Here is a 111706-nt window from a genome sequence, read left to right on the forward strand (position 1 = left end):
ACCCGGTGCGTTCTGTGCGGGGGAAATGCTCGACTGGGAAGCGCCGACCGGCGGCTATCTGCTGACTGCCTGCTTCGCAAGCGGCCTCGTGGCTGGCCGGGGAGTGTGCGCTTATCTGGAGGAGCGTGACGGTTTAAAGTGAGCCGGTGATGGGTCGCGCCAACGCCCCGCTCATCGCGCCTTCAACCGCCACAACGACGTCACCTCGGCCGCCCGCGCCGCATGCAGCGGATCGGTCTTGTCACTCGCCTTCGGATGCCGCGGACGAATGTCCTCGCGGCCCACGACGCTCAGCCCCGCGTTATCGATCGCGGCCAGCAGCCACTCGCGCGTACGCAAGCCCAGATGCTCGGCGAAATCCGAAATGATCAGCCAGCCTTCGCCGCCAGGCGACAGATGATCCGCGAGGCCGTTCAGAAAACCGAGCAGCATGCGGCTGTCCGGATCGTAGACCGCGTATTCGAGCGGCGACGCGGGCCGCGCCGGCACCCACGGCGGATTGCACACGACGAGCGGCGCCTGCCCTTGCGGGAACAAGTCCGCCTGCACGACCTCGACCTGCTGCGCATAACCGAGGCGCGCGATATTTTCTCGTGCACACGCCAGCGCGCGCGGATCCTGATCGGTCGCGACGATCTGCTTCACACCGCGTTTGGCGAGCAATGCGGCCAGCACGCCCGTGCCGGTGCCGATATCGAAGGCCTTGTCGAGCGCGGGCAACGGCGTGCGCGCGACGAGATCCACGTACTCGCCGCGCACCGGCGAAAACACGCCGTAGTGCGGATGGATACGCTCACCGAGTGCGGCAATCTCGACGCCCTTCTTGCGCCATTCGTGCGCGCCGATCAAACCGAGCAACTCGCGCAGCGACGCGACCGACGCTGCGCCGGTGGACGGTCCATAGGCTTCGGCGCAGGCCTCCCGCACGTCGGGCGCGCGGCGCAATGGAATACCGTAATCGGCGTCGAGCGGAATCAGGATCATGCCGAGCGTGCGCGCGCGTTGCGACTGCGCCTGCCGATGCAGATTGAACGCATCGAGCGGCGTCGCACCCTGCTTGCGCGGCTTGCGTTCGAGCCGGCGCGTGACGGCCTGCAGCAGTTGCCGGGCGTTCTGGAAGTCGCCGTGCCACAGCAACGCCGTCCCTTCGCAAGCGAGGCGGTAGGCCGAATCGGCCGTAGTGCGGTCATCCGCGACGACGACGCGCTTCGGGGGCGGCACCGCTGCTTCGGAACGCCAATGCGCGGTGCGCGGGCCATCGGCTTCGGGCCAGGTGAGGGTTGCGGCAGTTGCGGGGCTGGTCATGATGAGGTGGGGTCGATGTTGCGTCGCCGGGGACGTCGCCCGTCGCGGCGAGCCGGAACGTCTGATGGCAATACCGGACGACGCCCGAATAGTACCGTACCGGTGCCGCGCGGGTTCGCGGGAGGGTATGCATCGGCGGAGGGGATAAGGTGAGTCTGGTCACCCCAGAAAATGGACCAAAAAGTCTACAATCGACAAGGTGAAAGAGATATCTGCATTTCAGGCTGCGGGCGGCTCATCATGAGAGCGCGAAATCGCTTATAAATTACCTTCTTTAATCATCATCTTCGGCCAATACACATCGAAAAATGAAAAGAGCGCCGTTGAAATTTCAACGGCGCTCTACATGAAGGGCCAACTTCGGCCATTCCGCCGATGCAGCCTCAACCGCCCTCCTGCTCCTTGAGCCGCTTCCGATGCGCCGCAACCTTCGCGCGATTGCCGCAGACCGCCATGCTGCACCACCGCCGCGCATGCCCACGCGTGTGATCGGCAAACAGCAGCGTGCAGCGGGGACCTTCACACGCCTTCACGTACGTGAAATCCTCGTCGCACACGAGCCGCGCCAAGGCCTCCGCAATCGGCATCAACAAAGACTCGGGCGATTTCCAGCGGCGGCTCTCGCGAAATTGCAACGCGGGGCCTGCACCAGGCACGACTGCACCATACAGCTCGTCTCGCTCGAGAAGCTGATTCAAGGGCGCGAGCCCGACCAGATCCCCGGCAACCAGCGGCCGTCCTTTCCTCTCCCTGACGAAGCGCCTGAACCACTCGCGTAGCGCACGCGCTTGCGCCGCGACCGCATCGAATTCCGTCGATGCGAACTGCGCACGCAATGTCTCCAGCACCTCGGGTGGCGCCATTCCCGCCTGTTCGAGCCAGGCCAGCAGTCCTTCGCCATCGCAGATCCAGTCGACCGCCTCATCCACTGGCGTCGCAACCGAATTCAGGAAATCGAGGCCCGGCGCGTCGGCCAGGAACATCGCAGGGATCTGACGGTAGTCCATCTGGTGCCGTGAGACAGGTAGTTTCGATATCAGGCATCGTAACCATTAAAACCTATCTTGACAAGTTACACATCACGTGAGTAACCTTTAAAAACAAATTAAGCAGGTTACTTCTCAGGGCCGCTCTTTTGGTGGGGCGGCTCAACATTTCTTTCATCCGGAGGAGCAAAGCATGTCTCCTGGTAACGTGAACGTAGTGCTCGTGCATGGGGCATGGGCGGATGGGTCGAGCTGGAGCCGGGTCATCGGCCAACTGAGCGAGCGTCGGATCAACGTAGTGGCGGCGCCGCTGCCGCTCACCTCACTCGGCGACGACGTGGCCGCGCTCGAGCGCTCGCTTGCACGAATCGACGGACCCGTCGTGCTGGTTGGGCATGCGTACGCGGGTGCCGTCATCGGCTCCGTGCGCGCCGCGAATGTGAAGGCGCTCGTGTATGTCGCGGCCCTGGCGCCCGCTGAAGGCGAAACAGTGGCCGACGTTTTCTATCGTGACGAAGCGCATCCGGAGGCACCGAAGCTCGCGCCCGACGGCAACGGCCTGATCTGGCTGCCGCGCGACGCATTCGCAGCCGCCTTTGCACAAAACGCGACGTCGCAGGAGGCAGGCATCCTCGCTGCGATCCAGCGGCCGATCGCGGTGCCGTGCATCAGCGAGGCAGTTGGGCGGCCGCTCTGGAAGGACCTTCCGAGCTGGTTTCTCGTTGCCGGTCAGGATCGGATGATCAACCCCGACACCCAGCATTTCATGGCGAAGCGGATGGACGCTCGCGTCCACGCATTCGACGTGGACCACACGCCGGGCGTCACTGCGCCCGAGACCGTCGTCGGGGTCATCACCGAGGCGATCGAGTCGGTTGCCGCCGGCTGAACGGGCCCGGGCGCCGAGGCTTCGCCATGCCTCTACTCGTATTACGCCTGCCCCGATCCATCACCCTGTGTCCCACTTTCCGCATGGAGAGAAATCATGACCGCTATCCGCTATCACCACGCCGACGTCGACGGCTTCAAGGTGTTCTACCGCGAAGCCCGGCCCGAGCACGCCCCGAAGCTATTGCTGCTGCACGGCTTTCCAAGTTCGAGCCACATGTTTCGCGACCTGATTCCGAAGCTCGCTGACCGTTTCCATATCGTTGCGCCCGATCTGCCCGGATTCGGACAGTCGGACATGCCAGCGCGCGACACCTTCGCCTACACGTTCGATCACATCGCCGACGTGATCGGCCGCTTCACCGAGGTCATCGGCTTCGACCGCTTTGCCGTGTACGTATTCGACTACGGCGCACCGACCGGCTTCCGGCTCGCGCTCAGACATCCCGAGCGGATCACCGCGATCATTTCGCAGAACGGCAACGCCTACGAAGAAGGACTCAGCGACGGCTGGAATCCGATCCGCGCTTACTGGCAGGACGCGTCGCCAGCCAATCGCGAGGCGTTGCGCACGCTGCTCGCACATGAGACGACCGTCTGGCAATACACACATGGCGTGCCGGACACAGCGTCCATCTCTCCGGACGGTTACTCGCTCGACGACTTCTACCTGAGCCGGCCCGGCGTGGACGATGTTCAGCTCGATCTGTTCCGCGACTATCGCAACAACGTCGCGCTGTACCCCGCGTTTCAGGACTATTTCCGTACGCATCGGCCGCCGTTGCTGGCGGTGTGGGGCAAGAACGATCCGTTCTTCCTGCCGGCGGGCGCCGAGGCGTTCCGGCGCGACATCCCCGACGCAGTGGTGCGGTTCTTCGATACCGGCCACTTCGCGCTCGAAACGCATGCGAGCGAAATCGCCGATGCGATCCGCGAGTTCCTTTCCCGTTGATGCGGTGAATTCAGCCGGCCGGATCGACGTCAAACCGGCTGGCTGAATTCGGTTTCGACGAAGGCCACGACGCGCGTCGTGTCGGGGAAGTAGACGAGGCCGGCGGAAAGATGGGCGCCGCCGGCTAAATCGCCAGGCAATCTCCGTCCATCAGGAGAACTGAAATGTCCAGCAGAGTTGCTATTGTCACCGGCGCGAGCCAGGGTATCGGGCGCGCCACCGCCATCAGACTGGCGCGGGATTTTGATTCGATCGTCGTGGTTGCGCGCAACCGGGCCAACCTGGAAGAAACGGCATCGGCAGTGGAGCGGGCAGGCGCGACAGCACTCATCGTCGATGTCGATCTATCCGAGCCGGATGCGGCCGGGCGAGTTGTCGAGCGCACACTTGCGGGTTTTGGCCGGATCGACGCGCTGCTCAACATCGCCGGTGCCGTGCCGCAGATCGATGTCCTCGAGATGACCGATCAGCAATGGGACGAGGGGCTCGCATTGAAGCTTCACGGCGCGCGCAGACTCACGGTGTCGGCATGGCCGTCTCTGAAGACAAGCGGCGGCTCGGTGGTGCTGATGTCCGGCAATTCGGCGTTGTTTCCGAAGGCGCCCTACGCGGCGGTCGGCACGATCAACGCGGCAATCGTGGCGCTTGCAAAAGCGTTCGCGGATCGCGGCATCGCGGACGGCGTGCAGGTCAACAGCGTGCTGCCCGGCCCGGTGATGACCGGCCGGCGCCGTTCGTATCTGGAGCATTGGGCGCCGCTGCACGGCATGAGCGTCGAAGAGGCGACCGCAAAGTTTCCCGTGGAAGCGGGCATTTCGCGGTACGGCACGCCTGAAGAAATTGCCGAACTGATGGCGTTCGTCGTGTCGCCCGCGGCGCACTGGATGACGGGCTCGGCGCTGAGAATGGACGGCGGCGAAGTGAAGTCGGTCTAGGTAAGCTGTTTTGATCGCCGCTGCAAAAGAAGCCTGAGAGACCGGATCTCACGGGGGTTCAGGTAATGCTGGACGGATTCCGCGGGTAAGGTCTACGGCTTGTCCGGCATAGGTCTAGCGAAGATCGGCCGGTCGTCAGCCATCCCCTTCCAGGCTGCGGCTACTGGGCGAAGATCACGGCGGGAAAATTTTCTGCGCTAGCGATTATCTCCGTGCCCGCCGCATATCCCGATTCCCCCTCGCGGATCCTTGCAGTCAATCGGTGACCATTGGCCTTGCTGGAAAGCAAAAATCCCGCACAGGACCCGCCTTTGCGGGATTTTCTTTGTCGTCGCCCCGGTTCCATCAACGGCTTGAAAGTTGTCTCGACGCTCTGGATGAGTTCCGACTCGGACCGCACACACGCATCAGGTTGATTACCGGCTACCGGGCCGACCACGCGCACAACGCTTGCAGCAGGCTCGCCCAACGGCGGAGTCCGGCCGCCCCCTCCCTGTTTCGTCGAACAAGCCGAGAGACCGTTTTCACCTGGGCTCGGCGACCGCGCACCCGTGGCTAAGGACTGGAAACAGCGAGTCCAGCGGTTCAGGCGACGCATTTCCGCTGTGGCGGCCTAGGGAAAACACGGGCGAATCCTCTCCTTTTAGATCATGAAACTTCCCGATACACTAGATACCAAGTTACAAGGTGACTTGGACACAAATAGACAACGACGGAGGAGACATGGGATATGGAAAGGCATTGCGCCGCTGCGTAATGAGTGCGGTTGGTTTGGCTTGCAGCATGGCAGCGACGTCCTCGCACGCTTATGAACCTGGGTATCCCGGCTGGTCAATGCCGCCGGGCGCGACGCTGAACCTGACGGCCGCGCCGGCACCCGTGCCCGGCCTGTATGGCAGCGCGATGCTTTATATCCAGCAATCGAATACCACGGGTCCAGGCGCCACGAAGCAGTCGACGTCGATCAACGTCAACACTGTTGTGGGGTCGTTGATGTGGTCTCCAGGCTGGACCTTTCTCGGCGCCACGTACGAAGGGTTCATCGTGCAGCCCTTCACGATGAACGCTGCAGGTGCCCCGCTCAACACCTCTCACTCCGGCGTGCACAACACGGTGATCTCGCCGGTGCAACTGAGCTGGAACCTGGGCAATACCGGTGTCTATGTGAAGGCCGGTATGGCGGTGGTGGTGCCGGATGGCACGATCGAGGGACCTTCAGGACTCACAAGCATCGGCAACCCCTGGTGGATCATTCAGCCTAATCTGTCGGTTTCTTATCTGAGGAACGGCTGGAGCCTGACGGCGAACATGTCGACCGAGTTCAATACAGCGAACACCTATACCGGTTACCGGACGGGCGACATCATGCATGCGGACTTCGCGGCCACGAAGGCGCTCGGGAAATGGAAAATCGGGCCGGTGGTGACGTACGTCGGACAGATCAGCAATGACACGTCGAGCGCCTACTACCACAACGCGATCATCACCGGCCGCTATAACCTGCTTGCCGTGGGCGGGCTCGCCAGCTACGACTTCGGGCCGGTAAAGCTGAGTCTGTGGGCAACCAGAGACGTGCTTGGGACGGCGACCGGAGGGGGAACGGGAACAGACTCTGCCACGATCACCAAGGGCTACCATGTGTTCGCCAACGTCAGTTTCAAGTTCTAGTGTCCCGAGTCGGGAGTTCGCAGTTCAGTTTCTGAACGGTCCAGGAAGACGCAACCAGGGCGGCTCAATCTGGTGAGGCCCATATTGCTCGGACGTCACGGAAAATGCGATGAAGGGGAAGTCGATGGCAGGTGGGCAAAAGTCGTTGCGTGTGATGGTCGAGGACTGGCTCGCTCCCGATCCCGCGAAGGGTGTTCGGGTCACGGAGTTCAGAAACAGGCGATCCCAACACGAATGCTATGTATGCGTCGAGACACTAAGAGCGGCAGGCCCTGTGGCCCTGTTCTTTTTCCGTCACCAGGACGGCGCATGGCGCATTTTCCCACCGGCCCGGGAGCGGCCGGCAATGCAAGCCACTTCAAATCCGACGAACCTCTAGCTCATCACACTAGCTGAGTAGCAAAGAAAAGAAGCTGGGGGTTCCCCTGGCAAAAGGAGACGAACGATGCAAACTGGCGCCAAGCTTGACCTCGAATCGATCATCGATGCGAGCCCTGTAAGCCGTTTTCAGATCGGGATCATGGCGCTGTGCGCGCTCGTGGCGATGCTCGACGGGTGCGATACGCAGACCATTGCCTTCGTGGCGCCGGCGATCATCAAGAGTTGGCATATCGCGCCGTCGGCGTTCGGGCCGGTGTTCGGCGCCGGCCTGCTGGGCGGTTTGTTCGGCGCGATCGTGTTCGGTGTCGCCAGCGACCGGTTTGGCAGAAAGCCCATCCTGCTCGGCACGGTCCTGCTTTTCTCGGTCGGCTCGCTCCTCACGCCGCTGTGCGAATCACTGGCGTCACTAACCGCGGTGCGTTTCGTCACGGGCCTCGGACTCGGCGGGGCGCTGCCATGCTTCGTGTCGCTGACTTCCGAGTATGCGCCGAAGCGATTGCGCGCCTCGCTCGTCACGACCATGTTCTGCGGCTTTCCGCTGGGCGCGGTCATCGGCGGGTTCGTGTCGGCGCAATTGATTCCCGCTTTCGGATGGTCGAGCGTATTCATCGTCGGTGGCGTGTTGCCGCTGCTCATCATTCCATTCCTCGCGGCCTTCGCTCCCGAATCCGCGCGCTTTCTCGAACTGCGCAGAGACCATAAGGCGATCGCGCGACTGCTGCAGCGCATGCATTCGCAATTCGAGTGGAGCGGCGAGGTGCCCCGGACCGGGCACGGCACGCGCGTGCCCGTCGTCAATCTGTTCAGGGAAGGGCGCGCGCTGGGCACGGTACTGCTATGGATCACGTTATTCATGAGCCTGTTGCTGACGTACTTTCTCGTCAACTGGGTCCCGGTTGTCGCGGGACACAATGGGCTGAGCATCGCCAGCGCGGTGCGAGCGGCCTCGATGCTGAACTTCGGCTCGATCTTCGGCTGCATCGTGCTCGGGCGGCTCGCCGACCGCTTCGGCACCGCCCGTGTGGTGGGATCCGGATTCGCGCTCGGCGCGATCGCGATCGGACTGATCGGCCAGGCCGGCACGTCTGCCGTGTTGCTGGGAACGGTTGCGTTCATGGCCGGGTTTTTTAGCATCGGGGCGCAGATCTGCACGGTGGCGATGTGCGCCGGGTTCTACGATACGTTTTCGCGCGCCACGGGAATCGGCTGGTCGATGGGCGTCGGCCGTCTCGGCGCCATCGTCGGCCCGGTTCTCGGCGGTGTGCTGCTGTCCGCCGGCATGTCGTCTTCGGCACTGTTTCTCGTCGTCGGCTCGACGTCCGTTGGCGCCGCCCTGACCTCGCTTGCGATCGGACGCTTCGTGCTGCGGCGGCGGCGTTCGCAGTCCGAAGGAGCGCCCGCTTACACGTCGGGCACGAGCACATCGCATCACGTGGGTTGAGCGGAGCGGCCATCGCGGAACACGGACAACGAGGCGTCGCGCGCGGATACCCGCCTCTCTTTTTGGAGTACGCACTATGCAAATTTTTTCACTGGATCAGGCGTCGGCGATCGTCGACGCCGCCCTCGCGCATGCAAGGGCGCAGGATTGCCATCCGATGACCGTCGCCGTGCTCGATGCCGGCGGCCACCTGCTCGCGCTGAAGCGTGAGGACAACAGCGGCATCCTGCGCCCCCAGATCGCCCAGGCGAAAGCGTGGGGCGCATTGGGTATGGGACATGGAGGCCGCACGCTGGCGGAGCGGGCAGCCATTGCGCCGGCCTTCTACGCGGCACTGACGGACATCTCCGGCGGGCGCATTGCACCCGTACCTGGCGGCGTGCTGGTTCGTAATGCACAGGGCGACGTGATCGGCGCCGTGGGCATCAGCGGCGATCATCCCGACAAGGACGAAGCCTGCGCGATCCACGGCATCGGCAGCGTCGGCTTGCACGCCGACGTGAACTGACCAGGCTATTGAAAGGGCTGAGCGGCAGCCGGGGCGAAGCCGGCCCGCGTAGTGCGATACGAATCGCCGCGAGTCCGTTAAGCGGTCAGCGGTCAGCGTTTGGCGACGCGCGGCGACACAGCGGCGCGAACGCCGCTTACCTTGTGACGTTCGATCAGTTCGTCGATCATGCCCGCCGCCGTTGCTTCCTCGACGATCCGTTCGAGGAACGCCGCGGCGGCTTCGTTTGGCAGATGCGTGCCGATCGCTTGCTGGATCGACGTGAAGCATCCATCGAGCAGCCTGACACCCGTGAGCGTTTTCTCATCGCGAAGGAGACCGGGCCGGAGTCCGGCCAGGGCGTCGGCCTGAGCCTGCGCGAATGCGTCGTAGGCATCCTTGTGAGTAGGCAGGCGAATCAGGCGCGCACGGGTGACGTGACGCCTCAGCCACAGCTCGTAGGCGCTGCCGGCCGCGGCCGCTATGCGTACGCCGGGGCGATCTAGCGACTGGGCGGAAAGCACAGGTGAATCGGTACGCACGAGGCAGGTGGCATCGATCTCGAGGTAGGCTCTGGTGAAGGCGATCGTCTGCGCACGCTCAGGCTCGCTCGCGACGAGACAGATATCCCAGACATCCTGACCGGCCGCATCGGCGAGCTCGCGAGGTGACGCGAACGGCACACAGGCAAGCGGAACACCCAGCCGCGACGCAATCATGCGCGCGAGGTCCGGGCCGATTCCAGTCGGATTGCCCTGGGCGTCCGGGACACCGACGAGCAGGAAATTGGCAAGGTTGAGACCCGTACGCAGCACGCCGTGTGGCGCAAGCTGTCGAAGCACGAGCGGATCCATTGGATGGTCCTCATGGCAGATAAAGGAATGAGCCCACCACGCGCGGCGTGAAGTGGGCTCACGATGGTTCGCGATACGCCCGGCTACATCGCGAGCGTCATCTGTCGCTGGATGACACGGCGCCTGAACCGCCATGCGCCGTCCGCCTCCTTGCAGACGTCGTCGCGCAGATCGCTGATGCGCAGCTCGGCAGGCGCGTCGTCACCGCGCTGCTCGAAGGTGAGTTGCACGGCAGTCAAGCTGGCGCTCGCGTCGTCGTTGCGCTCGACGCGCAGATTCGACCACACGTGCCGCGTTTTCCGCAGTGGCTCGCGTGCACGCGTTTCGCAGTCGCTGGCGATGGCAGGGCGCCCGGTGAACAGGCGCTCACCCACGAGGAGTATCCCGTCCGCGACAAAAAGCTGTGCGAGCCCCGCACCATCGCCTCGATCGGCGTACCACGCGAAATCGCTGAGCAGGCGTTCGATGGACGCGAGATCAGATGTGATCATTCACCGCTCCCTCGACGAGATCGAACTCCGCTTCAACGTCTTTCGGCACAACGACCGGCGGCAATCCCATCAGGAAGATCTGCAACCCCTGTGCAGCCGTTACCGTGAGCGTTTCGCCGGGTTCCGCCTGGATCGAAGCGTACCGCCCGATTGTCTCCGTGCCGGCGCTGCCGGTGCCATCCGTCACGAACATGAGCCGTCGTGCCGTGTCGTGCGAGGATGTCCAGCTGGCGCCCGGTGCAATCCGGACCATTTCAGTCCACGCAGCGCGCTCCGAGAACGAACCGAGGAACTTGTTCGATACCCCAATGGTGCCGGGCACCGGGATCCAGTTGAAGCGGCCGGGGTCGGCGATCACGACGCCGGGGTAGCGCGGCATCGGATACTTCAGGCGTTCGCCAAACACGTGCCTCCAGATCACGTTAAGGCCCCATTCGAGCTTGCCGTTGGGATGCCGGTAGTTAGGCCCGACGAATTCGCCGATCTTGGCCAGTTCGTCCCGCGCGGCGAGCCGCTGGCCCATGCTCATGAAACCGCATCCGGACGAGCCGCCGAACTGCAGGACGAGCTGCAGACGCTCGCCCGGCGGCGTCTTGCCGAGCGGATCATCCTGCGGGCCGTAGGGCTGGCCCTCCGGAAAGTACCCGACCTGCCCCTCCTTCAGCTTGGCGCCTTCACCGATGTTCATGTCCCCGACGAGCGGCAGACGGATCTGCTCGAAGTTGTGACGATGACGTGGCATATAAAAGTCGCTGTCCTGACGCCCCAGCACGAGCATGAAGTTCTCGGGCGACATCGGGTCGCCCTCGAGACAGTACTGGAATACTACCGTTCCAGTAGGATGGTCTTTGTGCCAGTCAGTGTCGCTGAAATGCTTGATTCTCATGCCTCCTCCTTTGATCGGATCCACGCCTGCAGCGCATTTCGCCCAGGCGTGACAAAAGACCCGGCCGATTACCGGCCGGCTAAAATTGATTTTGTGACTAAGTCACCATGTGACTTAATACCAGTATAATGCAGACAACGAAAAAAGGAACACTCATGTCTGACCCGACCGCTTCCGACTGGCAACCATCAAAGCGTCTCGAACGCGGCAATGCCGCGGAACAGATCCTGGAAGATCTGCGCGATCGCATCCTGAGGGGGCAGTTTTCCCGCGGCGCAAAGCTGCCGACCGAAAAGCAGATGGCCGAGGGCTATGGAGTGAGCGGCGCGACCATTCGCGAAGCCATCCGCGGGCTCGTGACCGCGCAGCTCGTCGAGGTCCGGCACGGCAGCGGCGCCTACGTGACAGCGCAGAAGGATCAACTGATCGCAGCGTCCCTGTCCTCGATGATCCAGATCGAGCGCATCGGCGTACCGCAGGTGCTCGGCGTGCTCGGCGCGCTACTGTCCTATGCGGCGGAACTCGCCGCGAAGCACGCGACGGCGGAAGATATCGAGGGCATGCGGCAGGCCTTGCGCCGCATCGAGGAAGGCGACAGTGCGCAAGCCATTTCCGGTGCTGTTATTGCGTTCATCGAGGCGATCGGGCAGGCATCGGGGAATTCCCTGCTGGCCGCGCTCTGCCGGTTCTTCGTTGGTATCCAGGTCGACCTTGGCGCCAATCTGTCCGGCGGAACCGTGACGAGTTGGCGAGCCACGACGGCCTCGATCGGCCGGGATCGTCTGCAGGTTTTCAAGGCGATCGAAGCGAGGGATCCGGCGGCAGCGAAAGCAGCCGCGCTCGCCTTTCACGAGCGCGCCCTCGAAGTGATCATCGCGCAACCCAACGCCGCTACCGCGATGGTGAGCGATCCGGCGCTCACTGCGCTTCTGTCATCAGTTCTACGGCAGAAGGCTCAGGGGGACGGGAACCTTTGAAGCCGGGTACCGGCGTGAAGTGACGCCGGGCAGTTTCCCGCCCGCTGGAGAGCCCGGATTTGAGCGGGCATCGCTGGACGAAGCTGGAATGAAAAAACCCGCGAAGCCTTATGCTGTCGCGGGTTTCAAGACCTCCAGGGACGAGCCTGGAAAGGTAACTGGTGCCGGCTGCAGGACTCGAACCCGCCACCTCATGATTACAAGTCAAGCGCTCTACCTGATGAGCTAAGCCGGCATGAGGCCGTGATTCTACTTCATTTCACGATCTTAAGGCGAGCCCTGCCGCCGCCTTTCGACCCGTCGTCGTCGGGCTGCGGCCTGTCCGTCGCGCTGTCCGTCTTTGCCGTCTCCGGATCGGCCGGCGACGTCTCGACCGCGCGCGGCGCGGCCGGCACTTCGGGCTCATCCGCTGCGTCCGCACCCGAATCCTGCGCCTCGCCGCCCGCCGATTCGACCGGGAACGCCATGCCCTGGCCGTTTTCGCGCGCGTAGATCGCGAGAATGTTGGCGACCGGCACCTCAATCTTGTGCGACTTGCCGGAGAAGCGCGCGTTGAACTCGACCCACTCGTTGCCCATCTGCAACTGGCTCGTCGCCTCGAAGCTGATGTTCAGCACGATCTCGTTGTCACGCACAAACTGACGCGGCACGCGCGTCTGATTGTCGACCCGCACCGCGATGTGCGGTGTGTAGCCGTTATCCGTGCACCACTCGTAGAGCGCGCGCAGCAGATAAGGCTTCGTGGAAATCTCTTGCATCAACAGTCCTCTTGCGGGCGCGGGCGCGCATCAGCGATGCGGCGCCCGCGCGCCAAAGCCAAACTCAACGGCGCATCACCTTTTCCGAAGGCGTCAGCGCTTCGATATAAGCCGGGCGGCTGAAAATGCGCTCGGCGTACTTCATCAGCGGCGCGGCATTCTTCGACAATTCGATGCCGTAGTGGTCGAGACGCCACAGGAGCGGCGCGATCGCGACGTCGAGCATCGAAAACTCTTCGCCGAGCATGTACTTGTTCTTCAGGAAGATCGGCGCGAGCTGCGTCAGGCGATCGCGGATCGCGAGGCGCGCTTTTTCGTGATTCTTCTCGGCGGCCTTGCCCTTTTCGTTTTCGAGCGTGCCGACGTGAACGAACAGTTCCTTTTCGAAGTTCAGCAGGAACAGGCGCGCGCGCGCACGCTGCACCGGGTCGGCCGGCATCAGTTGCGGGTGCGGGAAGCGCTCGTCGATGTACTCGTTGATGATGTTCGATTCGTACAGAATCAGGTCCCGTTCGACGAGGATCGGCACTTGACCATACGGATTCATCACGGCGATGTCTTCCGGCTTGTTGAACAGGTCGACGTCGCGGATCTCGAAGTCCATGCCCTTTTCGAACAACACCAGCCGGCAACGCTGGGAGAACGGGCAAGTAGTGCCGGAATACAGAACCATCATATTTACATTTCCTCAAAAAGCTGAAGGGCCAGCGCGCGGAAAAACCGTTCAGCAGGTTTTTCCTGGCGCCGGCCCCACGCCGTGTAGCGGCGTGATTATTTGATATGTTTCCAGTACGCGGCGTTCAGTCGCCAGGCGAAAAAGCTCAGGATTCCGAGGAACAACAGCACCCACACGCCAAGCTGCTTGCGGGTTTGCTGCGTCGGTTCGGACATCCATGACAGGTACGACACGAGGTCGGCCACAGCAGAATCATAATCTACCGGCGACATCGTCCCCGGAGTGAGCTGCTGGAAGCCGAGGAATTTGTGTACCGTTTCGCCGGTTTTTTCGTCGGTTTCGTCGCCGAATTTCGCCGCGCGCTGCCCCTGAAGCTGCCACAACACGTGAGGCATGCTCACGTTCTCGTACACGAGATTATTCCAGCCGGTCGGTCGCGTATCGTCGCGATAGAACGTGCGCAGATACGTGTACAGCCAGTCCTTGCCGCGTGCCCGCGCTTCCACCGAAAGATCCGGCGGCGTCGCGCCGAACCACGCTTTCGCGTCGTCCGGGCGCATCGCCACGGTCATCGTGTTGCCGACCTTGTCGGTAGTGAACAGCAGGTTGGCCTGGATCTCACTCGGCGTAAGGCCGAGATCGGTGAGCCGGTTGTAGCGCATCAGGTTCGCGCTGTGGCAATTCAGGCAGTAGTTTACAAACAATTGCGCACCGCGCTGCAAAGAAGCGAAATTGTTCGTGTTGTCCGGCGCGCGGTCGAGCGGGAAATTCTCGTCGGCGTGGACCGGAGCGGCGAGCAGCGCGAACACTGTCGCGCCGACCAGCGCGCACATCGAAAGCAGTTTTTTCATCTTCGTGTTCTCCTGGCTCGCGATTAGTGAGGCTTGAACCGCACCCGCTCGGGCGGCTGCTTGAACGTGCCAAGCCGCGTCCAGAACGGCATGCCGAGGAAAAACGCGAAGTAGATCAGCGCACAGATCTGGGCGATCAGCGTCGACGCAGGCGACGGCGGTTTCGTGCCGAGGAAGCCCAGCGTCAGGAACGCAACCACGAAGATCCCGTAGAACACCTTGTGGAATAACGGCCGGTAGCGGATCGACCTGACCGGCGAGCGGTCGAGCCACGGCAGGAAGAACAGCGAAATCACCGCGCTGCCCATCACCACGACGCCCCAGAACTTCGATTCGGTAAATGCCATCGCCAGAATCACCAGCACCGCGAGCACCGGCAGACCGAGCTTCCACTTGCCGCGCGCCCGCACCAGGGCCAGCAGCCCGAGCAGCCCGACGACGATCATCAGCACGATCTTGAACGGGTCGGTGGTCGCGCGCAGCATCGCATAAAAAGCGGTGAAGTACCACACCGGCGCAATTTCAGGCGGCGTTTGCAGCGGATTCGCGGGAACGAAGTTGTTGGCTTCAAGGAAGTACCCGCCCATTTCCGGCGCGAAGAAGATGATCGCCGCGAAGATCAGCAGGAAGATCGTCACGCCCATGAAGTCGTGCACCGAGTAGTACGGGTGGAACGGAATGCCGTCGAGCGGCACGCCGTCCGGGCCCTTCTTCGCCTTGATCTCGATGCCGTCCGGATTGTTCGAACCGACTTCGTGCAGCGCCACGAGGTGCGCGATCACGAGGCCGATCAGCACCAGCGGAATCGCGATCACATGAAACGCGAAGAAGCGGTTCAGCGTGACGTCCGAGACCACGTAGTCGCCGCGAATCCACAGCGACAGATCCGGGCCGATGAACGGAATCGCGGAGAACAGGTTCACGATCACCTGTGCGCCCCAGAACGACATCTGGCCCCACGGCAGCAGGTAGCCGAAGAACGCCTCGGCCATCAGGCACAGGAAGATCAGGCAGCCGAAGATCCACACGAGCTCGCGCGGCTTGCGGTACGAGCCGTACATGAGCCCGCGGAACATATGCAGATACACGACCACGAAAAACATCGACGCGCCCGTGGAGTGCATGTAGCGGATCAGCCAGCCCCACGGCACCTCGCGCATGATGTACTCGACCGACGAAAACGCGAGCGTCGCGTCGGGCTTGTAGTTCATCGTGAGGAAGATGCCGGTGACGATCTGGTTGACCAGCACCAGCAACGCGAGCGAACCGAAGAAGTACCAGAAGTTGAAGTTCTTCGGCGCGTAGTACTCGGAAACGTGCTTCTTCCACGTGGAAGTCATCGGGAAGCGCTGGTCGATCCAACCAGCCAGCCCGGTCGTCTCTACTTCATGGTCGCTCGCCATTACGCTTCTCCTTTCTCGTCCTTGCCGATCACGAGACCCGTCGCCGACGTGAACATGAAGCGCGGGATGTCGAGGTTCTGCGGGGCGGGTTTGTTCTTGAAGACTCGCCCGGCCATGTCGTAGGTCGAGCCGTGACAAGGACACAGAAAGCCGCCGGGCCAGTCGTCGGGGAGATTGGGCTGCGGGCCTTCCTGGAAGCGCGGCGTCGGCGTGCAGCCCAGATGCGTGCAAACGGCGACGGCGACGAGCAGATGCTTGTTCTCCGCGCGCGAGCGGAATTCGTTGTTGCAGTACTCCGGCAACGGCATCGAGAAGGGGTTCAGCGAGTGGGGGTCCGCTACCATGCTGTCCGCTTTCTGGACGTCGGCGAGCATCCGGTCCGTACGGTTGATGATCCACACCGGCTTGCCGCGCCAGGCGACGGTCATCATGTCGCCGGGCTTGAGATTGCTGATATCGGCTTCGACCGGAGCACCTGCGGCCTTAGCCCTTTCGGATGGTGCAAACGAACTAACAAAGGGTACGACAACGGCAACTCCTCCTATGCCGCTTGCTACGGTCGTCGCTACCAGCCAGTTACGGCGGCTGCCATCGACGCGTTCATCTTCTTTGTCTCGCATCACACGCCCCACCTCTGAGTTGGATTTTTCCTTCACGTCGCTTCTACCGCCGCTAGTTTGCGCGAATGGAGTCGCCATTTACAAGGGCCGTCTGCCAAAAACCGTGCGAAGCCCTTGATAAATCAGGGTTTCTCCGTACGGAAACAGCAACTTTTCCGCACCTCCTTTTAAGCGCCTTCTGCGATATTCATGCCCTCTTCTTCGTTAATGCAATTCGCAATTAAACCGGGTTGGGGATATCGATAAAGAGGTGTTCGATATCGAACGACTCGGACAGATGCTTGCCCACCGCCTGCACACCGAAACGCTCGGTCGCGTGGTGGCCGGCCGCGAGAAACGCGACGCCGCTCTCCGCCGCCGTGTGCATGACCGACTCCGACACCTCGCCGGTCACGTAGACGTCCGCGCCCGCGTCGATCGCCGCGCTGAACATGCTCTGGGCGGCACCCGTGCACCAGCCGACGCGGCGCAACTCGCGATCCGGATCGCCGAATACGAGCGGCGAGCGCCCGAGCGTCTGCTCGATTTCGGCGGTGAGGTGCGAGAGCGTGATCGGCATCGGCAGCGTGGCGAGCCAGCCGAGATCGTTCTCGCCGAAGCGCGCGTCGCTGATCCAGCCCATCTTCGCGCCGATCTGCGCGTTGTTGCCGAATTCGGGGTGGTCGTCGAGCGGCAGATGGTAGGCGAACAGGTTCAGGTCGTTGGCGAGCAGCAGCCGCAGGCGCGCATGCTTGCGGCCGGTGATCTGCGGCGCCTCGTTGCGCCAGAAGTAGCCGTGATGAACCAGCACGGCGTCCGCGCCCCAGTCGAGCGCGGCCTCCAGAAAGGCCACCGAGGCGGTCACGCCGGTCGCGAGCTTGTTGATGCGGCGGCGCCCCTCGACCTGCAATCCGTTCGGGCAATAGTCCTTGAAGCGCGCGGTTTCAAGGAGATTGTTCAAGTACAATTCAAGTTCAATCCGATCCATATAAACCTCTAGTCTTCAGATGCTTAGACGCTTTTGGCTGTTATTTGCCCAAGCGGTGACTGTGCTGTTGGCGCTAATGTTCATCATTGCGACCCTCAAACCGCAGTGGCTGCAGCGTCAAGGGCAGTTCGGCAGGCAACTCGCCGAACCGATCGTCGCGCTGCGGGAAGTGGCGCCGGGCATTAGCAGCGGCCATGCCGAGGCGTCGTACGCGGATGCAGCGCAAAAAGCCATGCCCGCGGTTGTCAATGTGTTCTCCAGCAAGGATGGCTCACTGCCTCCCGACCCGCGCGCGAAAGACCCGCTGTTCCACTACTTCTTCGGCGACAAGAACAACAATCGCAAGCAGCAGGAGCAGCCCGCCTCGAACCTCGGCTCAGGGGTGATAGTGAGTTCGGAAGGTTACATTCTAACGAACCAGCACGTCGTCGACGGTGCCGATCAGATCGAAGTCGCGCTCGCCGACGGCCGCACCACCAGCGCCAAGGTAATCGGCATCGATCCGGAAACCGATCTGGCCGTGCTCAAGGTCAACCTGACCAACCTGCCCACCATCACGCTCGGCCGCATGGACCAGACGCACGTCGGCGACGTCGTGCTCGCGATCGGCAATCCGTTCGGCGTCGGCCAGACGGTGACGATGGGCATCGTCAGCGCGCTGGGGCGCAACCATCTCGGCATCAATACGTTCGAGAACTTCATCCAGACCGACGCGGCGATCAACCCGGGCAACTCGGGCGGCGCGCTCGTCGACGTGAACGGCAATCTGCTCGGCATCAACACCGCGATCTATTCGCGCTCGGGCGGCTCGCTCGGCATCGGCTTCGCGATTCCCGTGTCGACCGCGCGCAGCGTGCTCGAGAGCATCATCACAACCGGCACGGTCACGCGCGGCTGGATCGGCGTCGAGCCGCAGGACGTGACGCCGGAAATCGCGGAGTCGTTCGGGCTCGCACAGAAGTCGGGCGCGATCGTCGCAGGCGTATTGAAGAGCGGCCCGGCGGATCGCGCGGGCATCAAGCCCGGCGACATCCTGGTGAGCGTGAACGACCAGGAGATCACCGACACCACGCGTTTGCTCAACGTGATCGCGCAGATCAAGCCGGGCACCTCGGCGAAAGTGCATCTGGTGCGCAAGGGCCGTCAGATCGATCTCGCCGTGACGATCGGCAAACGCCCGCCGCCGCCGAAGCAGGCGGAAGACGACAACGGCGGCGATCAGTCGGATGATGATGGCGGTTGAGGATCGACACCTGCGGGCGGGCGAGGCACGGCGGGGCGAAGCAGGACGCCACGAATAGCTCCCCAAGCCCGCGTGAGGCGCAAAACCGCGATTCGATTCGCGCGCCGCGCCAGCTCTCAGCTCGACGGCGGACTCGCGTCTTCGGCCACCGCCGCCGGCTGCTTGCCGACGAACACCCGCGCCGCAATGATGCCCGCCTCGTACAGCACGATCAGCGGAACCGCGAGGATCAGTTGCGAGAACACGTCCGGCGGCGTCACGACGGCCGACACCACGAACGCGCCGACGATCACATACGGACGGATCTCCTTGAGCTTCTTCAGCGTGATGATGTTCATGCGCACCAGCAGCACGACGACGATCGGCACCTCGAACGTCACGCCGAACGCGATGAACATCGTCAGCACGAAGCTCAGGTAATTGTCGATATCGGTCGTCATCTCCGCGCCGAGCGGCGCGTTGTAGTGCGCCATCACGCGGAAGATGGTCGGAAACACGACGAAGTACGCGAACGCCATACCGCACAGGAACAGCGTGTAGCTGCTCGCCACCAGCGGCGCGACCAGTTTCTTCTCGTGCTGATAGAGCCCGGGAGCGACGAACGCCCAGATCTGATACAGCACGACCGGCAGCGCGATCACGAAGGCGACCAGCATCGTCACTTTCATCGGCACGAAGAACGAGCCGGTGACGTCGGTGACGATCATCTTGCCGTCCTTGGGCAGGTTCATCATCAACGGACGCGCGAGCAGCCGGAAAATGTCCGGCGCCCAATACACGAGCCCGATGAACACCACGATGACGGCAAGGCCCGCGCGAATGATGCGGTCGCGCAATTCGACGAGGTGGGAAATGAAGGTCTCTTCGGCGCCTTCGTTCTGGGATTGCTGGGGGTCGCTCACACCGGCCCTCGGTTAGGGATTGTCGTTCTGATCATCAGAAGAACCGCGTCGGACGACGCAGGCTGGCGGGCGTATGCCGCGCGACGCGCGCGGCGCCCGACTGCACGCGCGTGCGGCGCAGGCTTGCACGCTTGTACCAGGTGGGCGTGGCGCTCTGCTTGACGCGCCAGTTCTTGCGTTTGGGATTGGCGGCCGGCGTGCTGGTCGGCCACGACGTGGTGCCCGAGGCGCCGCTGCCGGCGTCTTCGAGCGCGCCGCCGGCGATGCTCGGCGACACGGACGTGCCGCTCTTCCACGCTTCGTTCAGTTCGTTCTCGTGCTTGCGCAGATTGTCCTGAACCGTGCTTTCGACATTGCTCGCAGCCTTCTCGAACTCGGTTTTCATGCGCCGCAGTTCGTCCAGCTCGATTTCGCGCGTGACCTCGGCCTTCACGTCGTTGATATACCGCTGCGCGCGGCCGAACAGCGCGCCGGCCGTGCGAGCGACACGCGGCAGGCGCTCAGGCCCGAGGACGACCAGCGCGACGACGCCGATCAGCGCCATCTTGGTTAGACCGAGGTCCAGCATGAAGTGGAATGTCCGTCAGTAACGCGGGAACGGCGGAAACGCCGCGGTTTAGCGATAGTCGCTCGAATGCGGCGTCTTTTCCTTCGCGTCGACGTCCACTGCGCCGTTGCGCGGCAGCTCGCGCTGCTGCTGTCCGTCGGCTGACGTTTCGGCTTCTTTCATGCCTTCCTTGAAGCCCTTCACCGCGCCGCCCAGATCGGTACCGATGTTGCGCAGCTTCTTCGTGCCGAACACGAGCGCCACGATCAACAACACGATCAGCCAATGCCAAATGCTCAACGAACCCATGACAACTCTCCTTAACCCCGACACCGCACCACGATGCAGTGCGGCAAATTTCATGCGCCTTGTGGCGTAACCTGAAGCGCGGGCGCTTCGTCTCTACCGCTTCCGTCTGCCGCTCCGGCTCTACGTTACCGCATGCCGTTGCGATTCACCCGGCGACACCACCTTCGTCATTGTGACCGGATGATCGCGTCGACGTTATTACACCGCGGTAAAAACAACGGCCGCGCCATTGTCCTCGACCAAAACTCGCCGCGGCTCGTGATCGCGAATCATCGCGCCACTATGAGCCGCGCGGACCGCTCAACCCATGCGTTGCCAGGGGCGCGGTCCCGCGAGAATATGCGCGTGCAGGTGATACACCTCCTGACCTCCGCCCGGACCGGTGTTGATGACCGTGCGAAAACCCGTTTCGCCGCCGGTATAGGCAACGCCCAGTTGCCCGGCCAGACGCGCCGTCAACACAAGCATTCTACCAAGCAGAGGCGCGTCGTTTTCGGTGCAATTCGACAGCGTCGCGATGTGCTTGCGCGGGATCACCAGCACATGCGTTTCGGCGGCCGGACGGATGTCGCGAAAGGCGACGAACTCGTCGTCTTCATGGACTTTGGTCGACGGGATTTCGCCGGCGGCGATCTTGCAGAAAAGACAGTTCGAATCGTGACTCATCGTATTCCTGACGCGGTATGACTGGAGCGCGAAGCTCACGCGGCGAGATCCGAGCCGAAAACCGGCCCGACGAACGGGCCGGACGTCGCTCAGACCCAGCCGCGCGGATTCGCGAACGGCTTGTTATCGTACAGATACAGCCAGCCTTTGATAATACGGTACAACATCCAGATGCTGACGGCCCACAGCACCGGAATGCCGATCACGACGAGCAGCAGCAACGCGCCGATCGTGTAGCCGACGAGGCCCAGCCAGAACGTGCGGATCTGCCATTCGAAGTGCGCTTCGTACGGCGTGCCGGCCACGTCCGACCGCTTGACGTAGTTGATGATGATCGCGATCAGAATGGTCAGGCCGCCGGTCAGCCAGTGGACCGCATACAGCGCGTACAGCACGTGCGTGAGCGTGCGCAGGCTGCGCTCGCGTTCCGGCTCCAACGCGTTGCGGTAAACCGGCGGCGGATAGCTTCCTTGCGACTGTTCCATGCTTGCGTCCTCCCGAAGGTGCGTTTACCGCGATATGGGCGCCGGTGCTCGCGACTTCAAGCCGAAGCACCCGGTTTTGCTACGCGCTTGCCGCTCAGTTGCCACGCGCAAACGCCACTCAGTTGCTGCCCGGTTGCCACTCAAGTTGCCACTCACTTGCCACTCAGTCGCCGTTCTGCTCGCGCTCGCGGCTTTTGCGCAGCGCCTTTTCCTCGATGCCCGACAGGCCCTCGCGGCGCTCGAGCTCGGCGAGCACGTCGGCCGGGCTCAGATCGAAATGCGACAGCATCACGAGGCAGTGAAACCACAAGTCCGCGACTTCGCCGACCAGCGACTTCGGCGCGCCGCCGTGGCGCACATCCTTCGCGGCGAGCACGACTTCAGTGGCTTCTTCGCCGATTTTCTTGAGCACCGCATCGTCGCCCTTGTGAAACAGGCGCGACACGTAGGAGATATCCGGATCGCCGCCCTTGCGGCTGTCGATCACCGCCGCGAGACGCAGCAGCGTGTCGGTCGTCGATGCGGTCGTCGAGGCGTCCGTGGGCGGGTTTTGCGTGGATTGCGTCATTTGTAGATGTGTTCGGGGTCTTTCAGCACGGGATCGACGGCCTGCCAGCCGCCGTCTTCGACCGAGCCTTCGAATTTCTGGAAAAAGCACGAGTGGCGCCCGGTGTGACACGCGATGCCCGACACCTGCTCGACCTTCAGCAGCACGACGTCCTCGTCGCAATCGAGCCGCACTTCATGCACGTGCTGCACGTGGCCGGACTCTTCGCCCTTGAACCACAGGCGCTGACGCGATCGCGAGAAATACACCGCGCGGCCCGTTTCCACGGTCTTCGCCAGGGCTTCGCGGTTCATCCACGCGAACATCAGCACGTCGTTCGTCGACGCCTCCTGCGCGATCACCGGCACGAGGCCGTTCGCGTCCCACTTGACCTTGTCGAGCCAGTTGACTGCCGAGGGATTCGTCACGTCACAACCTCACCGAAATGCCCTGATCGGCCATGAAGCGCTTGGCCTCGCCGACCGTGTGTTCACCGTAATGGAAGATGCTCGCGGCGAGCACCGCGTCCGCATGACCGTCCTTGATGCCGTCGGCGAGATGCTGCAGATTGCCGACGCCGCCCGAAGCGATCACCGACACCGGCACCGCGTCCGAGACCGCGCGCGTCAGCGCGAGATCGAAGCCGCTCTTGGTGCCGTCGCGGTCCATGCTGGTCAGCAGGATTTCGCCCGCGCCGAGTTCGGCCATCTTGCGCGCCCATTCGACCACTTCGAGGCCCGTGGCCTTGCGCCCGCCGTGCGTGAATACTTCCCAGCGCGGCGGCTCGCCGTCGGCCGACACGCGCTTCGCGTCGATCGCGACGACGATGCACTGCGAGCCGTATTTGTCGGTGGCGTCTTTGACGAGCTGCGGATTCGCGACCGCCGACGAGTTCATGCTGATCTTGTCCGCACCCGCGTTGAGCAGGCGCCGCACGTCTTCGACGGCGCGCACGCCGCCGCCGACCGTCAGCGGAATGAACACCTGCGAGGCGACCGCCTCGATGATCGGCAGGATCAGATCGCGCTGATCCGAGGTCGCGGTGATGTCGAGGAAGGTGAGTTCGTCGGCGCCCTGGTCGTCGTAGCGGCGCGCGATTTCGACCGGGTCGCCTGCGTCGCGCAGTTCGACGAAGTTGACGCCCTTGACCACGCGGCCCGCGGTGACGTCGAGACAGGGAATGATGCGTTTAGCTAGAGCCATGATCGTGCAATTCTGCCAATACCGCTGATGAGGCCGCTTGCTTGCAGGCAAGCGGCACGGTGCCGGCGCGACCTGGTGCGTCGCGCCGCGAGTGGGATGCCGCCCGGAAGCTGGCCGGAAGCCGGCGCGGTCCCGGGTGCATGATCGTGCGACGTGCGCTGCGGGCCAGCCGGCGTTCAAGCGAGCGCTGCAACCCGGTACAAGCGCTGCGCCAGTGGCTTGCGCCGCAGCCCAGCGCAACCCGCCCGTCGCGCGCAGCCGCCGGGCAACGCCGACGCGCGTTTAAGCGTCGTCCGATTCGCGCAGCCGGTCGGCGAGCGTTTGCGCCGCCGTGAAGTCGAGGTCGCCCGAATAGATCGCACGGCCGCAGATCACGCCTTCGATACCCTCGTCTTCGACTTCGCACAGCGATTCGATGTCGGAAAGGTTCGACAGGCCGCCGCTCGCGATCACCGGAATCTTCACCGCGCGCGCGAGGCGCACCGTTGCTTCGATGTTGACGCCTTGCAGCATGCCGTCGCGGCCGATGTCGGTGTAGATGATCGACTCGCAGCCGTAGTCCTCGAACTTGCGCGCGAGGTCGGCCACTTCGTGGCCGGTCAGCTTGCTCCAGCCGTCGGTGGCGACCTTGCCGTCTTTCGCGTCGAGCCCGACGATGATGTGACCGCCGAACGCGGTGCACGCGTCCTGCAAAAAGCCGGGGTTCTTCACTGCCGCCGTGCCGATGATCACGTACGACAGCCCATCGTCGAGATAGCGCTCGATCGTGTTCAGGTCACGGATGCCGCCGCCCAGCTGCACCGGAATCTCGCCGGCCACTTCCTCGATGATCGCCCGGATTGCGTCGCCGTTCTTCGGCTTGCCGGCAAATGCGCCATTCAGATCGACCAGATGCAAACGGCGCGCGCCGCGGTCGACCCAATGTCGGGCCATTGCCGCCGGTTCCTCGGAAAAAATCGTCGCCTGGTCCATATCGCCTTGTTTCAGGCGTACACACTGACCGTCTTTCAGGTCGATGGCGGGAATCAGCAGCATAGCAATCGGGTGTTGTCAGGGAATGGGTTGAAGGTCGGCGGCAGCGGCTGGCGGGCCAGTCCGTCCGAACGCCGTTTCGCTAGTTTAGTACAACTCTTTCGGCGTTCCCGTGGGGCGCCGGCCTGAAGCGAAACCGCGGCGCCGCGTCTCTTGCACGCGGCAACGGGATGAAGAAGAGCGTTCACGGGTTCCAGTGCACGAAGTTGCGATACACGCGCAAGCCCGCCTCTGCGCTCTTTTCCGGGTGGAATTGGGTGGCGAAGATGTTATCCCGCGCTACTGCCGAGGTAAAGGGCACGCCGTAGACCGTCTCACCCGACGTATGCGCGGGATTGTCCGGCACCACGTAATAGCTGTGCACGAAGTAGAAGAACGCGTTGTCGGCGACACCGTCCCACAGCGGATGCGGCTGCGCCTGGCGCACGCGGTTCCAGCCCATCTGCGGGACCTTGAAGCGCGAGCCGTCGTCCTGCATCTGGCCTTCGAGCTCGAAGCGCACCACCTTGCCGGGCAACAGACCCAGGCCCCGCGTGTCGCCCTCGGCGCTCCAGTCGAACAGCATCTGCTCGCCGACGCACACGCCCATCAGCGGCTTGCTGCGCGACGCCTCGACGACCGCCTCCTGCAGGCCGGAATCGCCGAGACTGCGCATGCAGTCGGGCATCGCGCCCTGGCCGGGCAGCACCACGCGGTCGGCCGCGCGGATCGCTTCGGGCCGCTCGACGATCGCCACGTCCGCTTCCGGCGCGGCTTTGCGCAAAGCCTGGGCCACCGAACGCAGGTTGCCCATTCCGTAATCCACAATCGCTATCGAAGTTTTCATTTCAAGTTTGGCCGCTTTGCCTTCAACCGGTCGGCGCGGATGCGCGGCGTCGAACGACGGTGCCGGCTCGCGCGGTCCTGCCCGATGAGTCGCTCGCGGGAATCGCTCGAAGGTGAGTGGCCTAAAGACGTTGGAGGCGATGAAACCTGTTAGAGGCTGCCCTTGGTCGACGGAATCTGCCCAGCCGCGCGTTCGTCGAGCTCGACGGCCATGCGCAGCGCGCGGCCGAATGCCTTGAACACCGTTTCGAGCTGATGATGCGCGTTGATGCCGCGCAGGTTGTCGATGTGCAGCGTCACGCCGGCGTGATTCACGAAGCCGCGGAAAAATTCGATCGACAGATCGACGTCGAACGTGCCGATACGTGCGCGCGTGAACGGCACATGGAATTCGAGGCCCGGACGGCCGGAAAAATCGATCACGACGCGCGACAGCGCTTCGTCGAGCGGCACGTAGGAATGACCGTAGCGGCGAATGCCCTTGCGATCGCCGATCGCCTTCGCGACGGCCTGGCCAAGCGTGATGCCGGTGTCTTCGACCGTATGGTGGTCGTCGATATGCAGGTCGCCATGCGCCTCGATCTCGAGGTCGAACAGACCGTGACGGGCGATCTGGTCGAGCATGTGGTCCAGAAACGGCACGCCGGTCGCCAGCTTCTGCTGACCGGTGCCGTCCAGGTTGATCTTCACACGGATCTGCGTTTCGCTGGTGTTGCGAACGACTTCCGCAAGGCGCATGGTAATTCCTCGAATCTGGCTAGAAAGCGCTAGTAGTGTGGGATGGAAAAAACGGCGAATCGCTCGGTGGGGTCACTCAGTGGGGTCCCCTGGTGCCGCCGATCAGCGCAGCACGAGCTTCAGCCCGGCGAGCAACTGGGCGTTTTCCGCCGGCGAACCGACGGTCAAACGCACGCAATTGACCAGCAATGGATGCATTTTACTCACGTTTTTGATCAGAACCCGCGCCGTGAGCAGCGTTTCGAACAGCACCGACGCATCGGGCACGCGCACCAGCAGGAAGTTGCCGGCGCTCGGGAACACTTCGGCGCCCGGCAGGGCGGCCACCGCCTGCGCGAGTTTCGTGCGCTCCTCGCGCAATTGCGCGGCCTGCGCGTCGAGCACGCCGACGTGGTCGAGCAGAAAACCGGCGGCGGCTTGAGTCAGCACGTTGGTGTTGTAGGGCGGGCGCACCTTGTCGAATTCGGTCAGCCATGCGGGCCTGCCGACCAGATAGCCGAGACGGATGCCGGCGAGGCCGAGCTTGGACACCGTGCGCATCACGACGACGTTGTCGAACTGATCGGCGCGCGGCAGCCAGCTCTTCTGCGCGAACGGCTGATACGCCTCGTCGATCACGACGAGGCTCTGCTTCGCCGCGGCGATGATGCGCTCCATGTCGGCGTCGTCGAAGAGCGTGCCGGTCGGGTTGTTCGGATACGCGAGATAGACGATCGCCGGTTTGTGCTCGGCGATCGCCGCGAGCATCGCCTCGGTGTCGAGCGTGAAGTCGGGCTTGAGCGGCACGCCGACGAATTCCAGATGCGCCAGCTTCGCCGACATCTGATACATGACGAAACCCGGCACCGGCGCGAGCACCTTCGCGCCCGGCCGCGCGCACGCGACCGACATGACGCTGATGATTTCATCCGAGCCGTTGCCGAGCAGCACGTCGCAGCCGGCCGGCACGCCCATCACCTGGCGGATCCGTTCGATCAGCGCTTCCGGGCGCGGCGCCGGATAGCGGTTCAGCGCGACGCCGGCGAGATGCTCGCCGAGATGCGCGGCGAGCTCCGGCGGCAGCGGAAACGGGTTTTCCATCGCGTCGAGCTTGATGAAGCCGGTAGCGTCCGGAACCGGGTAGCTCGTCATCGCGAGCACATCGTTACGGATGATGTCTTGAGGTGTCGTCATAGGTTCATGGGCCGGGCCGTGCGGAGATTGCAGGTCCGGCATCGGCGGCGCAGGGCCGCACTGGTTGGTCTCTATTGTCGTTATTGAACGGGCGAAGGGGCGCGATCCGTCGCTTCCGTTCTCTTCCGCGTCGTCCATTTCCGGCTCAGCGCCGCCGCGCGCCGCTGCTGCCGGTCATTCGTCTCAGCCGCGTTCGCTGCTGTTCTGCCGCATCCGGTATTCGGCGCTGCGCGCATGCGCTTGCAGGCCTTCGCCGTATGCGAGTTCGGCGGCGATCTCGCCGAGCGTCTGCGCGCCTTCCGCGCTGACTTCGATCAGGCTCGAACGCTTGAAGAAATCATAGACGCCGAGCGGCGACGAGAACCGCGCGGTGCGCGACGTAGGCAGCACGTGATTCGGTCCCGCGCAGTAGTCGCCGAGGCTTTCGCTCGTGTAGCGGCCAAGGAAGATCGCGCCCGCGTGGCGGATCTGCTGGGCCCACTGGTGCGGTTCGAGCGCCGAGATTTCGAGGTGTTCCGGCGCGATGTCGTTGGCGATCGCACAGGCTTCCGTCATGTCGCGCACCTTGACCAGCGCGCCGCGGTTTTCGAGCGACGTGCGGATCACTGCATGGCGCGGCATGGCGGGCAGCAGTTCTTCGATTGCCTCATGGACGCGCGCGATGAACGCATCGTCCGGGCACAACAGGATCGACTGCGCGAGTTCGTCGTGCTCGGCCTGCGAGAACAGGTCCATCGCGACCCAGCGCGGGTCGGTAGTGCCGTCGCACAGCACGAGGATTTCCGACGGCCCCGCGATCATGTCGATACCGACCGTGCCGAACACGCGGCGTTTCGCCGACGCGACGTACGCGTTACCGGGGCCGCAGATCTTGTCGACCGCGGGCACGGTCTGCGTGCCGTACGCGAGCGCAGCCACTGCCTGCGCGCCGCCGATCGTGAACACGCGGTCCACGCCGCCCAGCAGCGCCGCGGCCAGCACGAGCGGATTTTTCACGCCGTCCGGCGTCGGCACGACCATCACGATCTCGCGCACACCGGCGACGCGCGCCGGAATCGCGTTCATCAGCACCGACGACGGATACGCGGCCTTGCCGCCCGGCACATAGATACCCGCGCGATCGAGCGGCGTGACCTTCTGCCCGAGGACCGTGCCGTCGGCCTCGGTGTATTGCCAGCTATGGCTGCCGCACTCGATCTTCTGCTTCTCGTGGTAGCCGCGCACGCGCGCCGCCGCCGCTTCGAGCGATGCGCGCCGCTTCGGCTCGAGGCTTTCGAGCGCCGCTTCGAGCTCCGACATCGGCAGTTCGAGCCCGGCGACGCTCTGCGCGCCGAGCCGGTCGAAGCGGTTCGTGTATTCGAGCACCGCTTCGTCGCCACGCGCTTTCACGTCGTTCAGAATCTCGGCGACCGAGCGCTCGATGGCTTCGTCTTCGCTCGCCTCGAACGCGAGCACCGCGTGCAGCGACTTCTGGAAGCCGGGAGCGGTGGAATCGAGTTTGCGAATCTTGATAGACATACAGGTATCCGTTTCGGTAAGGCGCACTGCCGCAGCGTGGTCACACTGCCGTTATCAGTCAGGCCGCCGTGACGCCGGCTTTCGACGACGCGCTGGCAAACGCGTCGAGAATCGGCCGCAACGCAGCGCGCTTGAGCTTCAGCGCCGCCTGGTTCACGACGAGGCGCGACGAAATCTGCATGATCTCCTCCACCTCGACAAGATTGTTCGCGCGCAGCGTATTGCCCGAACTGACCAGGTCGACGATCGCGTCGGCCAGGCCGACGAGCGGCGCCAGTTCCATCGAACCGTACAGCTTGATCAGGTCGACGTGGACGCCCTTGGCGGCAAAATGCTCGCGTGCGGTTTCAACGTACTTGGTCGCGACACGCAGGCGGGCGCCCTGGCGCACCGCGTTCGCATAATCGAAACCCGCTGCCACCGCGACCGACATGCGGCAACGCGCAATGTCCAGATCGACCGGCTGATACAGGCCGCTGCCGCCATGCTCGAGCAGCACGTCCTTGCCGGCCACGCCGAAGTCGGCCGCGCCGTACTCGACATAGGTCGGCACGTCGGTCGCGCGCACGATGATGACGCGCAGCTTCGGGTCGGTGGTCGGCAGAATCAGCTTGCGCGACGTTTCCGGGTCTTCCGCGACTTCGATGCCGGCCGCCGCGAGCAGCGGCAGCGTTTCCTCGAAGATACGCCCTTTCGACAACGCGAGCGTGAGCGGGGCGCTCACTGCCGGCGACGACGACGTTTGCGGCATCGAACTCATGCCTCGCTCCCGGACACGCGGCGCACCTTCGCGCCGATCGCGTTGAGCTTGGCTTCCATGCGGTCGTAGCCGCGATCGAGGTGATAGATGCGGTCGATCAGCGTTTCGCCTTCCGCGCGCAGCGCGGCGATCACGAGACTCGCGGACGCGCGCAGATCGGTCGCCATCACCTTCGCGCCGGACAGCTTCTCGACGCCGCTCACGAGCGCGGTGTTGCCGTCGATCGTGATGCTCGCGCCGAGGCGGTTCAGTTCCTGCACGTGCATGAAGCGGTTCTCGAAGATCGTTTCGACGACCTGCGAGGTGCCATCGGCGATCGCGTTGAGCGCCATGAACTGCGCCTGCATGTCGGTCGGGAACGCCGGATATTCGGAGGTGCGGAACGTGACCGCGGCCGGACGCCTGTCCATGCGCACGCGCATCCAGTCCTCGCCTTCCTCGACCGTGACGCCCGCTTCGCGCAGTTTTTCGGTCACGGCTTCGAGCAGCAGCGGACGCATCTTGCGCAGCGTCACGTCGCCGCCGGCCGCCGCGACCGCGCACAGGAACGTGCCCGCTTCGATGCGGTCCGGAATCACCGTGTGCTTCGCGCCGTGCAGCTTGTCGACACCCTGGATCACGAGACGGTCCGTGCCGATGCCTTCGATCTGCGCGCCCATCGCGACGAGCAGATGCGCGAGGTCGACCACTTCCGGTTCGCGCGCGGCGTTCTCGATGACCGTTTCGCCCTCGGCCAGCACCGCCGCCATCAGCAGGTTCTCGGTGCCGGTCACGGTAATCATGTCGGTGACGATGCGCGCGCCCTTCAGACGCTTCGCGCGCGCTTCGATGAAGCCGTGCTCGATCGTGATCTCGGCGCCCATCGCCTGCAGACCCTTGATGTGCTGATCGACCGGACGCGCGCCGATCGCGCAGCCGCCCGGCAGCGACACGCGCGCATGACCGAAGCGCGCGACGAGCGGACCGAGCACGAGAATCGACGCGCGCATGGTCTTCACCATCTCGTACGGCGCGACGAGGTTGTCGACCTTCGACGCGTCGAGCGCCACGCGCCCTTCGCCCGCTTCGATGCGCACGCCCATCTGGCCGAGCAGCTTGAGCATCGTGCGCACGTCCTGCAGATCGGGCACGTTCTCCAGATGCACCGGCTCGGCGCTCAGCAGACCCGCGCACAGGATCGGCAATGCCGCGTTCTTCGCACCCGAGACGACAACTTCACCGGAGAGCGGGTAGCCACCTTCAATGATGAGTTTATCCATGCCTGTCGGTTCCTGATCGGCCTGGGTCTCGCCCGGGCCTGCCTTGACTGTGTTCGGCGCGCCGCTAGCGGAGTCGCGCCCTTCCTGAGTAATTCGCACTAAATTTCCAGATTACGCGTTCTGCCATTCGGCGGGCGTCAGCGTCTTCATGCTGAGCGCGTGGATTTCTTCGCGCATGCGGTCGCCGAGCGCCGCATACACGAGTTGATGACGCTGGATCAGGCGCTTGCCTTCGAAGCTCGGCGAGACGATCGTCGCAAAGAAATGCTGACCGTCGCCTTCGACTTCGAGATGCTCGCACGCGAGCCCAGCCGCTATGTACTGCCTGACCTGTTCGGGAGTCGGCAACATGAGAGATGCTCCTCGTCAGTGGCGCAGCTTGTAGCCGGTGGCGAGCATGCGCATCGCGACCACAGCCAGCACCACGAAGAAACCGGCGACGATCGCGAGGCTCACGAGCGGGTCGATATCCGACATCCCGAAGAAGCCATAGCGAAAGCCGTCGATCATGTAGAAAAAAGGATTGAGCCGCGACACTTCGCGCCACACCGGCGGCAGCGTATGCGTCGAGTAGAACACGCCCGAGAGGAACGTGAGCGGCATGATGAGGAAGTTCTGGAACGCGGCGAGCTGGTCGAATTTCTCGGCCCAGATGCCGGCGATCAGGCCGAGCGTGCCGAGAATCGCCGCGCCGAACATCGCGAAGAGAATGATGTAGAGCGGCGCGCTGAAGCTGACCGGCACGAACCAGATCGTCACGATGAATACGCCGAAGCCGACACAAAGGCCGCGCGCGACGGCCGCGAGCACGTAAGCCGCGAACATTTCGTAGTGCGACAGCGGCGGCAGCAGCACGAACACGAGATTGCCGGTGATCTTCGACTGAATCAGCGAAGAAGAACTGTTCGCGAACGCGTTCTGCAGCACGCTCATCATCACGAGGCCCGGAATCAGGAAGCTGGTGTACTCGACGCCTGGATAAACCTGCACGTGGCCGCGCAACGCATGACCGAAAATGGTCAGATAGAGCAGCGCGGTGATGACCGGCGCAAGCACGGTCTGGAACGACACCTTCCAGAAACGCAGCAGTTCTTTGTAAAACAGCGTGCTAAATCCACTGTAGCCGCTCATGCAAGCCCCTCGATCACTTCCGGACCGTTCATTACCTGAACGAACACGTCTTCGAGGTCGGCCTTGCGGACCTCGATTTCCTCGAATGTACAACCCGCCGCGCGGCATTGCGCGAGAATGCGCTCCACGTCGTCATAGCTCGTGAGACGCAGCAGATGCTGGCGGCCGCTGCCGTTGCCCGTGCCGCTTTCCGCTTCGAGCGGACGCAGCTCGGCGGGCAGCACGCCCTGCGCGAAGCGCACGAACAACTGCATGCCGGCGAAGCGTTGCAAAAGCGTGCTCGTGCGATCGAGCGCGACCACCTCGCCGCGACGCAGCATCGCGATGCGGTCGCATAGCGATTCGGCTTCTTCGAGATAGTGCGTGGTCAGCACGATCGTGTGACCTTCGCGATTCAGGCGCGAGATGAACTTCCACAGCGTTTGACGCAACTCGACGTCGACGCCCGCAGTCGGCTCGTCGAGCACGATCACCGGCGGCCGGTGCACGAGCGCCTGCGCGACCAGCACGCGGCGCTTCATGCCACCCGAGAGCGCGCGCATGTTCGCGTCGGCTTTGTCGGTGAGGTCGAGATTCGCCATGATCTCGTCGATCCACGCGTCGTTGTTGCGCAAACCGTAGTAGCCCGACTGGATGCGCAAGGTTTCGCGCACGGTAAAGAACGGATCGAACACCAGTTCCTGCGGCACCACGCCGAGCGCGCGGCGCGCGTTGCGGAAATCGCCGACAACGTCGTGGCCGCGCACCGCGATGCTGCCTTCGTCGGCGCGCGCGAGACCCGCGAGAATGCTGATGAGCGTCGTCTTGCCCGCGCCGTTCGGACCGAGCAGTCCGAAAAACTCGCCTTCTTCGACCGTGAGGCTGACGCCCTTGAGCGCCTGCAAGTCCTTGTAGCGCTTCTTGACGTTACGAATTTCTATGGCTGACATGACTGTGGGCCGTATGCGTCGCGGCGCCTAAAGTAGCCCCGATAGAACTTTGGGGGCAAGCAAATGCTGGAAGAAACGGATTTGAGGCCGATTAGGGGCCAATTCAGAGCCCCAAAAAACGTTTGATTATAGGGCAAAAACTGGCACCCCCGGCCTCGCCGGAAGGATTGGAGACGACGCTAGGGGAGCGTCAATGTCGCGCCGACAACAGGGTATCGACGCCGTAGGCTTGCGCGAGACTGGCGAGACCAGCCGGCAGATTGACGATTTCAAACTTGGCGCCGCGCGCCGCTGCCGCGCGCACCCAGGCGAGCAGCACGGCAAGCGCGGACGAATCGAATTGCGCGAGCGGTGCGCAATCGACGCCGCCCGCACCCGCGGCGATGCGTTGCAAACCCGCCGCGAGCGCGGCCTTCGCGCTCTCGTGGGTCAGCGTCGCGCCGCTTTCGAAGCGGTTCGCGACAGGGTTCAGCACTTCGCTCACGACTGCTTGCCCGCGGCGAGCTGCTGATTGCGCTGCGTGAGGAACTGGATCAGCCCGTCCACGCCCTTCTGCTGGATCTGCTCGTTGAACTGCTGCTGATACGCCTGGATCAGCCACGCGCCGAGCACGTTGATGTCATAGACGCGCCAGCCTTGCGGCGTCTTGTACAGGCGGTAGTCGAGTTCGATCGGCTGACCGTTGTTCATCACGACCGAGCGCACCACCGTGTCGGTGTCGTCCGGGTTCATGCGGAACGGCTTGTACTGGATCTGCTGGTCGCGCACCTGAGCAAGCGCGCCCGAATACGTGCGGATCAGCAGCATCTTGAACTGCTCGACCACCTGGTTCTGCTGCTCGGGCGTGGCGGTGCGCCAGTTGCGGCCCATCGCGAGTTGCGTGGTGCGGCGGAAATCGGTGTACGGCAGAATCTTTTCGTTGACGAGCGCCGTGATGTGCGAAATGTCGCCCTGCTGGATCGACTTGTCGTTGCGCACGGCGTCCATCACCTGCTGGGTGACGGTTTTGATCAGCACGTCGGGTGCGCTGCTGTCGACGGTTTGCGCCGATGCGCCCACGCTGATAAACGAAAACAACGCAGCAAACAACGGAATCAGGAAGAATTTTTTCATATCGGGCCTTGCCTCAAAAATAGTGCAATGGTTTGAACCGACCTTACCACGCGAGTTCGACGGCAATCCATGCGCAAACTGCGAGAGTCGTATCGATCTGTTACCGCTGCACGCTCAATGCAACTTGAATGACGGGAAATTGAAACGCGTGGGCGGCACCAGTTGGTCGGCCGGAATCTGCGTTTCGGGGCCGCCGTTCATGTCGAGCGGCGGCGATTCGGTGCCCGACGCGGCTTCCGGCGCTTGCGCCGTGGTGCCCTGCGGACTGGTCACGGCGGTGCCCGATGCCGGCGCCGCCTTCGCCGCAGCACCCTGCGTGCCCACGGCGGCGCCTGCCGTGCCGGTAGCGGCGCCTGCCGGCGCGGCGGCCGCGCCCGTGTCACCTTCGTCGTACTTCGGCAGCGGCGCTTCCTCGCCGTAGTTCGGCAGTTCCTGCGGACGCCGCCGGTTATCCGACAACAGATACTGGCGGCGCTGCAGATACGCGTTGCGCACGAACGAGTACTTGTCGAGCGCGGCGCCTTCGAGCACGTCGCTCGCGCCGAGCAGGTTCGCGCGCGTGTTGATGACGTTCAGGCCGTACAGGGCCCAGCTCAGGCCCGGCGGATCGATGTAGCTGACCGGGTTCACATAGTAGGCGCCGATCGAGCCGACCGCGTCGCGCACCGTGCTCGGCCCGAACAGCGGCAGCACGAGGTACGGGCCCGGCGGCACGCCATAGTGACCCAGCGTCAGGCCGAGGTCGTTATCGTGCTTGGGCAGCTTCGCGAGCGTCGCGACGTCGAACAGACCGCCCACGCCGAATACCGTGTTGATCACGATCCGCATGATGTCCGACACGCCGTCGGCGATGCGCAACTGCAGCAGATTGTTCGCCGCGATATAGATGTCGCCGATGTTCGAGAAGAAGCTCGTCACGCTGTCGCGCACCGGCTGCGGCGTCGCCCAGACGTAGCCCTTCGCGACCGGCTTCAGCGCGTACTGGTCGATCTTGTCGTTGACGGTGAAGATGGTGCGGTTAAAGCCTTCGAACGGATCGCCCTTGGTCGGCGTTTTCACTGTCGCGCAACCGGCGAGCAGCGCCACGGCCACCGCGACTTTGCCGAACTGGATGACACGCGCGCCGACGCGCGAGGTCTGCAGAGTGGTCTGCATTGTTGTTCTCCTTATTGGCTGGCGGCGCCAGCGGCAGGTGCGGCAGGTGCGGCCGGAGCCGGCGCGGGCGCCGCGCTCGCGGGCTTCGAGGCGCCGGAATCCGCGGCCTTGCTGTACAGGAACTGGCCGATCAGATTTTCCAGCACGATTGCCGATTGTGTCATCGAGATCGTATCGCCGGCTTTCAGCATTTCCGTGTCGCCGCCCGGCTCGAGCCCGATGTACTGCTCGCCGAGCAGGCCCGAGGTCAGGATCTTCGCCGAAGTGTCCTTCGGAAACTGGTATTGCTTGTCGATATCGATCGTGACGAGCGCCTGGTACGCATTGCTGTCGAAGCCGATCGAGGCAACCCGGCCGACCGTCACGCCCGCGCTCTTCACCGGCGCGCGCGGCTTCAGTCCGCCGATATTGTCGAACTTGAGCTTGACCGGGTACGTTGCCTGGAACGACAACGAGCTCATGTTGCCGGCCTTCAGCGCGAGAAACAGCAACGCCACGAAACCCAGCACCACGAACAGGCCGACCCAGAAGTCGAGAGCATTCTTTTTCATCGTCATCCCAAAGTGAATCCGCCGCGCCGTCGGCACCTTCCGCTGCGCGCGGCGCACGATGCGCCGCCGGCAGCCGGTGCCGCGCGGTCTTTAGCTGAACATCAGTGCTGTCAGCAGGAAATCGAGCCCGAGCACCGCGAGCGACGCGTACACGACCGTGCGGGTCGTCGCGCGCGACACGCCTTCCGGCGTCGGCTTCGCCTCGTAGCCCTGAAACAGCGCGACGAAGGTCACCGCGAAGCCGAACACCACGCTCTTGACGACACCGGCGCCGACATCGCGCCACACATCGACGCCGCTTTGCATCTGCGACCAGAACGCGCCGGCGTCGACGCCGATCAGCAGCACGCCCACCACGTAACCGCCCAGAATACCGACCGCGCTGAAAATCGCCGCGAGGATCGGCATCGAGATAATGCCCGCCCACAGGCGCGGCGCGACCACGACCTTGACCGGGTCGACGGCCATCATTTCCATCGCGGTGAGCTGCTCGCCCGCCTTCATGAGGCCGATTTCGGCCGTGAGCGAGGTGCCCGCGCGGCCCGCGAACAGCAACGCCGTGACCACCGGCCCGAGTTCGCGCACGAGCGACAGTGCGACGAGCAAGCCGAGCGCCTGCTCGGAGCCATAGCGATTGAGCGTGTAATAGCCCTGCAGACCGAGCACGAAGCCGACGAAGAGCCCCGACACCGCAATGATGACAAGCGAATAATTACCGACGAAGTGGATCTGCTTCGTGACAAGGCGCGGGCGCCGCAGCAGCGGGAAAAACTCGAGCACGAGGCGGATGAAGAAGCGCGTCGCGTAGCCGGCCATGCCGAGCCCGTCGATCACCGAGCGACCGATCGCACTGATCATGACAGGCCTCCGCCAATGCCGAAGTCCGCCGCGAGCGGCGTCGTGCTCGGATAGTGGAATTTGAACGGGCCGTCCGGCGCGCCGTCGATGAACTGCCGCACCGTGGGGTCGGCCGACGCGCGCAGTTCGTCCGGCGTGCCTTGCGCGTGCACGCCGCCGTTGGCGAGGAAGTAGACGTAATCCGCGATCGCGAACGATTCCGGCACGTCGTGCGTGACGAGAATCGAGGTGGCGCCGAGCGCCTGATTCAGCGTGCGGATCAGATTGGCGGTGATGCCGAGCGAGATCGGATCGAGGCCGGCGAACGGTTCGTCGTACATCATCAGTTCGGGGTCGAGTGCGATGGCGCGCGCGAGCGCCACGCGCCGCGCCATGCCGCCCGAAATCTCCGAGGGCAGCAGATCGCGCGCGCCGCGCAGGCCAACCGCGTTGAGCTTCATCAGCACGAGGTCGCGCAGCAGTTCTTCGGGGAGATCGGTGTGCTCGCGCAGCGAGAAGGCGACATTTTCGAACACCGACATGTCGGTGAAGAGCGCGCCGAACTGGAACAGCATGCCCATCTTGCGGCGCAGCACGTAGAGGCTATCGCGCGTCTGCTGGCCGATGTCCTGGCCCTGGAACAGCACCTGGCCGCGCTGCGCTCGCACGAGGCCGCCGATCAGGCGCAGCACCGTGGTCTTGCCGCAACCCGAGCCGCCCATGACCGCAACGACCTGACCTCGCGCAAAGCGCAGGTTCAGATTCGACAGGACGAGCCGGTCGCCGTAACCGAAGTCGACGTCGCGCAGCTCGAGTAAGGTCTCACGGGAGGAAGGCACCAAACTGACAATCCTTTTGCACGGAAGGCCGAATTATAGGGCCATCATGCAAAAGCTGCCGTGAGGGGGCCCTGTTCCTTGACGAAGCCTGACGATTATTGCGTAAACGCTTGTTGCAGTGCAGAAACCGCGGCAGCCGGATCGGCTGCTTCGGTGACCGCGCGCACCACGGCCGCACAGCCGACGCCGGTTGCGAGCACGTCGGGCAGCACCTGCCGATCGATTCCGCCGATCGCGACGAGCGGCACCACGCCGTCGAGCAGCCGCACATAGCGAGCAAGACGCCGCAAGCCCTGCGGCGCGGTCGGCATGACCTTGGTCGTGGTCGGAAACACCGCGCCCAGTGCAATGTAACTCGGACGGAAATGCAGCGCTTTCAGCATTTCATAGAAACCGTGCGTCGACAGACCGAGCCGGATGCCGGCGGCCGCGAGCGCCGACAGGTCCGCAGTATGCACGTCTTCCTGGCCGAGATGCACGCCGTAGGCGCCTGCTTCGAGCGCGGCCCGCCAGTGATCGTTGATGAACACCTGCGCGTCGTGCGCACGGCCGGCCGCCACGCAGCGGGCGATTTCGCGCTTCAGTTCGTCAACGGGTTCGGCCGATTTGCGGCGCAACTGCACCGTCTTCACGCCGAAGCCTACCACCCGCTCGACCCAGTCCGCAGTTGGCAGCACCGGGTACAGGCCGAGCTTCGGCGGGCAACGCGCGAACGGCTGCGCGGGCGCGGCCGGCAAGCCGGTCACGCGCGGAAAGTGTGCGAGGTCGGACGGGAAGGCGTCGTCGGCGCGGGTTTCGTCGCCGTCGCGCCACGCGAGCGCGAGCACGAGTGCGTCGTGCGGATCGAAACCGCAGTCGAGGAATGCGGCCAGCGCGGCAATCCAGTCTTCCGCCAGATGGCCTTCGAGGCCGTACTTCTCACCGCCCAGATGCAACGTGGCCTTGTTTTCCGCGGCTTCGATCACGCCCGCTCCCTGCGTGAGCCAGCGCGCCATCTGCGCGCCGTGCTGCTGCGCGTCCGCGATCACGATCAGGTCGCCGCCGTTCGGCTCGTCGGGCGCGGTCAGGCAGATGCGCCACGGCGCGTGCGTCGGCGGCCAGTCACCGAGACGCGCGCGGATCCGCTCGGTGGCTTCGGTGAGTTCGTCGGCCGGCGGCCAGAACAGGTCGCGGCCCTTCAAGGTCAATGACTGTGTCATACCGCCCCTCCATCCTGATGCCAGAACGGCATACCGACCACCGGTGTGCTCGCGTGCGCGCTCTCGCGCTCGGCCATCGGCCCCGCGAGATATGCCTCGCGCCCCGCTTCGACGCCGAGCGCGAAGGCGCGCGCCATCGCCTCGGGGTGGGTGGCCTGCGACACCGCCGTGTTCAGCAGCACGCCGTCGAAGCCCCACTCCATCACCTGGGCCGCGTGCGACGGCACGCCGAGCCCGGCGTCGACGATCAGCGGCACGTCCGGCAGCCGCTCGCGCAGCACGCGCAGCCCGTACGGGTTGATCACGCCCTTGCCGGTGCCGATCGGCGCGCCCCACGGCATCAGCGCCTCGCAGCCGGCGTCGAGCAGACGGCGGCCGATCACGAGATCTTCGGTGCAATACGGCAGCACCTTGAAGCCGTCCTTGACGAGCCGCGCAGCGGCCTCGATCAGGCCGACCGGGTCGGGCTGCAGCGTGTAGTCGTCGCCGATCAGTTCGAGCTTGATCCAGTCGGTTTCGAAGATTTCGCGCGCCATGTGCGCGGTCGTGACCGCTTCGCCGACTGTCAGGCAGCCCGCCGTGTTCGGCAGCAGCGGCACGGCGTGGCGCTTGAGCAAATCGAAGAAGCCGGCTTCGGCGCCGCCCTCGTTCATCTGGCGGCGCAGCGCGACGGTGACCATGCCGGGCCGCGCGGCGCCGATCGAATCGGACAGTGACTGCAGCGACGGATAGCGCGAGGTGCCGAGCAGTACGCGGCTCGCGAAGGTTTGACCGTATAGCGTGAGCGCGTCGGCGGTCTCATGAGAAGTCATTTGCATCATCCTGGTTTGCAGCAGCGGGTTGGCGGCAAGGGTGTCCGGCAATGGGTGAGCGGCAGTAGCGCGAGCGCGCTCAGCCGCCCGCCACCGGTTGCACGACGTCGAGCCGGTCACCTGCTTGCAGCGCGCGCGCCGCATGCTGGGTACGCGCGACGAAATCACCGTTGAGCGCGACCGCGAACGGCGGGCGCGCGCCAAAAGCGGCGAGCGCATCGGCGACAGTCGCGCCCTCGGGCAGTGACAACGGCTTCTGATTGATATGAATGTCCATGGTGTTCGAATACGGTTCAATCGAGGGCGAAAGCGGCATGGCGCACGGCGCTCAGGCCGGCTCCCGCGCGAAATCCTGCGGAAAAAGCTCGCTCCAGCGCGCCTCGCGCCGCCAGCCGGCGAACGCGTCGGCGTCGCCGATGCGGCCGTCGAGCAGCGCGGCGGCGAAGCGCACGGCTTCGTCGGCGACTTCGGGCGCGATCATGTAGCCGTGCCGGTACAGGCCGTTCACGCGCAGCGTGCGCGCGCCGTCCCAGAACAGCGCGGGACGGTGGTCGGGCAAGGTCGGACGGCACTGCGAATTGAGTTCGAGGATGCGCGCCTCGCCGAAGCCCGGATGCACCGAAAATGCCGCGCTCAGCAATTCGAGCGCCGAGCGCACACTGACCGGCGACATGTCCTCGCCTTCGACCTCGGTCGCGCCGATCACGTAGAGGCCGTTCTGCTTCGGCGCGATGTAGAGCGGATAGCGCGGATGCAGCAGCCGCACCGGGCGCGTCAGTTGAAGACCCGGCGCATGCACGCGCGCGACTTCGCCGCGGATGCCGCGCAGCGTGGGCAGCACCGGCTTTGCGCCGAGACCGCGGCAGTCGATCGTGATGCCGGCCTCCGGCAGCGACGCTTCGTTAACGGGTGTATTCCAATGCGTATCGACGCCGCGCTCGGCAAGCCCCGCGGCGAGCGCGGCGAGCACCTGGCGGTTGTCGAGCTGGCCTTCGCGCGGCAGCAGCCACCCTTGATTGAAGCGCCCGGCCAACGCGGGCTCGGCGGCGCCCAGTTGCGCGCCGGCCAGCGCGACGAAGCCGCCGTCGAGCAACTCGGCCGGCGCATTCGCACGCACGCGGCGCTCGAACAGCGGCGCCTCGGTGCGATCCGCGTGATGCCAGACGACGAGCGTGCCGTTGCGCTGGAAAAACACCGGCTCCGGCAATTCGGCCAGCACGCGCGGCCAGCTATCGAGCGAACTCGCGCCGAGCCGTGTAATCAGCAGCTCAGCGCTGGCGGCCTCGGCGAGCGGCGCGAGCATCGCCGCGGCAACCCATGCGGCAGCCTGCGTCCCGGCGGCATCGCCGCGCTCGTAAAGCGCCACGCGATGCCCCTCGCCAGCGAGGCGCCACGCGACCAGCCGGCCGCACAGGCCACCGCCGAGCACGGCGAAATCGGGTCGAGCGTGACGGTTCATCGCGCGCGCTCCGCTTTATGATTCGTTTTGCGATTCGCTTCGCGCGCCGTTTCGCGACGGCGGCAGGCAACGCCAAAGCGGCACGCCACACCGGCAGCGGCGTGGCGGGGAGCAAAGTATATGTGTGAAGAATAGGCGGTCATCGAGTCCTTTCCGTACGGCCCAAAAACGCACGTACCCAGGACGAAACCGGCGGGTGAAGCCGGCCGGGCAATACGCTCGCACGTCATGTGCTGAGCCCGCCCGGCGGGGAATGGAAGACGTTCGCTTCCGGAAACTTCCCGCGCCGGTATTACCCGGATCGGGTGCAAAGGGTCTCTCTCAGCCTCGCCGCCGCAGCATGGAAATCATGCCGCCTGTGGGCAAAGCACCCCTGTTTCGTCACGGGTCATTAGACCATAAAAGGCGCGGCGCCCGCAAACCAGCGGACCGCCGTAGCCAACGTCATTTTGATCTGGCACCGTCTCCCGTCACGCGGAAGCGGTGCGAGCCGGCGCTCTGGCACAATGCCGTGACCGGTGCCGCCAAAACGCGGCGCGCGCGGCGCCCCGGGCCGCATGCGCGGCGGCGGTATCGAGGCGGGGCGCCGACGGCGAAAATTAATTCTCGCTTAAGGGCATCACGCCAGAATCGGGCGCCCGTCCGGACTCGCGTTGGTCAGGCACGATGCCCGGGCAGGTATCGCAGACCCGCCGCAGGGCGGCCCGCCGATGGGCCGGCCCTCAGCGGGATCGCCCGACATGGGTCAACCCGAACGGACCCGCATGCCGGATCGACATTTCGGGCCAGCACTTCACCAGGACGCTCATGACATCACATACTTCCGCCAGCCCCGCGCTGCCGCCCGACGATAAAGTCTCCGCCTGGAGCCTGATCAAGCCCTACTGGGTTTCCGAGGAACGCTTCGTGGCGTGGGGGCTGCTCATCACGATCATCGTGATGAACCTGCTCGTCGTCTGGATCAATGTGCGCCTGAACCGCTGGAGCGCCGACTTCTACAACGCCCTGCAAGCGAAGAACGTCCACGACTTCCCGCACCTGCTGATGATCTTCACCGGGCTCGCGTTCGGCTTCATCATCCTCGCCGTGTACGGACGCTATCTGCGCCAGATGCTCGGCTTCCGCTGGCGCCAGTGGCTGACCACGCGCTACCTGAACGAGTGGCTCAACGACAGCGCGTTCTACCGCATCGAACGCGACCGCCTCGCCGACAACCCCGACCAGCGGATCAGCGACGACCTGCAGTCGTTCGCCACCACCACGCTCTCGCTGACGCTCGACCTGCTGTCCACCGTCGTCACGCTCGTGTCGTTCATCACGATCCTGTGGTCGCTCGCGGGCGCGCTGACCCTCTCGATCGGCGGCACGCCGCTGCACATCCCCGGCTATATGGTGTGGGCCGCGGCGCTGTATGCGGTGGTCGGCTCGCTGGTCACGCAGAAGGTCGGCCATCCGCTCGTGTCGATCAACTATCAGGCACAGAAAGTCGAGGCGGATTTCCGCTTCGGCCTGATCCGTTTGCGTGAGAACGCCGAGCAGATCGCGTTCTACAACGGCATGGAAACCGAGAAGACGAACGCGCACTCGCTGTTCAGCCGCATCCGCGACAACTGGTGGCAGGTGATGAAGTACACCAAGCGGCTCACGTTCGTGCTGAGCTTCTACGGTCAGATTGCGATCATCTTCCCGATCGTGGTCGCCGCGCCGCGCTACTTCGCGGGCGCCTTCACGTTCGGCGTGCTGATGCAGATTTCGAGCGCGTTCGGCACCGTCAGCGATTCGTTCTCGTGGTTCATCAACAGTTATACGAGCCTCGTCGAATGGCGCGCCACCGTGAACCGGTTGCGCGAGTTCAAGCGCATCATGCGTTCGCCGCGCCTGAAGGAATCCGTGTCGCCGGCAACCGAGCACGGTGGCATCAACCTGCATTTCGTCGACGCCAACCAGCTCTCCACCGAAAGCCTCCAGCTCGCGCTGCCGAACGGCAACCCGCTCTCGAGCATCCGCGATATCGCGATCCGGCCCGGCTCGCGCTGGCTCGTGCGCGGTCCCTCCGGTGCGGGCAAAAGCACGCTGATGCGCGCGCTCGCGGGCCTCTGGCCGTTCGGCGACGGCTCGATCGACGCGCCGGTCAACGCGCGCATGATGTTCATTCCGCAGATCAGCTACATGCCGATCGGCACGCTGAAGGCAGCGCTCGCGTATCCGTCCGCGGCCGACACCTACACCGACGACGAATGCCGCGAAGCGCTCGTCGTCTGCCATCTGTCGGAATACGCCGACCGTCTGCAGGAATCGGCACACTGGACCCGCGTGCTGTCGCCGGGCGAGCAGCAGCGCTTCGCCGCCGCGCGCGTGCTGCTGCACAAGCCGGACTACCTGTTCCTCGACGAAGCGACGAGTGCGCTCGACGCGGAAAACGAGGCGCGTCTCTACCGCCTGTTCACGGAGCGGCTGCCGAAGGCGGCGATCGTGAGCGTCGCGCATCGCGAATCGCTCGCGGCGTTCCATGACGAAACGCTCGACGTCGAGCGCAGCCGCGAAGCGGTAGCGGCATGAGCGAAGCGATGAGCGAGCGCGCGAACGAGGCGAACGATAACGCAAATGACAGCGCAAACGGCGCGGCAGCCCGGCGTGTCGTGCTGATCACCGGCGCCGGCTCCGGCATCGGCGCGGCGCTCGCCCGGCGTATCGCCGCACCAGGCACCGCGTTGATGCTGCACGCTCGCGGCGCCGACGACGCGTCCCGTCAACGGCTCGCGCAGGTCGCCGACGCATGCGCGGCGAGCGGCGCGCACTGCGCGACTGTGTTCGGCGATCTCGCCGAGCGCGGCGCGGCAGAGCACGTGGTGCATCGGACACTCGCGAGCTTCGGCGCACTCGACCAGCTGATCGCCAACGCAGGACACGCGCAGCGCCAGACGCTCTCCGCGCTCGACGCCGACACGTTCGGCGCCGCGTTTGCCGCGATGCCGGCCGCGTTCGCCGCGCTCGTCAAACGCGCGATGCCCGCGCTCGAAACGTCACAGCGCGGCCGCGTGGTCGCAGTGAGTTCGTTCGTCGCGCATCGCTATCGCGCGGATGCGCCGTTCGCCGCAACGGCGGCGGCGAAAGCGGCGCTCGAATCGCTTGCGAAAACCGCGGCCGCGGAACTCGCACCGCTCGGCGTAACCGTCAATTGCGTGGCGCCCGGCTACACGCGCAAAGATCGCGGCCCCAGCGCCGACAACGCAGCGGTATGGGCACGCGCCGCCGAAGCAACGCCGCTCGGTCACGTCGCCGAACCGGCGGACATCGCCGCACTGATCGCATTCCTGCTCTCCGACGAAGCGCGTCACATCACCGGCCAGGTGATCCATATCGACGGCGGCCTGACGCTCGGCTGAACCCTGAACCATCTCCAGCACTTTCCTGCGCGAAAAGCCTGACCGGACGGATGGCCGTCGATCGGGCCGATTTCGCAAAGCGGCCACCGCAGACCACCCCAACCCCGCAAGCCGCCCCACACGCGACAGCGCAAGCCAATCGGGTACCGGCAACTTGCTTCGTTTTACAGGGGAAAGAATTCGAAAGTGGGGCCCGCTTTGCTCGGCCTGCGCGGATCACTAAGATGACCTGAATGAACCAGACCATTCTGATCGTCGACGACGATCCCGTCGTACGCGAACTCGTCAGCGAATATCTGCACGAACGCGGCTTCAAGGTCGCCACGCTCGAACACGGCATGGCGCTGCAACGCAGGTTGCAGGAGGAGCGTCCCGCGCTCGTGGTGCTCGACATCATGATGCCGGAGCTCGACGGCATCAGTGCGCTGCGCGCGTTGCGCGTCGCCGGCGACGACATTCCCGTGATCCTGCTGACCGCGCGCGCCGAGCCGATCGACCGCGTCATCGGCCTCGAACTCGGCGCGGACGATTATCTCGGCAAGCCGTTCGAACCGAGCGAGCTGGCCGCGCGGATTCGCACCGTGCTACGGCGTCGCGGCGCGATTGCACCGGGTGCGCCGGAGCAGCGCGCGCCCTATCACTTCGGCCGCTTCGAGGTGAATTTCCCCGCGCGCGAGTTGCGCCGCGACGGCGAGCGCATCACGCTGCGCTCGAGCGAATTCGCGATGCTGAAGGTGTTCGTCACGCATGCGATGACCGTGCTCACGCGCGCGCAACTGCTCGAGAAACTGCATGGCAATAACGAAGCGCATCGGAACCGCAGCCTCGACGTATCGATCTGGCGTTTGCGCCGGCTCATCGAAGCGGACCCGTCGGAGCCGCGCTATGTGCAGACGGTGTGGGGACACGGCTACGTGTTCGTGCCGGATGGCGAAATCGGCGTGGCCGCGCGCGGACTCGTGGCGCAACGCTGAACGGCGCGACGGCTGACGCGAGTGTCAGCGTGAAAAGCAATACGAATAACTGCGCCAGTGCACACCCGCGCACGATCCGGCGCATGCGCGGCCGCTATTCAGGTAGCCCGGGAAAGCGGTGCTAAAGTAAGCGCTGCACCTTCGTTGACACGCCTCGCACGCTCCCGAGCCCCGCGCGGCACACCGTAACCATTGGTAAGGAAACGCCCGGTCGCGTGCTGTGCGCGCCAGTCTAGAATTTCGCCATGAATCCACAGGTCCTTATCGTCGACGACGATCCGGTCGTACGCGATCTGCTTTGCAAGTTTTTGCAGTCGAACGGCTTCGACGCGTCCGTGCTGCACGACGGCACCCATCTGCAGCGCCGTCTCGAACGTGAACGGCCCTCGGTCGTCGTGCTCGACATCATGATGCCGAACACCGACGGGCTGCGCGCGCTCACCGCGCTGCGCGCCGACGGCGACGATATTCCCGTGATCTTCGTGACCGCGCGCGGCACGGTGGCCGACCGCATCGTCGGGCTTTCACTCGGCGCGGACGACTACCTGACCAAGCCATTCGATCCGCGCGAACTGCTCGCGCGCATCCAGACCGTGCTGCGCCGGCGCGGGCCGTCCACCACGAGTGCGCCGGAAGCGCGCAAGCGCTATCGCTTCGGGCCGTTCGAGCTCGACTTCGCCACCCGCTCGCTGAGCCGCGACGACGCGAAGCTGCCGCTGCGCGACAGTGAATTCGCGCTCCTGAAAATCTTCGTCAACAACCCGTACAAGGTGCTGTCGCGCGTGCTGATTCACGACCTCGTGCATCGTGACAATCTCGCGTTTCGCGACCGCAGCCTCGACGTGCCGATCTGGCGTCTGCGCCGCGTAATCGAAGACGACCCGTCCAATCCGTGCTACGTGCAAACGGTGCGCGGCAAGGGCTACGTGTTCGTGCCCGACGCCACCGGCGCGCCCTTCGTCGACGAGGCCGCCCCCAGCGCATGAAAAATCCGCTGAACACGCTGTTCGGCAGAATGGCGTTGCTATCGGCGGCGGTGTTGTTCGCGATTCAGGCGAGCTGGTTCGTGCTCGTGACGATGCAGCCGCCGCGCCATGAAATCGACGGCTTCGCGCGCGGCCTCCTGCTCGTGCTGCAGGCGATCAACGGCGAGCCGATCAAGGGCGCCGCGCTCGCGCCCGCGATGCGCGTACATCTCGTGCCCACCTGGAACATGCCGGCGAGCGTGCATCTGCATGAGCCGAAGGAACGTCTGCTCGTCGAGCTGAAGCGGCGTCTGCGCGAGAACCTGCCGGGCGGCACGCAGATCGCCGTCGACGATCTGCGTCCGCCGCAACTGTGGGTGCTGTTTCCGGGCAAGTCGAACTGGGTCGTCGTGCCGGTCGACGTGCCGCCGCCGCCGCGCTTTCTCACCGAAGCAGTGTCGATGCTGCTCGCCGCGCTGATTCTCTCGCTGTTCGCCGTCTGGCAGATGCAGCGGCCGCTCTCGCGCGTCGCCGACGCGGCGCGCGCATTCGGCTCGGGCGTGCGGCCGGAACCCGTGCCCGTGCAGGGCCCGCGCGAACTGCGCGATCTGATCGGCTCGTTCAACGACATGATGCGGCGCCTGAACGAAGCCGGCGACGACCAGGCGGTCATGCTCGCGGGCGTCGCGCACGATCTGAAGGCGCCGCTCACGCGCCTCAAGCTGCGCGCGAGCGTGCTGGTGGAAGAAAGCGAGCGCGCCGGCCTGATTCGCGACGTCGATTCGCTGACCAACATCGTCCAGCAGTTCCTCGAGTTCGCGGGCCAGTCGGCCGAGGCCGGGCCGCCCGTCGAAGTGGACGACTTCCTGCGCGAACAGTTTTTCTCGGGTGAAAACGTCGAAGGCGCGGAAGTCGTGGAAAGCGCGGATGCCGCCGATACCGCCGAAGCGCCGCTCTTCGCGCTCGACCTGCGCGCCGGGCCGTCGTTCACGCTGCCGCGCACGCTGCTCGACCGGCTCGTGACGAACCTCGTCGACAACGCGCTCGAACACGGCATGCCGCCGGTCGAAATCGCGACCGCGCGCAACGACCGCCACTGGACGATCAGCGTGCGCGACCACGGCCCAGGCATTCCCGACGACCGTATCGCCGCCGCGATGAAACCGTTCGTACGGCTCGACGCCGCGCGCGGCGGCGAAGGTCATTGCGGCCTTGGCCTCGCGATCGTCGCGCGGCTCGCGCACGATCGCGGCGGACGCTGCCAGGTGCGCAATCATCCACAGGGTGGGCTCGACGTGCGGATCGAATTGCCAGTGGTTGCGGCGGTCGCGTGACGATGATGATGCGGGTAATGACGCAATGGCGAGATGACGGAATGGCGAAAGCAACCGCGGTCGCGCGGCATTGCAGCGCACAGATAGCCCACGCACTTACGCGCCCTTACCGGAGCGCCTGGCACACGAGCCACGGCCTTATATTCCCGCTTGGCAACCTCGATGCCGCCCTTCTCCGTCCGCCCGCATCCTCGGGGCGGACTTTTTTTGCGCGCTGAATGAGATGCCAGCCTGACCGAAACGGCTCAGTGCACGAGCCGGTTGCGCAGCGCGTCGACCGTCGCCGGTGAAAGACCGAGGCCTTGCGTGAGATAGCTCGTCATCGTCCCGTAGCCCGCCTGCACCTGATCGAAGCCCGCTTGCAGATAGCTTTCTTCGACGTTGAGCAATGGCGCTTCGACCGTGGCAACGGCAGCGCCGTCCTGCGCGCGCAGCGTGGTCGTTTGCGCGGAAATCGACTGCGCGAGATAGACATTGCTGAGCAGGTAGTCCTGCATGATTACGTCGAGCGGCACGTTGGCGATGCTGAGCAGCAACGCCGCGACCCAGCCCGCGCGATCCTTCCCAGCATTTGAATGAAACAGTTGCGCGCCCTCGCCATTGGCGAGGGCGCCGAGCAGCGCGCCGTAGGCGGCTCGCTGCGCACCGCCCGTCACATAGGCGCGCGCCTGCGCTTCCATGAACTCGACGGCGTCTGCGGCCGTATCGAGCGTGGGCGCGACGAAGTCGCTGGTGCCGAGCACGTTGAGCGTGCGTGCGGACGCGCCGGGAGGCAATACATCGGTGGCGCGCGCGATTTCGCCGGGCGTGCGCAGGTCGTAGACCGACGCGATGCCGAGCTTGCCGAGCGTCGCTTCGTCCGTGCTGCTCAAGGTCAGCGCATTCGCGCGATAGAACGCGCCGCGGCGCATCTGCTTGCCGTCGACAGTCTGATAGCCGGCGCCCACCCCTGCCAGATCGCGGAAATTGCTGACCGACGCAAGGCGCGGCGTGTCCGGCTGATCGGCGTCGAGACTGCCGCCGCACGCGGAAAGCAGCGTGCTGCCGAAGCCCGAGACCAGCAGCGCGCTCGCCGAGCCCCTGAGAAAACGCCGCCGCGACGCCGAGGTTTCGCCCGGCGCGCCGTGGCCTGCCTGCACGGTCGTGCTGGCAGGAAGGCGTGACGGTGACCAGGTTTTCGCTGAAACGGGCATCAGGGGCAGATGTAATGGACGGTTCGTAGCGGCCGGAGTGCAGACGCAGTTTAACGGGTGCCAGTAACTTTTGCGTTACACCGTAGCCTTTGGTAACGAAAGGGTGGGATTCGGCGTTGCCCCGCACGGAGAACGCGCGGCGGGTCCAATGGACCGCACCGGCGTGCCGCACTGTTGTACAACTCATTTCCGCCTGCTTGCGTGTCTTATCGGTTATTACTTCGAGCGGTCATTTTCCGGCCGCTATCGACCCATGCCGTTTTTGACCACAATCGACCGCACGACGCCGCATCCCCGTAGAATACAAAAACCCTACCATCCAGCCCCCGCAGGCAAAAGAAGCCTGGAGACCATAACAAAACATGTCTTCTCTCCAATGGTTCACCGAACTGTCCCCGCGCGAGCGCCGCACCCTTTATGCCGGCTTCGGCGGCTACGCGATCGACGCGTTCGACTTCATGATCTACTCGTTTCTCATCCCGACGCTGATCGCGACGTGGGGCTTGAGCAAAGGCGAAGCGGGGATGATCGCCACCAGTTCGCTGATTTCGTCGGCAATCGGCGGCTGGCTCGCCGGTATTCTCGCCGATCGCTACGGCCGCATCCGGGTGCTGCAATGGACGATCGCCACGTTCACGATCTTCACGTTTCTGTCGGGCTTCACGCAGTCGTTCTGGCAACTGCTCGCCACGCGCACGCTGCAGGGCATCGGCTTTGGCGGTGAGTGGTCGGTCGTGACGATCATGATGGCCGAGACGATCCGCTCGCCGCAGCATCGCGCGAAAGCGGTCGGCACCGTGCAGAGCAGTTGGTCGTTCGGCTGGGCGGCCGCGGCGATCGTCTACTGGGCGGCGTTCGCGCTGCTGCCTGAGCAGTATGCGTGGCGAGCGTGCTTCTGGGTCGGCCTGCTGCCCGCCGCGTGGATCATCTACATCCGCCGCAACGTGAGCGACCCGGAAATCTTCCTCGAAACGCGCCGCGCGCGCGAAAGCGGCTTCAACACGTCGCACTTCATGCAGATCTTCTCGGCCACGCACCTGAAGACGACGCTGCTCGGCAGCGCGCTGTGCACCGGCATGCTCGGCGGCTATTACGCGATCACAACGTGGCTGCCCACGTATCTGAAGACGGTGCGTCATCTGTCGGTGTTCAACACGAGCGGCTATCTGATCGTGCTGATCGTCGGCTCGTTCACCGGCTATATCGTCGGCGCGATTCTGTGCGACAAAATTGGCCGGCGCGCGTCGTTCGTGCTGTTCGCGATCGGCTCGTTCGTGCTCGGCATGGTCTATACGATGCTGCCGATCACCGACACGATGATGCTCGCGCTCGGCTTCCCGCTCGGCATCGTCGTGCAGGGGATTTTCGCGGGCGTGGGCGCCTATCTGTCGGAGCTGTATCCGAACGAGATACGCGGCTCGGGGCAAGGCTTCTGCTACAACCTCGGGCGCGGCGTCGGCTCGTTCTTTCCGATTCTGGTCGGCACGCTCGCGCAGACCATGACGCTCGTCAAGGCAATGGGCATCGTGGCGGGTTCGGGCTATCTGCTCGTGATCGTCGCCGCGTTGTGCCTGCCGGAAACGAAAGGCAAGGTGCTCGGTGCGGCGCGCTCCGCAGTCTGAATTCGCAGTAGATACCCATGAAAACGATTGTTCTCGGCGGCGGCGTGATCGGCGTCGCCACAGCTTTTTATCTGTGCCAGCAAGGCTGCGAAGTCACGCTGATCGAGCGCGAACCCGACGTCGCGCTTTCCACGAGTTTCGGCAACGCCGGTGTGATCGCGCCGGGCTACGTGACGCCGTGGGCCGCGCCCGGCATGCCGGCGAAGATCCTCAAATACCTGTTCAAGCCCGCCTCGCCGCTGATCTTCCGGCCGACGCTCGATCCGGCCCAATGGCGCTGGATCGCACGCTGGCTGCGCGAGTGCGAGCTCGAACGCTTTCGCGTCAACAAGCAGCGGATGCAGCGCATCGCGTACTACAGCCGCGCGTGCCTGCACGAATTCCGTGGCCGTCATCCGTTCGATTACGGCCGCAGCCAAGGCTACCTGCAACTGTTTCGCAGCGACTTTGACGTCGAGCTCGCGCAGCCAGCGCTCGCGGTGCTGCGCGACGCGGGCATCGCGCATCGGGAAGTGAGCGCGGCGCAGTGCGTCGAGATCGAGCCCGGTTTGCGCTGGGCGCAGCAGGCGCCGCACTCGGGCCTCTATCTGCCCGACGACGAAGCCGGCGACTGCGCGCGCTTCACTCGTGAGTTGCGCGCGATCTGCGAGCGCAATGGCGTGCGCTTTCGCTTCGATACGCGCGTGACCTCGCTCGAGGTGCAAGGCGGTGCGGTGCGCGGCGTGCGCATTCAGGGCGAGCGCGGCGCCGAGACGTTGCAAGCCGACAGCGTGGTCGTCGCGCTCGGCGTCGATAGCGCGGCGCTGCTCGCTCCGCTCGGCGTGAAGGTGCCGCTCTATCCGGTGAAAGGCTACTCGGCGACCTTGCCCGTCATCGACGAAGAAAAGGCGCCGCGCGCTGCGCTCATGGACGAATCGCTCAAGACGGCGATCACGCGCTTTGGCAACAACCTGCGCGTGGCGGGCACGGCGGAACTCGGCAATCGCCAGACAACGTTGCGCGAACAAGCCTTGCAGACACTGCTCAAGGTGTTGCGCGACTGGTTTCCGCATGCGGCGAAGCCGAGCTCCGCGCATTTCTGGGTGGGCCGCCGGCCGATGACACCCGATGGCGCCCCGCTGCTCGGTCCGTGCCATGTGGAGAATCTATGGCTGAACCTCGGACACGGCTCGACGGGTTGGGCGATGTCGATGGGCTCGGGGCGCGTCGTCGCGGATCTGATTACACAGCGCAAGCCGGAGATCGATCTCGATGGGCTGACGCTTGCGCGGTACCGGAAGTAAGACCGCGAGAAACCGCTCTGCTGACGGCGCGATCCCGCACGGCTAAGCGTCTTCAGTGGCTGAAGCACGAAGGCGCGCGCATTAAAAAACCGGACTCACCTTTTCGGGTGAGCCCGGTTTTCCTTTTATTTACCGCTTCGCTTTACCGCTGTATGTGCCTTTGACCCGGCACATTGTCGTCTCCACGTCTTCCTGCAAATCGTGGCCGGCGTGCGCGTATCGGAAATGATCGCGCAAGCCGGCAGGAGACGCCTTAGCGCGGCAGTTCGGAATGCCCCATCAGGAATGCATCGACCGAACGCGCGCACTGACGGCCTTCGCGGATCGCCCACACCACGAGCGACTGGCCGCGGCGCATGTCGCCCGCGGTGAACACCTTGTCCACCGACGTGTAGTACGCCTTATCGCCTTCGGTCGACGCACGCACGTTGCCGCGCGCATCCTTGTCGACGCCGAACGCTTCGAGCACCGGCGAGGCCGGCTGCGTGAAGCCCATTGCGAGCAGCACGAGATCGGCCTTCATTTCGAATTCGGAGTTCGGCACTTCGACCATCTTGCCGTCCTTCCATTCGACGCGCGCGGCGATCAGCTTCTCGACCTTGCCGTTCTTGCCTTCGAGGCGCTTGGTCGCAATCGACCAGTCGCGCTCGCAGCCTTCGTCATGCGACGACGACGTGCGCAGCTTGATCGGCCAGTACGGCCACACGAGCGGCTTGTTCTCTTCTTCGGGCGGCTGCGGCAGCAGTTCGAACTGCGTGACGCTCTTCGCGCCGTGACGGTTCGACGTGCCCACGCAGTCCGAACCCGTATCGCCGCCGCCGATCACGACGACGTGCTTGCCCTTCGCGAGCAACTGGTTCGGCACCTTGTCGCCGGCATTGCCCTTGTTCTGCTGCGGCAGGAACTCCATCGCATAGTGGACGCCTTCGAGTTCGCGGCCCGGCACCGGCAGGTCGCGCGGCGTTTCCGAACCGCCGGCGATCACGACCGCGTCGAACTGTTCCTTCAGTTCGGCCGGCGTGATGGTTTCCTTCGCGGTATTGCCGATGTGCGCCGGCAGCGAGTCCGCGCGGCCGACGAACACGTTCGCGCGGAACGTCACGCCTTCGGCCTCCATCTGACGCATGCGGCGGTCGATCTGCCACTTCTCCAGCTTGAAATCGGGAATGCCATAACGCAGCAGGCCGCCGATACGGTCGTTCTTCTCGAACACGGTCACGTCGTGTCCGGCGCGTGCGAGCTGCTGCGCGGCGGCCAGACCCGCAGGGCCCGAGCCGACCACGGCGACCTTCTTGCCGGTCTTGTGCTTCGGCGGCTGCGGTGCAACCCAGCCTTCGGTCCAGGCTTTGTCGATGATCGCGTGCTCGATCGACTTGATACCGACCGGGTCGTTGTTGATGCCGAGCGTGCACGCCGCTTCGCACGGCGCCGGGCAGATGCGGCCCGTGAACTCGGGGAAGTTGTTGGTCGAGTGCAGTACTTCGATCGCGTTCTTCCAGTCCTGGTGGAACACGAGGTCGTTGAAGTCCGGAATGATGTTGTTGACCGGGCAGCCGTTGTTGCAAAACGGAATGCCGCAGTCCATGCAACGTGCGCCTTGAATCTTCGCCTCGTCGTCGCTCAGTGCCGCGACGAATTCCTTGTAGTGCTTCACACGCGTGAGCGGAGCCTCGTACGTCTCGTGGCGACGTTCGAACTCGAGAAAACCGGTTGCCTTGCCCATGTGGTTCTCTTCTCTAATCTGTATGTAGGGTGATCTGGACCCGCCGCGCGTCGAGCTATCGAGACGCGGCGGGTACGGCTAAATGATTTTTGCGCAGGCAGCTTAAGCGGCGAGCACTTCCTTGTTCGCCTTCTTCGCGGCGAGTTCGCCGAGCGCGCGCTTGTATTCGGTCGGGAACACCTTCACGAACTGGCGGCGCGACGCGTCCCAGTTTTCGAGCAGCGCCTTGGCGCGCGGCGAGCCCGTGAACTGGAAGTGACGCTCGATGAGCCCCTTGAGCAGCGCTTCGTCGGTCGTCGCGCAGTGCCACAGACCCTGGTCGACCGTGCGTTCCTGTTCGGCCTGCTGCAGGACCGGATCGAGCGCGACCATCGACTTGTTGCACTTGCTCGCGAACGTGCTGTCCGGATCGAACACATACGCGACGCCGCCCGACATGCCGGCAGCGAAGTTACGTCCCGTCTCGCCGAGCACGATCACCGTGCCGCCCGTCATGTATTCGCAACCGTGGTCGCCCGTGCCTTCGACGACCGCCGTCGCGCCCGAGTTACGCACGCAGAAGCGCTCGCCCGCGACACCGCGGAAGAAGGCTTCGCCTTCGATCGCGCCGTACATCACCGTGTTGCCGCAGATGATGTTCTCTTCCGACTTGCCGCGGAAATCGTTGGTCGGACGGATGATGATGCGGCCGCCCGACAGGCCCTTGCCCACGTAGTCGTTGCCGTCGCCGACCAGATCCAGCGTGACGCCCTTCGCGAGGAATGCGCCGAAGCTCTGCCCCGCCGTGCCCTTCAACTGGATGTGAACCGTGTCGTCGGGCAGGCCGTCGTGGCCATACTTCTTCGCGATCGTTCCGGACAGCATCGCGCCGACCGTACGGTTCACGTTGCGCACCGGCTGGATGAACGAAACGTGCTCGCCCTTCTCGATCGCGGCCTTCGCCTTCTCGATCAGCGTGTGGTCGAGCGCGCGGTCCAGACCGTGGTCCTGCACGTCGACGTGCTTGCGTGCCACTTCGGCCGGCACCGACGGCTGATAGAACACGCGCGAAAAATCGAGACCCTTCGCCTTCCAGTGTTCAATGCCCTTCTTCGTGTCGAGCAGTTCGGCATGGCCGATCAGGTCGTCGAACTTGCGGATGCCGAGTTGCGCCATGATCTCGCGCGCTTCTTCCGCAACGAAGAAGAAGAAGTTCACGACGTGCTCGGGCTGGCCGTTGAACTTCGCACGCAGCACCGGGTCTTGCGTCGCGACGCCGACCGGGCAGGTGTTCAGATGGCACTTGCGCATCATGATGCAGCCTTCGACGACGAGCGGCGCCGTCGCGAAACCGAACTCGTCCGCGCCGAGCAGCGCGCCGATCACGACGTCGCGGCCGGTCTTCATCTGGCCGTCGGCCTGCACGCGGATACGGCCGCGCAACTGGTTCAGCACGAGCGTTTGCTGCGTTTCGGCGAGACCCAGTTCCCACGGCGTGCCCGCATGCTTGACCGACGACAGCGGCGACGCGCCCGTGCCGCCGTCATGGCCTGCGATCACGACGTGATCGGCCTTCGCCTTCGCGACACCGGCAGCCACCGTGCCGACGCCCGATTCCGACACGAGCTTCACCGAGATGCTCGACGACGCGTTCACGTTCTTCAGGTCGTGAATCAGTTGCGCGAGGTCTTCGATCGAGTAGATGTCGTGATGCGGCGGCGGCGAGATCAGGCCGACGCCCGGCACCGAGTAACGCAGCTTGCCGATGTAGTCCGACACCTTGTGACCCGGCAATTGACCGCCTTCGCCAGGCTTCGCACCCTGCGCCATCTTGATCTGGATCTGGTCGGCCGACGCGAGATACTCCGCCGTCACACCGAAGCGGCCCGATGCGACCTGCTTGATGCGCGAGCGCAGCGAATCGCCTTCCTTGAGCGGAATGTCGACGACCACTTCGTCGCCGATCACCGACTTCATCGTGTCGCCGTTCCTGATCGGAATGCCGCGCAGCTCGTTGCGATAACGGTTCGCGTCTTCGCCGCCTTCGCCGGTGTTCGACTTGCCGCCGATGCGGTTCATCGCGACGGCGAGCGTGGCGTGCGCTTCCGTGCTGATCGAGCCCATCGACATCGCGCCGGTCGCGAAACGCTTGACGATTTCCTTCGCCGGTTCGACTTCGTCGAGCGGAATGGCCTTGGTCGGATCGAACTTGAATTCGAACAGGCCGCGGAAGGTCATGTGGCGCTTGGTCTGATCGTTGATCAGATGCGCGTATTCCTTGTACGTCTGGTACGAGTTGCTGCGCGCCGAGTGTTGAAGCTTCGCGATCGCATCCGGCGTCCACATGTGTTCTTCGCCGCGCACGCGGTACGCGTATTCGCCGCCCGCGTCGAGCATGTTCGCGAGGACCGGGTTGTCGCCGAACGCTTCGCGGTGCAGACGGATCGCTTCTTCCGCGACGTCGAAGAGCCCAATGCCGCCAACCTTCGACGACGTGCCGTGGAAGTACTTCGACACGAGATCCGCGGCGAGACCGACCGCTTCGAAAATCTGCGCGCCGGTGTACGACATGTAGGTCGAAATGCCCATCTTCGACATGACCTTCTGCAGGCCCTTGCCGACTGCCTTCGTGAAGTTGTAGACCGCCTTCTCCGCCGACAGGTCGCCCTTCAGGCCGGCCGCGAGCTGGCCGAGCGTTTCCATCGCGAGGTACGGGTGCACGGCTTCCGCGCCATAGCCCGCGAGCAGCGCGAAGTGGTGCGTTTCACGCGCCGAACCCGTTTCGACGACAAGACCCGTGCTCGTGCGCAGACCTTGCTGCACGAGGTGCGTGTGGATCGCGGCGGTCGCGAGCAGCGCCGGGATCGCGACGTTGTCGCGGTCGGTCTTGCGGTCCGACACGATCAGCATGTTGTAGCCGGACTTGACCGCGTCGACGGCTTCCGCGCACAGCGACGCGAGGCGCGCTTCGATGCCTTCCTTGCCCCAGGCGACCGGATAGCAGATGTTCAGTTCGTACGAGCTGAACTTGCCGCCCGTGTACTGATCGATCGCGCGGATCTTCGCGATGTCCTTGAAGTCGAGCACCGGCTGCGACACTTCGAGACGCATCGGTGGGTTGATGTTGTTCGTGTCGAGCAGGTTCGGCTTCGGGCCGATGAACGACACGAGCGACATCACCATGTTTTCGCGGATCGGGTCGATCGGCGGGTTCGTCACCTGCGCGAACAGTTGCTTGAAGTAGTGATAGAGCGTCTTGTTCTTGTTGGACATGACCGCGAGCGGCGAGTCGTTGCCCATCGAGCCGACCGCTTCCTCGCCGGCTTGCGCCATCGGCGCCATCAGGAATTTCAGGTCTTCCTGCGTGTAGCCGAACGCCTGCTGGCGATCCAGCAGTGCAGCAGCTTCACGGCGTTCCGTCACGACGTCTTCGGCCTTCGGCTCGATCTCGTCGAGCTTGATCCGGACCGCGTCGATCCAGCTCTTGTACGGCTTCGCGTTCGCGAGGTTGTCCTTCAGTTCCTTGTCGTCGATGATGCGGCCGTGTTCCATGTCGATCAGGAACATCTTGCCCGGCTGCAGACGCCACTTCTTGACGATCTTCGACTCGGGGATCGGCAGCGTGCCGGCTTCCGAGGCCATGATGACGAGGTCGTCGTCGGTGACGATGTAGCGCGCCGGACGCAGGCCGTTACGGTCGAGCGTCGCGCCGATCTGACGGCCGTCGGTGAACGCGATCGCGGCGGGGCCGTCCCACGGCTCCATCATCGCGGCGTGGTATTCGTAGAACGCGCGGCGGTTGTCGTCCATCAGCGTGTGCTGCTCCCAGGCTTCCGGGATCATCATCATCATTGCGTGGACGAGCGGGTAGCCGGCCATCACGAGCAGTTCGAGACAGTTGTCGAACGATGCCGTGTCCGATTGGCCCGGATAGATGAGCGGCCAGAGCTTCGGCAGGTCGTCGCCGAGCACGTGCGAAGCGATCGCGCCGGTACGCGCGTTCAGCCAGTTGACGTTGCCCTTCACGGTGTTGATTTCGCCGTTGTGGGCGATCATGCGATACGGGTGCGCCAGTTCCCAGGCCGGGAACGTGTTGGTCGAGAAGCGCTGGTGCACGAGCGCGAGCGCCGACACGACGCGCTCGTCCTGCAGGTCGCGGTAGTACACGCCAACCTGGCCCGCCAGCAGCAAGCCCTTGTAGACGACCGTGCGCGCCGAGCACGACGGCACGAAGTATTCCTTGCCGTGCTTGAGCTTGAGCGCCTGGATGCGGTGGCTCGCGGTCTTGCGGATCACGTACAGCTTCCGTTCGAGCGCGTCGGTCACCATGATGTCCTTGCCGCGGCCGATGAAGATCTGGCGGATCAGCGGCTCGCTCGCCTTGACGGTGGGCGAAATCGGCATGGTGTGGTCGACCGGCACGTCGCGCCAGCCGAGCACGACCTGGCCTTCGGCCTTCACCGTGCGCTCCAGTTCCTGTTCGCAGGCGATGCGCGAAGCGTGCTCCTTCGGCAGGAAGATCATGCCGACGCCGTATTCGCCAGCCGGCGGCAACGTCACGCCCTGCTTCGCCATTTCTTCGCGATAGAAGCCGTCCGGAATCTGGATCAGGATGCCCGCGCCGTCGCCCATCAGCGGATCAGCGCCGACGGCGCCCCGGTGGTCGAGGTTTTCGAGAATCTTCAGGCCCTGCTCGATGATCTCGTGGCTCTTCTGGCCCTTGATATGGGCGACAAAGCCGACGCCGCAGGCGTCATGCTCGTTTTGTGGGTCGTACAGACCTTGGGCGGCGGGAACCGGGTGAATCGATTGCTGGTGGTCGTTCATGGGGACACCGTCTGTGAGGGGCCGGACAGGCCGTTAAACCGTTTTTTCTTTTGCCGCAGTGCGCATCGCAACCACGACGACGCTCTTCTCGCGGAAGAACTGTGCGTGTCGGAAAGCGCCGGAACTCGGAATATACGCGACGAATCAAGGGAATAGCAAATAAAACGTGATGATTGATCCCCGATTATCAAAATGGTGCATTGCGGCCATTTTTTATTGGTTCCACATCAAAATGGGGCAAAAGAAAACGGCATATGAAATGCCGTTTTCATGCAGCCCTTTGATGCAAAACGCTTTATTGCCATTTAGAGGCAGGCTATAAGGACGCGCCTCGCGACCTCGTGACAGCCTCACTGTGTATGCGGTGTCTCGCGGACCTTGCGCGGCCGGCCGCGCGGCAACGGCGAGACGCGCCGATTCGCAGCCCGCGCCGCCCATTCGCGGTACGTGTCGCTGCCGAGCACCCAGCCCTTGAGCGTGGCTTGCTGAAGCTGACTCGCTTCGCGCTCGTCGAGCGGTTGTTCGCACAATTCGCGATACGCGCGCTGCCGCTCGAACGGCGTATTGCCGAGCGACCAGTAGAGAGGGTGGTCGGTAATCAGACTGTCGAGGGTAAGACCGATGTGATGCCGGTAGCTCGACCAGCGGTAATCCTCCGGCGCGCCGACCAGCTGCGCGCGCACCGGGCACATTTCGACGACGCGGCTCGCGAGCAGGAAGTAGCGCTCGCCCTCGATCACCGTGGCCCGGTAGCGGCCTTCCCACAAGGTGCCGCGGCGCGCATAGCGCCGGTTGAAGTGCGCGACGTAGCGCCGGCCGACGGCCTGCATCGCCTTGGGCAGGCTCGACTCCTCAGTCGGCGTGACGAGCAGCTGCACGGCGCCCGGCATCAATGCGTACGCGTGGATCGAGAGGTGATGGTCCCGCGAAGCCGCCTTCAGGCAATCGATGAAAAGCTCATAGTCCTGGTCGTCGACGAAAGCAGGCTGCTGGTCGAGCCCGCGGAGGATGACGTGCTGCGGCTGGTCAGGGACATAAAGACGTGCAAGCCGTGCCATGCTGGAGTATCCAATAATCGCGTTGGTATATACCCGAAGGTCCAAAGAGCCGCATGCGCGCAAGGTTCGGCGCCACGCGACCAAGCCAGAAACCGCGCTGCGCCTAGGGAGAAAGCTCTAACCGCCGCGTATGGTTTGTTTCAAACGTTCTCGTCATAATGAGCGGGCCTTTTTTGGAGGAGCACATATGAAATTAAAACAGGCCGTAACGGGGATGGCAGTGCTTGCCGGCATGAGCACAGCGGCACACGCGCAATCGGCAGGCACCTTTTACGTCACGACAGGCTGGTTCCATCTTGCACCTCAGTCGAGTAGCGACCCGCTCAGAGTGACCAGCATCGGCGGCAGCCCAACCAACATCACAGAGCCGAACACCGGCGCCTCACTCAGTTCCGCCGACACCCTCGGCTTCACCGCCGGCTATTTCATCACCGACCACATCGCCACTGAATTCGTCGTTGGCATTCCACCTACTTTCGACCTGTACGGCACGGGCAGCCTCGAACAGTTCGGCAAGATCGGGCAGGCGAAACAGTGGAGCCCGACTCTGCTGTTCAAGTACTACTTCAACGCTCCGACCGCTTCGTTCCGGCCGTATCTCGGTGTCGGCGTGAGCCGCATCTGGTTCACGGGCGAGGAGATCACCAACAGCGCATTCGAAGCGAACGTTCTGCATGGTCCGACCAGCGTCTCAACGGATAGTTCGTGGGAACCTGTGTTTAATGCAGGCTTCACGTACGCCTTCAATCAACACTGGTTCGCCGGCGTGTCGATTTCGTATCTGCCGCTCAGCACGACCGCCAAGCTGACCTCCGCAGCGGCTACGCCGGTTGGTACGCTCACCGTACAGTCGCAAACCAAGATCAAGCTGAACCCGATCGTCACCTACGTCAACATCGGTTACCGTTTCTAACGCTTCGCGATTATTAGGGGCTGTTGAGTTAGGTTAGTCGAATTTTCGAGGCATGGGCAACGCTGTCATCGATCCGATGGCGGCGTTTCCATCTGGCAGCCCACCTGCGCTGTGATGCGCTTCGTGCGTTTGTAAATTTGACGTAGGTGCGTGCGGGCACGTGCAATATCTGCCGAGAATAGACGCGCGTTGCTGCCACCGCCGACTCTCCTGCGCCATGCCCCGAAGGAACCGCCGGTTTGGCATCGAAGTTGCGTTCTAATGGCGTTTCCCGCGCGGTGACGCGATACTGCGTTTGCGCGATCGCGCGTGGGACCTTTTAAACTCTTCGACGGAGCGACCATGACAGCACTTCCGAATACGAGAGACGCCCTCGGCGAATCCTGGACCAGCGCGAGCCGCCGAGCGCGCCGCATCGCTCGGCATAGCCGGCATGCGGCGGAAGATATCGCGGCCGAATTGCGCACACTGCTGTCGGAACTCGAATCGACGCTGGCAGACGGTACCCACGCCGATGCCGTGGCGTTGCGCGGCAGGCTGAGCAACCAGCTCGACGCGGCGCGCACGCGCCTGAACGAAACGCGCGAGTCCATGCGCGCACGCGCCGGAGTCGCGATCTCGGGTGCTGACAGCTACGTGCATGAAAACCCGTGGCAGACGATTGCAATCGTCGGTGGGCTCGCGCTGATTGCGGGCGCGCTGTTCGCGTCGCGCTCGCGCTAAGGCGAGTGGCCGGGATGCGATGAAGTGGAGGGGCCGCCGCGCCGCCTCTCGCCGCGCCAACAATACTGGCCAGGGCCCTGCCCATTCCGGCTGCGCCTCGCCGTCTAGTTGTCGTCGATCACAAAAAGCCGCTGATATTCCTTCACTGCGTAACGATCCGTCATGCCCGCGATGTAATGCGCGATCAGACGCGGCTGCAGCGCCGCGTCCGCCGACTGGTAGCCAGGCGGCAAAAGCCGCGGATCGTCGGTGAAGGCGTCGAAGAGACCGACCACGACGCGGCGCGCCTTGTTAGCCATGCGCATCACGCGGTAGTGGCGGTACAGGTTTCTGAACAGAAAGCGCTTGAGCGCCGCGGCCTGCGCGGCGATCGCGTCGCTATGCGCGACGAGCGCGGGTGCGGCGCGCACGTCGTCGAGCGATGCTGGCGCGTAGCGCGCGAGGTTCAGCCGGGTCGCCTCGATCAGATCGACGATCAGCGTATTGATGACGCGCCGCACCGTCTCGTGAATCAGCCTGCGCCCCTCGATGTGCGGAAAATCGCCGCGCGCCGCCTCGTAGTGCATCTGCCATAGCTCGACTTCGGCGAGCTGCTCGATCGTGAGCAGGCCGGAGCGCAAGCCATCGTCGACGTCGTGATTGTTGTACGCGATTTCGTCGGCGACATTCGCGATCTGCGCTTCGAGCGACGGCTGCCGCCCTTCGAGAAAGCGCTCGCCAAGTGCGCCGAGCCGCCGCGCGTTTTCCCGCGAGCAATGCTTGAGAATGCCCTCGCGCGTTTCGAAGCAGAGGTTCAGGCCGTTGAACGCACCGTAGTGCTCCTCGAGTTCGTCGACGACCGCGAGGCTCTGCAGATTGTGTTCGAAGCCGCCATGCTCGCGCATGCATTCGTTCAGCGCATCCTGGCCGGCATGGCCGAACGGCGTATGGCCGAGATCGTGCGCGAGAGAAATCGCTTCGACGAGGTCTTCGTTGACGCGCAGATTGCGTGCGACCGAACGCGCGATCTGCGCGACTTCGAGGCTGTGCGTCAGGCGTGTGCGAAACAGGTCGCCCTCGTGATTCACGAACACCTGGGTCTTGTATTCGAGCCGGCGGAATGCGGTCGAATGGACGATGCGATCACGGTCGCGCTGAAACTCCGTGCGCGCGCTCGGTGCGTCCTCGGGATAGCGGCGCCCGCGCGACTCGTTCGAATGCGCCGCATACGGCGCGAGGTGCGCTTCGAGCGCCTGCTGGGTCGGCGCGGCGACGGCCGCCGCGTCCGTGGCGATGGTTGCGGTGCTCGCTGGGTTCGCAACGGCGGCCGAGCGCGCCGCCGGGTCGTGTTTGAGGTCGTCGCTACGCCTGTCAGTCACCGGGTTCTCCGAAACATGGGCGGCGCCTTCTGACGCGGATGCGCGACGCGTGGCAGTATGCCGCAGCGGGTCTATACGGCGGCGGCCAGCGTCGCATGCACCTCGGTGTCGGGCGCCCGGGTGATCAGCGTCTCACCGAAACGCTTCAGCAGAATGAACTTGATTGCTCCGCCTTCCGCTTTCTTGTCGACCTGCATCAGTTCGACGTAGCGGTCCGCGCCGAGCGCGGGTGCACGGGTAGGCAGATGCGCGGCCACGATCACGTCGACGAGACGCTTGCGCGACGCTTCGTCGAGATGGCCGAGACGCACGGACAGGTCCGCCGCCATCACCATCCCGCAGCCGACTGCCTCGCCGTGCAGCCACTCGCCGTAGCCGAGCCCGGCTTCGATCGCATGACCGAACGTGTGGCCGAAATTGAGGATCGCGCGCAGTCCGCCTTCGCGCTCGTCCTGCGCGACCACCGATGCCTTGATCTCGCACGAACGCTTGACCGCCTCGGCCAGCGCCTCGGGTTCGCAGCGGTTCAACGCCTCGATATTGACTTCGATCCAGGTGAAGAAACCGGTGTCGGCGATCGCGCCGGTCTTGATGACCTCGGCGATGCCCGCCGCCAGTTCGCGCCCGGGCAACGTGCGCAGCGCGCCGATGTCGGCAATCACCGCCTGCGGCTGGTAGAACGCGCCGATCATGTTCTTGCCGAGCGGATGATTGATGCCGGTCTTGCCGCCCACCGACGAATCCACCTGCGACAGCAACGTGGTCGGCACCTGGATGAACGGCACGCCGCGCATATAGCAGGCCGCGGCAAAACCAGTCATGTCGCCGATCACGCCGCCGCCCAAAGCGATCAGCGTGGTCTTGCGATCCGCGCGCGCGCCGAGCAGCGCGTCGAAGATCAGGTTCAGCGTTTCGAGATTCTTGTGCGCTTCGCCGTCCGGTAACACGACCGTGGACACCTGCTTGCCGAGCGGCGCGAGCGCCGCGCGCAGCTTGTCGCCATAGAGCGGATCGACGGTGGTATTCGTGACGATGGTGACCGAGCTGCCGGCGATGTGCGGCGCAAACAGCGCAGTCTGGCCGATCAGATCGGCACCGATATGGATGGGGTAGGCGCGCTCGCCCAGTTCGACGTTGACGGTAATCATACGGTCCATTATGACGCAGGATGTTTGCCGACGCCGGCCATCTCGAGCTGCATCAGAACCATGTTGACGAGTCCGTTGACCGAAGGCCGGCCGGTTTCAATCACGAAATGCGCGCACTCCCGGTAGAGCGGATCACGCACTTCATAGAGCGCTTCGAGGCGCGCCTTGGGGTCTTCCGTCTGCAGCAGCGGGCGATTCTTGTCGCGCCGCGTGCGCAGCCACAGGTCGTGCGGATTGGCGCGCAGGTAGACCACGAGGCCGCGGCTTTTCAGCACCTCGCGGTTTTCCGGCCGCAGCACCGCGCCGCCGCCGGTCGCGAGCACGATATCGTCGCGCCCGGTCAGCTCGGAGATCACGTTTGCCTCGCGATCGCGAAAGCCCGCTTCGCCCTCCAGCTCGAAGATCACGGGAATGCGCGCGCCCGTGCGTGCCTCGATTTCATGGTCGGAATCGAAGAACGGGCGCTCGAGACGGCGCGCAACCGCCCGGCCCACAGTGGTTTTCCCTGCCCCCATGAGCCCTACGAAAAATACATTGGCGTGTGCGTCCCGCGCTTGCAACGGTGTCCTCTGGCTAATCCGGTGTAGTTCGTGCCGCAGCTTACTGGCAAAGCGGCTGCCTTGTCGAGCCTGCGCGCCGCCGGCGAACGGCGGCGCTGGCGTGCCCTAACGCGCCCTAATTTTCGTGAACGACGCTTGGCGTGATGAAAACCGCCAGCTCACTGAGCTGGTCACGATGGGTCCGATTGCGGAAAAGCGCGCCCAACACGGGTATTTTGCCGAGGAAGGGCACCCGCTCCACGTCGTCCCGGTCGTCGGTCGCGTAAATTCCGCCTATCGACACCGTACCACCATCCTCGACCTCGACGCGCGTTCGCACGTGCTTGGTGTTGATCGCGGGCCCGGCGTCGGTCTGCTCGCCGACGCTGTCCTTCGCGACATCGAGATCCAGCACCACACGGCCGTCCGGCATGATCTGCGGTTCGACCTCGAGTTTGAGCGTAGCCCGGCGAAACTGCACACCCGACACGCCCTGCCCGACCTTGGCCTGATAAGGCAATTCGGTGCCCTGTTCGACGATCGCCTTCATCCGGTCCGCGGTGACGACCCGCGGGCTCGAGACGATTTTCCCATGCCCTTCGGCCTCGAGCGCGCTCAACTCGATATTCAGAAGCCGCGTCGCATGGGCCGCGAACAGCGTCAGGCCGGCGGTGGCTGCATCGAAACCCGAGAGGGGACGGGCCGACAGATCGTAGACGGTGCCATCTTTACCGCCGTTGAGCCCTCTTGCCGTGCCGTCCGCGCTTGAGCCCGCGTTCGTGCTCGCAAGCGAGAGCCGCACGCCGAGATTGCGCGAAAAGCCATGATCGCCTTCGACGATGCGCGCCTCGATCAACACCTGGCGGGTCGGCCTGTCGACCGCGGCGATCAGCGCCGCGATCTGCTCGAGCCGCCCCGCGAGATCGGTCACGAACAGCAGATTGGTGCGCGGATCGGCGGTCACGGCGCCGCGTTTGGACAGCACGCGCTGGGTGCCGGAGCCGGTCAGCAGGCGCCGCACGTCCTCGGCGTGCGCGTAGTGCAGCTCGAACGTGCGGCTCGCGAGCGGTTCGAGGTCGGCGGCCCGCGCGTGCGCTTCGAAGCGCTGCCGCTCGCGCGCGGCCAGCTCCGAGGCCGGTGCGACCCAGATCACGTTGCCGTGGCGCTCCATCGCCAGATTGTTGACGTCGAGCAGTGTGTCGAACGCAGTGCGCCACGGCACCTTGTCGAGCCGCAGCGAAACGGCGCCGCGCACTTTCTCGCTCGCGACGATGTTCAGTCCGGTGAACTCGCCGAACGCTTTGAGCACGGCGCCGAGCTCGGCCCGCTGGAAATTCAGCGAGATAGGTTTGTTGCCGGCCGGCAAGCCGGTATCGGTCGCGCCTTTCGATGTGCCGCTCAGGCGCAGCGGCGGCGGAAGCGGCACGGGCGGGCCTTCCAGGGTGGTCGTGCCGGCGGTGTCGTCACGCGCGGGGGCCGCGGCTTGTTTCGGCACAGGTGCGGCACGCCCGGCGATGTCTGCGCCGTCGTCCGGGGAAGCGTTGGGCGCGCTGGGCGCATTGACCGAGGACGCGACCATCAGGTTTGCGTCCGGGTCGTACTCCGCTTCCTGCGCCGGGTTTGGTGCCGCGTTTTGCGCCGAGTCCTCGCGAAACGGGTTCGACGCTTCGCCGATCCCGCCGCGCGGCAACGGTGCCGCCTCGTCAGCGGCATCGGCGGCATAGACGGACGTGCCCGGGTCTTCGAACGGCGTGTAGGCCGGCAACGGCGGCAACAGCGGCGGCGGCGTTGAAGCCTGCGCAATGCCCGCGCCGAGCGTCGTGCTGATGCAGAGACTCAGGCAAAGGCGCACACAAAGCCTCGAGCGAAGCCCCACACCGTGGCTCAAGCCACGCCCGACACGCGACACCGCCACACGCCATCGCTTCATCCAGTTCATCATGAAGCCTCCGTCAGCGTCAGCATGCGCGTCGTGCCGCCGTTCGCGAGCGTGATGCCCTGCGCGTCGAGCCGCGTAACACGTTCGACGCCAAGCTGCTGCCCAGCGGTAACCGTGGCGACGCCGTCAGGCGTATCGAGCAACGCGAGGCCGCGCATGCGATCACGCAGCAAGCCGACCAGGCGCAGTTGCACCGCATCGGCCAGCTCGCCGCTTGCGTGCATCGGTGGCTGCGCAAATGGATCGAAGAACACGATGTTTTCGTCGTCTTCGTCCGACTCGTCAGCATCAAGACTTGCGCCGAGGCCGGCGTCAGTGCTCACTGCATCGCGCGCGTGAGCGGCGTCAGCAAGAGCCGCCGGCCGCAGCGCATCGAACACACGCAGCGTCGCACTCACCGCGAGCGCCGCGCTGTCCTGCTTGACGCTCACATCGACTGGAACGATCAGCACCGGCAGTTGCGCGAGCCCGTGGAAGAACGCCATCAGATGAACGAAGTCCGTGCTTGCAGTGAGCAGCAAAGGGCGCATGCGTTCAGCACCATCGCCGCTCGCAGCACCGGGTTCAACCGCGAGCAATGCGACGCCGTTCTGCGCGGCCAGCTCGGAGACGATGCGCACGTCGTCGGCGGAACCCCATGAGACGGGAGCCGACGGTACGGCCGGCAGCGCGGCGGCTGCGCGACGTAACGAAGGCAATTGCACAAGCGCGTGCTTCGCATCCGCGAGACGCTGCGTGCTGGCCACGAGCGCCTCGCGACTCGCCGCGAGGCCGCCGGCATCAGCGGAGATCCAGCCATACGCACCGAGGCCGAACACGAGCATGGCGATCAGCGCCGCGACGAGCCGGCGGCGGCGCAGACTCCACGCGTCGAGCGGCATACGCACGCGCTTCATCAACCGCGAAAAATCAAGGGAGGCGTTTGCCGCGCCGCCCGGCTCGAAAAAGGTCGTGCTCATTTTGCACCTTCCGGTTGTGCGGACTTCACGCCATACGCCGCCGAGGCGCCGGCAAGAAGGGGGTTTTTGGGCGGCGGCTCATCCCAGCGCAGGCGCGCGTCGAACTCGACTGGAGCGTTCGCCGTCTTGTCCGCCGCGCCGCCGCGTGCCGCCGGCCGATGCAGGTCGCGCATCTCCGCGCCCCGCACGCCGTGGACCGCACCAACGCGTTTGAGCCATTCGGCCGAAGCGATATGGCTGCGCGAAGTTGCACGCAACTCCGTCTCGTACTCGCGCTGGCGCAATTGCCGCAGCACGACGCCGTCGCCGGGTTCGAAGCTCAGCGCCTCGAGCAGATCGAGCACATGCGTGAGCGGCGCGGACAGGCTCGTCGCGCGCGCGGCGTTTTTGCGCAGATCGTCTTGCGCTCGCAGCAGCTTCGTGTGCTCCGCGAGCGGCGCGCCGAGCTGCGTGAGCGCCTGTTCGGCCGACACGCGCCGCGCGTCGAGCCGCATCTTGTCGAATGCCTGCCAGCCCGCGAGCACAAGCACGCCGGCTGCGCCGACGCACGCCGCCACGAGCCAGTCCCGCTGACAGCGCCGCCGCGCGAGCCGCGCATTGCGTTGCCGGTAAGGCAGCAGATTGAAGCCGCCGAGCCACGGCCTTGCAAAGCGCGTCTCACGCAGCGCGGCCGGTGGCATAGGCGAGCCCGCCGTCCGCCAGAACGGCCAGGACGAAAGCGAAAGGCCGCGCATCATTCGATCACCCCGCGCAACGCGAGCCCGAACGCAACCGCGCCGGCCGGCTCGTGCAGCAATGCGTCGTCGAGCGGACGCACGCGGTTGCCGAGCAGCGCGCATTCGAACGGCAACACCGAACAGCCAAGCACGTCACCGACATCGGCCAGCGAAAAGCCAACGCCGTCGAGCAGATCGATCTCCCCGCCAACCAGTGCGCAATCGAGCACCGGACCATGGGCGAGGTCGCGCAACGCGTCGGCGAGATCGGCATGCTCGGGCGCCGGATAGTGCATCTGGCCGTCGATCACACCATCGACGACGCGCCACCCGTACACGCCGTCCGTGCCGATCCACAGCGCCGCATACGGCTCGTTCGGGTCGAGCTCCTGATCCGCCGCGTAGCGCATCGCACGCAGCGCGGCATGAGGTTCGCCGTCGATCGCGGTCAACGAAATGCCCGCCGCCGCCGCACATTCGATTCGCGCTTCGAGATGCTGGCGCGCGGTCGCCGCAATCGTCACCGAACGCACCGGCGACGGCGTTTCGTCGACGAACCAGTCGACCGCGAGCGCGTGCCGCTCGATACCGGCAATGCGCTCGGCCTCGCCCATCACCGCGGGCGCGAGTCCGGCGAGCGCGGGGCCGCCGTCTTCTTCCGCGCAATGACTCTGCGCGGCAAGCTGTGCGAGCGGCACGGTGGTCGTCAGCGTGGCCGACGCGGGCACCGCCATCGCACATTGCAGCGCATGCGTCGCGCACAGGCGCGGCAGACCGGCAAAGACATCGCGCAATGCGCGCGCGACGGCCTGCCGGTCGACGACCTCGGTGCCCGCCATCGCGCCGGCCGCAAGCGGCACCGTCTGCACGTATTCGAGATGCAGCGCGCCAAACGCGCGCGAACGCTGACTCAGCACGACCAGACGCACGCTTTGCGACCCAATGTCGATCCCGGCGGCGAACCGCTGCCGGCCCGATTGCATAGCCTCGAGCCACGAATTTTTATATGCCATTACACCCTCCCTCTGACTCACGCGACGAACCATTCGAACGCGAGTAACGGGGAATCATTGTGGCGAGACGCGGCGCCGCGCGACATTCAGCCAAATGGCTAACGTTGAGGGGAAGGCGCCCCGCGCGGCATCAAACGGACTACAGTGAAGTCATTCCCGCGCACAGGGCACAGCCCTTTCGCGCACCACGTAAGCAGGCCGAAAGCCGGGAAGGCGAGGCAGCTATAATCGCGGGATTGTTTTTCCGGTATCCCTATGCAATCCACGTCTCCTACGTCTACCCCGCCCGCGCCGAAAAAGCGCAAACGCCCGTTGTGGCTGAAGCTCCTCCTCGGCCTTGCCGGGCTGATCGTGGCGGGCGTCGCGTGCGTGGCGCTGGTGCTCGGCTATGCGCTCGTGGTCGCCACGCCGAACCTCCCTTCACTGGATGCGTTGACCGACTACCGGCCGAAAGTGCCGCTGCGCATCTACACGGCCGACCATGTGCTGATCGGCGAATTCGGCGAGGAGCGGCGCGACATCGTGCACATCCAGGACGTGCCCGACAGTCTGAAGAAGGCGATCCTCGCGATCGAGGACGCGCGCTTTTACGACCACGGCGGCGTCGACCTCACCGGCATCGCTCGCGCGGGCTTCGTCGCGCTGACCAACGGCCATGCAACGCAAGGCGCGAGCACGATCACGATGCAGGTTGCGCGCAACTTCTTCCTCTCGAGCGAGAAGACCTACACGCGCAAGATTTACGAGATGCTGCTCGCGTACAAGATCGAGTCGAAGCTGACCAAGGATCAGATTCTCGAGGTCTACATGAATCAGATCTATCTCGGTCAACGCGCGTATGGTTTCGCGAGCGCGGCGCGCGTGTACTTCGGCAAGGACCTCAAGGAGCTGACGCTCGCCGAATCGGCGATGCTGGCCGGCCTGCCGAAGGCGCCGTCCGCATATAACCCGGTGGTCAATCCGAAGCGCGCGAAGGTGCGGCAGGAGTACATCCTGCAACGCATGTACGAGCTGCACTACATCACCCAGGAGCAGTACGACGAGGCGCGCCAGCAGCCGCTCGTCGTCAAGGGCATGGGCAAGGAGTACAGCGTGCACGCGGAGTACGTCGCGGAAATGGTGCGGCAGATGATGTACGCGCAGTACCACGAAGAGGCGTACACGCGCGGACTCAACGTCGTGACCACGATCGACTCGGCCGATCAGGACGTCGCCTATCGCGCGCTGCGCAAAGGTCTGATGGACTACGAACGGCGGCACGGCTATCGCGGGCCGGAAGCGTTCATCGATCTGCCGGCCGATGCGGAAGAGCGCGAGCAGGCGATCGACGACGCGCTCGCCGAACATCCGGACAACGGCGAGATCATCGCGGCCGTCGTCACGGCGGCCAGCCCGAAGCAGGTGCAGGCGACGTTCATCGACGGCAATGTCGCGACGATTCAGGGCGACGGCCTGCGCTACGCGCAGTTCGCGCTCGGCACGCGGGCACAGCCGAATCAGCGCATCCGGCCCGGTGCGATCGTGCGGCTCGTGAAGAACGACGACGGCGACTGGTCGATCACGCAACTGCCGCAGGTGGAAGGCGCGTTCATTTCCGTGGTGCCGCAGGACGGCGCGATTCGCGCGCTCGTCGGCGGCTTCGACTTCAACAAGAACAAGTTCAACCACGTGACTCAGGCGTGGCGTCAGCCGGGTTCGAGTTTCAAGCCGTTCATCTATTCGGCGTCGCTCGAAAAGGGGCTGGGGCCGGCCACGATCATCAACGACGCGCCGCTCTTTTTCAGCGCGGCCGAAACCGGCGGCCAGGCATGGGAGCCGAAGAACTACGGCGGCGGCTTCGACGGTCCGATGACGATGCGCACCGCGCTGCAGAAGTCGAAGAACCTGGTGTCGATCCGCATCCTGAACCATATCGGCACGAAGTACGCGCAGCAGTACATCACCCGCTTCGGCTTCGACGCGGACCGTCACCCCGCCTATCTGCCGATGGCGCTCGGCGCGGGTCTCGTCACGCCGTTGCAGATGGCGGGCGCGTTCTCGGTGTTCGCGAACGGCGGCTACCGGATCAACCCGTATCTGATCGCCGAAGTCACCGATCAGCGCGGCGTCGTCGTCGCGCAGGCGCAGCCGCTCGTGGCCGGACGAAGCGCGCCGTTCGCGATCGAGCCGCGCAACGCGTACGTGATGAACAGCCTGCTGCAAAGCGTCGCGCAACGCGGTACGGGTGCGAAGAGCAACGCGCTCAAGCGCACCGATATCGGCGGCAAGACCGGCACGACCAACGATTCCCGCGACGCATGGTTCGCCGGTTATCAGCACACGCTTACGGCCATCGCGTGGATCGGCTACGACAACCCGCGCAGTCTCGGCGACAAGGAAACGGGCGGCGGACTCGCGTTGCCGGTATGGATCGAGTACATGGGCCGCGCGCTCAAGGGCGTACCCGAATACAAGATGCCGCGCCCCGACGACGTGACCGAAATCGGCTCGGAGCTTTATTTCGATAACTTCACGCCGGGGCACGGTTTCATCGCGACAGTCGGCGTGAGTCAGGCGACGCTCGACGCCGGGGCGAGCGGCGCTTCCGCAGCCGCGCCGGAGCAGGTCGGGGAACAGGAGAAACAGGACATCATGAATCTGTTCCGCGGGCACTGAAGCCGCGTCGATGTCTCGCCAGAAAGAAAAAACCGCCGCGTTCGATACGCGGCGGTTTTGTTTTGGGCGCTGCGATTCACGCGGGTCGTGCTGCTATCGCTCCAGAGCGGCAGCACCATCGTGCCTCGCGCGCAGCGACGCAGCCTCACTGCACAGCCTCACTGCGCGGCCTTACTGCGCAGCAATGCGTACCGGCTCCCCGGCCTGCTCGCTCGCGTACTGCGACAGCGCGGCGAAAAACTCCGCGCCGCTGCGGGTGTCGCGCCATTGCCCGTCGACGAAACGGAAGTGAAAACCGCCCGCCTTCGCCGCGATCCAGATCTCGCTCATCGGCGGCTGGAGGTTGACGATAATCTTCGTACGATTCTCGAATTCGAGCGTCAGGACATTGCCGCTGCGCTCGAATTCGATGTCGGCGCTGGTGTCGTCGAGCGCGCTCTCGATGGCGGCCAGCACGGCTTCCGCACGGGTCAGGTAATCACTATCGGACATGCTAAACTCCATCGATTATTCATTCAGGGACAGTCATGCGAGTCGTATCTCGGATGCGGATGAGCGCGGCAGCGCCCGGCCGCGCGATTGTAACGGCTTTAGCCATTCTCGCAGGTTGCGCGCTCGCCGGTTGCGGCCAGCGCGGCTCGCTCTATCTGCCTACCGTGCCACCGATGCCTGCTCCGCCGGCTCACCGCACGCAAACGCCACCGCCGGATCAAACGCAACCCGCCAGCGGCAGCGCGGCCGACATGGGCTCGATTCCGGATACCTCGGGCACGCCGCTCACGCTCTCGCCTGAAGACCAGCTTGCCACACCGCCCGCTTCGGCGGCTTCCGCTCCTTCGGCGCCGCTGCCTGCTTCTGCTGTCCCTTCCGTTCAATAAGACTTTCGCATGACTCGATCCGCATTTGACTACGTCGACGGCGTATTGCACGCCGAAGGCGTGTCCGCCGTTTCCCTCGCCGAGCAATTCGGCACGCCGCTCTACGTCTATTCGCGCGCCGCGCTCACCGCCGCCTGGAACGCCTACGCGGGCGCCTGCGCCGGACGTCGCGCGAGCGTGCACGTGGCCGTCAAGGCCAACAGCAATCTCGCGGTGCTGAACGTGTTCGCGCGCCTAGGCGCGGGCTTCGACATCGTGTCGGGCGGCGAACTCGCGCGCGTGCTCGCGGCCGGCGGCAAAGCGGAAAACACCGTGTTTTCGGGCGTCGGCAAGCAGGCGAACGAAATGCGCGACGCGCTCGCGGCGGGCGTCAAATGTTTCAACGTCGAGTCGATTCCCGAACTCGATCGCCTCAATGCAGTGGCGGGAGAAATGGGCAGGAAGGCGCCGGTATCGCTGCGCGTGAACCCCGACGTCGACGCGAAAACGCATCCGTACATTTCCACGGGTCTGAAGACGAACAAGTTCGGCGTCGCCTTCGAAGACGCGCGCGCCACGTATCAGGCGGCCGCGGCGATGGCGAATCTCGAGGTGGTCGGCATCGACTGTCATATCGGCTCGCAGATCACTGAAGTCGCGCCTTATCTCGACGCGATCGACAAGGTGCTGGAACTGGTCGAGCAGATCGAGCAGGACGGCATGACGATTCGCCACATCGACGTGGGCGGCGGTCTCGGCATCACCTACGACGACGAAACGCCGCCGGAAATCGGCGAGTTCGTGCGCACGGTGCTCGATCGCATCGAAGCGCGCGGCCACGGCCACCGCGAAGTGTATTTCGAGCCGGGCCGCTCGCTGGTCGGCAACGCGGGAGTGCTGCTCACGCGCGTCGAGTTTCTCAAGCCGGGCGTGGAAAAGAACTTCGCGATCGTCGACGCGGCCATGACCGATCTCGCGCGCCCCGCGATGTACGAGGCGTATCACGCAATCGAGCCGGTCGTGAAGCGCGACGTGCCGGCTCACGTGTACGACGTGGTCGGCCCGGTGTGCGAAAGCGGCGACTGGCTCGGCCGCGAACGCCTGCTCGCGGTCGAGCCGGGCGATCTGCTCGCGATCCGCTCGGCCGGCGCGTACGGCTTCGTGATGAGCTCGAACTACAACACGCGTGCGCGCGCCGCCGAGGTGATGGTAGATGGTACACAGGCGCACGTGGTTCGCGCACGTGAAGAGATCCAGCAGTTGTTTGCAGGTGAAACGGTTTTGCCGGCGTAAACCTCGAGCAATGTCAAACAGCGCGGCAAAGTCCGCGCCGGATTTCGAACTGAGCGCAAACAAAAAGGCGATGCCGCAGTGGCATCGCCTTTTTGCTATTGGGCGCTATCGCTATCGAAACAGCGTGAGCCGAACGCTCACCGTCACCGTCGGCGCGTCTTCATGCTCCGCTCGCGCAGCCACACGACCAGGCGCCAGCCGAGCAACGCGATCATGATCGCGCCGTAAATCTTCGGCAGCAGCAGATCGTGCTTGCCCGCCTTCATCCACCAGAAGTGCAGGATCGCGAGCGCGCCGATCGCATAGATCGCGCGATGCAGCGTTTGCCAGCGGCGCCCGAGCTTGCGCACCATCGCGCGCGGCGACGTGACCGCGAGCGCGATCAGCAGCACGAACGCCGCGAAGCCCACCGTGATGAACGGCCGCTTGCCGATGTCCTTGAAAATCGCCGCAAGATCGAACCACTTGTCGAACCAGAGGTAAGTGGTGAAATGCAGCGTGGCGTAGAAGAACGTGTAGAGCCCGAGCATGCGCCGGAAACGCACGAACGCGGCGACGCCGGTGAGGCGGCGCAACGGCGTCACGGCAAGCGTGATGCAGAGGAACACGAGCGTCCACAGGCCCGTGGAGCGCGTGATGAACTCGATGGGATTCGCGCCGAGCCGGTCGGTCACGCCGAACAGCACGAGGCGCGCGAGCGGGTACAGCGCCGCGATGAACACCGCGACCTTGGCCGGCACGATCCAGCGCGCGCCGCCAGTGCGCCGCTGCGCCGCCGACGATGCACGCGCGGCGGACGCCGCGCGCGGTCTTACAGGTTCGGGCCGGGTGGCGGATTGCGTATCGGAAGTCATCGCCCTCGCCTCAGAAATTCTTCTTCAGGTCCATGCCCTGATAGAGCAACGCGACCTGATCGCCGTAGCCGTTGAACATCAGCGTCTTGCGCTTCGGCGTGAAAAAGCCGTCCTCGCCGATGCGCCGCTCGGTCGCCTGGCTCCAGCGCGGATGATCGACGTTCGGATTCACGTTCGAATAAAAGCCGTATTCGTTCGACGCGTAGGTGTTCCAACTGGTCGGCGGCTGCTTCTCGACGAAGCGGATTTTCACGAGCGATTTCGCACTCTTGAAGCCGTACTTCCACGGCACCACGACGCGCACCGGCGCGCCGTTCTGGTTCGGCAGCACCTGGCCGTAGAGGCCCATCGTCAGCAGCGTCAGTGGATGCATCGCTTCGTCCATCCGCAAGCCTTCGGAATACGGCCAGTCGAGCACGGGCGTCGAGAGCCCCGGCATCTGCGACGGATCGGCGAGCGTGATGAACTGCACGTATTTGGCATTGCCGGTGGGCTCGACGCGTTTGATCAGCTCCGAAAGCGAGACGCCAATCCACGGCACCACAATCGACCAGCCCTCGACGCAGCGATGCCGGTACACGCGCTCCTCGAGCGGCGCGAGCTTCAGCAATTCGTCGATGTCGTACACCTTCGGATTCTTGATCTCGCCCTCGACGCTCACCTTCCACGGACGCGGCCGCAGCGTGCCCGCGTTCTGCGCGGGGTCGGATTTGTCGGTGCCGAACTCGTAGAAATTGTTGTACGTCGTGATGTCCTTGTACGGCGTGATCTTGTCCAGCGCGACGAACTTCGTGTTGGTCCTCGCCGCGAGCTTCTGCGCCTTCGGATCCGGCGACGAGTACGTCGCGAGCGCCTCGCCGCTTACACCGATCAGGCTGCCGAGCGCCATCGCGCCCGCCGCCTGCAGGATGCGCCGCCGGTTCTCGAACACGTGCCGTGGCGTGATTTCGCTGCGCGCGATGTCATCGCCGGTCAGTTGAATTCTGTCGCTTCGCTTGATCCACATCGTGCTGCTCCTTGCCGGCCCGCCGCGCGACGCACGTTGCCGGGCCATATTGATGATCGTCCGTTCGAGGGCGTCTGTCATCCACAGGTACTCACTTAGGTACTCGTTCGGCGAACACCCGGATGCAACAGATATTCCTTCGGCCATAAAAAAACCGCCGGTGCAAAGCACCCGGCGGTTCTTAGTCGGTTCAGCGCGACGGATCTTACAGCTTGCCGTAACTATGCAAGCCCGACAGGAACATGTTCACGCCAAGGAATGCGAAGGTCGTGACCAGCAGGCCGGTCAGCGCCCACCATGCTGCCACTGCGCCGCGCAGCCCCTTCATCAGACGCATGTGCAGCCACGCCGCGTAGTTCAGCCACACGATCAGCGCCCACGTCTCCTTCGGGTCCCAGCTCCAGTAGCCGCCCCATGCTTCGGCGGCCCACAACGCGCCCAGAATCGTCGCGATCGTGAAGAACGCGAAGCCGACCGCGATCGACTTGTACATCAGGTCGTCGAGCACGTCGAGCGCGGGCAGACGGTCCGCCAGCACGCCGCGCTCCTTCGCCAGATACGCGACGCCGACCATCGCCGAGAGCGCGAAGCTGCCATAGCCGATAAAGTTCGCCGGCACGTGAATCTTCATCCACCAGCTTTGCAGCGCCGGCACGAGCGGCTGGATCTGCTGCGCGTCGCGCGCGACCGAGTACCACATCAGGAAGCCGACCGCCGCGCTGATCACGAGCAGCACGAACGCCCCGAGCGCGCGCGTGTTGTAGTGCTGCTCGTAGTACAGGTAGAACAGCGCCGTAATCAGGCTGAACAGCACGAACACTTCATAGAGGTTCGAGATCGGAATATGGCCGACGTCCGCGCCGATCAGATACGACTCGTACCAGCGCACCATCATGCCGACGAAGCCCATCAGCACGGCCGCCCACGTCATTTTCGAGCCGATCGCCGCGCCTGTCGGCGAGCGCGACAGCAGCCCGATCCAGTAGAACACGGTCGCGAACACGAACAGCGCGCTCATCCACAGGATCGCGGACTGGCTCGACAGAAAATACTTGAGGAAGAACTCGTTGTCGGCGCGGCTCAGATCGCCGTGGTAGATCTGGATGGCGAGCAGCGACAGCGCGGCGATTCCCACCATCAGCGGACGCACCGGCTTCCAGCGCCAGCCGAGCACGACGAAGACGGGCACCGCGCACACCAGCACGAGCTTGTCGTAATAGTTCATGAACGGGTGATAGCGCGACAGCGCAAACCCGGCGCCCCCTACCAGGACAAGGGCGAACAGCCAGTCGACGATGCCGAGCCGTTTCAGGAACGGCCGCTCGTCATAGTGCGGGAGTTCGGGCGTGCCGCTCGCGAACGCCTTGTCGGCGCGCGGAACGGACGAGGATGAGGAAACCTGAGTCAAGTCCATGATCTTATCGGGTCGAATCCTGTGAGCTTGCCGACGGCGCGCCGGTCTGAGCGGGCGGGCTGGCGGCGTCGGCTGCTTCGATGAGTTTCGCGCCCAGTGCGGCGCCTACGGCGTCGCGCGTCTGGACGAACTCCTTTTCGAAGTCGAGCGTCTTGCGCGCGCTCGACATCGCCATCACGACGTTCGTGCCGTGGCCCGTATCCTTGAGCCAGAACCACAGGCGCCGTTCGCGAACGTAGAACATCGAAAAGATGCCCAATACGAGAAGCAGGCTGCCAAGATACACGACTTTTTTGCCCGGCGCGCGCGTCAACTGAAATACCGAAGCTTGCACCTGCTTGAATGAGTCAAGCTGCAGATAGACCGGCGATCCATACAGAAAGCTGTCGGACATCGCGTTGAGCGAACTCTGAACGAACCGGCTCGTGTCCGCGTTGGCCGTTGCGGCAGGCTCGCCGAGCTGCTGGCGCGACAGCTGCCACAGGTCCCACGTCACGCCTTCGAGCATGCGCAGCAGCAGGCCCGCGGCCTTTTCCTGCTCACCCTTCGGCACCGAGCGGTCGATAAAACCGGCGATCGCCTGGAAGCCGCCCGGCGTTTCGCCATTCGGCATCTTCATGCTGCTGTCCGCGCCAGCAAACAGGGTCAGCACCCGCAGCGCACTTTCCTCCAGATGCTGCTGCAGTTCGGCGTTCGAGCCCGGCACCGAACGCAGCGCAAACTGATGAGCAGCCGTGGCGCGCATGGCCGGGTCTTCGAGCGTCGCACGCAGGTTCATCCACTCCTTGAGCGTGCCGCCGCTGTCGGCGGGAATGCGCAGGTAGCGGAACGGATCGTCGGGATTCAGGCGCATGCCGGCGAGGAACATCTTTTCGCCGCCGACGTCCACCGGCAGCATGTAGTTGTTGTACTCACGCGCCTGGCCGTCCTTGCCGCGAATCTTGTATTGCACCGACGGGCCGACGTTGTGCAGATCGAGCGGCTTCGAGGTCTTCGCGCCGGAGCCGAGGCGCTCGTCGAACGCCTCTTTCAGCGATTGATGCGCGGCGACACCGCGCGCATCGTTCTGGCCGTTGCCGTTCGAGATGTTTTCGACGTTGATTGCGCGGAAGTCGGTAAATTCGACAGTCTGGCCGTCGGCGAGCGGCGTGGCCGCGCTCAACGGCGCGCTGCCGCCGATCGTGCCGCCGAACGGCGCGGACTTCGCGCTCGGGCCGGACATCGGGTACGCGGTCATCTGCATCTGCGAGCCGCCGTCCTGGAAACTCGACTGATAGATCGACACGCCGTCGTATTCGAACGGCTTGTTGACCTCCACGCGCGCCGGCACGCGCGCGCCGGTCTTGTGATCGATCACGACGATGTCGCTTGCGAACAGCTTCGGCATGCCGGTCGAGTAGTAATCGACGATGAACTTGTTCAGCTCGATCGAAAACGGCAGGTCCTGGATCAGCGAGCCGTCGGGCTGGTTCAGGATCGCCGTCGACACGTGCTGCCCTTCGGGCACCCACGCGTAGCCGCGGAACGTCGGGTTCGATTGCGACAGGCGGTGCTCGGGCGGAATGTCGTTGATGACCGTGTTCGAGCGGATCGGCGACTTGTCGAAGAGCCACATCTGCAGCTTGATCGGCAGATTGCTGTCGAGCAGACCACCGAGGCAGATCACCACGATCGCGATGTGCGCGGAGATGTAGCCGAATTTCGTCATCGCGCCGCGCTTCGCGGCGATCAGCGTCGCGCCTTCCGACTCGCGCGTGACGAACTTGTAGCCGAGCTTCGCCGAGAGCTTGCCGAGCACCGCCGCGCTCTGCGCGCGCGTGCCGCGCACGGCGAACTCGCCCTTGTGATGGAACGCACGCAGACTGCCTTCGCGGACCTTGTCCTTCCAGCTCTTCACGTCGGCGACCATCTTCGGTGCATTGCGGATCACGCACAGCGACACCGACACCATCAGGAAGCCGAGAATCAGCATGAACCACCACGAGCTGTACACCGTGTAGAGGCTCAGCGCGCGGAAGATGTCCGCCCAGAACGGGCCGAACTGGTTGACGTAGTTGGGATACGGATCGTCCTGCGTGAGGACGGTGCCGATGATGCTGGCGATCGACAGAATCACGAGCAGCGCAATGGCGAAGCGCATCGAGCTCAGGAGCTCGATGATGCTGCGCAAGACGCGATTGCTCGACTTCGACTGCAAATCCGACGTGGTGACGCTCATTCAAACTCCGACTGAACAGCAAAAAAGGGTGAAGGGCTGTCGTGGCCACGACGCCCTCACCCTTTTCTTGTTTTTCACCGGCCTCGCCGGGCCGGTGGCATTCCGTGTACGAACTCTTAACGCAAGCCCGCGATGTAATCGGCTACTGCCTTGATCTCGTTGTCCGACAGCCGCGATGCTATCGTATGCATCGCTTCGTTGTTATTACGCGCGCCGGGACCTTGTGCGAACGCATTCAACTGCGCCACCGAGTACTCGGCCCACTGTCCCGACAAATGCGGGAACTGCGACGGGATGCCTTGCCCTGTGGGCCCGTGACAGCTCGCGCAGGCCGGCACGCCTCGATCGGCGACACCGCCGCGGTAAATCTGCTGCCCAAGCGCGACGGTGCTCTTGTTGTGCGCATAGCCCGGCTTCGGCGTCTGCGCCGCGAAATAAGCCGCGACGTTGATCATGTCCTGATCGGAGAGCGCGGCAGCCATGCCCGCCATGATCGCATTGTTGCGCGCAGGTTGTTTGGCGCCTGCCTGCGTCTTGAAATCCCTAAGTTGCTTGACGAGATACTCAGGATGCTGGCCAGCCAGCTTCGGGTACGCACCGCCGGCGCTGTTGCCGTCTGCTCCGTGGCACGACGCGCAGACCTGCATTGCGATTGCCTGCCCCCGATTGATGTCCGGCTTTGCCGGTTCTGCTGCTCGTGCCTGAATTGCCAAACCTGAAAGACCTGCCGCTACGTGAAGCACCATCAGAGTCTTGCACAGTCGATTCATTCGCACACCCTGTCTCGTCTTGTGGGATTTTAGAGGTTTTGCAAAATACGACGACGGCGACCGAGTGACCGCCGGGAGCCCCCAAGGCACGTGGGGCGGCCCCCTCAGGTTTTCAGTAAACCATCGTATTGTACAATAACTCGCTAATCGCTTAGACGCCAGTCGGGCTTGACCCGTCCCCGCTCCGGGTTCCCCGGCGTCTTGAATTCCGGCCTGATCTATGCCCTTCCTGCTCCACGAATCCCGCTTCTTCACCACCGTCAATCACCTGCGCGACCTGCCGGCGACCGCGCAACCTGAGATCGCCTTTGCGGGGCGCTCGAACGCGGGTAAGTCGACCGCGATCAATATCCTGTGCAATCAGAAGCGGCTCGCCTTCGCGAGTAAGACGCCTGGCCGCACGCAGCACATCAACTATTTTTCGGTCGGCAAGGCGGACGATCCGGCAGCGTATCTGGTCGACCTGCCGGGTTACGGTTATGCGGAAGTGCCGGGCGCGGCGAAGGCTCACTGGGAAGCGCTGCTGTCCACGTATCTGCAATCGCGCTCGCAACTGCGCGGCATGATTCTGATGATGGACTCGCGCCGCCCGCTGACGGAGCTGGACCGGCGCATGATCGAGTGGTTCGCGCCGACCGGCAAGCCGATCCACACGCTGCTGACCAAATGCGACAAATTGACGCGCCAGGAAAGCACGAACGCGTTGCGTACCACGCAGAAAGGGCTGGCCGAATATCGCGCCGCCGGCTATCGGGGCGAACTGACCGCACAACTGTTCTCGGCGCTCAAGCGCATTGGGCTCGACGAGGCGCACGAGCTGATCGAAAGCTGGCTGATTCCCGGCACGGCGGGCGAAACGCAGGCCGCCGAATGAGCGCCGACTGGCGCTGGAAAAAGTCGAACGCGCACGAAACCACGCTTTCCGGCCGCCCATAAAAAAACCCGCCGCTTGAACGGCGGGTCAAACAGCCTAATCGAAAAAACGACAGGCACCCGCTCAGGGAGGAGAAGCGGGGAGGTCAGCGCAAGGCGCCTTGCTCGATCGGTATGATATACCATTGTCTCGAAAAGTTTCCGGGAGCGGAGGCAGGCGCTACTTGTCCACTCCCCCATCCACGATCTTCGATTCGATATGAGCTTCTACCCGCACCACCGTCCGCGCCGCATGCGCCGTGACGACTTCTCGCGTCGCATGATGCGCGAAAACATCCTCACCACCAACGATCTGATCTACCCCGTGTTCATCGTCGAAGGCACCGACGTGCGCCAGGCCGTGCCGTCGATGCCGGGTGTCGAGCGCGTGTCGGTCGATCTGCTGATGGGCGTCGCCGAGCAATGCGTCGAGCTGGGTGTGCCGGTTTTGTCGCTGTTTCCCGCGATCGAGCCTTCGCTGAAAACGCCCGATGGCCGTGAGGCGACCAACCCGGCCGGCCTGATTCCGCGCGCGGTGCGCGAGCTGAAAAAGCATTTCCCCGATCTCGGCGTGCTCACCGACGTCGCTCTCGATCCGTACACGAGCCACGGCCAGGATGGTGTGCTCGACGAAGCCGGTTACGTAATCAACGACGAAACCGTCGAGATCCTCGTCGAACAGGCGCGCACGCAAGCCGAGGCCGGTGTCGACATCGTTGCGCCTTCGGACATGATGGACGGCCGTATCGGCGCGATCCGCGAAATGCTCGAGAGCGAGGATCATATCCACACGCGCATCATGGCTTACGCGGCGAAGTACGCTTCGGCGTTCTATGGTCCGTTCCGCGACGCTGTCGGTTCCGCCACGAACCTCGGCAAGAGCAACAAGATGACGTACCAGATGGATCCGGCCAACTCGAATGAGGCGCTGCGGGAAGTGCAGGCGGACATCAACGAAGGCGCGGACATGGTGATGGTCAAGCCAGGCATGCCGTATCTGGACATCGTGCGTCGCGTGAAGGACGAGTTCCAGTTCCCGACCTACGTGTATCAGGTGAGCGGCGAATACGCGATGCTGAAGGCCGCCGCGCAGAACGGCTGGCTCGATCACGACAAGGCCATGATGGAATCGCTGCTCGCGTTCAAGCGGGCTGGCGCGGACGGCGTGCTGACGTATTTCGCGTTGGACGCAGCGCGGATCCTTCGTTCGCAGAAGTAAGAAGCGGGTGCGCTGTCTGGCGCACCTGTCGATGTAAAGAGAAACGGAGGCGGACCTTGGGTCGCGCCTCCGTTTTTTTATGCTCGCTTCCGGCAATGCGCTGCCGGGTGGAGAACCTCAGCGCATTCGGCTACACGCCCGGCGGACTCACGCGATCCAGCGTGCGCAGGAATTTATCCGCAGACTCGTAACCGACGACCCGCAACACTTCCTTGCCGCCCTGATCGAAGAAAATGATGCCCGGCGGCCCGAACAGGTTGAAGCGCTTGAGCAGCGCCTGATCGTCGGTATTGTTCGCGGTGACGTCTGCGCGCAGCAGATTCATCTGCTTCAGTTTCGCGTGCACGCGCGGGTCGGTAAAAGTAAATTTCTCCATTTCCTTGCAGCTCACGCACCAGTCTGCGTAAAAATCGAGCATGGCGGGCTGCGCGGCCGTTTTGACCGCCTGGTCGAGTTGATCCGATGAACGCACCGGCGCGAACGTCAGATCGCTCTGCGGCGCGTTGCCGGCCGCATTGGAGGCACCGGCGGTCGTCGCCTCGCCGCCGCGCGCCGCCAGGACCGCGAGAGGCCGTAGCGGATCCGACGATCCCGCCGCGAGACCGACCAGCAAAGCCGCGGCCCAGACCGCCATCACCACGCCGACCGCCCGGCCGAGCCGGCGCCATACCGAACCACCTGCGATCGGCGCCGAAAAAAGGCCGAGCGAGACCGCAGCGATCAGCAGCCAGAGCGCGCTCAACAGCATGGTCGCGGCCGCGCCGAGCACCGGCCAGACGATCCATAGCGCGGCGGCAAGCAGCACGACTCCGAAGAACGCCTTCACGTTGTCCATCCAGACGCCCGCGCGCGGCAGGAAGGTACCCGCGCCGAGGCCGATGATCAGGAGCGGCACGCCGAGCCCAATCCCCATCGAGAACAGCGCCGCGCCGCCAAGCACGGCGTTGCCGGTATGCGCGATGAACGCGAGCACCGCAAAGAGCGGCGCGGTCATGCAGGCCCCGACCACCAGCGCGGAAAGCGCGCCCATCACGGCGACTGCGGTCAATTTGCCACCGGAGCGCCCCGCCGAGGCGCGCGACACCCCATCGCGCCAGCGCGCGGGCAACTCGATGTCGAAACCCGCGAGCAGCATCAGCGAGAAGATCGTCAGTAGTACGCCGAAGAAGCCGAGGACCCACGGGTTTTGCAGCCATGCGCCAAGACTTTGCCCGACGAGCGCCGCCGCGACGCCGAGCGCCGTGTACACGAGCGCCATGCCGATCACATACGCGAGCGACAGCGCGAAACCGCGCGCACGCGTCACTCGCGCCCCCTCGCCGATGATGATTGCCGACAGGATCGGGATCATCGGATACGAACACGGCAGCAGGCTCAGAATCGCACCGGCAACGAAATAAAGTCCGACGATTGCGAAGAAGCCGCCGCGCTGCAGCAACGACTGAGCGTAGTCGGCGCTGGTTGCGCGTTCGTACCAGGGCTCGTCGTCCGCTGAGGATTGTTGCGCGGCCGCGGAAGGCGCCGTGTTGCCGGCCGGCTGCAATGCCGCGCCGCTCACGTGATACACACGCTCCATCGGCGGATAACAAATACCGGCGTCGGCACAGCCCTGCGACGTTACCGCCAGATCGAATGGACCCGCAGCCTGCTTGACGGGGATGCGGATCGTCAGCTCGTTGCGATACGTTTCGACATTCTTGTTGAACGTCTGATCGAACTTGACGTGCCCAGCCGGCAATTGCGGTTCGCCGATCGTGGCTGTGCCGTTACGGGTCGCGAACGCGAAGCGCTCGCGATACATGTAGTAGCCATCCGCGATCTTGTACGTTACCTCGACTTCGCCGGGTTTCTCAGTCGCGCTGAATTTGAACGCGACGGCGGGGTCGAGGAAGTCGTCCGCGGCGCGGGCAAGCGTGCCGAATTGCGCGAGGATAACGCAACCGAACAGGAAAAATAGGGTACGCAGCACATGGCTCGCGCGCCGGTCGAGACCGTTAAACATGGAGGGAACGTTGGGTTTCTGCAGTGATCCACTGGCCGTACGCAGCGGACGCCGTGGCTTGCCAGGAGAGGATTTCCGGCGTGTCGTAGGGATGGTGAGCCTGAATGTATTGCTCGAGCTCGAGCGCGCGGACCGTGCTGGTTTTGAACAGTAGCTGGATTTCCTGTGCGGTTTCGACGGCGCCCTGCCAGTGATAGCTCGACTGCACGCTGCCTAGCTGCGTCACGCAGGCGCATAACCGTGCGGCCAGCGCATTGGCGGCGAGCGTCTGAGCGACGGCCGCATCCGGCACCGTCGTCAGAATCAAGGTCACATTCACACTCACAAAAAGCTCCGGCGACGCACGATTCAGAGCCAATATCGTATCACCTGGCTCTGTCGTTCCGCAGACCGCTACGCAGCACGCCCGCGGCATTTGGCCGCCGGTGATGCCGGTGCGATGCCACTGATGCGCTGGTCGCCGCATTCGCGACGAGGGTGAGCAGATCATCAACCGGCATGGCGATGAAAGTAACATCGCCAGAGCCGGTTTATAACATTTGCACCACCAATAAAAATGCCGTTCAGTTGCTTAACTGAACGGCATTACGGCTATACGCCGGGCCCTTCCCGAAGCTAAAAAAGCTTACTCAGCTTCTTGCACTTCAACTTCTTCAACTTCCGGGCGGTCGAGCAGTTCAACCAGTGCCATCGGTGCGTTGTCGCCGACGCGGAAGCCGAACTTCAGGACGCGCAGATAGCCGCCCGGACGGTTTGCGTAGCGCGGGCCAAGCACGTCGAACAGCTTCGTGACCGAGTCACGATCACGCAGGCGGTTGAACGCCAGACGACGGTTTGCGAGCGACGGCTTCTTGCCGAGCGTGATCAGCGGCTCGACGACTTTACGGAGTTCCTTCGCCTTCGGCAGCGTGGTCTTGATGACTTCGTGCTCGATCAGCGAGTTGGACATGTTACGGAGCATTGCCAGACGGTGGCTGCTCGTGCGGTTCAGTTTCCGCAGACCATGACGGTGACGCATGTTAATTCCTTCAGTTCAAAGTTTTGGTCCAGCTCTTCTATCGCGCTCCCCCTAAAGCAGGGTAGCGAGCGCACGGGCCGGTAGTAAAAAAGACAAGACGCGGATTTTAAAGGAAAATCCGCGTCCTTGCCAGTACGCAGTACGACGCCGGATTGCTGCCCCGGACGACTCGACTTACTTGTCCAAGCCTGCCGGCGGCCAGTTTTCGAGCTTCATGCCGAGCGTCAAACCACGCGACGCCAGAACTTCCTTGATTTCGTTCAACGACTTGCGACCGAGATTCGGCGTCTTGAGCAGTTCGTTTTCCGTACGCTGGATCAGGTCGCCGATGTAATAGATGTTCTCGGCCTTCAGGCAGTTTGCGGAACGAACCGTCAGTTCGAGATCGTCGACCGGACGCAGCAGGATCGGATCGATCTGCGGTGCGCGCGACGGTGCTTCTGCCGCTGCTTCCGTACCTTCCAGAGCCGCGAACACCGACAGCTGATCGACCAGAATGCGCGCCGATTGACGGATCGCTTCTTCCGGCGAAATCACACCGTTGGTTTCGATGTTCATCACGAGCTTATCGAGGTCGGTACGCTGCTCGACGCGAGCGCTCTCGACTGCGTAGCTCACGCGGCGAACCGGCGAGAACGACGCGTCCAGCACGATACGGCCGATGATCTTGGCCGAATCCTCGCCATAACGACGCACATTGCCCGGCACGTAGCCACGACCCTTTTCGACCTTGATCTGCACGTCGAGCTTGCCGCCCTTCGACAGATGCGCAATCACATGATCAGGGTTGATGACTTCACAATCGTGTGCGAGTTCGATATCGCCGGCGGTGACCAGGCCTTCGCCGTCCTTGCGCAGCGTAACCGTCACTTCGTCACGGTTATGCAGCTTGAAAACGACGCCTTTCAGGTTCAACAACAGGTTGACCACATCCTCTTGCACACCGTCGAGCGTCGAATACTCATGCACGACGCCTGCGATCGTCACTTCGGTCGGCGCATAGCCCACCATCGACGACAACAGCACGCGCCGAAGCGCGTTACCCAAGGTGTGGCCGTAACCGCGTTCAAACGGTTCCATGACCACTTTCGCGTGGCTCTCGCCAAGCGATTCAACTGCAATGATCTTGGGCTTCAACAAACTGGTTTGCATAGGTTTTCCTTTTCAATACCCTCGGCTCGTTACACCGATAAGGCTGACCGGTAACAACCTGAAAATAAACAGCCGAGACGCCCCCTTGCGCAATGCAATCGGGGTGCCCCGGCCGTCAATCCGATTACCGCGAATACAATTCGACGATCAGGCTTTCGTTGATATCGCCAGCGATGTCGCTGCGTTCCGGCTTCTGCTTGAAGGTACCTTCGAACTTCTTCGCATCGACGGCGACCCAGCTCGGCATGCCGCCTTGCTCGGCGAGCGACAGCGCTTCGACGATGCGCGCCTGCTTGCGCTTCTGTTCGCGCACGGCGACGACGTCGCCAGCCTTCACTTGCATCGACGGGATGTTCGTCACGACGCCGTTCACCGTGATCGCCTTGTGGCCCACGAGCTGACGCGCTTCAGCGCGCGTCGAGCCGAAGCCCATGCGATACACGACGTTGTCCAGACGCGATTCGAGCAGTTGCAGCAGGTTTTCACCCGTGTTGCCCTTCAGGCGGTCTGCTTCAGCGAAGTAGCGACGGAACTGGCGCTCGAGCACACCATAAATGCGCTTCACTTTTTGCTTTTCGCGCAGCTGCGTGCCATAGTCGGACGTACGTGCGCCCGAGGTGCGGCCGTGCTGGCCGGGCTTGCTGTCAAGCTTGCACTTGTCAGCGAGCGAACGACGGGCGCTCTTCAGGAAGAGGTCAGTGCCTTCACGGCGGGACAGCTTGGCCTTAGGGCCGATATAACGTGCCACGTTAATTCCTTCTGTGATTAATCACGCGAGTGCTTCCACTCGCGCTAGTCCGATCCCTTTGGGTCGAACGGTGGGCTTAGTCAATTCAATAACGCGCGCAGCCTGCCGCCGCACGAAGCGGCAACAGGCGCTAGCAAATCCGCGTCTTAGATACGACGACGCTTCGGCGGACGGCAGCCGTTGTGCGGGACCGGCGTCACGTCGGAGATCGCGGTGATCTTGATACCAAGACCATGCAGCGCGCGCACCGCCGATTCACGGCCAGGACCGGGGCCCTTGATCCGCACTTCGAGGTTCTTTACGCCGTACTCCATCGCCACGCGGCCAGCCGATTCAGCTGCAACCTGGGCTGCAAACGGGGTCGACTTACGCGAACCCTTGAAGCCCTGACCACCCGACGTTGCCCAAGCAAGTGCATTGCCTTGACGATCGGTGATCGTGATGATGGTGTTGTTGAACGACGCGTGAACGTGAACCACGCCCTCGGCGACGTTCTTCTTGACCTTCTTGCGAACGCGTTGCGCCGCGGAGTTGTTCGAAGCCTTAGCCATTACGTTTTCCTGTAACTGTCAGTTCCGCTTACTTCTTCAGCGACTGCGCTGCACGACGCGGACCCTTGCGCGTACGGGCATTCGTACGCGTACGCTGGCCGCGCAGGGGCAGACCCTTACGATGCCGCACGCCACGATAGCAGCCGAGATCCATCAGGCGCTTGATGTTCATCGTCGTTTCACGACGCAGATCACCTTCGACGATGAACTTGCCGACTTCTTCACGCAGCTTTTCGAGGTCTGCGTCGGTCAGGTCTTTGACCTTCTTCGAAAATGCCACACCAGCAGCGACGCAAATGTCGCGCGAGCGCGTGCGGCCGATACCGTAAATTGCCGTCAGGCCGATTTCGGTATGCTGGTGATTCGGGATGTTAACCCCTGCGATACGAGCCATTGTTTTTCCTCAAACAAAAAGCGCAAGCAAAAGCGCGGCGTTCAGCCTTGACGCTGTTTGTGGCGCGGATCAGAGCTGCAAATCACGCGCACAACGCCTTTGCGCTTGATGATCTTGCAATTGCGGCAAATGCGCTTAACCGATGCCATCACTTTCATGATATTACCCTTTTTTCAAATCACTTCGCCCGGAACACGATCCGCGCACGCGACAGATCGTAAGGCGTCAATTCAACCGTCACCTTGTCGCCCGGCAGAATTCGGATGTAATGCATCCGCATCTTGCCGGATATGTGTCCCAACACGACATGGCCGTTTTCCAGCTTCACCCTGAAGGTAGCATTAGGCAGGTTCTCGATTACTTCACCCTGCATCTGGATAACATCGTCTTTGGCCATAAGTCCTTTCAACGCATCGGGACGCCGCCGCCTTTGAAGTTAGCTTTCTTCAGCAGCGATTCATACTGTTGCGACATAACGTACGACTGCACCTGCGCCATGAAATCCATTGTGACGACGACAATGATCAGCAGCGACGTTCCACCAAAATAAAACGGCACGTTCCAGCGCAGCACCAGAAATTCGGGCAGCAGGCAAACGAACACGATGTAGATCGCACCGGCCAGCGTCAGACGCGTGAGGATGCGGTCGATATATCGGGCCGTTTGATCGCCCGGACGGATGCCCGGGACGAAAGCGCCACTCTTTTTCAGGTTGTCGGCCGTTTCCCTGCTGTTGAACACCAGTGCGGTGTAGAAGAAGCAGAAGAAAACGATCGCCAACGCGTACAGCAACACGTACACGGGTTGACCGGGCTTCAGAGCTTCGGCCACGTTGTGCAGCGTGTCTGCGAACCAGCCGGTACGCGAACCCGAACTGAACCAGTTCAGGATGGTTGCCGGGAAGAGAATGATCGACGATGCGAAGATCGGCGGAATCACGCCCGACATGTTCAGCTTCAGCGGCAAATGCGAAGACTGGCCGCCGTAAATCTTGTTGCCCACCTGCCGCTTCGCGTAGTTCACCAGAATCTTGCGCTGGCCGCGTTCGATGAACACCACCAGATACGTCACAGCACCAATCAGCGCGACGACGATAATCGCCGAGATGATGCTCATCGAGCCGGTTCGCACCAGTTCAAAGAGACCACCGATTGCGTTCGGGAAACCCGCCGCAATACCGCCGAAAATGATGATCGAGATACCGTTGCCAAGCCCGCGCTCCGTGATCTGCTCACCCAGCCACATCAGGAACATCGTGCCAGTCACTAGCGTCACGACCGTCGTCAAGCGGAACACCATCCCCGGATCGATCACGAGGCCCGGCTGATTTTCCAGTGCGACAGCGATACCGAACGCCTGGAACGTCGCCAGCACAACCGTGAAGACCCGCGTGTACTGCGTAATCTTCCGCTGACCTGCCTGCCCTTCCTTTTTCAGCGCTTCGAGTTGCGGCGAGACAATCGCCAGCAACTGCATGATGATCGACGCCGAAATGTACGGCATGATCCCCAGCGCAAAAATCGTGAACCGCGAAAGTGCGCCACCCGAGAACATGTTGAACATGCCAAGGATGCCGCCCGACTGGCTCTGGAACAACTTCGCCAGCTGGTCCGGGTCGATACCCGGCACCGGAATATGCGCGCCGATACGATAGACGATCAGCGCCAGCAGCAGGAACACTGCCCGCCGACGCAGATCGCCAAACTTCGCCGCGCCGCGACCGGGTTTTGCGAGACTCGGGCTGTTAGCCAAGTACCTTCTCCGATGCAAATGCTAGTGACGGCAAATAATCTGCACGTTACTCGGCGAAAGAACCACCGGCTGCTTCAATAGCAGCACGCGCGCTCTTCGTCGCACCCAGACCCTTCACAACGACCTTGCGCTTGAGCTCGCCCGTCGCGATGATCTTGGCGCTCCTGATGAGCTCGCCGACCAGACCGGCTTGCTTCAGAGCCAGCAGATCGATTTCGTCGACCGGCAGCTTTTCCAGATCCGACAGACGCACTTCACCGACGAATTCCTTCGTCAGCGAGGTGAAGCCACGCTTCGGCAGGCGACGTTGCAGCGGCATCTGACCGCCTTCGAAGCCAACCTTGTGAAAGCCGCCCGAACGCGACTTCTGACCCTTGTGACCACGGCCAGCGGTCTTGCCGAGGCCGGAGCCGATGCCGCGACCAACGCGACGCTTTGCGTGCTTCGCGCCTTCAGCCGGCTTCAGGTTATTCAATTCCATTATCAACTCCTTGAGTCCTGGTCAGCCGCTTAGCTGATGACCTTAACGAGGTACGAAACCTTGTTGATCATGCCGCGCACAGCCGGCGTATCCTGCAACTCGCTAACCGAGTTGAGTCGGCGCAGGCCCAAGCCACGCACCGTTGCACGGTGCGATTCACGGGTGCCGATCAGGCTCTTGACGAGCTGGACCTTGACAGTTTTATCAGACATGGTGTCCACCTTTAGCCCAGAATTTCTTCGACGGACTTGCCACGCTTCGCAGCGATGTCGGCCGGCGTGGACTGCTTGCGCAGGCCGTCGAGCGTTGCACGAACGAGGTTGTACGGGTTCGTCGAACCGTGGCTCTTGGCCACGACGTTCTGCACGCCCATCACGTCGAACACTGCACGCATCGGACCGCCAGCGATCACGCCGGTACCGTCCTTCGCCGGAGCGAGGAGAACCGTCGACGCGCCGTGCTTGCCGTGCACTTCGTGTTGCAGGGTACCGTTCTTCAGCGGCACCTTGAACATGTTGCGGCGAGCCTGTTCCATCGCCTTCTGGACAGCAACCGGCACTTCCTTCGCCTTGCCCTTGCCCATACCGACGCGGCCATCACCGTCGCCAACCACGGTCAGTGCAGCGAAGCCGAGAATACGGCCACCCTTCACGACCTTGGTCACGCGGTTGACCGAGATCATCTTTTCACGAAGGCCGTCGTCGCGTTCGTCAGCCTGAACTTTAGCTTGCATCTTTGCCATGACGAATTCTTCCCTTAGAACTTGAGTCCGGCTTCGCGCGCCGCATCAGCCAGCGCTTTCACGCGGCCGTGGTAACGGAAACCCGAACGGTCGAAGGCGACGGATTCGATGCCGGCAGCCTTAGCCTTTTCTGCAATGCGCTTACCGATCAGGGTCGCAGCAGCAACGTTGCCACCCTTGCCCGACTGATCGGCCAGTTGCGCACGCACTTCGGCTTCGAGCGTCGACGCGCTGGCGAGCACCTTGGTGCCGCACGCCGAGAACACTTGCGCGTAGATGTGCGTGTTCGTGCGATGCACGGCGAGACGCGCGACCTGCAGTTCAGCGATCTTGATACGCGTCTGACGAGCGCGGCGCAGGCGAGATTGAGTCTTATCCATGATTGCGCACCCTTACTTCTTCTTCGTTTCTTTGAGGATCACAACCTCATCGGCGTAGCGCACGCCCTTGCCCTTGTAGGGCTCGGGCGGACGGTAGCCGCGCACTTCTGCAGCGACCTGGCCGACTTGTTGCTTGTTGATCCCCTTGATCACGATTTCGGTTTGCGACGGGGTTTCAGCCTTGACGCCTTGCGGCATCTGGTGCACCACCGGGTGCGAGAAACCCAGCGACAGGTTCAGCTTGTCGCCTTGCGCTTGTGCGCGGTAACCAACGCCAACCAGCGTCAGCTTGCGCTCGAAACCCTTCGTCACGCCGTGCACCATGTTCGCAACCAGTGCGCGCATCGTGCCCGACATCGCATTCGCTTCGCGGCTTTCGTCGATCGGCTCGAATTTCAGCGTGCCGTTGTCGTTCACCACCTTCACGAGGCTGTTTGCAGCCTGCGAAATCGTACCCAGCGGACCCTTGACAGTAATGCTATCGTCGCTCAGGGCCACCTCCGCGCCTTGCAGCACGATCGGGCTCTTACCTACTCGAGACATGTTTCTCTCCTTTCGGCCTTAAGCGACGTAGCAGATGACTTCGCCGCCAACGCCCGTTGCACGTGCCTTGCGGTCCGTCATCACGCCCTTCGGCGTCGACACGATTGCCACACCAAGGCCGTTCATGACCACGGGGATGTCGTTACGACCGCGGTACACACGCAGACCCGGCTTCGAAACGCGTTCAATGCGCTCGATGACCGGACGGCCAGCGTAGTACTTCAACACGATGTTCAATTCCGACTTCGCACCTTCGGACTTCACTGCGAAATCATCGATATAACCTTCGTCCTTCAGGACCTGCGCAATCGCAACCTTGACTTTCGACGAGGGCATAGTCACCGAAACTTTCTCGACCATCTGCGCATTGCGGATGCGAGTCAGCATATCGGCGATAGGATCACTCATGCTCATTTATGTTTCTCCTATTACCAGCTCGCCTTGGTCAGGCCAGGGATCTCGCCGCGGAACGCGATTTCACGAATCTTGTTACGCGCCAGCCCGAATTTACGGAACGTGCCGCGCGGGCGACCGGTAATTGCGCAACGGTTGCGCTTACGAGTCGGGTTAGAGTTGCGCGGCAGTTGTTGCAGTTCCAGACGTGCTGCGTAATGCTCTTCGTCCGACTTGCTCATATCGCTAATGATCGCCTTCAACTCCGCACGCTTGGGAGCGTACTTAGCAGCGAGGCGAGCACGCTTCTTTTCACGTTCGATCAGTGCCAGTTTAGCCACGGTAACCTCAGTTTCTGAACGGGAACTTGAAGCTGGCGAGCAGAGCCTTTGCTTCGTCGTCGGTCTTCGCAGTCGTCGTGATGCTGATGTTCAGCCCACGCAGTGCGTCGATCTTGTCGTAGTCGATTTCGGGGAAAATGATCTGCTCTTTCACACCGATGTTGTAGTTGCCCCGACCATCGAACGCCTTGCCCGACACACCGCGGAAGTCGCGCACCCGGGGGAGCGCAACCGTCACGAAACGGTCGAGGAATTCGTACATAGCCTGGCCACGCAGCGTGACCATTGCGCCGATCGGATAGCCCTGACGGATCTTGAAGCCAGCGATTGCCTTGCGTGCCTTCGTGATCACCGGCTTCTGACCTGCGATCTTCGTCAGATCGCCAACGGCGTTTTCGATGATCTTCTTGTCAGCGATCGCTTCGCCAAGGCCCATGTTCAGGGTGATCTTGGTGATGCGCGGCACTTCCATCACGGACTTGTAACCGAACTTCTCGATGAGGCCGGGTACAACCTTCTCTTTGTAAAACTCTTGCAAACGAGCCATTTTTTACTCCGCAGCGTCAGGCGCTCAGCACGGCACCGGTCGTCTTAAGGAAACGGACCTTCTTGTCTCCTTCGACCTTGATGCCTACACGCGATGGCTTGCCATTCGCGTCGACCAATGCGACGTTCGAAATTTGCAGCGGCATCGTCTTGGCTTCCACGCCGCCCGTCGTACCCTTCATCGGGTTCGGCTTGACGTGCTTCTTGACGAGGTTAATACCCTCGACAGTCACGGTCTCACCGTGAACGGCCAGCACAACACCGCGCTTGCCCTTGTCTTTGCCGGTAATGACGATAACTTCGTCACCCTTGCGAATCTTGTTCATCGCGACTCCTTACAGCACTTCAGGTGCCAGCGAAACGATCTTCATGAATCGTTCGCTGCGCAACTCGCGCGTGACAGGCCCGAAAATACGGGTGCCAATAGGTTCGAGCTTGGCATTCAGCAGCACTGCAGCGTTGCCGTCGAACTTGATCAGCGAGCCGTCCTGACGGCGCACGCCCTTGGCGGTGCGAACCACCACGGCGTTATAAATTTCGCCTTTCTTCACGCGCCCGCGCGGCGTTGCCTCTTTGACGGTCACCTTGATGATGTCGCCAATGCTGGCATAACGACGCTTCGAGCCGCCGAGCACCTTGATGCACATGACTTCACGCGCACCCGTGTTGTCGGCCACTTCAAGCCGAGTTTCGGTCTGGATCATGGTTTATCTTTCCCAACTTAATCCGGTCACACCACCATGGCGCTTCCCGGTCAGTCTTGGTCCCGTCAGCCAATCGGCTGCTTGGGTTAGAACAGCAGCGACGGCAAACGAAACCCGCCATCGCAATCCGGTGAATCCTTCGGAACAGGCTGGCGCCCGAACCGCTTCCCCCACCAACTTCGCCCGCGACGGGGCTCCCATAAAGAGGGAAGACCGAGATTATATCAAATAACCTCGGTCTTGCAAGCGAAACTTACTGCGATTTCAACTATTTCTACAGCTTTGCGACATCAGATGACGCGAGCAGCCTCGACTAGGCGAGCCACAACCCAAGCCTTCGTCTTCGAAATCGGACGAGTTTCCTGGATTTCAACGAGGTCGCCCTCGTTGTACGTGTTCGCATCGTCGTGTGCGTGATACTTCTTCGAACGCACGACGTACTTGCCGTAGATCGGGTGCTTCACGCGGTGCTCGACCAGCACGGTAACCGTCTTGTCCATCTTGTTGCTGACGACCTTGCCGACCAGCGTCCGCTTGAGCGAGGTTTTTACGCTATCGTTCATTTCTGGTTCGCCTTCTCAGTCAGGACGGTCCGCACACGCGCGATGTCGCGACGGACCTTCTTCAGCTGGCTCGTGTTCGTGAGTTGCTGGGTCGCGAGTTGCATGCGCAGGCCGAATTGCGCCTTCAACAGGTCCGACAGCTCCTTGTTGAGCGCGGCCTGATCTTTCTGGTGAAGTTCGGAAGCCTTCATCATTTGCTCCTTAGGCGCCGAGCTGACGCACGATGAACGTCGTCTTCAGCGGCAGCTTCGCTGCAGCCAGACGGAACGCTTCGCGTGCCAGTTCTTCGGTTACGCCGTCCATTTCGTACAGCATCTTGCCCGGTTGAATCTCAGCGACGTAGTACTCCGGGTTACCCTTACCGTTACCCATACGCACTTCAGCCGGCTTGGTCGAGATCGGCTTGTCCGGGAAAATACGGATCCAGATGCGGCCACCGCGCTTGATGTGACGCGTCATTGCACGACGCGCCGCTTCAATCTGGCGCGCGGTCAGACGGCCACGACCGACAGCCTTCAGGCCGAATTCACCGAACGACACCGCGTTGCCGCGGGTAGCAACGCCGGTGTTACGACCTTTCTGCTCTTTGCGATACTTTCTGCGTTTCGGTTGCAGCATCGTTATTCTCCAGTCTTCCCGTCGCCGCCGGCACCGCCAGCACGACGAGGAGCGCCACGGCGTGCACCTGCCGGGCCACCACCTTCACCATCACGACGCGGACGGCGATCGCCACCCGGACGTGCGTTGCGGCGCGGACGCTTTTCTTCGGCGACTTCTTCGACCACCGGTGCATCGTTGCGGCCGAGCGTGTCGCCCTTGTAAACCCACACCTTCACGCCGATGATGCCGTACGTCGTCTTTGCTTCCGACGTTGCGTAGTCGATATCAGCACGCAGCGTATGAAGCGGCACGCGACCTTCGCGATACCATTCCGTACGAGCAATTTCGATACCGTTCAGACGGCCAGCGCTCATGATCTTGATGCCCTGAGCACCCAGACGCATTGCGTTCTGCATCGCACGCTTCATCGCGCGGCGGAACATGATCCGGCGCTCGAGCTGTTGCGTGATCGAATCAGCGATCAGTTGCGCGTCGGTTTCCGGCTTGCGAATTTCTTCGATGTTGACGTGAACCGGAACGCCCATGCGCTTTTGCAGCTCGGACTTCAGCAGTTCGATGTCCTCACCCTTTTTGCCGATCACGACACCCGGACGCGAGCTGAAAATCGTGATGCGCGCGTTCTTCGCAGGACGCTCGATCACCACGCGGCCGACGGACGCGTTCTTCAGCTTCTTCTTCAGGTATTCACGAACACCGATGTCTTCCTGCAACATCGCCGCGAAATTGTTGTTGTTCGCGTACCAACGCGAAGCCCAATTACGGCTGACGGCCAAACGGAAGCCAGTCGGATGAATTTTCTGTCCCATCGTATGACCCCTTAATTCCCGACCGTCACAGTGATGTGACAGGATTGCTTCTCGATGCGGTTACCGCGGCCTTTAGCGCGCGCAGTAAAACGCTTCAGCGACGCTGCCTTGTCGACGTAGATGCTCGTGATCTTGAGCTCGTCGATATCGGCACCTTCGTTGTGCTCCGCATTCGCGATCGCCGACAGCACGACCTTTTTCACGATTCCCGCAGCCTTCTTCGGCGAGAACGTCAGAACGTTCAGCGCCTTGTCGACCGGCAAACCGCGGATCTGGTCAGCCACAAGGCGCGTTTTCTGCGCCGAGATGCGGGCACCGCGATGAATTGCTTTCACTTCCATCTTGAGCCCCTTATTTCTTGGCCTTCTTGTCGGCCGCGTGACCCTTGAACGTACGGGTCAGTGCGAACTCGCCAAGCTTGTGGCCGACCATGTTTTCCGTGACGTACACCGGAACGTGTTGACGGCCGTTATGAACGGCGATCGTCAGACCGATGAAGTCCGGCAGGATCGTCGAGCGACGCGACCAGGTCTTGATCGGTTTCTTGTCACGCGATGCTGCAGCCGCCTCAACCTTCTTCAGCAAATGGGCGTCGCAGAACGGACCTTTCTTAATAGAACGTGCCATTGCTTACTCCTTAACGCTTGTGACGGCGCTGGACGATCATGCTCGTCGTGCGCTTGTTGCTGCGAGTGCGATAGCCCTTCGTCGGCGTGCCCCACGGGCTCACCGGGTCGCGACCAGCTGCAGTCTTGCCTTCGCCACCACCGTGCGGGTGGTCGACCGGGTTCATTGCAACGCCACGCACCGTCGGACGGATACCACGCCAGCGGTTTGCGCCAGCCTTACCGATTTGACGGAGGCTATGCTCTTCGTTGCCCACTTCACCGATCGTTGCGCGGCACTCGACGTGCACGCGGCGGATTTCGCCCGAACGCAGACGAACCTGCGCGTAGACGCCTTCGCGAGCCAGCAGCATTGCCGACGTACCAGCCGAACGCGCCATTTGCGCGCCCTTGCCCGGCAGCATTTCGATGCAGTGAATCGTCGTACCGACCGGAATGTTGCGGATCGGCAGCGTGTTACCGGCGCGGATCGGCGCTTCCGAACCCGACATCAGTTGCTGACCGACGGTGACACCCTTCGGAGCGATGATGTAGCGGCGCTCGCCGTCTGCGTACAGAACCAGCGCGATGTTGGCGCTACGGTTCGGGTCGTACTCGAGACGCTCGACCTTGGCCGGAATACCATCTTTCGTGCGACGGAAGTCGACGACACGATAGTGATGCTTGTGACCACCACCCTTGTGACGCGTGGTGATGTGACCGTTGTTGTTACGGCCGGCGGTCGACGACTGCGTGTCGAGCAGCGCTGCGAACGGCTTGCCCTTATGCAGATCCTTGTTGACCACCTTGACCATCGCGCGGCGGCCCGGCGAAGTCGGCTTAACTTTCACGATTGCCATGATTACTTGGCCTCCGCTTCAAAGTTGATTTCCTGGCCGGGCTTCAGGCAGACGTACGCCTTCTTCACGTCCTTGCGCTTGCCCATGAAGCGGCCAAAGCGCTTGGCTTTACCCTTCGCGACCAGCACGTTGACGGAATCGACTTCCACCTTGAACAGCAGCTCGACTGCAGCTTTCACTTCCTGCTTCGTGGCATCCGGCGCGACTTCGAACACAACCTGCTCGTTCTTGTCGGCAACCAGCGTCGCCTTTTCGGAGACCACCGGCGCGAGCAGGACCTGCATCAAACGATGATCGTTCTTGCGAATCTCGCTCATGACAGCAACTCCTCGATCTGGGCGACCGCAGCCTTCGTGATCAGGACTTTCTTGAAGTAGATCAACGACAGCGGGTCGGCGTAACGCGGCTCGACAACCGCCACATGGGCGAGGTTGCGCGACGCGAGGTACAGGTTTTCGTCAACCGTGTCGGTAATCACCAGCACGGAGTCGAGACCCATCGCCTTGAATTTTTCGGCCAGCAGCTTCGTCTTCGGCGCTTCGAGCGTCAGCTCGTCGACCACCGAGATGCGACCTTCGCGGGCCAGTTGCGAGAAGATCGAGCAGAGACCTGCGCGATGCATCTTCTTGTTGACCTTGTGCGAAAAGTTCTCTTCCGGCGAATTCGGGAAGATACGACCACCGCCGCGCCACAGCGGGCTCGACGACATACCGGCGCGAGCGCGGCCCGTACCCTTCTGGCGCCACGGCTTCTTGGTCGTGTGCTTGACCTGCTCACGATCCTTCTGCGCGCGGTTGCCGCTACGGGCATTCGCCTGGTACGCAACCACAACCTGGTGAATCAGGGCTTCGTTGTAATCACGGCCGAACACGACGTCCGACGCGCTAACGCCTGCACCTTCCTGACCATTGGCATTCAGGAGCTTAAGTTCCATTATTTCGCTCCTTTCACGGCACGCGTCTTCACGGCCGGCGTAACGAATACCTTGCCACCCTTCGCACCCGGAACGGCACCCTTGACCAGCAGCAACTTGCGGTCAGCGTCGATACGAGCGATTTCGAGGTTTTGCACCGTTACATTCTCGTCACCCATATGACCGGTCATGCGCTTACCCGGGAACACGCGACCCGGATCCTGCGCCATACCGATCGAGCCCGGCACGTTGTGCGAGCGCGAGTTACCGTGCGACGCACGGCCAGACGAGAAGTTGTAACGCTTGATGGTACCGGCGTAGCCCTTACCGATCGACACGCCTTGCACGTCGACCTTCTGGCCCACTTCGAACAGTTCGGGACCAACCACGGCGCCATTCGACAGATCGGCAGCCTTGGCGGCATCGATCTTGAATTCCTTGAGGATTTCACCGGCCTGAACGCCAGCTTTGGCGAGATGACCTGCCAACGGCTTCGTCACACGCGATGCACGGCGCGTACCGAAGGCAACCTGCACGGCCGTGTAGCCGTCGGTTTCAACAGTCTTGATCTGCGTCACGCGGTTGTCGGACACGTCCAGCACGGTGACGGGAATCGAATCCCCTTCAGCCGTGAAGATACGGGTCATGCCAACCTTGCGACCTACGAGTCCAAGGCTCATCGTTTTCTCCATTCCCGACTGCGATTGGTCGGGGCTAATTTACAAAATGCCGGCGCCGTTTCGGGCATGAATCCATGCTGCAGCACGCCGACTTTTTTGCGCAAATGCGCGAAAAGCCTAGCATTATAGCGAGGCCTTTCGTTTTTCGCAAGCAATCAATGACTTAGCGTTATCCGGTTACCCAGAGAGCCGCTGGAAGCCTTACTGCAGCTTGATTTCAACGTCCACACCAGCCGGCAGATCCAGCTTCATCAGCGCGTCGACGGTCTTGTCCGTCGGATCGACGATGTCCATCAGGCGCAAATGCGTACGGATTTCGAGCTGATCGCGCGACGTCTTGTTGACGTGCGGCGAACGCAGGATGTCGAAGCGTTGAATACGGGTCGGCAGGGGCACCGGACCACGAACGATCGCGCCAGTCCGCTTTGCCGTGTCGACGATTTCAGCTGCCGATTGATCGATCAGGCGATAGTCGAAAGCTTTCAGGCGAATGCGGATTTTCTGGTTCTGCATGACGAATTCCTTAAAAAGAGCGAGGCGATATTGCACCGCCGATTGGAAAAAGAACGTAGGTCCGGGTGCTCGCGGAGAGCGAGTGCCCGGACCCGGGCACTGCATATTGCTACAGCAATCCTCGATTTTACTCGATGATCTTGGCGACGACACCGGCGCCGACCGTACGGCCACCTTCGCGAATTGCGAAGCGCAGGCCTTCTTCCATCGCGATCGGGTTGATCAGCTTCACCGTGATCGACACGTTGTCGCCCGGCATCACCATTTCCTTGTCCTTCGGCAGCTCGATCGAGCCCGTCACGTCCGTCGTACGGAAGTAGAACTGCGGACGGTAGTTGTTGAAGAACGGCGTGTGACGGCCGCCTTCGTCCTTGCTCAGCACGTACACTTCTGCCGTGAAGTGCGTGTGCGGGTTGATCGAGCCCGGCTTCGCCAGCACCTGACCACGCTCCACGTCTTCACGCTTCGTGCCGCGCAGCAGGATACCCACGTTGTCGCCCGCCTGACCCTGGTCGAGCAGCTTGCGGAACATTTCCACGCCCGTGCAGGTCGTCTTCACCGTCGGCTTGATACCGACGATTTCGATTTCCTCGCCAACCTTGATGACGCCACGCTCAACGCGGCCCGTCACCACCGTGCCACGACCCGAGATCGAGAACACGTCTTCCACCGGCATCAGGAACGCGCCGTCCACCGCGCGCTCCGGTGTCGGGATGTACGTGTCCAGTGCGTCGGCCAGGTTCATGATCGCCACTTCGCCCAGTTCACCCTTGTCGCCTTCCAGCGCCAGCTTGGCCGAACCCTTGATGATCGGCGTGTCGTCGCCCGGGAAGTCGTACTTCGACAGAAGTTCGCGCACTTCCATCTCGACCAGCTCCAGCAGCTCGGCGTCGTCCACCATGTCGCACTTGTTCAGGAACACGATGATGTACGGCACGCCAACCTGACGCGCCAGCAGGATGTGCTCACGCGTTTGCGGCATCGGACCGTCTGCTGCCGAGCACACCAGGATTGCGCCGTCCATCTGCGCCGCACCCGTGATCATGTTCTTCACGTAGTCAGCGTGGCCCGGGCAGTCGACGTGTGCGTAGTGGCGGCTAGCCGTTTCGTACTCGACGTGCGCGGTGTTGATCGTGATGCCGCGCGCCTTCTCTTCCGGCGCCGCGTCGATCTGGTCGTACGCCTTCGCTTCGCCGCCGAACTTCTGCGTCAGAACCGTCGTGATCGCTGCCGTCAGCGTGGTCTTGCCGTGGTCAACGTGACCGATCGTGCCCACGTTCACGTGCGGCTTGGTCCGTTCGAATTTACCTTTAGCCATGTTTCTCTTCTTTCAGAAAGTTAATCGTTGAATGACTTTGCCGCGCAATTACTTCGACTTCGCGTTGATGATCGCTTCCGACACGTTACGCGGAGCTTCAGCGTAGTGCTTGAACTCCATCGTGTATGTTGCACGACCTTGCGTCAGCGAACGCAACGACGTCGAGTAGCCGAACATTTCCGACAGCGGCACTTCGGCGCGAACGATCTTGCCGCCGCCAACCATGTCGTCCATGCCCTGCACGATGCCGCGACGACCCGACAGATCGCCCATCACGTTGCCCATGTAGTCTTCAGGCGTTTCGACTTCCACAGCCATCATCGGTTCGAGGATGACCGGTTGAGCCTTGCGCATCGCTTCCTTGAACGCCATCGAGCCGGCCATGCGGAACGCATTTTCGTTCGAGTCAACGTCATGGTACGAACCGAACGTCAGGTGAACCTTCACGTCAACGACCGGGAAGCCTGCGAGAACGCCGGCCTTCAGCGTTTCCTGGATACCCTTGTCGACCGCCGGGATGTATTCACGCGGAATCACACCGCCCTTGATCTCGTCCAGGAACTCATAGCCCTTGCCTTGCTCGTTCGGCTCGAGCGTGATGACCGCGTGACCGTACTGGCCGCGACCACCCGACTGCTTGACGAACTTGCCGTCAACGTCTTCCGCCTTGCCGCGAATCGTTTCGCGGTAAGCAACCTGCGGCTTGCCGACAGTCGCTTCCACGCCGAATTCGCGCTTCATGCGGTCGACCAGAATTTCGAGGTGGAGCTCGCCCATGCCCGAAATAATGGTTTGGCCCGACTCTTCGTCCGTTTGAACGCGGAACGACGGATCTTCCTGTGCCAGACGGTTCAGCGCCAGACCCATCTTTTCCTGGTCGGGCTTCGTCTTCGGCTCAACAGCCTGCGAAATCACCGGTTCCGGGAAAATCATGCGCTCGAGAACGATCGGGTGTTGCGGATCGCACAGCGTGTCGCCCGTCGTCGCTTCCTTCAAGCCAACTGCGGCGGCGATGTCGCCCGCGCGCACTTCCTTGATTTCTTCGCGCTGGTTCGCGTGCATCTGCAGAATACGACCCAGACGTTCCTTCTTGTCCTTGGTCGCGTTCAGCACCGTGTCGCCCGAATTGACGACACCGGAATAGACTCGGAAGAAGATCAACTGGCCGACGAACGGGTCAGTCATGATCTTGAATGCCAGCGACGAGAATTTTTCATCGTCGGAGGCGCGGCGCTCGCCCTTCTCACCGTTTTCCAGTTCACCGGTCACCGGCGGAATGTCGATCGGCGACGGCAGGAAGTCCAGAACAGCGTCGAGCATGCGTTGCACACCCTTGTTCTTGAACGCGGTGCCGCACAGCATCGGCTGGATTTCGCAAGCGATCGTACGGTCGCGCAGACCCTTGATGATTTCCGCTTCGGTCAGTTCACCCGACTCGAGGTACTTGTTCATCAGGTCTTCGTTCGACTCAGCCGCAGCCTCGACCATCTTTTCACGCCATTCGTTGCACGTGTCGACGAGTTCTGCCGGGATGTCTTCGTACGAGAACTTGGTGCCTTGGGACGCGTCGTCCCAAATGATCGCCTTCATCTTCATCAGGTCGACGACGCCCGTGAAGTTCTCTTCCGCGCCGATCGGCACGACGACGGGAACCGGGTTCGCCTTCAGACGCAGCTTGAGCTGGTCGTAGACCTTGAAGAAGTTCGCGCCGGTACGGTCCATCTTGTTGATGAACGCGAGACGGGGAACCTTGTACTTGTTAGCCTGACGCCACACGGTTTCCGACTGGGGCTGCACGCCGCCCACTGCGCAGTACACCATGCACGCGCCGTCGAGCACGCGCATCGAGCGCTCGACTTCGATCGTGAAGTCGACGTGACCCGGGGTGTCGATGATGTTGATGCGGTGCTCGGCGCGGTCGCCAGCCATACCCTTCCAGAATGCCGTCGTAGCAGCGGAAGTAATGGTGATGCCGCGTTCCTGTTCCTGCTCCATCCAGTCCATGGTGGCGGCGCCGTCGTGAACCTCACCAATCTTGTGGTTCACACCGGTGTAGAACAGAATGCGCTCGGTCGTCGTCGTTTTGCCGGCGTCGATGTGAGCGCTAATACCGATGTTACGGTAGCGCTCGATAGGAGTCTTGCGAGCCACTTTGATCCTCTATTGGGATGACGCGATGCGAGAGATGCCCATCGCGCTGTAACACAAACGGGCGAGGCGCTCTGGAAGCGCACCCGCCCGGAATTTCTTTCCGTTTTTCCGCTAAACCCGGGGGCGGGCAGCTTAGAAACGGAAGTGCGAGAACGCCTTGTTGGCTTCTGCCATCCGGTGAACTTCGTCGCGCTTCTTCATCGCGCCGCCACGGCCTTCGGCCGCTTCGGAGAGTTCACCTGCCAGACGCAGGGCCATCGACTTCTCGCTGCGCTTCTTCGCGGCTTCACGCAGCCAACGCATCGCCAATGCCATACGACGCGACGGACGCACTTCGACCGGAACCTGATAGTTCGCACCACCAACGCGGCGGCTCTTCACTTCGACCACCGGCTTGACGTTGTTGAGCGCCACCGTGAACACTTCCAGCGGGTCCTTGCCACCCTTGGTCTGGATCTGTTCGAAAGCGCCGTACACGATACGCTCGGCAACCGACTTCTTGCCGGAGAGCATCAGCACGTTCATGAATTTTGCTACATCTACGTTACCGAACTTCGGATCCGGCAACACTTCCCGCTTGGGGACTTCGCGACGACGCGGCATGTTTCTTCCTTTACTTTTTCAGTTGGAGCTCATTGAGCCCCGCGGCCACCAACTAACCCGATTCATCCCTAAGACTTACCAGCCTGGTCGGGTGACCACTTACTCGATAGCACCGGCAACTCCGGCACCATCGCCTTTACCGCCCTTGCAGGCGACCTGAAACTACTGACCGGCTAATTACTTGCCAGCCTTGGCACGCTTCGCACCATACTTCGAGCGAGCCTGCTTACGATCCTTGACGCCCTGGGTATCCAGCGAGCCGCGAACCATGTGGTAACGCACACCCGGCAAGTCCTTCACACGGCCGCCGCGAATCAGCACGACCGAGTGTTCCTGCAGGTTGTGGCCTTCACCACCGATGTACGAAATGACTTCGAAGCCATTCGTCAGACGAACCTTGGCAACCTTACGGAGTGCCGAGTTCGGCTTTTTCGGCGTCGTGGTGTACACACGGGTGCACACGCCGCGACGCTGGGGGCAGTCCTGCAAGGCCGGGCTCTTGCTCTTCGTCGTTTCCGACGTGCGGCCTTTGCGAACCAGTTGATTGATGGTTGGCATTGTTTATTCCTGAAATTGAACAAAATCGACGCATCTGTTTCCGGGCAAAGCGGAAACGCCTGCGCATCGAACTTCCGGATGGTCCGCTAACGCACGAACTGAAGCCGCGCGCGGGCATCCCAAGAACCGGAACCTAGTATAATATTCCGAAAATACTAAGGGAGTCAACAGCTTGCGATGCTTCGTCCCCCTGAAGATCTCCCAAAATGACTGCGGAACAGTCAGTCGGCGGCCACGACGTGCAGCAATTCGAAGCCGAAGCGGTCGAGTTTGCGGGCGCCCATGCCTGGAATGCCACGCAGATCGTCGATGGAGTCGGGGCCGAGACGGGCAATTTCCGCGAGCGTCGCATCGTGGAAAATCACATACGCCGGCACGCCGTCGCTCTTCGCGGTCTCGGTGCGCCACATGCGCAGGCGCTCCCAGCGGGCGCGCTCGAGCGGCCCCATGCCGATCGTCGGATCGGCGCGCTCACTCGTGCGGCCGGACGACTGGCGCGTACGGGTCGGCTTCACGTAGCGGCGCATCGTCACTTTCTGCTCCCCTTTGAGCACCGGCTTGCTCGCTTCGGTGAGCACCAGCGAGCCAAAGCCCTCGTGGTCGACGGCCAGATAGCCGAATGCGACGAGCTGGCGAAACACCGCACGCCATTCCGGCTCGCCGAGCGCCGCACCGATGCCGAAGGTGGTCAGTTTCTCGTGGCCGCGCTGCAGAATTTTCTCGCTGCGATTGCCGCGCAGAATGTCGATCAGATGACCGGCGCCGAAGTGGAACCCGCTCGCCCTCTGTGCCCGGAATACGCACGACAGCGCCATCTGAGCCTCGCGCGTCGCGTCCCATGTGGGCGGCGGCTCGAGGCAGTTATCGCAGTTGCCGCACGGCTGGCTCGTTTCGCCGAAGTACGCGAGCAGCCGCACGCGCCGGCAGGTTGCCGTTTCGCACAGACCGAGCAGCGCGTCGAGCTTGCCGGTCTGAACACGCTTGTGCGCATCGTCGGCGTCGGACTCGTCGATCATCTTGCGCTGCTGCACGACGTCGCCGAGGCCGTAGGCCATCCATGCGTTCGACGGCAGTCCGTCGCGCCCGGCCCGGCCGGTCTCCTGGTAATAGCCTTCGACGCTCTTCGGCAGATCGAGGTGCGCGACGAACCTCACGTCCGGTTTGTCGATCCCCATGCCGAACGCGATCGTCGCGCACATCACAATGCCTTCCTCGCGCTGGAACATTTCCTGGTGCTTCTGACGTATCTCGAATTCCATGCCGGCGTGGTACGGCAGCGCACGCATGCCCTTTTCCTTGAGCCACTCCGCCGTTTCCTCGACCTTGCGGCGCGACAGGCAATAGACGACGCCCGCATCGGTCGTGCCGTCGGGCCTCGTATGTTCGGAGCGGATAAAGTCCAGCAGCTGCGTGCGCGCATTGTCCTTTTCGGCAATGCGATAGCGGATGTTGGGCCGATCGAAGCTCGACACGAACACGCGCGCATCCTCGAGCGCGAGACGGTGAATGATTTCGTCGCGTGTGATTGCATCCGCGGTGGCGGTAAGCGCGATCCGCGGCACATTCGGGAAGCGCTCGTGCAACACCGACAGTTGAATGTACTCGGGCCGGAAATCGTGTCCCCATTGCGACACGCAATGAGCTTCGTCGATCGCAAAGAGGCCGATGCGTGAGCGCTCCAGCAGCTCCTGGAAACGGGGCGTCATCAGCCGCTCCGGCGCGACGTAAAGCAGGTCGATGTCGCCCTCGCGCAACGCACGCTCGGTGGCCATTGCTTCGGCGCTCGAAAGCGTCGAGTTCAGATACGCCGCGCGCACGCCGACTTCAGTCAGCGCTGCTACCTGATCCTGCATCAACGCGATCAGCGGCGAAACCACGATACCCGTGCCGAAGCCGCGTTCGCGCCGCACCAGCGACGGAATCTGATAGCACAGCGATTTGCCACCGCCTGTCGGCATCAACACGAGGCAATCGCCGCCATCGGCGACGTGCTCGACAATGTCGCCCTGCCGTCCTCTGAATACTGGATAACCGAAGACTTCGTTGAGAATTTCGAGGGGACGGGACATGAATTTGAGAGGAGGGCGAAGGGAACGGCACGAAGGCGGTGACACGAATTTTACCAACGCATTCGCACTGCGCCCGCGCTTTGCGACAACGTTAGCCATCTGGATTAGAGCTACGCCGGCGCATGGCATCGTGCACGCGCAAAAAAACGCGCATAAAAAAAGCCGCCCAGTCGAAACTGAGCGGCTTTCGTGACTCGCAAGGCAAGGCGGCTTGCGCCGCCTGCACTTACTCGCCCGAGTGCTGCTGTTCGGCGGCCGGGGCTTCCGGCGTACCGAATTCGAACGACTCTTCCGCTGCGATCTGATCGAAACGCTCGCGGTCGGCCAGTTCCTTGCTCTTGCGCGCCTTGTGGAACGCGAGACCCGTACCGGCCGGGATCAGACGGCCGACGATCACGTTTTCCTTCAGGCCACGCAGGTCGTCGCGCTTGCCCATGATCGCCGCTTCGGTCAGCACGCGGGTCGTTTCCTGGAACGACGCAGCAGAGATGAACGAATCGGTCGACAGCGACGCCTTCGTGATACCGAGCAGCACGTTTTCGTACGTGGCCGGACGCTTGTCTTCCGCGATCATACGGTCGTTCTCGTCGAGCATGTCCGACCGCTCGACCTGTTCGCCCGGGATGAAACGCGTATCGCCGTTGTCCGAAATCTGCACGCGGCGCAGCATCTGACGCACGATTACTTCGATGTGCTTGTCGTTGATCTTCACGCCCTGCAGACGGTACACGTCCTGCACTTCGTCCACGATGTAACGCGACAGCGCTTCGACGCCCTGCAAACGCAGGATGTCGTGCGGATCCGCCGGTCCGTCGACGATCATTTCGCCCTTGTTGACGACCTGACCATCGTGCACCAGAACCTGCTTTTCCTTCGCGATCAGGAACTCGTGCTGGTTGCCCTCGAGGTCCGTGATAACGAGACGCTGCTTGCCCTTCGTGTCCTTACCGAACGACGTCGTACCCGTGACTTCCGCCAGGATACCCGCGTCCTTCGGCGAACGTGCTTCGAACAGTTCCGCCACACGCGGCAGACCGCCGGTAATGTCACGCGTCTTCTGCGATTCGGTCGGGATACGTGCGAGCACTTCACCAACCTGCACTTGCTGACCGTCCTTCACGGTGATCAGAGCGCCGACCTGGAAGCCGATCTGCACCGAGTGCTCGGTGTTCGGGATCTTGACTTCTTCGCCGTTCGCATCGAGCAGCTTGACCTGCGGACGCACCGTCTTCGACGCTTGCGAACCACGACGCTTCACGTCGATCACGACGAGTGTGGACAGGCCCGTCACGTCGTCGATCTGCTTCGCGACGGTCACGCCTTCCTCGACGTTTTCGAACTTCACCGTACCACCGTACTCGGTGATGATCGGACGCGTCATCGGGTCCCACGTCGCGAGTTGCGTACCGGCCTTGATCTGCGCACCGTCGAGCTGCAGCAGCGTCGCGCCGTACGGCACCTTGTGACGCTCGCGCTCGCGGCCGTGATCGTCGGTAATCATCGCTTCGCCCGAACGCGAGATGACGATCTGCTCGCCCTTCGCGTTGGTGACGTAACGCATCGTCGACGTGAACCGCACCGTACCGTTCGACTTCGCTTCGACCGACGAAGCCACCGCCGCACGCGACGCCGCACCACCGATGTGGAACGTACGCATCGTGAGCTGCGTGCCCGGTTCACCGATCGACTGCGCCGCGATCACGCCGACTGCTTCGCCGACGTTCACGAGCGAGCCGCGGCCGAGGTCGCGGCCGTAGCAGGCTGCGCACAGACCGTAGCGCGTTTCGCAGGTGAGCGGCGTGCGCACGCGCACTTCGTCGATACCGAGGCGTTCGATCTCTTCGACCGCGTCTTCGTCGAGCAGCGTACCCGTTTCGAACAGCGTTTCCTGCGATTCCGGATTAACGATGTCAGCCACGGCCACGCGACCCAGAATACGGTCACGCAGCGCTTCGACCACTTCACCGCCTTCCACGAGCGCCTTCATCGCCACGCCGTTGGACGTGCCGCAATCTTCCTCGACTACGACCAGATCCTGCGTCACGTCGACGAGGCGACGCGTCAGGTAACCCGAGTTCGCTGTCTTCAGTGCCGTATCAGCCAGACCCTTACGTGCGCCGTGGGTCGAGATGAAGTACTGCAACACGTTCAGACCTTCACGGAAGTTCGCCGTAATCGGCGTCTCGATGATCGAGCCGTCCGGCTTCGCCATCAGGCCACGCATACCGGCCAGCTGACGGATCTGAACCGCGGAACCACGAGCGCCCGAGTCCGCCATCATGTAGATGGAGTTGAACGACTCCTGACGCGTTTCCTTGCCGTCGCGATCGACCACCGGTTCCGTCGACAATTGCTCCATCATCGCCTTGCCGACCGCTTCCGACGTTGCGGACCAGATGTCCACCACGTTGTTGTAGCGCTCCTGCGCGGTGACGAGACCCGACATGTACTGACGGTCGTATTCCTTCACCTTCTTCGCGGCATCGCCGACGATGGTTTCCTTCTGCGGCGGCACGAGCATGTCGTCGACGCAGATCGAAATACCAGCGCGCGTTGCGAGACGGAAGCCCGACTGCATCAGCTGGTCGGCGAAAATCACCGTCTCACGCAGACCGCACTTACGGAACGCGGTGTTGATCAGACGCGAGATTTCCTTCTTCTTCAGCGGCTTGTTCAGCACCGAGAACGGCAGCCCCGGCGGCAGGATTTCCGACAGAATCGAGCGACCGACCGTGGTTGCGTACAGAGTGATCTTCGGCACGAACGCCGGCGCGCCTTCCGACTTGTCTTCGTTGTGGACCATTTCGGTGATCCGCACGTTGACGCGCGAGGCCAGTTCGACTTCCTTGTTCTCGTACGCACGCAGCACTTCCGAGACGCCCGTGAACGTCAGGCCTTCGCCCTTGCCGTTCACCGCTTCGCGGGTCGCGTAGTAGAGACCGAGCACGATGTCCTGCGACGGCACGATCGACGGATCGCCGTTGGCCGGGAACAGCACGTTGTTCGACGCGAGCATCAGCGTGCGCGCTTCCATCTGCGCTTCGAGCGACAGCGGCACGTGAACAGCCATCTGGTCACCGTCGAAGTCGGCGTTGAACGCCGCGCAAACGAGCGGGTGCAGCTGGATTGCCTTACCTTCGATCAGCACCGGCTCAAAAGCCTGAATGCCGAGACGGTGCAGCGTCGGCGCACGGTTCAGCATGACCGGATGTTCGCGGATCACCTCTTCGAGAATGTCCCACACGACCGGCGTCTGGTTCTCGACTTCCTTCTTCGCAGCCTTGATGGTGGTAGCGACACCCATCACTTCGAGCTTGTTGAAGATGAACGGCTTGAACAGTTCGAGCGCCATCAGCTTCGGCAGACCGCATTGGTGCAGCTTCAGCGTCGGGCCGACCACGATCACCGAACGGCCCGAGTAGTCGACGCGCTTACCGAGCAGGTTCTGACGGAAGCGGCCGCCCTTACCCTTGATCATGTCGGCGAGCGACTTCAGCGGACGCTTGTTCGCGCCGGTCATCGCCTTGCCGCGACGGCCGTTGTCGAGCAGCGAATCGACGGCTTCCTGCAGCATCCGCTTTTCGTTGCGAACGATGATTTCAGGCGCCTTCAGTTCGAGCAGACGCTTCAACCGATTGTTACGGTTGATCACGCGGCGATACAGGTCGTTCAGGTCCGACGTCGCGAAACGGCCGCCGTCGAGCGGCACGAGCGGACGCAGCTCCGGCGGCAGCACCGGCAGCACTTCGAGCACCATCCAGTCAGGCTTGATGCCCGAACGCTGGAAAGCCTCGAGCACCTTCAGGCGCTTCGCGTACTTCTTGATCTTCGCTTCCGAACCGGTGTTCTTGAGTTCGGTACGCAGCAACTCGACCTGCTCGTCGATGTTGATCGCGCGCAGCAGCTCGCGAATGCCTTCCGCGCCCATTTCGGCACGGAATTCGTCGCCGTATTCCTCGACCTTGTTGTAGTAATCCTCTTCGGTCATGATCTGCCGCGCTTTCAGCGGCGTCATGCCCGGATCGATCACCACATATGCTTCGAAGTACAGCACGCGCTCGATGTCGCGCAGCGTCATGTCGAGCACCATGCCCAGACGCGACGGCAGCGACTTCAGGAACCAGATGTGCGCGACCGGCGAGGCCAGTTCGATATGGCCCATCCGTTCGCGGCGCACCTTCGCGAGCGTCACTTCGACGCCGCACTTCTCGCAGATCACGCCACGGTGCTTCAGGCGCTTGTACTTGCCGCAAAGGCATTCGTAGTCCTTGATCGGACCGAAAATCTTCGCGCAGAACAGACCATCCCGCTCCGGCTTGAACGTGCGGTAGTTGATGGTTTCCGGCTTCTTGACTTCACCGAACGACCACGAACGGATCTTGTCCGGCGAGGCCAGACCGATCTTGATCGCGTCAAAAACTTCAGGTTGTTGGACTTGCTTGAATAGATCGAGCAAAGCTTTCATCGCTTCTCTCCAGTAGTCCGATTAGTTCCGGTCCAGGTCGATGTCGATACCGAGCGACCGGATTTCCTTCACCAACACGTTGAACGACTCAGGCATGCCGGCATCGATCACGTGATCGCCCTTGACCAGGTTTTCATACACCTTGGTCCGGCCCGTCACGTCGTCCGACTTCACCGTCAGCATTTCCTGCAGCACGTACGATGCGCCGTACGCTTCGAGCGCCCACACTTCCATTTCACCGAAACGCTGGCCACCGAACTGCGCCTTACCGCCCAACGGCTGCTGCGTGACGAGCGAGTACGGGCCCGTGGAACGCGCGTGCATCTTGTCGTCGACCAGATGGTGCAGCTTCAGGTAGTGCATGTAACCGACCGTCACCGTACGTTCGAACATCTCGCCCGTGCGGCCGTCATACAGACGCACCTGGTTCTTCGACGGCGTCATGCCGAGGTTTTCAGCGATCTCGTCCGGGAACGCCAGATCCAGCGCGCGCGACATTTCTTCTTCCGTCGCACCGTCGAACACCGGCGTTGCGAACGGCACGCCTTCGCGCAGGTTCTTCGCGAGTTCGAGGATTTCGTCGTCGGAGAAGCTGTCCAGCTCTTCTGCGCGGCCCGACTCGTTGTAGATCTTGGTCAGGAATTCGCGCAGTTCAGCGATCTTCGTCTGACGCTGCAGCATTTCGCCGATACGCCAGCCGAGGCCCTTCGCGGCCCAACCCAGATGCACTTCGAGAACCTGACCCACGTTCATCCGCGACGGCACGCCGAGCGGGTTCAGAACGACGTCAGCCGGACGGCCGTCGGCCATGTACGGCATGTCTTCGATCGGCACGATCTTCGACACGACACCCTTGTTACCGTGACGGCCTGCCATCTTGTCGCCAGGCTGCAGACGGCGCTTGACTGCCAGATACACCTTGACCATCTTCAGCACGCCCGGCGGCAGTTCGTCGCCTTGGGTGAGTTTCTTGCGCTTCTCTTCGAACGCGAGATCGAACTGGTGACGCTTCTCTTCGATCGAGTTCTTGATCGCCTCGAGCTGGGCCGCTGCTTCTTCGTCCGCGAGGCGGATGTCGAACCAGTGGTAGTGGTCCAGATCTTCGAGGTAAGCGCGCTCGATCTTCGTGCCCTTCGCGAGCTTCTTCGGACCGCCGTTCGCGACCTTGCCTTCGAGCATACGGGCAAGACGCTGGAACGCGTCGCCTTCCACGATACGCAGCTGGTCGTTCAGGTCGAGGCGATAGCGCTTCAATTCATCGTCGATGATCTGTTGCGCGCGCTTGTCGCGCTGGATACCTTCACGCGTGAACACCTGCACGTCGATGACCGTGCCGCTCATGCCCGACGGCACGCGCAGCGACGTGTCCTTCACGTCCGAAGCCTTCTCACCGAAGATCGCGCGCAGCAGCTTTTCTTCCGGCGTCAGTTGGGTTTCGCCCTTCGGCGTGACCTTGCCGACCAGCACGTCGCCCGCTTCGACTTCCGCGCCGATGTACACGATGCCCGACTCGTCGAGACGGCCAAGCTGCACTTCCGCGAGGTTCGAGATGTCGCGCGTGATTTCTTCCGGTCCGAGCTTCGTGTCGCGAGCGACCACGTTCAACTCTTCGATGTGGATCGACGT

Annotated in this window: 117 protein-coding genes, 1 tRNA gene and 1 riboswitch (2 of these 119 running past the window's edge); of the genes, 23 read left to right on the plus strand and 95 right to left on the minus strand. The window is 63.1% G+C overall.

The features are described 5' to 3' along the window. Positions 1–142, plus strand: the 3' end of a protein-coding gene (locus B9Z01_RS29755; RefSeq protein WP_085489153.1) for a TIGR03862 family flavoprotein. Its footprint begins 1130 nt before the window's first position; 142 of the gene's 1272 nt are visible here — the last part of the coding sequence; its start codon lies off the left edge, out of view; it ends in the stop codon at positions 140–142. Positions 143–171: 29 nt separating this feature from the next. Here B9Z01_RS29755 and B9Z01_RS29760 read toward each other — a convergent pair whose 3' ends face one another. Together B9Z01_RS29760 and B9Z01_RS29765 are read right to left on the minus strand one after the other, a co-directional pair. Next, the gene (locus B9Z01_RS29760) at positions 172–1305 is read right to left on the minus strand and encodes a methyltransferase (RefSeq protein WP_085489154.1); all 1134 of its coding nucleotides are present in this window, start codon (positions 1303–1305) and stop codon (positions 172–174) included. A gap of 383 nt (positions 1306–1688) precedes the next feature. Next, positions 1689–2312 (minus strand): CGNR zinc finger domain-containing protein, encoded by a 624-nt coding sequence (locus B9Z01_RS29765; protein WP_085489155.1) that lies wholly within the window; start codon positions 2310–2312, stop codon positions 1689–1691. Positions 2313–2484: 172 nt separating this feature from the next. On the opposite strand from B9Z01_RS29765, the gene B9Z01_RS29770 reads away from it, so the two are divergent. The 6 genes from B9Z01_RS29770 to B9Z01_RS29800 all read left to right on the plus strand — a co-directional run bounded on the left by B9Z01_RS29770 (position 2485) and on the right by B9Z01_RS29800 (position 9064). After that, entirely contained in the window at positions 2485–3180 is a 696-nt protein-coding gene (locus tag B9Z01_RS29770) for an alpha/beta fold hydrolase (protein ID WP_085489156.1), read from the plus strand. 96 nt (positions 3181–3276) lie between these two features. Beyond that, positions 3277–4131 carry an alpha/beta fold hydrolase gene (locus B9Z01_RS29775; protein WP_085489157.1) on the plus strand — a complete coding sequence of 285 codons (855 nt, stop codon included), beginning with the start codon at positions 3277–3279 and terminating at the stop codon, positions 4129–4131. Positions 4132–4295: 164 nt separating this feature from the next. After that, positions 4296–5066 carry an SDR family oxidoreductase gene (locus B9Z01_RS29780; RefSeq protein WP_085489158.1) on the plus strand — a complete coding sequence of 257 codons (771 nt, stop codon included), beginning with the start codon at positions 4296–4298 and terminating at the stop codon, positions 5064–5066. Positions 5067–5789: 723 nt separating this feature from the next. After that, complete coding sequence (locus tag B9Z01_RS29785; RefSeq protein ID WP_085489159.1) at positions 5790–6734, plus strand: SphA family protein; 945 nt, start codon at positions 5790–5792, stop codon at positions 6732–6734. A 445-nt stretch (positions 6735–7179) separates the two neighbouring features. Next, the gene (locus B9Z01_RS29795; RefSeq protein ID WP_085489160.1) at positions 7180–8556 is read left to right on the plus strand and encodes an MFS transporter; all 1377 of its coding nucleotides are present in this window, start codon (positions 7180–7182) and stop codon (positions 8554–8556) included. Positions 8557–8632: 76 nt separating this feature from the next. After that, on the plus strand, positions 8633–9064 hold the full coding sequence (locus tag B9Z01_RS29800; protein WP_085489161.1) for a GlcG/HbpS family heme-binding protein: 432 nt from the start codon (positions 8633–8635) through the stop codon (positions 9062–9064). Between the two features lie 92 nt (positions 9065–9156). Here the strand turns inward: B9Z01_RS29800 and B9Z01_RS29805 are convergent, their stop codons facing one another. From B9Z01_RS29805 to B9Z01_RS29815, 3 genes are all read right to left on the minus strand, one after another. Next, the gene (locus B9Z01_RS29805) at positions 9157–9897 is read right to left on the minus strand and encodes a transporter substrate-binding domain-containing protein (RefSeq protein ID WP_085489162.1); all 741 of its coding nucleotides are present in this window, start codon (positions 9895–9897) and stop codon (positions 9157–9159) included. Between the two features lie 83 nt (positions 9898–9980). Then, positions 9981–10388, minus strand: a complete 408-nt coding sequence (locus B9Z01_RS29810) for a nuclear transport factor 2 family protein (protein ID WP_085489163.1) — start codon at positions 10386–10388, stop codon at positions 9981–9983. After that, the gene (locus B9Z01_RS29815; RefSeq protein WP_143809109.1) at positions 10375–11298 is read right to left on the minus strand and encodes a cupin domain-containing protein; all 924 of its coding nucleotides are present in this window, start codon (positions 11296–11298) and stop codon (positions 10375–10377) included. Before B9Z01_RS29815 ends, B9Z01_RS29810 begins: the two co-directional genes overlap by 14 nt. A 131-nt stretch (positions 11299–11429) precedes the next feature. Between B9Z01_RS29815 and B9Z01_RS29820 the strand changes: the two genes are divergently transcribed. After that, the gene (locus tag B9Z01_RS29820; RefSeq protein ID WP_167387587.1) at positions 11430–12251 is read left to right on the plus strand and encodes a FadR/GntR family transcriptional regulator; all 822 of its coding nucleotides are present in this window, start codon (positions 11430–11432) and stop codon (positions 12249–12251) included. Positions 12252–12410: 159 nt separating this feature from the next. Here the strand turns inward: B9Z01_RS29820 and B9Z01_RS29825 are convergent. The 7 genes from B9Z01_RS29825 to B9Z01_RS29855 form a co-directional block, all read right to left on the minus strand. After that, positions 12411–12486, minus strand: a tRNA-Thr gene (locus tag B9Z01_RS29825). Positions 12487–12505: 19 nt separating this feature from the next. Beyond that, on the minus strand, positions 12506–13009 hold the full coding sequence (locus B9Z01_RS29830) for a ClpXP protease specificity-enhancing factor (RefSeq protein WP_085489166.1): 504 nt from the start codon (positions 13007–13009) through the stop codon (positions 12506–12508). Positions 13010–13073: 64 nt separating this feature from the next. After that, entirely contained in the window at positions 13074–13685 is a 612-nt protein-coding gene (locus B9Z01_RS29835) for a glutathione S-transferase N-terminal domain-containing protein (protein ID WP_006052302.1), read from the minus strand. 95 nt (positions 13686–13780) lie between these two features. After that, positions 13781–14536, minus strand: coding sequence for a cytochrome c1 (locus tag B9Z01_RS29840; RefSeq protein WP_085489167.1), 756 nt, complete (start codon positions 14534–14536; stop codon positions 13781–13783). 23 nt (positions 14537–14559) lie between these two features. Then, positions 14560–15939, minus strand: coding sequence for a cytochrome b (locus B9Z01_RS29845; RefSeq protein WP_085489168.1), 1380 nt, complete (start codon positions 15937–15939; stop codon positions 14560–14562). After that, positions 15939–16559, minus strand: a complete 621-nt coding sequence (gene petA / locus B9Z01_RS29850) for a ubiquinol-cytochrome c reductase iron-sulfur subunit (protein WP_085489169.1) — start codon at positions 16557–16559, stop codon at positions 15939–15941. The genes B9Z01_RS29845 and petA overlap by 1 nt, the downstream gene beginning before the upstream one ends. 220 nt (positions 16560–16779) lie before the next feature. After that, positions 16780–17526 (minus strand): Nif3-like dinuclear metal center hexameric protein, encoded by a 747-nt coding sequence (locus B9Z01_RS29855; RefSeq protein WP_085489170.1) that lies wholly within the window; start codon positions 17524–17526, stop codon positions 16780–16782. Positions 17527–17545: 19 nt separating this feature from the next. Here B9Z01_RS29855 and B9Z01_RS29860 point away from each other — a divergent pair, with 19 nt between their 5' ends. Next, complete coding sequence (locus tag B9Z01_RS29860; RefSeq protein WP_085489171.1) at positions 17546–18769, plus strand: Do family serine endopeptidase; 1224 nt, start codon at positions 17546–17548, stop codon at positions 18767–18769. Positions 18770–18885: 116 nt separating this feature from the next. Here the strand turns inward: B9Z01_RS29860 and tatC are convergent, their stop codons facing one another. From tatC to B9Z01_RS30000, 28 genes are all read right to left on the minus strand, one after another. Next, a complete protein-coding gene (gene tatC, locus B9Z01_RS29865; protein WP_085489172.1) occupies positions 18886–19671 on the minus strand; it encodes a twin-arginine translocase subunit TatC in 786 nt (261 codons plus the stop codon). A gap of 34 nt (positions 19672–19705) precedes the next feature. Next, positions 19706–20239, minus strand: coding sequence for a Sec-independent protein translocase protein TatB (gene tatB, locus B9Z01_RS29870; protein ID WP_085489173.1), 534 nt, complete (start codon positions 20237–20239; stop codon positions 19706–19708). A 48-nt stretch (positions 20240–20287) separates the two neighbouring features. Continuing rightward, positions 20288–20527: a Sec-independent protein translocase subunit TatA gene (gene tatA, locus B9Z01_RS29875; protein WP_085489174.1), complete on the minus strand. Its 240-nt coding sequence runs from the start codon at positions 20525–20527 to the stop codon at positions 20288–20290. Between the two features lie 300 nt (positions 20528–20827). Next, positions 20828–21193, minus strand: coding sequence for a histidine triad nucleotide-binding protein (locus B9Z01_RS29880; RefSeq protein ID WP_085489175.1), 366 nt, complete (start codon positions 21191–21193; stop codon positions 20828–20830). A gap of 89 nt (positions 21194–21282) precedes the next feature. Beyond that, positions 21283–21678, minus strand: coding sequence for a DUF4870 family protein (locus tag B9Z01_RS29885; RefSeq protein ID WP_085489176.1), 396 nt, complete (start codon positions 21676–21678; stop codon positions 21283–21285). Positions 21679–21841: 163 nt separating this feature from the next. After that, a complete protein-coding gene (locus tag B9Z01_RS29890; RefSeq protein ID WP_085489177.1) occupies positions 21842–22246 on the minus strand; it encodes a phosphoribosyl-ATP diphosphatase in 405 nt (134 codons plus the stop codon). Continuing rightward, positions 22243–22653 carry a phosphoribosyl-AMP cyclohydrolase gene (gene hisI, locus B9Z01_RS29895; protein WP_085489178.1) on the minus strand — a complete coding sequence of 137 codons (411 nt, stop codon included), beginning with the start codon at positions 22651–22653 and terminating at the stop codon, positions 22243–22245. Before hisI ends, B9Z01_RS29890 begins: the two co-directional genes overlap by 4 nt. A gap of 1 nt (position 22654) precedes the next feature. Then, positions 22655–23428 (minus strand): imidazole glycerol phosphate synthase subunit HisF, encoded by a 774-nt coding sequence (hisF, locus tag B9Z01_RS29900; protein WP_085489179.1) that lies wholly within the window; start codon positions 23426–23428, stop codon positions 22655–22657. A gap of 282 nt (positions 23429–23710) precedes the next feature. Continuing rightward, on the minus strand, positions 23711–24463 hold the full coding sequence (gene hisA, locus B9Z01_RS29905; RefSeq protein ID WP_085489180.1) for a 1-(5-phosphoribosyl)-5-[(5-phosphoribosylamino)methylideneamino]imidazole-4-carboxamide isomerase: 753 nt from the start codon (positions 24461–24463) through the stop codon (positions 23711–23713). 181 nt (positions 24464–24644) lie between these two features. Further along, entirely contained in the window at positions 24645–25286 is a 642-nt protein-coding gene (gene hisH, locus B9Z01_RS29910; protein WP_085489181.1) for an imidazole glycerol phosphate synthase subunit HisH, read from the minus strand. A 149-nt stretch (positions 25287–25435) separates the two neighbouring features. Then, complete coding sequence (hisB, locus tag B9Z01_RS29915; RefSeq protein ID WP_013090696.1) at positions 25436–26023, minus strand: imidazoleglycerol-phosphate dehydratase HisB; 588 nt, start codon at positions 26021–26023, stop codon at positions 25436–25438. A gap of 102 nt (positions 26024–26125) precedes the next feature. Next, positions 26126–27196: a histidinol-phosphate transaminase gene (gene hisC, locus B9Z01_RS29920; protein WP_085489182.1), complete on the minus strand. Its 1071-nt coding sequence runs from the start codon at positions 27194–27196 to the stop codon at positions 26126–26128. Between the two features lie 183 nt (positions 27197–27379). After that, complete coding sequence (hisD, locus tag B9Z01_RS29925; RefSeq protein WP_085489183.1) at positions 27380–28714, minus strand: histidinol dehydrogenase; 1335 nt, start codon at positions 28712–28714, stop codon at positions 27380–27382. Positions 28715–28772: 58 nt separating this feature from the next. Next, entirely contained in the window at positions 28773–29474 is a 702-nt protein-coding gene (gene hisG, locus B9Z01_RS29930) for an ATP phosphoribosyltransferase (protein ID WP_085489184.1), read from the minus strand. Then, positions 29471–30832 carry a UDP-N-acetylglucosamine 1-carboxyvinyltransferase gene (gene murA / locus B9Z01_RS29935; RefSeq protein ID WP_420814737.1) on the minus strand — a complete coding sequence of 454 codons (1362 nt, stop codon included), beginning with the start codon at positions 30830–30832 and terminating at the stop codon, positions 29471–29473. Before murA ends, hisG begins: the two co-directional genes overlap by 4 nt. Positions 30833–30844: 12 nt before the next feature. Further along, positions 30845–31084 carry a BolA family protein gene (locus B9Z01_RS29940; protein ID WP_085489186.1) on the minus strand — a complete coding sequence of 80 codons (240 nt, stop codon included), beginning with the start codon at positions 31082–31084 and terminating at the stop codon, positions 30845–30847. 15 nt (positions 31085–31099) lie between these two features. Then, complete coding sequence (locus tag B9Z01_RS29945) at positions 31100–31864, minus strand: ABC transporter permease (protein WP_085489187.1); 765 nt, start codon at positions 31862–31864, stop codon at positions 31100–31102. Then, a complete protein-coding gene (locus B9Z01_RS29950) occupies positions 31861–32793 on the minus strand; it encodes an ABC transporter ATP-binding protein (RefSeq protein WP_085489188.1) in 933 nt (310 codons plus the stop codon). The genes B9Z01_RS29945 and B9Z01_RS29950 overlap by 4 nt, the downstream gene beginning before the upstream one ends. 190 nt (positions 32794–32983) lie before the next feature. Beyond that, a complete protein-coding gene (locus B9Z01_RS29955; protein WP_085489189.1) occupies positions 32984–33277 on the minus strand; it encodes an STAS domain-containing protein in 294 nt (97 codons plus the stop codon). Continuing rightward, positions 33274–33906: an MlaC/ttg2D family ABC transporter substrate-binding protein gene (locus B9Z01_RS29960; protein ID WP_085489190.1), complete on the minus strand. Its 633-nt coding sequence runs from the start codon at positions 33904–33906 to the stop codon at positions 33274–33276. Before B9Z01_RS29960 ends, B9Z01_RS29955 begins: the two co-directional genes overlap by 4 nt. Before the next feature lie 114 nt (positions 33907–34020). Then, a complete protein-coding gene (locus B9Z01_RS29965) occupies positions 34021–35061 on the minus strand; it encodes an MlaA family lipoprotein (RefSeq protein ID WP_085489191.1) in 1041 nt (346 codons plus the stop codon). 11 nt (positions 35062–35072) lie between these two features. After that, positions 35073–35612: an outer membrane lipid asymmetry maintenance protein MlaD gene (gene mlaD, locus B9Z01_RS29970; RefSeq protein WP_085489248.1), complete on the minus strand. Its 540-nt coding sequence runs from the start codon at positions 35610–35612 to the stop codon at positions 35073–35075. Positions 35613–35702: 90 nt separating this feature from the next. Next, positions 35703–36470, minus strand: coding sequence for a lipid asymmetry maintenance ABC transporter permease subunit MlaE (gene mlaE, locus B9Z01_RS29975; protein ID WP_085489192.1), 768 nt, complete (start codon positions 36468–36470; stop codon positions 35703–35705). Next, on the minus strand, positions 36467–37288 hold the full coding sequence (locus tag B9Z01_RS29980; protein ID WP_085489249.1) for an ABC transporter ATP-binding protein: 822 nt from the start codon (positions 37286–37288) through the stop codon (positions 36467–36469). Before B9Z01_RS29980 ends, mlaE begins: the two co-directional genes overlap by 4 nt. Before the next feature lie 95 nt (positions 37289–37383). Further along, a complete protein-coding gene (gene thiE / locus B9Z01_RS29985; protein ID WP_085489193.1) occupies positions 37384–38487 on the minus strand; it encodes a thiamine phosphate synthase in 1104 nt (367 codons plus the stop codon). Beyond that, positions 38484–39299, minus strand: coding sequence for a thiazole synthase (locus tag B9Z01_RS29990; protein WP_085489194.1), 816 nt, complete (start codon positions 39297–39299; stop codon positions 38484–38486). The genes thiE and B9Z01_RS29990 overlap by 4 nt, the downstream gene beginning before the upstream one ends. A gap of 79 nt (positions 39300–39378) precedes the next feature. Beyond that, a complete protein-coding gene (gene thiS / locus B9Z01_RS29995) occupies positions 39379–39576 on the minus strand; it encodes a sulfur carrier protein ThiS (protein ID WP_085489250.1) in 198 nt (65 codons plus the stop codon). A 51-nt stretch (positions 39577–39627) separates the two neighbouring features. Beyond that, on the minus strand, positions 39628–40758 hold the full coding sequence (locus B9Z01_RS30000) for an FAD-dependent oxidoreductase (RefSeq protein WP_085489195.1): 1131 nt from the start codon (positions 40756–40758) through the stop codon (positions 39628–39630). 261 nt (positions 40759–41019) lie between these two features. After that, positions 41020–41143: riboswitch (TPP riboswitch) on the minus strand. 422 nt (positions 41144–41565) lie between these two features. Here B9Z01_RS30000 and B9Z01_RS30005 point away from each other — a divergent pair. The 5 genes from B9Z01_RS30005 (at position 41566) to B9Z01_RS30025 (ending at position 47417) form a co-directional block, all read left to right on the plus strand. Beyond that, complete coding sequence (locus tag B9Z01_RS30005) at positions 41566–43317, plus strand: ABC transporter ATP-binding protein/permease (protein WP_085489196.1); 1752 nt, start codon at positions 41566–41568, stop codon at positions 43315–43317. A gap of 8 nt (positions 43318–43325) precedes the next feature. Beyond that, positions 43326–44144, plus strand: a complete 819-nt coding sequence (locus tag B9Z01_RS30010) for an SDR family NAD(P)-dependent oxidoreductase (protein WP_085489251.1) — start codon at positions 43326–43328, stop codon at positions 44142–44144. Positions 44145–44377: 233 nt separating this feature from the next. Continuing rightward, positions 44378–45118, plus strand: a complete 741-nt coding sequence (locus tag B9Z01_RS30015; protein WP_085489197.1) for a response regulator — start codon at positions 44378–44380, stop codon at positions 45116–45118. A 245-nt stretch (positions 45119–45363) separates the two neighbouring features. After that, on the plus strand, positions 45364–46104 hold the full coding sequence (locus B9Z01_RS30020; RefSeq protein ID WP_085489198.1) for a response regulator: 741 nt from the start codon (positions 45364–45366) through the stop codon (positions 46102–46104). Beyond that, entirely contained in the window at positions 46101–47417 is a 1317-nt protein-coding gene (locus tag B9Z01_RS30025) for an ATP-binding protein (protein ID WP_085489199.1), read from the plus strand. The genes B9Z01_RS30020 and B9Z01_RS30025 overlap by 4 nt, the downstream gene beginning before the upstream one ends. Before the next feature lie 245 nt (positions 47418–47662). On the opposite strand, the gene B9Z01_RS30030 is transcribed toward B9Z01_RS30025, so the two are convergent. Further along, entirely contained in the window at positions 47663–48610 is a 948-nt protein-coding gene (locus tag B9Z01_RS30030) for a tyrosine-protein phosphatase (RefSeq protein WP_085489200.1), read from the minus strand. Positions 48611–48972: 362 nt separating this feature from the next. Here B9Z01_RS30030 and B9Z01_RS30035 point away from each other — a divergent pair, with 362 nt between their 5' ends. Both B9Z01_RS30035 and B9Z01_RS30040 read left to right on the plus strand, forming a co-directional pair. Beyond that, positions 48973–50232: an MFS transporter gene (locus B9Z01_RS30035; protein WP_085489201.1), complete on the plus strand. Its 1260-nt coding sequence runs from the start codon at positions 48973–48975 to the stop codon at positions 50230–50232. Positions 50233–50249: 17 nt separating this feature from the next. Continuing rightward, positions 50250–51515: a D-amino acid dehydrogenase gene (locus B9Z01_RS30040; RefSeq protein ID WP_085489202.1), complete on the plus strand. Its 1266-nt coding sequence runs from the start codon at positions 50250–50252 to the stop codon at positions 51513–51515. Positions 51516–51768: 253 nt separating this feature from the next. Here B9Z01_RS30040 and B9Z01_RS30045 read toward each other — a convergent pair whose 3' ends face one another. The 3 genes from B9Z01_RS30045 to B9Z01_RS30055 form a co-directional block, all read right to left on the minus strand. Next, complete coding sequence (locus B9Z01_RS30045) at positions 51769–53238, minus strand: glutamate synthase subunit beta (protein WP_085489203.1); 1470 nt, start codon at positions 53236–53238, stop codon at positions 51769–51771. 102 nt (positions 53239–53340) lie between these two features. Continuing rightward, on the minus strand, positions 53341–58044 hold the full coding sequence (locus B9Z01_RS30050; protein ID WP_085489204.1) for a glutamate synthase-related protein: 4704 nt from the start codon (positions 58042–58044) through the stop codon (positions 53341–53343). A 350-nt stretch (positions 58045–58394) separates the two neighbouring features. Continuing rightward, a complete protein-coding gene (locus B9Z01_RS30055) occupies positions 58395–59102 on the minus strand; it encodes a transposase (RefSeq protein WP_085489205.1) in 708 nt (235 codons plus the stop codon). A 187-nt stretch (positions 59103–59289) separates the two neighbouring features. Here B9Z01_RS30055 and B9Z01_RS30060 point away from each other — a divergent pair, with 187 nt between their 5' ends. Both B9Z01_RS30060 and B9Z01_RS30065 read left to right on the plus strand, forming a co-directional pair. Continuing rightward, positions 59290–60015 (plus strand): OmpW/AlkL family protein, encoded by a 726-nt coding sequence (locus tag B9Z01_RS30060; protein WP_085489206.1) that lies wholly within the window; start codon positions 59290–59292, stop codon positions 60013–60015. 342 nt (positions 60016–60357) lie between these two features. Beyond that, positions 60358–60738, plus strand: coding sequence for an ElaB/YgaM/YqjD family protein (locus B9Z01_RS30065; RefSeq protein WP_085489207.1), 381 nt, complete (start codon positions 60358–60360; stop codon positions 60736–60738). Between the two features lie 104 nt (positions 60739–60842). Here B9Z01_RS30065 and B9Z01_RS30070 read toward each other — a convergent pair whose 3' ends face one another. The 7 genes from B9Z01_RS30070 to pilM form a co-directional block, all read right to left on the minus strand. Further along, complete coding sequence (locus tag B9Z01_RS30070) at positions 60843–62096, minus strand: deoxyguanosinetriphosphate triphosphohydrolase (protein WP_085489208.1); 1254 nt, start codon at positions 62094–62096, stop codon at positions 60843–60845. 71 nt (positions 62097–62167) lie between these two features. Continuing rightward, positions 62168–63253: a 3-dehydroquinate synthase gene (gene aroB / locus B9Z01_RS30075; protein ID WP_085489209.1), complete on the minus strand. Its 1086-nt coding sequence runs from the start codon at positions 63251–63253 to the stop codon at positions 62168–62170. After that, complete coding sequence (locus B9Z01_RS30080) at positions 63253–63804, minus strand: shikimate kinase (protein ID WP_085489210.1); 552 nt, start codon at positions 63802–63804, stop codon at positions 63253–63255. Before B9Z01_RS30080 ends, aroB begins: the two co-directional genes overlap by 1 nt. 115 nt (positions 63805–63919) lie before the next feature. Continuing rightward, positions 63920–65722: a type IV pilus secretin PilQ gene (locus tag B9Z01_RS30085; protein WP_420814738.1), complete on the minus strand. Its 1803-nt coding sequence runs from the start codon at positions 65720–65722 to the stop codon at positions 63920–63922. Beyond that, positions 65722–66681, minus strand: coding sequence for a hypothetical protein (locus B9Z01_RS30090; protein ID WP_085489212.1), 960 nt, complete (start codon positions 66679–66681; stop codon positions 65722–65724). Before B9Z01_RS30090 ends, B9Z01_RS30085 begins: the two co-directional genes overlap by 1 nt. Next, positions 66678–67361: a fimbrial assembly protein gene (locus B9Z01_RS30095; protein ID WP_085489252.1), complete on the minus strand. Its 684-nt coding sequence runs from the start codon at positions 67359–67361 to the stop codon at positions 66678–66680. The genes B9Z01_RS30090 and B9Z01_RS30095 overlap by 4 nt, the downstream gene beginning before the upstream one ends. 53 nt (positions 67362–67414) lie before the next feature. After that, a complete protein-coding gene (gene pilM / locus B9Z01_RS30100; RefSeq protein ID WP_085489213.1) occupies positions 67415–68410 on the minus strand; it encodes a type IV pilus biogenesis protein PilM in 996 nt (331 codons plus the stop codon). Between the two features lie 255 nt (positions 68411–68665). On the opposite strand from pilM, the gene B9Z01_RS30105 reads away from it, so the two are divergent. Beyond that, positions 68666–71065 (plus strand): penicillin-binding protein 1A, encoded by a 2400-nt coding sequence (locus tag B9Z01_RS30105; protein ID WP_085489214.1) that lies wholly within the window; start codon positions 68666–68668, stop codon positions 71063–71065. A gap of 171 nt (positions 71066–71236) precedes the next feature. On the opposite strand, the gene cyaY is transcribed toward B9Z01_RS30105, so the two are convergent. Further along, positions 71237–71557, minus strand: a complete 321-nt coding sequence (gene cyaY, locus B9Z01_RS30110) for an iron donor protein CyaY (RefSeq protein ID WP_085489215.1) — start codon at positions 71555–71557, stop codon at positions 71237–71239. A 35-nt stretch (positions 71558–71592) separates the two neighbouring features. Here cyaY and lptM point away from each other — a divergent pair, with 35 nt between their 5' ends. Continuing rightward, a complete protein-coding gene (gene lptM / locus B9Z01_RS30115; protein ID WP_085489216.1) occupies positions 71593–71943 on the plus strand; it encodes an LPS translocon maturation chaperone LptM in 351 nt (116 codons plus the stop codon). 9 nt (positions 71944–71952) lie between these two features. Beyond that, positions 71953–73215: a diaminopimelate decarboxylase gene (gene lysA / locus B9Z01_RS30120; RefSeq protein ID WP_085489217.1), complete on the plus strand. Its 1263-nt coding sequence runs from the start codon at positions 71953–71955 to the stop codon at positions 73213–73215. 143 nt (positions 73216–73358) lie between these two features. On the opposite strand, the gene msrQ is transcribed toward lysA, so the two are convergent. From msrQ to B9Z01_RS30145, 5 genes are all read right to left on the minus strand, one after another. Beyond that, a complete protein-coding gene (gene msrQ / locus B9Z01_RS30125) occupies positions 73359–74069 on the minus strand; it encodes a protein-methionine-sulfoxide reductase heme-binding subunit MsrQ (RefSeq protein WP_085489218.1) in 711 nt (236 codons plus the stop codon). A gap of 10 nt (positions 74070–74079) precedes the next feature. Further along, positions 74080–75075 (minus strand): protein-methionine-sulfoxide reductase catalytic subunit MsrP, encoded by a 996-nt coding sequence (gene msrP, locus B9Z01_RS30130; RefSeq protein WP_085489219.1) that lies wholly within the window; start codon positions 75073–75075, stop codon positions 74080–74082. Positions 75076–75280: 205 nt separating this feature from the next. Beyond that, a complete protein-coding gene (ccsB, locus tag B9Z01_RS30135; protein WP_085489220.1) occupies positions 75281–76489 on the minus strand; it encodes a c-type cytochrome biogenesis protein CcsB in 1209 nt (402 codons plus the stop codon). Between the two features lie 4 nt (positions 76490–76493). Then, the gene (locus B9Z01_RS30140) at positions 76494–78707 is read right to left on the minus strand and encodes a cytochrome c biogenesis protein ResB (RefSeq protein WP_085489221.1); all 2214 of its coding nucleotides are present in this window, start codon (positions 78705–78707) and stop codon (positions 76494–76496) included. A 116-nt stretch (positions 78708–78823) separates the two neighbouring features. Then, complete coding sequence (locus tag B9Z01_RS30145) at positions 78824–79477, minus strand: c-type cytochrome (protein WP_085489222.1); 654 nt, start codon at positions 79475–79477, stop codon at positions 78824–78826. A gap of 220 nt (positions 79478–79697) precedes the next feature. On the opposite strand from B9Z01_RS30145, the gene yihA reads away from it, so the two are divergent. Both yihA and hemB read left to right on the plus strand, forming a co-directional pair. After that, the gene (yihA, locus tag B9Z01_RS30150; protein ID WP_085489223.1) at positions 79698–80351 is read left to right on the plus strand and encodes a ribosome biogenesis GTP-binding protein YihA/YsxC; all 654 of its coding nucleotides are present in this window, start codon (positions 79698–79700) and stop codon (positions 80349–80351) included. Between the two features lie 258 nt (positions 80352–80609). Continuing rightward, complete coding sequence (gene hemB / locus B9Z01_RS30155; protein ID WP_085489224.1) at positions 80610–81608, plus strand: porphobilinogen synthase; 999 nt, start codon at positions 80610–80612, stop codon at positions 81606–81608. A 130-nt stretch (positions 81609–81738) separates the two neighbouring features. Here the strand turns inward: hemB and dsbD are convergent, their stop codons facing one another. From dsbD to rpoB, 38 genes are all read right to left on the minus strand, one after another. Next, on the minus strand, positions 81739–83610 hold the full coding sequence (gene dsbD / locus B9Z01_RS30160) for a protein-disulfide reductase DsbD (protein ID WP_085489225.1): 1872 nt from the start codon (positions 83608–83610) through the stop codon (positions 81739–81741). After that, on the minus strand, positions 83603–83935 hold the full coding sequence (gene cutA / locus B9Z01_RS30165) for a divalent-cation tolerance protein CutA (RefSeq protein WP_085489226.1): 333 nt from the start codon (positions 83933–83935) through the stop codon (positions 83603–83605). Before cutA ends, dsbD begins: the two co-directional genes overlap by 8 nt. Positions 83936–84235: 300 nt before the next feature. Continuing rightward, positions 84236–84628 (minus strand): 50S ribosomal protein L17, encoded by a 393-nt coding sequence (gene rplQ, locus B9Z01_RS30170; RefSeq protein WP_013589828.1) that lies wholly within the window; start codon positions 84626–84628, stop codon positions 84236–84238. A gap of 174 nt (positions 84629–84802) precedes the next feature. Then, positions 84803–85780: a DNA-directed RNA polymerase subunit alpha gene (locus tag B9Z01_RS30175; protein WP_085489227.1), complete on the minus strand. Its 978-nt coding sequence runs from the start codon at positions 85778–85780 to the stop codon at positions 84803–84805. 124 nt (positions 85781–85904) lie between these two features. Beyond that, on the minus strand, positions 85905–86528 hold the full coding sequence (gene rpsD / locus B9Z01_RS30180; RefSeq protein ID WP_062128339.1) for a 30S ribosomal protein S4: 624 nt from the start codon (positions 86526–86528) through the stop codon (positions 85905–85907). 146 nt (positions 86529–86674) lie between these two features. Continuing rightward, on the minus strand, positions 86675–87079 hold the full coding sequence (gene rpsK / locus B9Z01_RS30185) for a 30S ribosomal protein S11 (RefSeq protein ID WP_006052224.1): 405 nt from the start codon (positions 87077–87079) through the stop codon (positions 86675–86677). A 28-nt stretch (positions 87080–87107) separates the two neighbouring features. Continuing rightward, on the minus strand, positions 87108–87473 hold the full coding sequence (gene rpsM / locus B9Z01_RS30190) for a 30S ribosomal protein S13 (protein WP_008923332.1): 366 nt from the start codon (positions 87471–87473) through the stop codon (positions 87108–87110). A 41-nt stretch (positions 87474–87514) separates the two neighbouring features. Next, on the minus strand, positions 87515–87631 hold the full coding sequence (gene rpmJ, locus B9Z01_RS30195; protein WP_004199844.1) for a 50S ribosomal protein L36: 117 nt from the start codon (positions 87629–87631) through the stop codon (positions 87515–87517). Positions 87632–87651: 20 nt separating this feature from the next. After that, entirely contained in the window at positions 87652–87870 is a 219-nt protein-coding gene (gene infA / locus B9Z01_RS30200) for a translation initiation factor IF-1 (protein WP_004521905.1), read from the minus strand. Positions 87871–87878: 8 nt separating this feature from the next. Beyond that, positions 87879–89225: a preprotein translocase subunit SecY gene (secY, locus tag B9Z01_RS30205; protein WP_085489228.1), complete on the minus strand. Its 1347-nt coding sequence runs from the start codon at positions 89223–89225 to the stop codon at positions 87879–87881. Positions 89226–89271: 46 nt separating this feature from the next. Continuing rightward, the gene (gene rplO / locus B9Z01_RS30210) at positions 89272–89706 is read right to left on the minus strand and encodes a 50S ribosomal protein L15 (protein ID WP_018420156.1); all 435 of its coding nucleotides are present in this window, start codon (positions 89704–89706) and stop codon (positions 89272–89274) included. Between the two features lie 29 nt (positions 89707–89735). Then, positions 89736–89918 carry a 50S ribosomal protein L30 gene (gene rpmD, locus B9Z01_RS30215; protein WP_008923335.1) on the minus strand — a complete coding sequence of 61 codons (183 nt, stop codon included), beginning with the start codon at positions 89916–89918 and terminating at the stop codon, positions 89736–89738. Between the two features lie 11 nt (positions 89919–89929). Further along, positions 89930–90448, minus strand: a complete 519-nt coding sequence (gene rpsE / locus B9Z01_RS30220) for a 30S ribosomal protein S5 (protein WP_004197945.1) — start codon at positions 90446–90448, stop codon at positions 89930–89932. A 14-nt stretch (positions 90449–90462) separates the two neighbouring features. Next, entirely contained in the window at positions 90463–90828 is a 366-nt protein-coding gene (gene rplR, locus B9Z01_RS30225; RefSeq protein ID WP_085489229.1) for a 50S ribosomal protein L18, read from the minus strand. A gap of 12 nt (positions 90829–90840) precedes the next feature. Next, a complete protein-coding gene (rplF, locus tag B9Z01_RS30230; protein WP_085489230.1) occupies positions 90841–91371 on the minus strand; it encodes a 50S ribosomal protein L6 in 531 nt (176 codons plus the stop codon). 18 nt (positions 91372–91389) lie between these two features. Then, positions 91390–91785 (minus strand): 30S ribosomal protein S8, encoded by a 396-nt coding sequence (gene rpsH / locus B9Z01_RS30235; protein ID WP_006052216.1) that lies wholly within the window; start codon positions 91783–91785, stop codon positions 91390–91392. A 14-nt stretch (positions 91786–91799) separates the two neighbouring features. Further along, positions 91800–92105 (minus strand): 30S ribosomal protein S14, encoded by a 306-nt coding sequence (gene rpsN / locus B9Z01_RS30240; RefSeq protein WP_013340737.1) that lies wholly within the window; start codon positions 92103–92105, stop codon positions 91800–91802. 7 nt (positions 92106–92112) lie between these two features. Further along, entirely contained in the window at positions 92113–92652 is a 540-nt protein-coding gene (gene rplE, locus B9Z01_RS30245) for a 50S ribosomal protein L5 (RefSeq protein WP_085489231.1), read from the minus strand. Between the two features lie 16 nt (positions 92653–92668). Continuing rightward, positions 92669–92977, minus strand: a complete 309-nt coding sequence (rplX, locus tag B9Z01_RS30250) for a 50S ribosomal protein L24 (RefSeq protein ID WP_008923340.1) — start codon at positions 92975–92977, stop codon at positions 92669–92671. A 9-nt stretch (positions 92978–92986) separates the two neighbouring features. Next, on the minus strand, positions 92987–93355 hold the full coding sequence (gene rplN, locus B9Z01_RS30255; RefSeq protein WP_006052212.1) for a 50S ribosomal protein L14: 369 nt from the start codon (positions 93353–93355) through the stop codon (positions 92987–92989). Positions 93356–93645: 290 nt separating this feature from the next. After that, complete coding sequence (gene rpsQ, locus B9Z01_RS30260; RefSeq protein ID WP_007180129.1) at positions 93646–93918, minus strand: 30S ribosomal protein S17; 273 nt, start codon at positions 93916–93918, stop codon at positions 93646–93648. After that, the gene (rpmC, locus tag B9Z01_RS30265; RefSeq protein ID WP_007180130.1) at positions 93915–94109 is read right to left on the minus strand and encodes a 50S ribosomal protein L29; all 195 of its coding nucleotides are present in this window, start codon (positions 94107–94109) and stop codon (positions 93915–93917) included. The genes rpsQ and rpmC overlap by 4 nt, the downstream gene beginning before the upstream one ends. Positions 94110–94119: 10 nt before the next feature. Then, entirely contained in the window at positions 94120–94536 is a 417-nt protein-coding gene (gene rplP / locus B9Z01_RS30270; protein WP_008923342.1) for a 50S ribosomal protein L16, read from the minus strand. Between the two features lie 2 nt (positions 94537–94538). Beyond that, positions 94539–95345, minus strand: coding sequence for a 30S ribosomal protein S3 (rpsC, locus tag B9Z01_RS30275; protein WP_012434570.1), 807 nt, complete (start codon positions 95343–95345; stop codon positions 94539–94541). An 11-nt stretch (positions 95346–95356) separates the two neighbouring features. After that, positions 95357–95686 (minus strand): 50S ribosomal protein L22, encoded by a 330-nt coding sequence (gene rplV / locus B9Z01_RS30280; protein ID WP_007730533.1) that lies wholly within the window; start codon positions 95684–95686, stop codon positions 95357–95359. Positions 95687–95696: 10 nt separating this feature from the next. After that, positions 95697–95972, minus strand: coding sequence for a 30S ribosomal protein S19 (gene rpsS, locus B9Z01_RS30285; RefSeq protein WP_006998484.1), 276 nt, complete (start codon positions 95970–95972; stop codon positions 95697–95699). Positions 95973–95982: 10 nt separating this feature from the next. Then, on the minus strand, positions 95983–96810 hold the full coding sequence (gene rplB, locus B9Z01_RS30290; RefSeq protein ID WP_085489232.1) for a 50S ribosomal protein L2: 828 nt from the start codon (positions 96808–96810) through the stop codon (positions 95983–95985). Between the two features lie 2 nt (positions 96811–96812). Further along, entirely contained in the window at positions 96813–97127 is a 315-nt protein-coding gene (rplW, locus tag B9Z01_RS30295; protein ID WP_008923345.1) for a 50S ribosomal protein L23, read from the minus strand. Continuing rightward, complete coding sequence (rplD, locus tag B9Z01_RS30300) at positions 97124–97744, minus strand: 50S ribosomal protein L4 (RefSeq protein WP_008923346.1); 621 nt, start codon at positions 97742–97744, stop codon at positions 97124–97126. The genes rplW and rplD overlap by 4 nt, the downstream gene beginning before the upstream one ends. Beyond that, the gene (gene rplC / locus B9Z01_RS30305; protein ID WP_143809110.1) at positions 97744–98403 is read right to left on the minus strand and encodes a 50S ribosomal protein L3; all 660 of its coding nucleotides are present in this window, start codon (positions 98401–98403) and stop codon (positions 97744–97746) included. The genes rplD and rplC overlap by 1 nt, the downstream gene beginning before the upstream one ends. Positions 98404–98604: 201 nt before the next feature. Then, positions 98605–98916 (minus strand): 30S ribosomal protein S10, encoded by a 312-nt coding sequence (gene rpsJ, locus B9Z01_RS30310; RefSeq protein ID WP_017777154.1) that lies wholly within the window; start codon positions 98914–98916, stop codon positions 98605–98607. Positions 98917–99043: 127 nt separating this feature from the next. After that, entirely contained in the window at positions 99044–100234 is a 1191-nt protein-coding gene (gene tuf / locus B9Z01_RS30315) for an elongation factor Tu (RefSeq protein ID WP_085489234.1), read from the minus strand. A gap of 48 nt (positions 100235–100282) precedes the next feature. Next, complete coding sequence (gene fusA / locus B9Z01_RS30320; RefSeq protein ID WP_085489235.1) at positions 100283–102385, minus strand: elongation factor G; 2103 nt, start codon at positions 102383–102385, stop codon at positions 100283–100285. A 132-nt stretch (positions 102386–102517) separates the two neighbouring features. Then, positions 102518–102988 (minus strand): 30S ribosomal protein S7, encoded by a 471-nt coding sequence (gene rpsG / locus B9Z01_RS30325; RefSeq protein ID WP_006053291.1) that lies wholly within the window; start codon positions 102986–102988, stop codon positions 102518–102520. Positions 102989–103165: 177 nt separating this feature from the next. Then, the gene (rpsL, locus tag B9Z01_RS30330) at positions 103166–103546 is read right to left on the minus strand and encodes a 30S ribosomal protein S12 (RefSeq protein WP_006053290.1); all 381 of its coding nucleotides are present in this window, start codon (positions 103544–103546) and stop codon (positions 103166–103168) included. Between the two features lie 221 nt (positions 103547–103767). Continuing rightward, entirely contained in the window at positions 103768–105615 is a 1848-nt protein-coding gene (gene recQ / locus B9Z01_RS30335; protein WP_085489236.1) for a DNA helicase RecQ, read from the minus strand. Positions 105616–105841: 226 nt separating this feature from the next. Next, positions 105842–110080, minus strand: coding sequence for a DNA-directed RNA polymerase subunit beta' (gene rpoC, locus B9Z01_RS30340; RefSeq protein WP_085489237.1), 4239 nt, complete (start codon positions 110078–110080; stop codon positions 105842–105844). A 21-nt stretch (positions 110081–110101) separates the two neighbouring features. Further along, a protein-coding gene (gene rpoB, locus B9Z01_RS30345; protein ID WP_085489238.1) for a DNA-directed RNA polymerase subunit beta crosses the window boundary here: on the minus strand, positions 110102–111706 show its end. 2502 nt of this gene lie beyond the right edge of the window; the window shows 1605 of its 4107 coding nt (coding positions 2503–4107); its start codon lies off the right edge, out of view; its stop codon occupies positions 110102–110104.

This window comes from Paraburkholderia susongensis, assembly GCF_900177725.1.
GTDB lineage: Bacteria > Pseudomonadota > Gammaproteobacteria > Burkholderiales > Burkholderiaceae > Paraburkholderia > Paraburkholderia susongensis.

What these genes read in the sequence shown, in the direction of transcription:
- B9Z01_RS29760 (WP_085489154.1), bottom strand. Translation starts at nt 1,305, where the DNA reads ATGACCAGCCCCGCAACTGCCGCAACCCTCACCTGGCCCGAAGCCGAT.
- B9Z01_RS29765 (WP_085489155.1), bottom strand. Translation starts at nt 2,312, where the DNA reads ATGGACTACCGTCAGATCCCTGCGATGTTCCTGGCCGACGCGCCGGGC.
- B9Z01_RS29770 (WP_085489156.1), top strand. Translation starts at nt 2,485, where the DNA reads ATGTCTCCTGGTAACGTGAACGTAGTGCTCGTGCATGGGGCATGGGCG.
- B9Z01_RS29775 (WP_085489157.1), top strand. Translation starts at nt 3,277, where the DNA reads ATGACCGCTATCCGCTATCACCACGCCGACGTCGACGGCTTCAAGGTG.
- B9Z01_RS29780 (WP_085489158.1), top strand. Translation starts at nt 4,296, where the DNA reads ATGTCCAGCAGAGTTGCTATTGTCACCGGCGCGAGCCAGGGTATCGGG.
- B9Z01_RS29785 (WP_085489159.1), top strand. Translation starts at nt 5,790, where the DNA reads ATGGGATATGGAAAGGCATTGCGCCGCTGCGTAATGAGTGCGGTTGGT.
- B9Z01_RS29795 (WP_085489160.1), top strand. Translation starts at nt 7,180, where the DNA reads ATGCAAACTGGCGCCAAGCTTGACCTCGAATCGATCATCGATGCGAGC.
- B9Z01_RS29800 (WP_085489161.1), top strand. Translation starts at nt 8,633, where the DNA reads ATGCAAATTTTTTCACTGGATCAGGCGTCGGCGATCGTCGACGCCGCC.
- B9Z01_RS29805 (WP_085489162.1), bottom strand. Translation starts at nt 9,897, where the DNA reads ATGGATCCGCTCGTGCTTCGACAGCTTGCGCCACACGGCGTGCTGCGT.
- B9Z01_RS29810 (WP_085489163.1), bottom strand. Translation starts at nt 10,388, where the DNA reads ATGATCACATCTGATCTCGCGTCCATCGAACGCCTGCTCAGCGATTTC.
- B9Z01_RS29820 (WP_167387587.1), top strand. Translation starts at nt 11,430, where the DNA reads ATGTCTGACCCGACCGCTTCCGACTGGCAACCATCAAAGCGTCTCGAA.
- B9Z01_RS29830 (WP_085489166.1), bottom strand. Translation starts at nt 13,009, where the DNA reads ATGCAAGAGATTTCCACGAAGCCTTATCTGCTGCGCGCGCTCTACGAG.
- B9Z01_RS29835 (WP_006052302.1), bottom strand. Translation starts at nt 13,685, where the DNA reads ATGATGGTTCTGTATTCCGGCACTACTTGCCCGTTCTCCCAGCGTTGC.
- B9Z01_RS29840 (WP_085489167.1), bottom strand. Translation starts at nt 14,536, where the DNA reads ATGAAAAAACTGCTTTCGATGTGCGCGCTGGTCGGCGCGACAGTGTTC.
- B9Z01_RS29845 (WP_085489168.1), bottom strand. Translation starts at nt 15,939, where the DNA reads ATGGCGAGCGACCATGAAGTAGAGACGACCGGGCTGGCTGGTTGGATC.
- petA (WP_085489169.1), bottom strand. Translation starts at nt 16,559, where the DNA reads ATGCGAGACAAAGAAGATGAACGCGTCGATGGCAGCCGCCGTAACTGG.
- B9Z01_RS29855 (WP_085489170.1), bottom strand. Translation starts at nt 17,526, where the DNA reads ATGGATCGGATTGAACTTGAATTGTACTTGAACAATCTCCTTGAAACC.
- B9Z01_RS29860 (WP_085489171.1), top strand. Translation starts at nt 17,546, where the DNA reads ATGCTTAGACGCTTTTGGCTGTTATTTGCCCAAGCGGTGACTGTGCTG.
- tatB (WP_085489173.1), bottom strand. Translation starts at nt 20,239, where the DNA reads ATGCTGGACCTCGGTCTAACCAAGATGGCGCTGATCGGCGTCGTCGCG.
- tatA (WP_085489174.1), bottom strand. Translation starts at nt 20,527, where the DNA reads ATGGGTTCGTTGAGCATTTGGCATTGGCTGATCGTGTTGTTGATCGTG.
- B9Z01_RS29880 (WP_085489175.1), bottom strand. Translation starts at nt 21,193, where the DNA reads ATGAGTCACGATTCGAACTGTCTTTTCTGCAAGATCGCCGCCGGCGAA.
- B9Z01_RS29885 (WP_085489176.1), bottom strand. Translation starts at nt 21,678, where the DNA reads ATGGAACAGTCGCAAGGAAGCTATCCGCCGCCGGTTTACCGCAACGCG.
- B9Z01_RS29890 (WP_085489177.1), bottom strand. Translation starts at nt 22,246, where the DNA reads ATGACGCAATCCACGCAAAACCCGCCCACGGACGCCTCGACGACCGCA.
- hisF (WP_085489179.1), bottom strand. Translation starts at nt 23,428, where the DNA reads ATGGCTCTAGCTAAACGCATCATTCCCTGTCTCGACGTCACCGCGGGC.
- hisA (WP_085489180.1), bottom strand. Translation starts at nt 24,463, where the DNA reads ATGCTGCTGATTCCCGCCATCGACCTGAAAGACGGTCAGTGTGTACGC.
- hisH (WP_085489181.1), bottom strand. Translation starts at nt 25,286, where the DNA reads ATGAAAACTTCGATAGCGATTGTGGATTACGGAATGGGCAACCTGCGT.
- hisB (WP_013090696.1), bottom strand. Translation starts at nt 26,023, where the DNA reads ATGCGCCTTGCGGAAGTCGTTCGCAACACCAGCGAAACGCAGATCCGT.
- hisC (WP_085489182.1), bottom strand. Translation starts at nt 27,196, where the DNA reads ATGACGACACCTCAAGACATCATCCGTAACGATGTGCTCGCGATGACG.
- hisD (WP_085489183.1), bottom strand. Translation starts at nt 28,714, where the DNA reads ATGTCTATCAAGATTCGCAAACTCGATTCCACCGCTCCCGGCTTCCAG.
- hisG (WP_085489184.1), bottom strand. Translation starts at nt 29,474, where the DNA reads ATGAGTTCGATGCCGCAAACGTCGTCGTCGCCGGCAGTGAGCGCCCCG.
- B9Z01_RS29940 (WP_085489186.1), bottom strand. Translation starts at nt 31,084, where the DNA reads ATGTTGCCGACTCCCGAACAGGTCAGGCAGTACATAGCGGCTGGGCTC.
- B9Z01_RS29945 (WP_085489187.1), bottom strand. Translation starts at nt 31,864, where the DNA reads ATGAGCGGCTACAGTGGATTTAGCACGCTGTTTTACAAAGAACTGCTG.
- B9Z01_RS29950 (WP_085489188.1), bottom strand. Translation starts at nt 32,793, where the DNA reads ATGTCAGCCATAGAAATTCGTAACGTCAAGAAGCGCTACAAGGACTTG.
- B9Z01_RS29960 (WP_085489190.1), bottom strand. Translation starts at nt 33,906, where the DNA reads ATGAAAAAATTCTTCCTGATTCCGTTGTTTGCTGCGTTGTTTTCGTTT.
- B9Z01_RS29965 (WP_085489191.1), bottom strand. Translation starts at nt 35,061, where the DNA reads ATGCAGACCACTCTGCAGACCTCGCGCGTCGGCGCGCGTGTCATCCAG.
- mlaD (WP_085489248.1), bottom strand. Translation starts at nt 35,612, where the DNA reads ATGAAAAAGAATGCTCTCGACTTCTGGGTCGGCCTGTTCGTGGTGCTG.
- mlaE (WP_085489192.1), bottom strand. Translation starts at nt 36,470, where the DNA reads ATGATCAGTGCGATCGGTCGCTCGGTGATCGACGGGCTCGGCATGGCC.
- thiE (WP_085489193.1), bottom strand. Translation starts at nt 38,487, where the DNA reads ATGACACAGTCATTGACCTTGAAGGGCCGCGACCTGTTCTGGCCGCCG.
- B9Z01_RS29990 (WP_085489194.1), bottom strand. Translation starts at nt 39,299, where the DNA reads ATGACTTCTCATGAGACCGCCGACGCGCTCACGCTATACGGTCAAACC.
- thiS (WP_085489250.1), bottom strand. Translation starts at nt 39,576, where the DNA reads ATGGACATTCATATCAATCAGAAGCCGTTGTCACTGCCCGAGGGCGCG.
- B9Z01_RS30000 (WP_085489195.1), bottom strand. Translation starts at nt 40,758, where the DNA reads ATGAACCGTCACGCTCGACCCGATTTCGCCGTGCTCGGCGGTGGCCTG.
- B9Z01_RS30005 (WP_085489196.1), top strand. Translation starts at nt 41,566, where the DNA reads ATGACATCACATACTTCCGCCAGCCCCGCGCTGCCGCCCGACGATAAA.
- B9Z01_RS30010 (WP_085489251.1), top strand. Translation starts at nt 43,326, where the DNA reads ATGAGCGAGCGCGCGAACGAGGCGAACGATAACGCAAATGACAGCGCA.
- B9Z01_RS30015 (WP_085489197.1), top strand. Translation starts at nt 44,378, where the DNA reads ATGAACCAGACCATTCTGATCGTCGACGACGATCCCGTCGTACGCGAA.
- B9Z01_RS30020 (WP_085489198.1), top strand. Translation starts at nt 45,364, where the DNA reads ATGAATCCACAGGTCCTTATCGTCGACGACGATCCGGTCGTACGCGAT.
- B9Z01_RS30025 (WP_085489199.1), top strand. Translation starts at nt 46,101, where the DNA reads ATGAAAAATCCGCTGAACACGCTGTTCGGCAGAATGGCGTTGCTATCG.
- B9Z01_RS30030 (WP_085489200.1), bottom strand. Translation starts at nt 48,610, where the DNA reads ATGCCCGTTTCAGCGAAAACCTGGTCACCGTCACGCCTTCCTGCCAGC.
- B9Z01_RS30035 (WP_085489201.1), top strand. Translation starts at nt 48,973, where the DNA reads ATGTCTTCTCTCCAATGGTTCACCGAACTGTCCCCGCGCGAGCGCCGC.
- B9Z01_RS30040 (WP_085489202.1), top strand. Translation starts at nt 50,250, where the DNA reads ATGAAAACGATTGTTCTCGGCGGCGGCGTGATCGGCGTCGCCACAGCT.
- B9Z01_RS30045 (WP_085489203.1), bottom strand. Translation starts at nt 53,238, where the DNA reads ATGGGCAAGGCAACCGGTTTTCTCGAGTTCGAACGTCGCCACGAGACG.
- B9Z01_RS30050 (WP_085489204.1), bottom strand. Translation starts at nt 58,044, where the DNA reads ATGAACGACCACCAGCAATCGATTCACCCGGTTCCCGCCGCCCAAGGT.
- B9Z01_RS30055 (WP_085489205.1), bottom strand. Translation starts at nt 59,102, where the DNA reads ATGGCACGGCTTGCACGTCTTTATGTCCCTGACCAGCCGCAGCACGTC.
- B9Z01_RS30060 (WP_085489206.1), top strand. Translation starts at nt 59,290, where the DNA reads ATGAAATTAAAACAGGCCGTAACGGGGATGGCAGTGCTTGCCGGCATG.
- B9Z01_RS30065 (WP_085489207.1), top strand. Translation starts at nt 60,358, where the DNA reads ATGACAGCACTTCCGAATACGAGAGACGCCCTCGGCGAATCCTGGACC.
- aroB (WP_085489209.1), bottom strand. Translation starts at nt 63,253, where the DNA reads ATGGACCGTATGATTACCGTCAACGTCGAACTGGGCGAGCGCGCCTAC.
- B9Z01_RS30085 (WP_420814738.1), bottom strand. Translation starts at nt 65,722, where the DNA reads ATGAACTGGATGAAGCGATGGCGTGTGGCGGTGTCGCGTGTCGGGCGT.
- B9Z01_RS30090 (WP_085489212.1), bottom strand. Translation starts at nt 66,681, where the DNA reads ATGAGCACGACCTTTTTCGAGCCGGGCGGCGCGGCAAACGCCTCCCTT.
- B9Z01_RS30095 (WP_085489252.1), bottom strand. Translation starts at nt 67,361, where the DNA reads ATGCCACCGGCCGCGCTGCGTGAGACGCGCTTTGCAAGGCCGTGGCTC.
- pilM (WP_085489213.1), bottom strand. Translation starts at nt 68,410, where the DNA reads ATGGCATATAAAAATTCGTGGCTCGAGGCTATGCAATCGGGCCGGCAG.
- B9Z01_RS30105 (WP_085489214.1), top strand. Translation starts at nt 68,666, where the DNA reads ATGCAATCCACGTCTCCTACGTCTACCCCGCCCGCGCCGAAAAAGCGC.
- cyaY (WP_085489215.1), bottom strand. Translation starts at nt 71,557, where the DNA reads ATGTCCGATAGTGATTACCTGACCCGTGCGGAAGCCGTGCTGGCCGCC.
- lptM (WP_085489216.1), top strand. Translation starts at nt 71,593, where the DNA reads ATGCGAGTCGTATCTCGGATGCGGATGAGCGCGGCAGCGCCCGGCCGC.
- lysA (WP_085489217.1), top strand. Translation starts at nt 71,953, where the DNA reads ATGACTCGATCCGCATTTGACTACGTCGACGGCGTATTGCACGCCGAA.
- msrQ (WP_085489218.1), bottom strand. Translation starts at nt 74,069, where the DNA reads ATGACTTCCGATACGCAATCCGCCACCCGGCCCGAACCTGTAAGACCG.
- msrP (WP_085489219.1), bottom strand. Translation starts at nt 75,075, where the DNA reads ATGTGGATCAAGCGAAGCGACAGAATTCAACTGACCGGCGATGACATC.
- ccsB (WP_085489220.1), bottom strand. Translation starts at nt 76,489, where the DNA reads ATGGACTTGACTCAGGTTTCCTCATCCTCGTCCGTTCCGCGCGCCGAC.
- B9Z01_RS30140 (WP_085489221.1), bottom strand. Translation starts at nt 78,707, where the DNA reads ATGAGCGTCACCACGTCGGATTTGCAGTCGAAGTCGAGCAATCGCGTC.
- B9Z01_RS30145 (WP_085489222.1), bottom strand. Translation starts at nt 79,477, where the DNA reads ATGAATCGACTGTGCAAGACTCTGATGGTGCTTCACGTAGCGGCAGGT.
- yihA (WP_085489223.1), top strand. Translation starts at nt 79,698, where the DNA reads ATGCCCTTCCTGCTCCACGAATCCCGCTTCTTCACCACCGTCAATCAC.
- hemB (WP_085489224.1), top strand. Translation starts at nt 80,610, where the DNA reads ATGAGCTTCTACCCGCACCACCGTCCGCGCCGCATGCGCCGTGACGAC.
- dsbD (WP_085489225.1), bottom strand. Translation starts at nt 83,610, where the DNA reads ATGTTTAACGGTCTCGACCGGCGCGCGAGCCATGTGCTGCGTACCCTA.
- rplQ (WP_013589828.1), bottom strand. Translation starts at nt 84,628, where the DNA reads ATGCGTCACCGTCATGGTCTGCGGAAACTGAACCGCACGAGCAGCCAC.
- B9Z01_RS30175 (WP_085489227.1), bottom strand. Translation starts at nt 85,780, where the DNA reads ATGCAAACCAGTTTGTTGAAGCCCAAGATCATTGCAGTTGAATCGCTT.
- rpsK (WP_006052224.1), bottom strand. Translation starts at nt 87,079, where the DNA reads ATGGCTAAGGCTTCGAACAACTCCGCGGCGCAACGCGTTCGCAAGAAG.
- rpsM (WP_008923332.1), bottom strand. Translation starts at nt 87,473, where the DNA reads ATGGCTCGTATCGCAGGGGTTAACATCCCGAATCACCAGCATACCGAA.
- rpmJ (WP_004199844.1), bottom strand. Translation starts at nt 87,631, where the DNA reads ATGAAAGTGATGGCATCGGTTAAGCGCATTTGCCGCAATTGCAAGATC.
- infA (WP_004521905.1), bottom strand. Translation starts at nt 87,870, where the DNA reads ATGGCCAAAGACGATGTTATCCAGATGCAGGGTGAAGTAATCGAGAAC.
- rplO (WP_018420156.1), bottom strand. Translation starts at nt 89,706, where the DNA reads ATGGAATTGAATAACCTGAAGCCGGCTGAAGGCGCGAAGCACGCAAAG.
- rpmD (WP_008923335.1), bottom strand. Translation starts at nt 89,918, where the DNA reads ATGTCTGATAAAACTGTCAAGGTCCAGCTCGTCAAGAGCCTGATCGGC.
- rpsE (WP_004197945.1), bottom strand. Translation starts at nt 90,448, where the DNA reads ATGGCAAAGATGCAAGCTAAAGTTCAGGCTGACGAACGCGACGACGGC.
- rplR (WP_085489229.1), bottom strand. Translation starts at nt 90,828, where the DNA reads ATGGATAAGACTCAATCTCGCCTGCGCCGCGCTCGTCAGACGCGTATC.
- rplF (WP_085489230.1), bottom strand. Translation starts at nt 91,371, where the DNA reads ATGTCTCGAGTAGGTAAGAGCCCGATCGTGCTGCAAGGCGCGGAGGTG.
- rpsH (WP_006052216.1), bottom strand. Translation starts at nt 91,785, where the DNA reads ATGAGCATGAGTGATCCTATCGCCGATATGCTGACTCGCATCCGCAAT.
- rplE (WP_085489231.1), bottom strand. Translation starts at nt 92,652, where the DNA reads ATGGCTCGTTTGCAAGAGTTTTACAAAGAGAAGGTTGTACCCGGCCTC.
- rplX (WP_008923340.1), bottom strand. Translation starts at nt 92,977, where the DNA reads ATGAACAAGATTCGCAAGGGTGACGAAGTTATCGTCATTACCGGCAAA.
- rplN (WP_006052212.1), bottom strand. Translation starts at nt 93,355, where the DNA reads ATGATCCAGACCGAAACTCGGCTTGAAGTGGCCGACAACACGGGTGCG.
- rpsQ (WP_007180129.1), bottom strand. Translation starts at nt 93,918, where the DNA reads ATGAACGATAGCGTAAAAACCTCGCTCAAGCGGACGCTGGTCGGCAAG.
- rpmC (WP_007180130.1), bottom strand. Translation starts at nt 94,109, where the DNA reads ATGAAGGCTTCCGAACTTCACCAGAAAGATCAGGCCGCGCTCAACAAG.
- rplP (WP_008923342.1), bottom strand. Translation starts at nt 94,536, where the DNA reads ATGCTGCAACCGAAACGCAGAAAGTATCGCAAAGAGCAGAAAGGTCGT.
- rpsC (WP_012434570.1), bottom strand. Translation starts at nt 95,345, where the DNA reads ATGGGACAGAAAATTCATCCGACTGGCTTCCGTTTGGCCGTCAGCCGT.
- rplV (WP_007730533.1), bottom strand. Translation starts at nt 95,686, where the DNA reads ATGGAAGTGAAAGCAATTCATCGCGGTGCCCGCATCTCGGCGCAGAAA.
- rpsS (WP_006998484.1), bottom strand. Translation starts at nt 95,972, where the DNA reads ATGGCACGTTCTATTAAGAAAGGTCCGTTCTGCGACGCCCATTTGCTG.
- rplB (WP_085489232.1), bottom strand. Translation starts at nt 96,810, where the DNA reads ATGGCAATCGTGAAAGTTAAGCCGACTTCGCCGGGCCGCCGCGCGATG.
- rplW (WP_008923345.1), bottom strand. Translation starts at nt 97,127, where the DNA reads ATGAGCGAGATTCGCAAGAACGATCATCGTTTGATGCAGGTCCTGCTC.
- rplD (WP_008923346.1), bottom strand. Translation starts at nt 97,744, where the DNA reads ATGGAACTTAAGCTCCTGAATGCCAATGGTCAGGAAGGTGCAGGCGTT.
- rplC (WP_143809110.1), bottom strand. Translation starts at nt 98,403, where the DNA reads ATGAGCCTTGGACTCGTAGGTCGCAAGGTTGGCATGACCCGTATCTTC.
- rpsJ (WP_017777154.1), bottom strand. Translation starts at nt 98,916, where the DNA reads ATGCAGAACCAGAAAATCCGCATTCGCCTGAAAGCTTTCGACTATCGC.
- tuf (WP_085489234.1), bottom strand. Translation starts at nt 100,234, where the DNA reads ATGGCTAAAGGTAAATTCGAACGGACCAAGCCGCACGTGAACGTGGGC.
- rpsG (WP_006053291.1), bottom strand. Translation starts at nt 102,988, where the DNA reads ATGCCGCGTCGTCGCGAAGTCCCCAAGCGGGAAGTGTTGCCGGATCCG.
- rpsL (WP_006053290.1), bottom strand. Translation starts at nt 103,546, where the DNA reads ATGCCAACCATCAATCAACTGGTTCGCAAAGGCCGCACGTCGGAAACG.
- recQ (WP_085489236.1), bottom strand. Translation starts at nt 105,615, where the DNA reads ATGTCCCGTCCCCTCGAAATTCTCAACGAAGTCTTCGGTTATCCAGTA.
- rpoC (WP_085489237.1), bottom strand. Translation starts at nt 110,080, where the DNA reads ATGAAAGCTTTGCTCGATCTATTCAAGCAAGTCCAACAACCTGAAGTT.